Source organism: Tistrella arctica, assembly GCF_039630945.1.
In the GTDB taxonomy this organism is placed as follows: Bacteria; Pseudomonadota; Alphaproteobacteria; order Tistrellales; family Tistrellaceae; genus Tistrella; species Tistrella bauzanensis.
In genome coordinates, this window is record NZ_JBBKTV010000004.1 from 173,015 (window position 1) to 288,357 (window position 115,343).

The 115,343-nt window shown below is 68.4% G+C and carries 93 protein-coding genes and 1 pseudogene (2 of these 94 running past the window's edge); 39 read left to right on the plus strand and 55 right to left on the minus strand.

Translation table 11 applies throughout. The annotated features are described in order from the left end of the window. From WG924_RS10390 to ubiV, 15 genes are all read left to right on the plus strand, one after another. Positions 1-38: the 3' portion of a nitrate/nitrite transporter gene (locus WG924_RS10390; protein WP_372044698.1), read on the plus strand. It extends 2,653 nt beyond the left edge of the window; the window shows 38 of its 2,691 coding nt (coding positions 2,654-2,691); the start codon falls outside the window, past its left edge; it ends in the stop codon at positions 36-38. 31 nt (positions 39-69) lie between these two features. After that, positions 70-3,810 (plus strand): nitrate reductase subunit alpha, encoded by a 3,741-nt coding sequence (locus WG924_RS10395; protein WP_345932961.1) that lies wholly within the window; start codon positions 70-72, stop codon positions 3,808-3,810. After that, positions 3,807-5,333, plus strand: coding sequence for a nitrate reductase subunit beta (gene narH / locus WG924_RS10400; RefSeq protein WP_345932962.1), 1,527 nt, complete (start codon positions 3,807-3,809; stop codon positions 5,331-5,333). The genes WG924_RS10395 and narH overlap by 4 nt, the downstream gene beginning before the upstream one ends. A gap of 19 nt (positions 5,334-5,352) precedes the next feature. Beyond that, positions 5,353-6,120: a nitrate reductase molybdenum cofactor assembly chaperone gene (gene narJ / locus WG924_RS10405; protein ID WP_345932963.1), complete on the plus strand. Its 768-nt coding sequence runs from the start codon at positions 5,353-5,355 to the stop codon at positions 6,118-6,120. Further along, positions 6,120-6,866, plus strand: a complete 747-nt coding sequence (narI, locus tag WG924_RS10410; protein ID WP_345932964.1) for a respiratory nitrate reductase subunit gamma — start codon at positions 6,120-6,122, stop codon at positions 6,864-6,866. The genes narJ and narI overlap by 1 nt, the downstream gene beginning before the upstream one ends. Positions 6,867-6,879: 13 nt before the next feature. Next, complete coding sequence (locus tag WG924_RS10415) at positions 6,880-7,860, plus strand: peptidylprolyl isomerase (protein WP_345932965.1); 981 nt, start codon at positions 6,880-6,882, stop codon at positions 7,858-7,860. A 77-nt stretch (positions 7,861-7,937) separates the two neighbouring features. Continuing rightward, positions 7,938-8,501 carry a hemerythrin domain-containing protein gene (locus WG924_RS10420; RefSeq protein WP_345932966.1) on the plus strand — a complete coding sequence of 188 codons (564 nt, stop codon included), beginning with the start codon at positions 7,938-7,940 and terminating at the stop codon, positions 8,499-8,501. After that, entirely contained in the window at positions 8,498-9,841 is a 1,344-nt protein-coding gene (locus tag WG924_RS10425; protein ID WP_345932967.1) for a molybdopterin molybdotransferase MoeA, read from the plus strand. Before WG924_RS10420 ends, WG924_RS10425 begins: the two co-directional genes overlap by 4 nt. Next, positions 9,838-10,392 (plus strand): DUF2478 domain-containing protein, encoded by a 555-nt coding sequence (locus WG924_RS10430; RefSeq protein WP_345932968.1) that lies wholly within the window; start codon positions 9,838-9,840, stop codon positions 10,390-10,392. Before WG924_RS10425 ends, WG924_RS10430 begins: the two co-directional genes overlap by 4 nt. A 5-nt stretch (positions 10,393-10,397) precedes the next feature. Further along, positions 10,398-11,459: a GTP 3',8-cyclase MoaA gene (gene moaA, locus WG924_RS10435; RefSeq protein ID WP_345933243.1), complete on the plus strand. Its 1,062-nt coding sequence runs from the start codon at positions 10,398-10,400 to the stop codon at positions 11,457-11,459. Between the two features lie 58 nt (positions 11,460-11,517). Beyond that, entirely contained in the window at positions 11,518-12,063 is a 546-nt protein-coding gene (gene mog, locus WG924_RS10440; protein WP_345932969.1) for a molybdopterin adenylyltransferase, read from the plus strand. Then, positions 12,060-13,295, plus strand: a complete 1,236-nt coding sequence (locus tag WG924_RS10445) for an NnrS family protein (protein WP_345932970.1) — start codon at positions 12,060-12,062, stop codon at positions 13,293-13,295. Before mog ends, WG924_RS10445 begins: the two co-directional genes overlap by 4 nt. A gap of 12 nt (positions 13,296-13,307) precedes the next feature. Then, on the plus strand, positions 13,308-14,018 hold the full coding sequence (locus WG924_RS10450) for an SCP2 sterol-binding domain-containing protein (protein ID WP_345932971.1): 711 nt from the start codon (positions 13,308-13,310) through the stop codon (positions 14,016-14,018). Between the two features lie 83 nt (positions 14,019-14,101). Continuing rightward, positions 14,102-15,112, plus strand: coding sequence for a ubiquinone anaerobic biosynthesis protein UbiU (gene ubiU, locus WG924_RS10455; RefSeq protein WP_345933244.1), 1,011 nt, complete (start codon positions 14,102-14,104; stop codon positions 15,110-15,112). A gap of 14 nt (positions 15,113-15,126) precedes the next feature. Beyond that, the gene (ubiV, locus tag WG924_RS10460) at positions 15,127-16,050 is read left to right on the plus strand and encodes a ubiquinone anaerobic biosynthesis protein UbiV (RefSeq protein ID WP_345932972.1); all 924 of its coding nucleotides are present in this window, start codon (positions 15,127-15,129) and stop codon (positions 16,048-16,050) included. Between the two features lie 33 nt (positions 16,051-16,083). Here ubiV and ytfE read toward each other — a convergent pair whose 3' ends face one another. The 8 genes from ytfE to ytfQ form a co-directional block, all read right to left on the minus strand. Next, the gene (ytfE, locus tag WG924_RS10465) at positions 16,084-16,782 is read right to left on the minus strand and encodes an iron-sulfur cluster repair protein YtfE (RefSeq protein ID WP_345932973.1); all 699 of its coding nucleotides are present in this window, start codon (positions 16,780-16,782) and stop codon (positions 16,084-16,086) included. A 58-nt stretch (positions 16,783-16,840) separates the two neighbouring features. Then, positions 16,841-17,749 carry an SMP-30/gluconolactonase/LRE family protein gene (locus WG924_RS10470; protein WP_345932974.1) on the minus strand — a complete coding sequence of 303 codons (909 nt, stop codon included), beginning with the start codon at positions 17,747-17,749 and terminating at the stop codon, positions 16,841-16,843. Positions 17,750-17,769: 20 nt separating this feature from the next. Beyond that, positions 17,770-18,735 carry a 2-dehydro-3-deoxygalactonokinase gene (locus tag WG924_RS10475; protein WP_345932975.1) on the minus strand — a complete coding sequence of 322 codons (966 nt, stop codon included), beginning with the start codon at positions 18,733-18,735 and terminating at the stop codon, positions 17,770-17,772. Further along, positions 18,732-19,496 carry a FadR/GntR family transcriptional regulator gene (locus tag WG924_RS10480; RefSeq protein ID WP_345932976.1) on the minus strand — a complete coding sequence of 255 codons (765 nt, stop codon included), beginning with the start codon at positions 19,494-19,496 and terminating at the stop codon, positions 18,732-18,734. The genes WG924_RS10475 and WG924_RS10480 overlap by 4 nt, the downstream gene beginning before the upstream one ends. Then, entirely contained in the window at positions 19,493-20,494 is a 1,002-nt protein-coding gene (gene yjfF, locus WG924_RS10485) for a galactofuranose ABC transporter, permease protein YjfF (protein WP_345932977.1), read from the minus strand. The genes WG924_RS10480 and yjfF overlap by 4 nt, the downstream gene beginning before the upstream one ends. Then, positions 20,491-21,579, minus strand: coding sequence for an ABC transporter permease (locus WG924_RS10490; RefSeq protein ID WP_372044697.1), 1,089 nt, complete (start codon positions 21,577-21,579; stop codon positions 20,491-20,493). Before WG924_RS10490 ends, yjfF begins: the two co-directional genes overlap by 4 nt. After that, positions 21,576-23,162 (minus strand): sugar ABC transporter ATP-binding protein, encoded by a 1,587-nt coding sequence (locus WG924_RS10495; RefSeq protein WP_345932978.1) that lies wholly within the window; start codon positions 23,160-23,162, stop codon positions 21,576-21,578. The genes WG924_RS10490 and WG924_RS10495 overlap by 4 nt, the downstream gene beginning before the upstream one ends. Before the next feature lie 90 nt (positions 23,163-23,252). After that, the gene (gene ytfQ / locus WG924_RS10500; protein WP_345932979.1) at positions 23,253-24,218 is read right to left on the minus strand and encodes a galactofuranose ABC transporter, galactofuranose-binding protein YtfQ; all 966 of its coding nucleotides are present in this window, start codon (positions 24,216-24,218) and stop codon (positions 23,253-23,255) included. A 166-nt stretch (positions 24,219-24,384) separates the two neighbouring features. Here ytfQ and WG924_RS10505 point away from each other — a divergent pair, with 166 nt between their 5' ends. Beyond that, the gene (locus WG924_RS10505) at positions 24,385-25,407 is read left to right on the plus strand and encodes an aldose epimerase family protein (protein WP_345932980.1); all 1,023 of its coding nucleotides are present in this window, start codon (positions 24,385-24,387) and stop codon (positions 25,405-25,407) included. Between the two features lie 178 nt (positions 25,408-25,585). On the opposite strand, the gene WG924_RS10510 is transcribed toward WG924_RS10505, so the two are convergent. From WG924_RS10510 to WG924_RS10525, 4 genes are all read right to left on the minus strand, one after another. Continuing rightward, on the minus strand, positions 25,586-25,861 hold the full coding sequence (locus WG924_RS10510; RefSeq protein ID WP_345932981.1) for a type II toxin-antitoxin system RelE/ParE family toxin: 276 nt from the start codon (positions 25,859-25,861) through the stop codon (positions 25,586-25,588). Further along, entirely contained in the window at positions 25,861-26,154 is a 294-nt protein-coding gene (locus WG924_RS10515) for a CopG family ribbon-helix-helix protein (RefSeq protein ID WP_345932982.1), read from the minus strand. The genes WG924_RS10510 and WG924_RS10515 overlap by 1 nt, the downstream gene beginning before the upstream one ends. A gap of 96 nt (positions 26,155-26,250) precedes the next feature. Further along, complete coding sequence (locus WG924_RS10520; RefSeq protein WP_345932983.1) at positions 26,251-27,879, minus strand: GMC family oxidoreductase; 1,629 nt, start codon at positions 27,877-27,879, stop codon at positions 26,251-26,253. A gap of 224 nt (positions 27,880-28,103) precedes the next feature. Next, positions 28,104-29,024, minus strand: coding sequence for an NmrA/HSCARG family protein (locus WG924_RS10525; RefSeq protein ID WP_345932984.1), 921 nt, complete (start codon positions 29,022-29,024; stop codon positions 28,104-28,106). A 102-nt stretch (positions 29,025-29,126) separates the two neighbouring features. On the opposite strand from WG924_RS10525, the gene WG924_RS10530 reads away from it, so the two are divergent. Next, positions 29,127-29,540: a winged helix-turn-helix transcriptional regulator gene (locus WG924_RS10530; protein WP_345932985.1), complete on the plus strand. Its 414-nt coding sequence runs from the start codon at positions 29,127-29,129 to the stop codon at positions 29,538-29,540. On the opposite strand, the gene WG924_RS10535 is transcribed toward WG924_RS10530, so the two are convergent. The 3 genes from WG924_RS10535 to WG924_RS10545 all read right to left on the minus strand — a co-directional run bounded on the left by WG924_RS10535 (position 29,537) and on the right by WG924_RS10545 (position 32,107). Beyond that, on the minus strand, positions 29,537-30,427 hold the full coding sequence (locus WG924_RS10535; RefSeq protein WP_345932986.1) for an SDR family oxidoreductase: 891 nt from the start codon (positions 30,425-30,427) through the stop codon (positions 29,537-29,539). The genes WG924_RS10530 and WG924_RS10535 overlap by 4 nt on opposite strands. Positions 30,428-30,506: 79 nt before the next feature. After that, positions 30,507-31,502, minus strand: coding sequence for a zinc-binding alcohol dehydrogenase family protein (locus WG924_RS10540; protein WP_345932987.1), 996 nt, complete (start codon positions 31,500-31,502; stop codon positions 30,507-30,509). Beyond that, on the minus strand, positions 31,499-32,107 hold the full coding sequence (locus tag WG924_RS10545; RefSeq protein ID WP_345932988.1) for an NADPH-dependent F420 reductase: 609 nt from the start codon (positions 32,105-32,107) through the stop codon (positions 31,499-31,501). The genes WG924_RS10540 and WG924_RS10545 overlap by 4 nt, the downstream gene beginning before the upstream one ends. 151 nt (positions 32,108-32,258) lie before the next feature. On the opposite strand from WG924_RS10545, the gene WG924_RS10550 reads away from it, so the two are divergent. Beyond that, positions 32,259-32,660, plus strand: coding sequence for a winged helix-turn-helix transcriptional regulator (locus tag WG924_RS10550; protein WP_345932989.1), 402 nt, complete (start codon positions 32,259-32,261; stop codon positions 32,658-32,660). A gap of 73 nt (positions 32,661-32,733) precedes the next feature. Here the strand turns inward: WG924_RS10550 and WG924_RS10555 are convergent, their stop codons facing one another. Genes WG924_RS10555 through WG924_RS10575 form a run of 5 tightly spaced genes read right to left on the minus strand, consistent with a single transcriptional unit; the run spans position 32,734 to position 37,752 of the window. Beyond that, the gene (locus WG924_RS10555) at positions 32,734-34,341 is read right to left on the minus strand and encodes an acyl-CoA carboxylase subunit beta (protein ID WP_345932990.1); all 1,608 of its coding nucleotides are present in this window, start codon (positions 34,339-34,341) and stop codon (positions 32,734-32,736) included. 7 nt (positions 34,342-34,348) lie between these two features. Then, a complete protein-coding gene (locus WG924_RS10560; protein ID WP_345932991.1) occupies positions 34,349-34,873 on the minus strand; it encodes an acyl-CoA carboxylase biotin carboxyl carrier protein subunit in 525 nt (174 codons plus the stop codon). An 11-nt stretch (positions 34,874-34,884) separates the two neighbouring features. Beyond that, positions 34,885-36,351: an acetyl-CoA carboxylase biotin carboxylase subunit gene (locus WG924_RS10565; protein ID WP_345932992.1), complete on the minus strand. Its 1,467-nt coding sequence runs from the start codon at positions 36,349-36,351 to the stop codon at positions 34,885-34,887. A 13-nt stretch (positions 36,352-36,364) separates the two neighbouring features. Further along, positions 36,365-37,261 carry an HpcH/HpaI aldolase/citrate lyase family protein gene (locus WG924_RS10570; protein WP_345932993.1) on the minus strand — a complete coding sequence of 299 codons (897 nt, stop codon included), beginning with the start codon at positions 37,259-37,261 and terminating at the stop codon, positions 36,365-36,367. Beyond that, a complete protein-coding gene (locus WG924_RS10575) occupies positions 37,258-37,752 on the minus strand; it encodes a MaoC family dehydratase (RefSeq protein ID WP_345932994.1) in 495 nt (164 codons plus the stop codon). The genes WG924_RS10570 and WG924_RS10575 overlap by 4 nt, the downstream gene beginning before the upstream one ends. A 182-nt stretch (positions 37,753-37,934) precedes the next feature. On the opposite strand from WG924_RS10575, the gene WG924_RS10580 reads away from it, so the two are divergent. Next, positions 37,935-38,789, plus strand: a complete 855-nt coding sequence (locus WG924_RS10580) for an SDR family oxidoreductase (protein WP_345932995.1) — start codon at positions 37,935-37,937, stop codon at positions 38,787-38,789. 44 nt (positions 38,790-38,833) lie between these two features. Here the strand turns inward: WG924_RS10580 and WG924_RS10585 are convergent, their stop codons facing one another. The 11 genes from WG924_RS10585 to WG924_RS10635 form a co-directional block, all read right to left on the minus strand. Beyond that, the gene (locus tag WG924_RS10585) at positions 38,834-40,039 is read right to left on the minus strand and encodes an acyl-CoA dehydrogenase family protein (protein WP_345932996.1); all 1,206 of its coding nucleotides are present in this window, start codon (positions 40,037-40,039) and stop codon (positions 38,834-38,836) included. Positions 40,040-40,097: 58 nt separating this feature from the next. Continuing rightward, entirely contained in the window at positions 40,098-41,324 is a 1,227-nt protein-coding gene (locus WG924_RS10590) for a phenylacetate--CoA ligase family protein (protein ID WP_345932997.1), read from the minus strand. A gap of 19 nt (positions 41,325-41,343) precedes the next feature. After that, positions 41,344-42,135, minus strand: a complete 792-nt coding sequence (locus WG924_RS10595; RefSeq protein WP_345932998.1) for an ABC transporter ATP-binding protein — start codon at positions 42,133-42,135, stop codon at positions 41,344-41,346. Between the two features lie 5 nt (positions 42,136-42,140). After that, entirely contained in the window at positions 42,141-43,409 is a 1,269-nt protein-coding gene (locus WG924_RS10600) for an ABC transporter substrate-binding protein (RefSeq protein ID WP_345932999.1), read from the minus strand. Positions 43,410-43,468: 59 nt separating this feature from the next. Continuing rightward, positions 43,469-44,542 carry a branched-chain amino acid ABC transporter permease gene (locus WG924_RS10605; RefSeq protein WP_345933000.1) on the minus strand — a complete coding sequence of 358 codons (1,074 nt, stop codon included), beginning with the start codon at positions 44,540-44,542 and terminating at the stop codon, positions 43,469-43,471. A gap of 5 nt (positions 44,543-44,547) precedes the next feature. Further along, positions 44,548-45,435: a branched-chain amino acid ABC transporter permease gene (locus tag WG924_RS10610; RefSeq protein WP_345933001.1), complete on the minus strand. Its 888-nt coding sequence runs from the start codon at positions 45,433-45,435 to the stop codon at positions 44,548-44,550. A gap of 3 nt (positions 45,436-45,438) precedes the next feature. After that, positions 45,439-47,331 carry an AMP-binding protein gene (locus WG924_RS10615; RefSeq protein ID WP_345933002.1) on the minus strand — a complete coding sequence of 631 codons (1,893 nt, stop codon included), beginning with the start codon at positions 47,329-47,331 and terminating at the stop codon, positions 45,439-45,441. Between the two features lie 109 nt (positions 47,332-47,440). After that, a complete protein-coding gene (locus WG924_RS10620; protein WP_345933246.1) occupies positions 47,441-48,265 on the minus strand; it encodes an ABC transporter ATP-binding protein in 825 nt (274 codons plus the stop codon). Between the two features lie 414 nt (positions 48,266-48,679). Next, positions 48,680-49,411 (minus strand): TetR/AcrR family transcriptional regulator, encoded by a 732-nt coding sequence (locus WG924_RS10625; RefSeq protein ID WP_345933003.1) that lies wholly within the window; start codon positions 49,409-49,411, stop codon positions 48,680-48,682. 83 nt (positions 49,412-49,494) lie between these two features. Further along, positions 49,495-52,419 (minus strand): efflux RND transporter permease subunit, encoded by a 2,925-nt coding sequence (locus WG924_RS10630; RefSeq protein ID WP_345933004.1) that lies wholly within the window; start codon positions 52,417-52,419, stop codon positions 49,495-49,497. Beyond that, complete coding sequence (locus WG924_RS10635) at positions 52,419-53,537, minus strand: efflux RND transporter periplasmic adaptor subunit (RefSeq protein ID WP_345933005.1); 1,119 nt, start codon at positions 53,535-53,537, stop codon at positions 52,419-52,421. The genes WG924_RS10630 and WG924_RS10635 overlap by 1 nt, the downstream gene beginning before the upstream one ends. A gap of 78 nt (positions 53,538-53,615) precedes the next feature. On the opposite strand from WG924_RS10635, the gene WG924_RS10640 reads away from it, so the two are divergent. The 5 genes and pseudogenes from WG924_RS10640 to WG924_RS10660 all read left to right on the plus strand — a co-directional run bounded on the left by WG924_RS10640 (position 53,616) and on the right by WG924_RS10660 (position 75,052). Beyond that, positions 53,616-54,233 carry a TetR/AcrR family transcriptional regulator gene (locus WG924_RS10640; RefSeq protein WP_345933006.1) on the plus strand — a complete coding sequence of 206 codons (618 nt, stop codon included), beginning with the start codon at positions 53,616-53,618 and terminating at the stop codon, positions 54,231-54,233. 421 nt (positions 54,234-54,654) lie between these two features. Further along, positions 54,655-70,812, plus strand: a complete 16,158-nt coding sequence (locus WG924_RS10645; protein WP_345933007.1) for a non-ribosomal peptide synthetase — start codon at positions 54,655-54,657, stop codon at positions 70,810-70,812. 5 nt (positions 70,813-70,817) lie between these two features. Further along, positions 70,818-74,384: an AMP-binding protein gene (locus WG924_RS10650; protein WP_345933008.1), complete on the plus strand. Its 3,567-nt coding sequence runs from the start codon at positions 70,818-70,820 to the stop codon at positions 74,382-74,384. A 41-nt stretch (positions 74,385-74,425) separates the two neighbouring features. Further along, positions 74,426-74,579, plus strand: a pseudogene (locus WG924_RS10655) (antitoxin of toxin-antitoxin stability system); the annotation flags it as partial. A gap of 98 nt (positions 74,580-74,677) precedes the next feature. After that, positions 74,678-75,052, plus strand: coding sequence for a hypothetical protein (locus WG924_RS10660; RefSeq protein ID WP_345933009.1), 375 nt, complete (start codon positions 74,678-74,680; stop codon positions 75,050-75,052). 201 nt (positions 75,053-75,253) lie between these two features. On the opposite strand, the gene WG924_RS10665 is transcribed toward WG924_RS10660, so the two are convergent. From WG924_RS10665 to WG924_RS10690, 6 genes are all read right to left on the minus strand, one after another. Further along, a complete protein-coding gene (locus WG924_RS10665; protein WP_345933010.1) occupies positions 75,254-76,831 on the minus strand; it encodes an ABC transporter substrate-binding protein in 1,578 nt (525 codons plus the stop codon). 200 nt (positions 76,832-77,031) lie between these two features. Next, a complete protein-coding gene (locus tag WG924_RS10670) occupies positions 77,032-77,892 on the minus strand; it encodes an alpha/beta hydrolase family protein (RefSeq protein ID WP_345933011.1) in 861 nt (286 codons plus the stop codon). A 112-nt stretch (positions 77,893-78,004) separates the two neighbouring features. Beyond that, positions 78,005-79,684 (minus strand): dipeptide ABC transporter ATP-binding protein, encoded by a 1,680-nt coding sequence (locus WG924_RS10675; protein WP_345933012.1) that lies wholly within the window; start codon positions 79,682-79,684, stop codon positions 78,005-78,007. Further along, positions 79,681-80,598, minus strand: a complete 918-nt coding sequence (locus WG924_RS10680; RefSeq protein ID WP_345933013.1) for an ABC transporter permease — start codon at positions 80,596-80,598, stop codon at positions 79,681-79,683. Before WG924_RS10680 ends, WG924_RS10675 begins: the two co-directional genes overlap by 4 nt. Beyond that, on the minus strand, positions 80,595-81,536 hold the full coding sequence (locus tag WG924_RS10685; RefSeq protein ID WP_188577004.1) for an ABC transporter permease: 942 nt from the start codon (positions 81,534-81,536) through the stop codon (positions 80,595-80,597). Before WG924_RS10685 ends, WG924_RS10680 begins: the two co-directional genes overlap by 4 nt. A gap of 45 nt (positions 81,537-81,581) precedes the next feature. Next, a complete protein-coding gene (locus WG924_RS10690; protein ID WP_345933014.1) occupies positions 81,582-82,772 on the minus strand; it encodes a C45 family autoproteolytic acyltransferase/hydrolase in 1,191 nt (396 codons plus the stop codon). Between the two features lie 155 nt (positions 82,773-82,927). Between WG924_RS10690 and WG924_RS10695 the strand changes: the two genes are divergently transcribed. Continuing rightward, positions 82,928-83,980 carry a GntR family transcriptional regulator gene (locus WG924_RS10695; protein WP_345933015.1) on the plus strand — a complete coding sequence of 351 codons (1,053 nt, stop codon included), beginning with the start codon at positions 82,928-82,930 and terminating at the stop codon, positions 83,978-83,980. A gap of 8 nt (positions 83,981-83,988) precedes the next feature. Here the strand turns inward: WG924_RS10695 and WG924_RS10700 are convergent, their stop codons facing one another. Beyond that, positions 83,989-84,642: an FMN-binding negative transcriptional regulator gene (locus WG924_RS10700; protein ID WP_345933016.1), complete on the minus strand. Its 654-nt coding sequence runs from the start codon at positions 84,640-84,642 to the stop codon at positions 83,989-83,991. Positions 84,643-84,659: 17 nt separating this feature from the next. Continuing rightward, positions 84,660-86,114: an amidase gene (locus WG924_RS10705; protein WP_345933017.1), complete on the minus strand. Its 1,455-nt coding sequence runs from the start codon at positions 86,112-86,114 to the stop codon at positions 84,660-84,662. Between the two features lie 365 nt (positions 86,115-86,479). Between WG924_RS10705 and nhaC the strand changes: the two genes are divergently transcribed. Then, positions 86,480-88,003: a Na+/H+ antiporter NhaC gene (gene nhaC / locus WG924_RS10710; protein ID WP_345933018.1), complete on the plus strand. Its 1,524-nt coding sequence runs from the start codon at positions 86,480-86,482 to the stop codon at positions 88,001-88,003. Between the two features lie 71 nt (positions 88,004-88,074). Here the strand turns inward: nhaC and WG924_RS10715 are convergent, their stop codons facing one another. From WG924_RS10715 to WG924_RS10725, 3 genes are all read right to left on the minus strand, one after another. Next, a complete protein-coding gene (locus WG924_RS10715; protein WP_345933020.1) occupies positions 88,075-90,030 on the minus strand; it encodes an asparagine synthetase B family protein in 1,956 nt (651 codons plus the stop codon). After that, complete coding sequence (locus WG924_RS10720) at positions 90,027-90,332, minus strand: PqqD family protein (protein WP_345933021.1); 306 nt, start codon at positions 90,330-90,332, stop codon at positions 90,027-90,029. The genes WG924_RS10715 and WG924_RS10720 overlap by 4 nt, the downstream gene beginning before the upstream one ends. Positions 90,333-90,526: 194 nt before the next feature. Further along, positions 90,527-91,369 carry a hypothetical protein gene (locus WG924_RS10725; RefSeq protein WP_345933022.1) on the minus strand — a complete coding sequence of 281 codons (843 nt, stop codon included), beginning with the start codon at positions 91,367-91,369 and terminating at the stop codon, positions 90,527-90,529. Positions 91,370-91,629: 260 nt separating this feature from the next. Here WG924_RS10725 and WG924_RS10730 point away from each other — a divergent pair, with 260 nt between their 5' ends. Beyond that, positions 91,630-91,791, plus strand: a complete 162-nt coding sequence (locus WG924_RS10730) for a hypothetical protein (RefSeq protein WP_345933023.1) — start codon at positions 91,630-91,632, stop codon at positions 91,789-91,791. Positions 91,792-91,917: 126 nt separating this feature from the next. Further along, positions 91,918-93,051, plus strand: a complete 1,134-nt coding sequence (locus WG924_RS10735) for a 2OG-Fe(II) oxygenase family protein (protein ID WP_345933025.1) — start codon at positions 91,918-91,920, stop codon at positions 93,049-93,051. 45 nt (positions 93,052-93,096) lie between these two features. Here the strand turns inward: WG924_RS10735 and WG924_RS10740 are convergent, their stop codons facing one another. Both WG924_RS10740 and WG924_RS10745 read right to left on the minus strand, forming a co-directional pair. Further along, on the minus strand, positions 93,097-94,419 hold the full coding sequence (locus WG924_RS10740; RefSeq protein ID WP_345933026.1) for an MFS transporter: 1,323 nt from the start codon (positions 94,417-94,419) through the stop codon (positions 93,097-93,099). A gap of 59 nt (positions 94,420-94,478) precedes the next feature. Next, positions 94,479-94,760 (minus strand): metal-sensing transcriptional repressor, encoded by a 282-nt coding sequence (locus WG924_RS10745; protein WP_188577018.1) that lies wholly within the window; start codon positions 94,758-94,760, stop codon positions 94,479-94,481. A 214-nt stretch (positions 94,761-94,974) separates the two neighbouring features. Between WG924_RS10745 and WG924_RS10750 the strand changes: the two genes are divergently transcribed. From WG924_RS10750 to WG924_RS10760, 3 genes are read left to right on the plus strand one after another with little or no spacing between them, the layout of a single operon-like run. Further along, complete coding sequence (locus WG924_RS10750) at positions 94,975-96,015, plus strand: C4-dicarboxylate TRAP transporter substrate-binding protein (RefSeq protein ID WP_345933027.1); 1,041 nt, start codon at positions 94,975-94,977, stop codon at positions 96,013-96,015. A gap of 15 nt (positions 96,016-96,030) precedes the next feature. After that, positions 96,031-96,534 carry a TRAP transporter small permease gene (locus WG924_RS10755; protein ID WP_345933028.1) on the plus strand — a complete coding sequence of 168 codons (504 nt, stop codon included), beginning with the start codon at positions 96,031-96,033 and terminating at the stop codon, positions 96,532-96,534. Further along, a complete protein-coding gene (locus tag WG924_RS10760; RefSeq protein ID WP_345933029.1) occupies positions 96,531-97,877 on the plus strand; it encodes a TRAP transporter large permease in 1,347 nt (448 codons plus the stop codon). Before WG924_RS10755 ends, WG924_RS10760 begins: the two co-directional genes overlap by 4 nt. A gap of 5 nt (positions 97,878-97,882) precedes the next feature. Here WG924_RS10760 and WG924_RS10765 read toward each other — a convergent pair whose 3' ends face one another. Beyond that, on the minus strand, positions 97,883-98,494 hold the full coding sequence (locus WG924_RS10765) for a TetR/AcrR family transcriptional regulator (protein ID WP_345933030.1): 612 nt from the start codon (positions 98,492-98,494) through the stop codon (positions 97,883-97,885). Positions 98,495-98,673: 179 nt separating this feature from the next. Here WG924_RS10765 and WG924_RS10770 point away from each other — a divergent pair, with 179 nt between their 5' ends. The 4 genes from WG924_RS10770 to WG924_RS10785 all read left to right on the plus strand — a co-directional run bounded on the left by WG924_RS10770 (position 98,674) and on the right by WG924_RS10785 (position 102,190). After that, entirely contained in the window at positions 98,674-99,807 is a 1,134-nt protein-coding gene (locus tag WG924_RS10770) for a cupin domain-containing protein (protein WP_345933031.1), read from the plus strand. A gap of 33 nt (positions 99,808-99,840) precedes the next feature. Further along, positions 99,841-100,290, plus strand: coding sequence for a 6,7-dimethyl-8-ribityllumazine synthase (locus WG924_RS10775; RefSeq protein WP_345933032.1), 450 nt, complete (start codon positions 99,841-99,843; stop codon positions 100,288-100,290). A gap of 156 nt (positions 100,291-100,446) precedes the next feature. Next, positions 100,447-100,986, plus strand: a complete 540-nt coding sequence (locus WG924_RS10780; protein WP_345933033.1) for a flavin reductase family protein — start codon at positions 100,447-100,449, stop codon at positions 100,984-100,986. A gap of 82 nt (positions 100,987-101,068) precedes the next feature. Continuing rightward, the gene (locus WG924_RS10785; RefSeq protein WP_345933034.1) at positions 101,069-102,190 is read left to right on the plus strand and encodes an LLM class flavin-dependent oxidoreductase; all 1,122 of its coding nucleotides are present in this window, start codon (positions 101,069-101,071) and stop codon (positions 102,188-102,190) included. Positions 102,191-102,257: 67 nt separating this feature from the next. Here the strand turns inward: WG924_RS10785 and WG924_RS10790 are convergent, their stop codons facing one another. From WG924_RS10790 to WG924_RS10805, 4 genes are all read right to left on the minus strand, one after another. Next, positions 102,258-103,238, minus strand: coding sequence for a PDR/VanB family oxidoreductase (locus WG924_RS10790; RefSeq protein ID WP_345933035.1), 981 nt, complete (start codon positions 103,236-103,238; stop codon positions 102,258-102,260). Further along, entirely contained in the window at positions 103,235-104,299 is a 1,065-nt protein-coding gene (locus WG924_RS10795; protein WP_345933036.1) for a Rieske 2Fe-2S domain-containing protein, read from the minus strand. Before WG924_RS10795 ends, WG924_RS10790 begins: the two co-directional genes overlap by 4 nt. A gap of 1 nt (position 104,300) precedes the next feature. Beyond that, positions 104,301-104,963, minus strand: a complete 663-nt coding sequence (locus WG924_RS10800; RefSeq protein WP_345933037.1) for a TetR/AcrR family transcriptional regulator — start codon at positions 104,961-104,963, stop codon at positions 104,301-104,303. Between the two features lie 134 nt (positions 104,964-105,097). Beyond that, complete coding sequence (locus WG924_RS10805; RefSeq protein WP_345933038.1) at positions 105,098-106,207, minus strand: cupin domain-containing protein; 1,110 nt, start codon at positions 106,205-106,207, stop codon at positions 105,098-105,100. 246 nt (positions 106,208-106,453) lie between these two features. Here WG924_RS10805 and WG924_RS10810 point away from each other — a divergent pair, with 246 nt between their 5' ends. Further along, a complete protein-coding gene (locus tag WG924_RS10810; RefSeq protein ID WP_345933039.1) occupies positions 106,454-107,458 on the plus strand; it encodes an ornithine cyclodeaminase family protein in 1,005 nt (334 codons plus the stop codon). Positions 107,459-107,512: 54 nt separating this feature from the next. On the opposite strand, the gene WG924_RS10815 is transcribed toward WG924_RS10810, so the two are convergent. Beyond that, positions 107,513-108,460, minus strand: a complete 948-nt coding sequence (locus WG924_RS10815; RefSeq protein ID WP_345933040.1) for a LysR family transcriptional regulator — start codon at positions 108,458-108,460, stop codon at positions 107,513-107,515. 95 nt (positions 108,461-108,555) lie between these two features. Then, positions 108,556-109,443, minus strand: coding sequence for a fumarylacetoacetate hydrolase family protein (locus WG924_RS10820; RefSeq protein WP_345933041.1), 888 nt, complete (start codon positions 109,441-109,443; stop codon positions 108,556-108,558). Positions 109,444-109,612: 169 nt separating this feature from the next. On the opposite strand from WG924_RS10820, the gene hpaH reads away from it, so the two are divergent. Genes hpaH through WG924_RS10835 form a run of 3 tightly spaced genes read left to right on the plus strand, consistent with a single transcriptional unit; the run spans position 109,613 to position 111,651 of the window. Then, positions 109,613-110,416, plus strand: coding sequence for a 2-oxo-hept-4-ene-1,7-dioate hydratase (gene hpaH, locus WG924_RS10825; protein WP_345933042.1), 804 nt, complete (start codon positions 109,613-109,615; stop codon positions 110,414-110,416). A 30-nt stretch (positions 110,417-110,446) separates the two neighbouring features. After that, positions 110,447-111,232, plus strand: coding sequence for an HpcH/HpaI aldolase family protein (locus WG924_RS10830; protein WP_345933043.1), 786 nt, complete (start codon positions 110,447-110,449; stop codon positions 111,230-111,232). Continuing rightward, a complete protein-coding gene (locus tag WG924_RS10835; protein ID WP_345933044.1) occupies positions 111,229-111,651 on the plus strand; it encodes a nuclear transport factor 2 family protein in 423 nt (140 codons plus the stop codon). The genes WG924_RS10830 and WG924_RS10835 overlap by 4 nt, the downstream gene beginning before the upstream one ends. 55 nt (positions 111,652-111,706) lie before the next feature. Here WG924_RS10835 and WG924_RS10840 read toward each other — a convergent pair whose 3' ends face one another. The 4 genes in view from WG924_RS10840 to WG924_RS10855 are tightly spaced (at most 31 nt apart) and all read right to left on the minus strand, a layout consistent with a single transcriptional unit that may run on beyond the window. After that, a complete protein-coding gene (locus WG924_RS10840; RefSeq protein WP_345933045.1) occupies positions 111,707-113,092 on the minus strand; it encodes an LLM class flavin-dependent oxidoreductase in 1,386 nt (461 codons plus the stop codon). Between the two features lie 31 nt (positions 113,093-113,123). Further along, positions 113,124-114,413 carry a TRAP transporter large permease gene (locus tag WG924_RS10845; RefSeq protein WP_345933046.1) on the minus strand — a complete coding sequence of 430 codons (1,290 nt, stop codon included), beginning with the start codon at positions 114,411-114,413 and terminating at the stop codon, positions 113,124-113,126. Beyond that, positions 114,403-114,939, minus strand: a complete 537-nt coding sequence (locus WG924_RS10850) for a TRAP transporter small permease (RefSeq protein WP_345933047.1) — start codon at positions 114,937-114,939, stop codon at positions 114,403-114,405. Before WG924_RS10850 ends, WG924_RS10845 begins: the two co-directional genes overlap by 11 nt. After that, positions 114,936-115,343 carry the end of a TRAP transporter substrate-binding protein gene (locus tag WG924_RS10855; protein ID WP_345933048.1) on the minus strand. It continues 627 nt past the right edge of the window, so only the last 408 of its 1,035 coding nucleotides appear in the window; its start codon lies beyond the right edge, outside the window — the gene reads right to left on this strand; it ends in the stop codon at positions 114,936-114,938. The genes WG924_RS10850 and WG924_RS10855 overlap by 4 nt, the downstream gene beginning before the upstream one ends.

The window sequence follows — 115,343 nt, forward strand, 5'->3', positions numbered from 1 at the left end:
TCTTCTACACCCGCAAAAACGCGGCGGTGCCGTGCTGACCCGTCCGACATCACGAAAGGATACGGAGAGATGAGCCATCTTCTCGACCGCCTGAACTTCCTGGCCGTGAAGACCGCCGGCACCTTCTCGGACGGTCACGGCGTCACCACCACCGAAAGCCGGTCGTGGGAAGACGCCTATCGCAAGCGCTGGCAGCACGACAAGATCGTCCGCTCCACCCATGGCGTGAACTGCACCGGATCGTGCTCGTGGAAGATCTATGTCAAGGGCGGGATCGTCACCTGGGAGACCCAGCAGACCGATTACCCGCGCACCCGGCCCGACCTGCCCAATCACGAACCGCGCGGCTGCGCCCGTGGCGCCAGCTATAGCTGGTACATGTATTCCGCCAACCGGGTGAAGCATCCGCTGATCCGCTCGCGGCTGCTGAAACTGTGGCGGGCGGCCCGGGTGACCCTGGCGCCGGTCGCGGCCTGGGCCTCGATCGTCGAGGCGCCCGAGAAACGGGCGGCCTATACCAAGATGCGCGGCCTGGGCGGCTTCGTGCGCGCCGACTGGGCCGAGGTCAACGAGATCATCGCCGCCGCCAATGCCTATACCGTCAAGACCCACGGGCCCGACCGGGTGGTCGGCTTCTCGCCGATCCCGGCCATGTCGATGGTGTCCTATGCCGCCGGCTCGCGCTATCTGTCGCTGATGGGCGGGGTGTGCCTGTCATTCTATGACTGGTATTGCGACCTGCCGCCGGCATCGCCGATGACCTGGGGCGAGCAGACCGACGTGCCGGAATCGGCCGACTGGTACAATGCCGGCTTCCTGATCCTGTGGGGATCGAACGTTCCCCAGACCCGCACCCCCGACGCCCATTTCTATACCGAGGCCCGCTACAAGGGCGCCAAATCGGTGGTGGTGTCGCCGGATTATTCCGAGGCCGCCAAGTTCTCGGATCTGTGGCTGCACCCCAAACAGGGCACCGACGCGGCGCTGGCCATGGCGCTGGGCCATGTGGTGCTGCGCGAATTCCATCTCGACCGCCAGACCCCCTATTTCGAGGACTATTGCCGCCGCTATACCGACATGCCGATGCTGGTGCGGCTGGTCGAGAAGAACGGCCATCTGGTGCCCGAGCGGCTGTTGCGGGCGGCCGATTTCGATGGCGCGCTGGGCGAGGCCGGCAATCCCGACTGGAAGACCGTGGCGGTCGACCGCCGGACCGGCGGGATCGTGGCACCGCGCGGATCGGCCGGTTTCCGCTGGGGCGAGCAGGGCCACTGGAACCTTGAGCCCAAGGACGGCCAGGGCCGCGACGTCGATCTGGCCATGACCTTCATCGACCCCGCCGATCACGACGCGGTGGCCGAGGTCGGCTTCCCCTATTTCGGCAACCGCAAACACGATCATTTCGAAGGCACCGACCATGCCGACGTGCTGGTGCGGCGCGTGCCGGCAAAGCGGGTGACGCTGGCCGGCGGCGAGGCGCTGGTCGCCACGGTGTTCGACCTGATGGCCGCCAATTACGGCCTGGATCGCGGCCTGGGCGGCGGCAATGTCGCCCGCGATTACGACCGGAACGAGCCCTATACCCCGGCCTGGGCCGAAAAGATCACCGGCGTGCCGCAGGGCCACATCATCACCGTGGCCCGCGAATTCGCCCGCAATGCCGAAAAGACCGAAGGCCGGTCGATGGTGATCCTGGGCGCCGGGCTGAACCACTGGTACCACATGGACATGAATTATCGGGGGATCATCAATCTCCTGATCATGTGCGGCTGCATCGGCAAGTCCGGCGGCGGCTGGAGCCATTATGTCGGTCAGGAAAAGCTGCGGCCGCAGACCGGCTGGCTGCCGCTCGCCTTCGGGCTGGACTGGAGCCGCCCGCCCCGGCAGATGAACGGCACCTCGTTCTTCTATGCCCATACCGACCAGTGGCGTTATGAAACCCTGGACGTGCGCGACATCCTGTCGCCGACGGCACCCGATGGCGACTGGTCGGGCACGCTGATCGATTACAACATCCGCGCCGAGCGGATGGGCTGGCTGCCATCGGCGCCGCAATTGCAGAGCAACCCGCTTGGCGTTGCCGCCGATGCCGCCCGCGCCGGCAAGGCGGTGCCCGATTACGTCGCCGACGGCCTGTCGTCGGGCACGCTGCGCATGGCCTGCGAGGATCCGGACGACCCGGCCAACTGGCCGCGCAACATGTTCATCTGGCGGTCGAACCTGCTCGGATCGTCGGGCAAGGGCCATGAGTATTTCCTGAAGCACCTGCTCGGCACCTCGCACGGGGTTCTTGGCCGCGATCTGGGCGCGGAAGGCCGGCTGAACAGCATGGAGGCCGCCTGGCACGACGAGGCGCCACGCGGCAAGCTCGACCTGCTGGTGACGCTGGATTTCCGGATGTCGACCACCTGCGTCTATTCCGACATCGTGCTGCCCACCGCCACCTGGTACGAGAAGAACGACCTCAACACCTCGGACATGCACCCCTTCATCCACCCGCTGTCCAGCGCCGCCGATCCGGCCTGGGAAGCGCGGAGCGACTGGGAGATCTTCAAGGGGCTGGCGCGGTCGTTTTCCGACATCGCCCCGGAAGTGCTGGGGGTGGAAACCGATGTGGTGCTGGTGCCGATCCTGCACGACACGCCCGGCGAAATGGCCCAGCCCTATGACGTCCACGACTGGAAGCGCGATGGCAGCCGGCCGGTGCCCGGGCGGACCATGGCCTCGGTGGCGGTGGTCGAACGCGATTATCCGGCGCTCTACGACCGGTTCACCGCGCTCGGACCCCTGCTCGACAAGCTGGGCAATGGCGGCAAGGGGATCACCTGGAACACCGGTCACGAGGTCGAGGCCCTGGGCCGGTTGAACGGTGTGGTCGCGGCCGGCCACAGCACCACCGGCCGGCCCCGCATCGACAGCGACATCGACGCCACCGAGGTCATCCTGATGCTGGCGCCCGAGACCAATGGCGAGGTCGCGGTCAAGGCCTGGGACGCCTTGTCGAAGGCCACCGGTCGCGAGCATGCCCATCTGGCGCGCGCCAAGGAAGACGAGAAGATCCGCTTCCGCGACATCGTCGCCCAGCCGCGCAAGATCATCTCGTCGCCGACCTGGTCGGGGATCGAGTCGGAAACCGTCTGCTACAATGCCGGCTATACCAATGTCCACGAGCTGATCCCCTGGCGGACGCTGACCGGTCGTCAGCAGTTGTATCAGGATCATCTGTGGATGCGGGCCTTCGGCGAGGGGTTCTGCGTCTACCGCCCCCCGATCGACACCCGCTCGGTGGCGCCGGTGATCCATGCCAAGGATGACGGCAATCCGCAGGTGGTGCTGAACTTCATCACCCCGCACCAGAAATGGGGCATCCATTCCACCTATTCCGACAATCTGATGATGCTGACGCTCAATCGCGGCGGCCCGGTTGTCTGGATGTCGGAGGTGGACGCCGCCCGCGGCCAGATTGTCGATAACGACTGGGTGGAAGTCTACAACACCAACGGCGCCCTGGTGGCGCGGGCGGTCGTGTCCCAGCGGATGAAGCAGGGCACGCTCTACATGTATCACGCCCAGGAAAAGATCGTGAATACGCCGGGATCGAAGATCACCGGGCAGCGCGGTGGCATCCATAACTCGGTCACCCGCGCGATCACCAAGCCGACACACATGATCGGCGGCTACGTGCAGCAATCTTACGGCTTCAACTATTACGGCACGGTCGGCTCCAACCGCGATGAGTTCGTCATCGTCCGGCGGATGGACAAGGTCGAGTGGCTGGATGGGCCGTATCGTGAGGAGGCGGCGGAATGAAGATCCGAGCACAGGTCGGCATGGTCCTCAACCTGGACAAATGCATCGGCTGTCACACCTGTTCTGTGACCTGCAAGAACGTGTGGACGAACCGCGAAGGCGTGGAATACGCCTGGTTCAACAATGTCGAGACCAAGCCGGGCATCGGCTACCCCAAGGACTGGGAGAACCAGAAGCGCTGGAACGGTGGCTGGACCCGTGGCACCGACGGCCGTATCCGGCCCCGCATGGGCGCCAAATGGCGCATCCTGGCCAAGATCTTCGCCAATCCGGACCTGCCCGAAATCGATGATTATTACGAGCCGTTCGATTTCGATTACGGCCATCTGCAAAGCGCCGGCGAGGTCCAGACCCCGCCCACCGCGCGGCCGCGCTCGCTGATCACCGGCCAGCGGATGGAGAAGATCGAATGGGGCCCGAACTGGGAGGAAATCCTGGGCGGCGAGTTCTCGAAGCGCTCGGCCGACTATAATTTCGCCGAGGTCGAGAAGGAGATCTACGGCGCCTTCGAAAACACCTTCATGATGTATCTGCCCCGGCTGTGCGAGCACTGCCTGAACCCGACCTGCGTCGCGGCCTGCCCCTCCGGCGCCATCTACAAGCGCGAAGACGACGGTATCGTCCTGATCGATCAGGAAAAATGCCGCGGCTGGCGGATGTGCGTCTCGGGCTGCCCGTACAAGAAGATCTATTACAACTGGTCTTCCGGGAAATCAGAGAAGTGCATCTTCTGCTATCCGCGCATCGAAGCCGGCCAGCCGACCGTCTGCTCTGAAACCTGCGTCGGGCGCATCCGCTATCTGGGCGTGCTGCTCTATGATGCCGACCGGATCGCCGAGGCCGCGTCGACCGAGAACGAACAGGATCTCTACGAGGCGCAGTTGTCGGTGTTCCTGGACCCGAACGACCCCGAGGTGATCGCCCAGGCGCGGCGCGACGGCGTGCCGGAAGCCTGGCTGGATGCCGCCCGCAAATCGCCGGTCTGGAAGATGGCGATGGAATGGAAGATCGCCTTCCCGCTGCATCCTGAATACCGGACGCTGCCGATGGTCTGGTATGTGCCGCCGCTGTCGCCGATCCAGTCCGCCGCCGATGCCAGCAAGATCGGGCTGGATGGCGGCATGCCCGATGTCCGCTCGCTGCGCATTCCGGTGCGCTACCTCGCCAATCTGCTGACCGCCGGCAAGGAAGAGCCCGTCGTGACGGCGCTTGAACGGATGCTGGCGATGCGCGGCTATATGCGCGCCAAGACCATCGATGGCGTGATCGACGAGGCGCTGGCCGCCCGCGTCGGCCTCAGCGGTCCGATCATCGAAGAGATGTACCGGATCATGGCGATCGCCAATTACGAGGACCGCTTCGTCATCCCGACCAGCCATCGCGAGATTGGCGAGGACGCCTATGACGTCCGTGGCTCCTGCGGGTTCTCGTTCGGCAATGGCTGTTCCGGGGGCACGTCGACCGTCGACCTGTTCGGCGCGAAGCGCACCCGGACCGTCCAGACACCCACCGACGTATTCTGAGCCAGGGGAGGTCATCGCCATGTCACGCCTGATCAGGATCGTGTCGCTGCTGCTGTCCTATCCGACGGCCGAACTTCAGGCGGCGGCGCCGGAACTGCGCGCCGCCATCGCCGCCGAGACCACCCTGGCCACCGAGACCACATTGGCGCCCGATCTGGCCCGGGATCTCGGCCGGCTGGTCGACCATATCGCCGGCCAGGATCTCTACGACGCGCAGGAAGCCTATGTCCTGCTGTTCGACCGCACCCGGGTGCTGTCCTTGCATCTGTTCGAGCATGTCCACGGCGAAAGCCGCGATCGCGGCCAGGCCATGGTCGATCTGAAGGACATGTACGAAGCCGCCGGCTTCGTCATCGCCGCCCGCGAACTGCCCGACCACCTGCCGCTGTTCCTGGAATATCTGTCGACCCGCGCGCCCGATGAGGCCGCTGGCCTGCTGGACCAGATCGCCCATATCACCCACGCGCTGCATGCCCGGCTTGTGGCGCGCGACAACCCCTATGCCGCCGCCCTGGCGGTTCTTGTGGCGCTGGCGGCCGCGTCGCCGGCCCATACGGCCCCCGATCCGGCGGTGGTCGCCGGCTTGATGGCCATGCCCGATGACGATCCGACCGATCTTGAGGCCCTGGACCGGATCTGGGACGAAGAGGCGGTGATGTTCGGCGCCGCCGGCGCCGGCACCGACAGTTGCGGCCCCGACCGGCTGCGGCGCCAGCTTCGCGCCGCGTCACGCCCGGCCCCCGCCTCCGCCCCCGCCCCAACGATGCCATCGAGGGAGACCGTGTGATGGCCAGCTATCTGAACGCCGCCCTGTTCGGGGTGTATCCCTATATAGCACTGGTGGTGCTGGTTCTTGGCAGCGTGCTGCGCTATGACCGCGATCCCTATACCTGGCGGTCGGGATCGAGCCAGCTTCTGCGCCGACGGCAGTTGATCTGGGGATCGGTGCTGTTCCATCTCGGCGTGCTGGTCATTCTGGGCGGCCATCTGGTCGGGCTGCTGACCCCCATCGCGGTGTTCGATACGCTGGGCATCAGCCATGGCGCCAAGCAGTTGCTGGCGATCGTGGCCGGCGGCATCGCCGGGGTGATGGCGATCATCGGCGCCAGCCTGCTGATCCACCGCCGGTTCCTGGACCCGCGCATCCGCCGCACCTCCGGCCCCACCGATCTGCTGATCATCTGCATGCTGTGGCTGCAACTGGCGCTGGGCCTGCTGACGATTCCGCTGTCGCTGGGCCATCTGGACGGCCACGAGATGGTGAAGTTCATGAACTGGGCCCAGGGCATCTTCACGCTCGACGGCCGCGCCGCCGGCTATATCAGCGATGTCCACATCATCTTCAAGCTGCATCTGATCCTGGGCATGACCATCCTGCTGCTGTTCCCCTTCACCCGGCTGGTGCACATGCTCAGCGCGCCGATCCGCTATCTGTGGCGGCCGGGCTTTCAGGTGGTGCGCACCCGCAAGCCCGTATCCGGCGGCAGCGCCCGCCCCACTGCCACCCCCAGCCGCCGCCTGCCGGCCGAATAAGGAGGACGATCCGATGGCGACGATCTTTCGTGACGGCCGCTTCCCCAAGACCATGCCCACCGACAGCCCGAGCGCGGTGCCCGGCCACCGCCATGTCCATCCCCGCGCCCAGGCGGCACAGGCCGCCGCCGCCACCCGCGCGGCCGCAGCCCAGCCATCCGCCGCACCCCAGGCACCCGCCGAACCCCAGATGCCCGACCTGCCGGACATCTCGGTCGATGGCGTGGTGATCGGCGAGGCGGAGATCCGGGCCGAGATGCACAATCATCCCGCCCCGGATGCCCGGCGCGCCTATGCCGAGGCCGCCCGCGCGCTGGTGATCCGCGAATTGCTGCTGAGCGCCGCCCGCCGCCGCGACCTGCACGCACAGCCCGAAACCGATGCCACCGGCAAGCGCGAGGTCGACGACGACGCGCTGCTGCGCGCGCTGCTCGATGCCGAGGTCACCACACCCACGGCCGACGCGGTGGCCTGCCGGCGGTATTACGACCGCAACCCCGGCAAATTCACCAGCGGCACGATCTATGAGGCGCGCCACATTCTGCTGGCGGCACCGGAAAGCGACGCCACGGCGCGCAAGACCGCCGAAGACACCGCCCGCCGGCTGATCGCGGTGCTGCAAGACGATCCCTCGGCCTTCGCGGCGCTGGCCGAGGCTCATTCCGCCTGCCCGTCGCGGGCTCAGGGCGGCAATCTGGGGCAGGTGACCGCAGGCTCCACGGTGCCCGAATTCGAACGCGCCCTGGCCGGCCTCAGTGCCGGACAGATGGTGGCAGAACCGGTCGGCTCCCGCTTCGGCTTTCACGTCATCGCCCTCGACCGGGTCATTGCCGGCGAAACCCTGCCGTTCGAGCTGGTCGAGGCCCGCATCGCCGCCTGGCTGGAGGCATCGAGCTGGAGCCGGGGCGTGGCCCAGTTCATCGGCGTTCTGGCCGGCGCCGCCGATATTCGCGGCATCACCCTGGATGCCGCCGACGGCCCGCTGGTGCAATAGCGCCGCCGATCGCGGCGCCGCCCCCCGCAATCCTTGGGTCCGTGGCCGGATGACGGCCACGGACGGAGGCCCTGGCCATGGAGACAGACCGGATCGACCTTCAGGCCCTGACCGAGAGCCTGCCGCCATCGCTGTTCGCGACACCGCTGGACCGGATCTTCGCCGACCATTTCCGTCAGCGCACCCTGTGCCGGGTCTTCGACCGGATCGCCGAGGGTGCCGCAACCCCGCCGGTGCTGATCGGCGCCGCGGTGCGCTTTCTGGCCACCCAGATCGAGGTGCACTGGACCGACGAGGAAGACGACCTGTTTCCGCTGCTGCGCAGCCGCGCCACCGCCGATGACCGGATTCAGGACATCCTGACCAGTCTGGCCCGCGACCACGACGCCAGCCGGCTTGCCCGCGACCGCATCCTCGACGGGCTTGGCCAGATCGACCGGGCCGGCGGCACACCCGCCCCGGCACTGGCGGCGATGCTCCACGATTTCGCCACGCGCGAACGGCGGCATCTGTGCCTGGAGAACGCCATCGTGCTGCCGATCGCCAGGGCCCGGCTGGGCCATCAGGATCTGGTGGTGCTGGGCCAGCGGATGGCGGCACGGCGCGGCGTGCCGCTCGTCATGACGGAGTATGTGAAATGACCCCTGCCGACATATCGCGCGCGCCCTCCGGCAATGGCTGCGTCTGCGACCGTGACCCCGGCCGGCTGCTGGATGTCACGGCGGCCGTCGCCCGCGCCGAGGCCTTGTGCGTGCCGGTCGGGGGTGTGGAGACCGTGCCGCTGGCCGATGCGGTCGGGCGGATCGCCGCCGCCCGCGTCACCACGCCATATCCGATGCCGGGCTTCGATCATGCCGCGATGGATGGCTATGCGCTGTCGTCTCATGCCGTGACATCCAGCGCCGTGACCGGCGCATCCGGGCCGTGGGTGCTGCCGGTGACCGGTGTCGCCACAGCCGGCGGCCCCGGCCCCGCGCCGGCCGCCGACGGCACCCGCCCCCATGCCATCCGCATCCTGACCGGTGCCGCCGTGCCGGCGGGCTTCGACCGGGTGGTGGCGCAGGAAGACTGCACCAGCACCGACGGCCGGATCATGCTGCGCCGCGATCCGCCCATCGGCGCCCATATCCGGCGCGCGGGCGAAGATGCGCCGGCCGGCACCGTCATTCTGCTCACCGGCACCCGCATCGACGCCCGCCACATCGCCCTGCTGGCCATCGCCGGCCATGCGGCGGTGCCGGTCCTGCCGCGTCTGCGGGTGGCGGTGATGACCCTGGGCGATGAACTGGTGCCGCCGGGGCAGCCGCTCGGCCCCGGCCGGATCCATGATTCCAACCGCCCGATGCTGCTGGCGCTGCTGGCAGGCCCGTCCACGACACTGACCGATCTTGGCGCCATTCCCGATCAGGCGGCGGCGGCCCGCGACGCGATCGCCGCCGCCGCCGGCCGGTTCGATCTGATCCTGTCGACCGGCGGCGCCTCGGTCGGTGATCGCGATCATCTGAAACCGGCCTTCGTGGCCGCGGGCGGCCGGATCGATAGCTGGGGCGTGGCGATCAAGCCCGGCAAGCCGGTGATGCTGGGCCGCATCGGCGGCAGCGCGTTCCTGGGTCTGCCCGGCAATCCGGTGGCGGCGTTTCTGGGCCACGAGCTGTTCGCGACCGCGATGCTGCGCCGCCTGTCGGGGCAGACCGCCGGCGTGCCGCCGACCGGCCATGCCGGCCATGTGTCCGGTTCCGCCCTGCCCCACCGGCCGGGCCGGACCGAGTACCTGCCGGCCCGGCCGGACGGCCTGGATCCGGCCGGCCGGCCGGTGCTGCGCATCATGGGGCAAAGCAGCGCCGCGCGGCTGATGCCGCTGGCCGGGGCCACGGGCTTCGCCGTGGTCGACGCGGCGGCGGGCGATATCCAGCCCGGCGACCCGCTGGGCTGGCTGCCGTTTTCCTGCCTCTCTTCCGGCCTGCAAGGAGCCCGGCCATGACGTTCTCCGCCGATCTGGCGCCACTCGGCGTCATCGACTTCGCCGACAGGATTCCGGTCGATGCGGTGCTGGAAGCGGTCGCCCGCCAGTTGATGGCCGAGGGCCGGATACCGGGCGGATTCCTGCAACGCGAGGGGCCAGCCCCCGCCGGATGCTGCGCAGCCATGGATCTGGAAGATCTCCGCACCGGCGCCCTGATCCGGATTTCGCAGGATCTGGGCCCGGCCGCGCGTGGCTGCCGGCTGGACCCGCGCGGATTGGCCGAGGCATCGGCCGCAGCCCAAAGCGCGATCGGCCAGGGCATCGACCTGCTGATCATCAACCGTTTCGGCAAGGGCGAGGCCGATGGCCAGGGCCTGCGCGCGGCGATGATCGCCGCGCTGGAGGCCGGCATCCCCGTGCTGACCGCCGCGCGGCCGGCCTATATGCCGGCCTGTGCCGCCTTTCATGGCGGGCTGGCGACCGTGCTGAACCCCGACGCCGCACAGATCCTCGACTGGTGTCGCGGGGCGATGAGGCAGCCCGCCAGGATCGCGGAGCACCACTCATGAGCGCCCTGCCGCCGCATCTGGCCGATCCCGCCCGACGCCCCGCCACGGCGCCCCCCACCACCGCGCCGGTCGCCGGCTGCCCGCTGACCGATGCGTTCGGCCGCCAGCTGCGCTATCTGCGGCTGTCGGTGACCGATCGCTGCGATCTGCGCTGCGTCTACTGCATGGCGGCACGACCGGTGTTCATGCCGCGCGACCAGATCCTGACCATCGAGGAACTGGCGCGGCTCGCCGGCATCTTCATGGCCAATGGCGTGCGGCGCATCCGTCTGACCGGTGGCGAACCACTGGTCCGCCGGGGGGTGATGACGCTGATCGAGCGGCTTGGCGCCGCGGTCGGCGATGGACGGCTCGACGAGCTGACCCTGACCACCAACGGCACGAGGCTGGCGACCCATGCCGCCGATCTGGCGGCCGCCGGCATCAGGCGGGTGAATGTCTCGCTCGACAGCCTCGACCCCGACACCTTCCACCGCCTCACCCGGGGCGGCCGGCTGAACGGCGTGCTCGACGGGCTCGATCGGGCGCAGGCGGCGGGCCTGCACGTCAAGATCAACGCCGTGGCGCTGGCCGGCGTCATCGAGCGCGAGGTCGACGGGTTGATCCGCTTCGCCCATGGCCGGGGCATGGATCTGACGCTGATCGAGGTGATGCCGCTTGGCGAGACCGGCCATGACCGCCGCACCCAGTTTCTGTCGCTCGACAGCCTGTGCAACGATCTGGCGACACGCTGGACACTGACCAGCCTGCCCGATCGCACGGCGGGGCCGGCGCGCTATCTGCGGGTCGCTGAAACCGGCGGCCGGCTGGGCCTGATCACGCCGCTGTCGCACCGCTTCTGTGAACACTGCGACCGGGTGCGGGTCAGCGTCGCCGGCCGGCTTTACACCTGCCTTGGCCATGACGGCGCGGTCGATCTGGCACCGGCGCTGCGGGCCGGCGCACCGGATGCCACCGAGGCGCTGATCCGCCAGACCCTGCGCCTGAAGCCGCAGGGCCATGACTTCGCCATCACCCGCGATGCCGCCCATGGCATCGACCGCACCATGGCGGCGCTGGGCGGCTGACGCCCGCATGGCTGCCGGCCGGCCGGCAGCCCCTCTTATGATCCAGGACCATGTCATCATGCGCATCGGCATCGTCACCATTTCAGACCGCGCCAGTCGCGGCATCTATGAGGATCTGAGCGGCCCCGCGATCGCGGGGTGGCTGGAAACCGCGATCCGCAGTCCGTGGATACCTGAGCGCCGGATCATCCCCGACGGCGTGGCATCGGTGCGCGACACGCTGATCGAGCTTGCCGACACGGCCGGCGCCGAATTGATCTTCACCACCGGTGGCACCGGCCCGGCGCCCCGCGACCTGACGCCGGAGGCGATGGCCATGGTCGTCACGCGGGAGATGCCGGGCTTCGGCGAAATGATGCGCCGGGTCAGCGCCGAGACCGTGCCGACCGCGATCCTCTCGCGCCAGACCGCCGGCATCCGTGGGCGCTGCCTGATCGTCAACCTGCCCGGCAAGCCGGCCGCGATCGCGGTCTGTCTGGCCGCGATCTTTCCGGCGATCCCCTATTGCCTCGATCTGATGGAGGCCGGCCGCATCGAGACCGACCCGGCGGTGGTCGAAAGCTTCCGCCCCGCCGCCACATTGGCCGGGAGCCCGAAGCCATGACCCGCGCATCCCCTCCGAAGCCGGCAGGGTCGGCCGCGATCCGGCGCGCCTATACCGGCCCCGCCATCCTGCACGGCTTCCGGCTGTTCTTCATGGCCGCCGCCATCTGGGCGGTGATCGCCATGGTCGCCTGGATCCCCCTGTTCCGCGGCATGCTGGCGCTGCCGACCGGGCTGGGGCTGATCGACTGGCATGCCCATGAGATGATCTATGGCTATGTGCCGGCGGTGGTGGCGGGCTTTCTGCTGACGGCGGTGCCGAACTGGACCGGGCGCCTGCCGATCCTGGGCCGGCCGGTGCTGCTGCTGGGCCTGCTGTGGCTGGCCGGCCGGCTGGCGGTGGCGCTGTCGGGGGTTGCAGGCGCACAGGCGGCGGCACTCGTCGACCTTGCCTTTCCGGTGGTGCTGGCCCTGGCCATCGGCCGCGAGATCATCGCCGCGCGCAACAGCCGCAACATGAAGGTGCTGCTGATCCTGGCGCTGCTGATCGCCGGCAACGCGCTGTTTCACGGCGCCCTGCTCTGGCCCGGCGCCGCCGCCGATGCCGGCATCGATACCGGCACCGGCCTGCGGTTGGGGCTCGCCGTCACCCTGCTGCTGATCATGCTGGTCGGCGGGCGGATCGTGCCCAGCTTCACCCGCAACTGGCTGGCGAAGCGCGGCCCCGGCCCGCTGCCGGTGGCCTTCGACCGCCTCGACGGCGTTTGCATGGCGGTGGCGGCGGTGGCGCTGGCGGCCTGGGTCTGGCGCCCCGATGCCAGTGCGACCGCCGCCCTCGCCGCCCTGGCGGCGATCGCCCATGCGGTTCGTCTGGCGCGTTGGACGGGCTGGCGGAGCGGCGCCGAGCCCCTGGTTCTGGTGCTGCACCTGGCCTATGGCTTCGTGCCGCTGGGCTTCGCCTGCCTGGGGCTGGCGATCCTGCGGCCCGACATCCTGCAAGCCTCAGCCGCCCTGCATGCCTGGACCGCCGGCGCCATCGGCCTGATGACCATGGCGGTGATGAGCCGCGCCAGCCTGGGACATGCCGGCCTGCCCCTGCATGCCGGCCCCGTGGTGGTGCTGGTCTATGCGCTGCTGATCCTGTCGGCGGTGCTGCGCATCCTGTCGGGCAGCACGATTGCCGGCGACGCCATGCTGCCGCTGATCGAGGCCGCGGCCGCCGCGTGGATCGCAGGCTTCACCCTGTTCGTCGCCGCCTATTGGTCGATCCTGACCCGGTACCCCGCGCGCTGAGGACATCCCCCGATGACCGCACAGCAAAACACCCCCCCGCCGCCAGAACTCAGCCCGCTGCTTCTGCTGCAACACCCGCTCAACGCACTGCCCGCGCCATGGGTGGACCGGGCGCTCGCCATGGCGCTCGGCATCACCCGCCAACGCCATCCCGCGGTGTTCGAGCGGCTGGCGGCCGGGGTGGATATCGTGCCGCCGGCCCGGCCCTGCCTGCTGGTCACGGCCGACGATCTGCCCTGGCCGCTGTTCCTCGACCTCGACCCGCATCACCCGGCGCTGCGGATTGCCGGGCCGGATGACATGGCGCTGGCCATGGCGCGGATATCCGGCCCGCTGGCCCTGCTGCTCGATCTGCTTCAGGGCCGGAGCGACGGCGACGCCGCGTTCTTTGCCGGCCGGCTGCGCATCGAAGGCGATACCAGCCTGATGGTCGCCCTGCGCAATGCGGTCGACGACGCCGAAATCGACCTGCTGGCCGACATCCGCGCCAGTTGCGGCCGGCTGGGCCACATCGCCATGCGGCCGATTGCCCTGGGCCTGCGGCTGCATGCGGCCGCCAGCCGCGACATGGCCCGCATCGCCCGGGCCATCACCGGGCCGGGCGATGCCCGCGCCGATGCCGGCCTGCGCCGGCTGGCCGCGATCGATGGCCGCTTGGGCGTACTGGAACGCCAGACCGCGCGCCGCCGCCCCCACAAGCCCGATGTGGAGCCCGACCAATGACCGGAACCGGACGCGCCCCCAACAGCCGCGCCACAGACAACAGGCAACGCCCGGATCGCCAGGACCGCACGGCCCGCGGCATCATGGAACTGGTGGCCCCCGCCGGCACGCCGGCAGCCCTGCGCACAGCCATTGCCGCCGGCGCCGACGTGGTCTATTGCGGCTTTCGCGACGCCACCAATGCCCGCAATTTTCCGGGGCTGAATTTCTCCCGCGATGAACTGGCCGCCGGCATCGCCCATGCCCATGCCCAGGGCGCCGGCGTCTATCTGGCCTGCAACACCTATCCCCAGGCCGGCCGGGAACATCTGTGGCGTCAGGCGGTGGATGACGCGGCATCCCTTGGGGTCGATGCGGTGATCCTGGCCGATATCGGCCTGCTGGGCCATGCGCGCGACCGCCACCCCGATCTGAGGCTGCATCTGTCGGTGCAGGCCTCGGCCTCGAACGAGGATGCGATCGCCTTCTATCAGCGGCATTTCGGCGTGCGCCGGGTGGTGCTGCCACGGGTGCTGTCGCTGGCCGACATCGCCGCGCTGAACCGCCGCATCACGGTCGAGACCGAGGTCTTCGCCTTCGGCGGCATGTGCGTGATGGCGGAAGGACGCTGCGCGCTGTCGTCCTATGTCACCGGCGAAAGCCCCAACACCACCGGCGCCTGTTCGCCCGCCGCCCATGTCCGCTATCAGCCGGACGGCGACGCCACCCTGGCACGGCTTGGCGCCGTGACCGTCGACCGCTTCGCCCCGGGCGAGCCGGTCGGCTATCCCACCCTGTGCAAGGGCCGGTTCAGCCCGCGCGGCGCCACGCCGGGCACGGCATCCGGGCCACGCCGGGATGGGGTCTATCTGTTTGAAGATCCTGTCAGCCTGAACGTCGAGGCGATGCTGCCCGAGCTTGCCGCCGCCGGGGTCAGGGCGATCAAGATCGAGGGTCGCCAGCGCGGCCGCGCCTATGTCGAGGCCGTGGTCACCGCCTTCCGGCGGGCGCTGGATCGGGCCGGGCGTGGCGACCCGGCGACCGCCGGCACGCTCGCCGCCATGAGCGAGGGCGGCAGCGGCACCGCCGGCGCCTATCGTCGGGGCTGGCAATGATGGACGAGCTGACAATGACGTGCGCGACAGTGCCACCACCGGCCCGGCTGGTGCTGGGGCCGATGCTGTTCAATCGCCCCCCGGCCACCCTTCACGACCTCTATGCCCGCATCGCCGACGAGACCGATATCGATGTGGTTCATCTGGGCGAGGTGGTCTGCGCCAAGCGGATGCCGTTCATCGACCCGCATCTGCCGGCGATCGTCGACCGCCTGCGCCGGGCCGGCAAACAGGTGGTGATCTCCACCCTGGCGCTGGTTCAGGGCGCGCGGGAAACCGCACTGGTCCGCGACCTCACCGCCGGCGACGACTGGCTGATCGAGGCCAACGACATGGCGGCGATCCATGGCCTTGCCGGCCGGCCCCATGTGGTGGGGCCGCATGTCAATGTCTACAATCCGGCCAGCCTGGCCTGCCTTGCCGCCCTGGGTGCCGTGAGGGTGTGCCTGCCCGCGGAACTGCCGATGGCCGGCATCGCCGCCCTGGCCGCCGCGCGCGGCCCGGCAGCGATCGAGGTTCAGGTCTTCGGGCGGGCGCCGCTCGCCATCTCGGCACGCTGCTACCATGCCCGCGCCCATGGTCTGCACAAGGATGGCTGTCGCTATGTCTGCGGCCAGGACCCCGACGGCATGCCGGTGGATACGGTCGACGGCCAGCCATTCCTGGCGGTGAACGGCCTTCAGACCCTGTCTTATGGCTGTCTGGAACTGTCGGGCTGGATCGGCGATCTGCGCGCCGCCGGCGTCACCGCCTTCCGGCTGTCACCGCACGACCTCGACATGGTCGCGCTGGCCCGCCTCTATCGCGCGGTGATCGACGGGCGCATGACCGGGCCGGAGGCGGCGGCGGCGATCCGGCCCCTGCTGGGCGGGATGCCGCCGATCAACGGCTTCCTGGCCGGCACCGCCGGCATGGCCTGGCAGCCACGGGCGGAATAGACCCGCGCGCCCCACGCGGCGAGCGCGCGCGTCCTACAGCGCCGCCTCGCCTTCGAAGCGCGGGAACAGGACGTTGTTTTCAAGATGGATGTGCTCCATCAACTCGCCCATCAGATGACCCAGCCCCAGATACAGCGCCTGCCACGACCGGCAGGCGCCCTGAGGCAGCACCAGCCCGCCGGTGATCGCCTCGATCTGCCGCAGGGCCTCGCCATGATCGTCATGTTCGTGACGCATCTGGCGGATCGGCTGCGCGACCAGCGCCTGCGGATTGTGGCGCATGGCCGGAAACAGGATCAGTTCCTCTTTCTTCATGTGCATTTCCAGCACGCCGGCCATCTCGCGCAGCAGATCGGCCAGACCTGCCGGCACCGCCGGATTGGCCGCATGCACCGCCTCCACCTTCCGCGCCAGCAGGATCAGTTCGGGCAGGTCGCGGCGGTGGGCTTCATGATAGCAGACCAGGATGTGATCGATCAGCGCGTCGGTCGGCAGATCGGCGGCGTTGACCTCGTCGGGTTCCAGCGCGCCCAGCGCCGCTTCGATCACCGCCGGGTCGACACCGCGACGGGCGGCCGCCTGATCCAGCGGCACGTCGCCGCCGCAGCAGAAATCGAGCCGGTGGTGGCGGAACACCGCCGTGGCACCGGGCAGGCTGGCGGCAATCTCGCCCAGCGCGCGGTCACGGAACGGTGCGGCGGGGGCGGCGGCGGGCTGGCACTGGCTGGTCATCGGATGTCCTCCGGATGCGGGGCTCATGATGACCAGAAGATATATTTGAAATACCTTTTTAAGAATGCGACATTGTGCCCGTCATCCGGAAGGCCGGCTCGGGCAGGCCGGGGGTGTCGACGCGGATGGCGAACACGCCGCCGGCCAGGGGTTCGGCCGCGCGCTGTGCCGGCGTGAAACCCTGCCAGGCCGAGGTGACATACAGCGTCTTCAGATCGGGCCCGCCAAAGGCCGGGCAGGTCGGGCGCGATACCGGCAGCGCGATCGACCGTTCTTCGGTGCCATCGGGGCGATAGCGGACCACCCGCCCGCCATTCCACAGCGCGCACCAGACATGATCCTCGGCATCGACGACAGCGCCATCGGGCTCGGTGCCGGTGCCCGACAGATCGACGAACACCTCGGGCGCGCCCGCGGGCAGGCCCGTCGCCGGGTCGATCGGCCAGCGATGGATGATGCCGGTCAGGCTGTCGCCGCTATAGCCGATGCGGCCATCGCCGGTGAAACAACACGCATTGGGGATCGACATCGGCCGGCGCAAAGTCGTGATGTCGCGCCCGCTCAGGCGATACAGCGCGCCCATATCCCGCTCGCCGCCAAGACCCATGGTGCCGACCCAGAACCCGCCGAACGGATCGACCCGGCCGTCATTCGACCGGGTGCGCGGGTCGTCGGCCTCAAGCGCCGCATGCGCGGTGCGCCGGTCGGTCTCAAGGTCGATCTCGACGAAACCCAGGGCGGTGACCACCATCATCCGGTCGTGGTCGATCCAGCCCAGCGCCGAGACCGGCACATCGAAATCCCAGCGCCGGGCCCGGCTGCCATCGCCCGCCACCGCATGCAGGGCCCGGCCCGCGATGTCGACGAACAGCAATTCGCCGCGCAGCGGATGCCAGAGCGGCGCCTCGCCGAGTTCGCAGCCACAATCGACCAGCAATGCCATCATCGTCGCGTCAGACCCCGTCATGGTCACGCCTCCTTCATACATCACACCATGTGTGGCCATGAACCGGTTCCGATCAGCCGGGCATGGGCGGCACGAAGCCCCGCGATCACCAGTGTCTCGCCCGACACCTGCCGGGCGGGAATGCCGCAGGCATCCAGCGCCACCGCATAGCGCCCGGCCAGCGCCGGCGCGCCGATCACCACCACCGCCTCTCCCGCCCGCCAGCCGGTTTGGGGCAGCGCCGCCAGTTCCAGGCCGATCAGCAGGCCCGACAGCCGGTCGGCCGCGCGCTCCGGATCGGTACCACCTCCGGTCAGATCGGCCGCGCGCAGGGCAAACATCGCCGGCAGCACCATCGCCGGATCGGCCATGCCCTGCTGCACCGCCGCGCGGAAGCCGGCCTCGTCGACCAGCGCCGCCGCCGGCCGCAGCGACTGGCGCAGGATCGATTGCCGGGCGAGCAGCGCGAAGATCTCGCCGGTCATCATGGTGGCCGAGGCGGTCAGCCGGTCATCGGCGATCCGCGCCCATTTCGAATGGGTGCCGGGCAGACAGACCAGCCCGGCAAATCCGGGTTCGGTGCCGATCAGCCCCAGAAGCTGGGTTTCCTCGCCCCGCATCACATCCGGCGGGTCGCCGCGGGCATAGCCGGGCAGGATCAGAGGCCGGATGCGCGGGTCCTGCGCCGGGGCTGCCACGGCGGCAGCGGCAAGGCGGGTCAGCGGCACCGACGGGTCGCAATAGGCAGCCTCCCGCCAGCCGGTCCGCGACCCGGCCATGCCGCAGATCAGCACGCCGATGGCCGCCGGCGGCGCATCGGGCAGCCAGTCCGCCACCAGCGCCATCAGGGACGGCTCGAACCCATCGGGCGCCAGACCGCCGGCGCCATCCTCGCTGCGCCGCACCGCCAGCACCCGGCCATCGGCCGCAACCGCGAAGGCCCGCAGGCTGGACCCGCCCCAGTCGCAGCCGATCCAGGCCAGATCCGCCAACCCGCCGCCGGTCATTGCGCCACCCCGAAGGCACCGGCCACCCGATCGGCGCCGACCATGATCACCCGGCGCATCGCGGTGCGGGCGCCATCGGCATCGCCGGCCTCGATCCGGGCGGCGATCGCGCGATGATCGGCGGCCGACATCGCGATCTTGGCCGGATCGTCGGCCGGCGACGAGATGTTCAGCGCCGCCGACAAGGCCGCCTCGATCAGCGCGCTGATCGATCGCATGAACGGATTGCCCGAGGCGCGGGCGACGACCAGATGAAACTCCAGATCGTGATTGGCGAAGCTGCTGCCGGTGTTGGCCGGATCGTCCATCGCCGCCGCCAGCCTGTACAGATCGGCCACATCCTCGGCCGTGCGCCGCGATGCCGCCAGCGCCGCCGCTTCCGGTTCCAGCGCCAGTCGGATTTCGGCCAGACTGGCCAGGAAATCGCGGTTCAGCCCGCATTGGAAATGCCAGGACAGGGTATCGGGATCGAACAGGTTCCAGTGGCTGGCCGGCATCACCCGGGTGCCGATCCGCGCCTTGGGCTGAACCAGCCCCTTGGCTTCCAGGGTCTTCAGCGCCTCGCGCAGCACCGTGCGCGACACGCCGAAGCGCGCCATCAGATCGGCATCGCCGGGCAGGATGCTGCCGGGGGCGAAATGGCCCTCGACGATGCCGAGCCCCAGTTCCTGCACGACATGGGCATGATTGGTCCGCGACCGCCCGCGCCCCGAGATGCTGCCGACCAGACGGCCATTGCCGATGACGAGACTGCCGGTCATGCCCCTGCTCCGCTGTTGCCCCGCATATCCGACGACATCGCCGTGCGCCGGTCCGACAGCCAGAGCAGGCCGCGTTGCAGGGCGATGAAGGCGAACAGCAGGCCGCCGATCACGATCTTGGTCCACCAGCTCGACAGCGTGCCGTCGAACACGATATAGGTCTGGATCAGCCCCTGCATCAGCACGCCGACGAAGGTGCCGGCCACGAAGCCGGCGCCGCCCGACAGCAATGTGCCGCCGATCACCACCGCCGCGATCGCATCCAGTTCCACGCCCACCGCCGCCAGCGGATAGCCGGCCGAGGTGTAGAGCGAGAACACGATGCCGGCAAGCCCCGCCGTGAACCCCGACAGCGCATAGACCCTGACCGTGGTGGCCGCCACCGGCACCCCCATCAGCGCCGCCGACACCCGGTTGCCGCCCAGGGCATAGACATTGGCGCCGAACCGGGTGCGATGGGCGATGACGATGCCGGCCAGGGTGACCAGGATCATGGCCCCCGCGATCACCGTCAGCCGCCCGCCGCCCGGCATGCGCCAATAGATCCCCTGCAGGGCGGCATAGAAACCGTGGCCGATCGGCAGCGAGTCGGTGGTCATGACGAAGGCGGCACCGCGCGCCAGGAACATGCCGGCCAGGGTGACGATGAACGGCGGCATCTCAAGATAATGGATCATCAGCCCCATCGCCGCGCCGAAGGCGGTGGCCACGCCCAGGGCGATCGCGAATGCCGGCAGCGGATGGATGCCGGCCTGACCGATCAGCACCGCCAGCAGCACGCCGGTGAAGGCGATCACCGAACCCACCGACAGATCGATGCCGCCCGACAGGATCACGAAGGTCATGCCGATCGCGGCGATGCCCAGAAAGGCGTTGTCGGTGAGCAGGTTGCCGACCACGCGGGTCGAGGCCATGTTGGGGAACTGCGCGATACAGGCGGCATAGGCCAGCACGAAGATCGCGAGCGTCGCCAGCAGCGGCAGAAAGCGGGTGTTCATGGCCGGACCTCCTGGCTTTCGGGGCGGGTGACACCGGGGCGGGCCGCGGCACTGGCACGGGTCGCGGCACCGGGGCGGGCAGCGCTGCCGGGGCGGCCGCGGCCACCCAGCCAGCGCCGGCCCAGCCGCGCGGCCAGCGGCGACTGCATCACCAGGATGACCACGATGATCGCCGCCTTGAAGATGAAGTTGAATTCCGGGGGATAGCCCGACATCAGGATGCCGGTGTTCATCGCCTGGATGATCAGCGCGCCCAGCAGCGACATCAGCACCGAGAACCGCCCGCCCAGCAGCGAGGTGCCGCCGATCACCACCGCCAGAATCGCATCCAGTTCCAGCCACAGCCCGGCATTGTTGGCATCGGCGCCACGGATATCGGCGGCGATGATCACACCCGCCACCGCAGCACAGAAGCCCGAGGCCATATAGACCGAGACGATCACCAGCCGGCTGCCGATGCCCGCATGCAGGCTGGCGCGGCGGTTGATGCCGATCGCCTCGATGAACAGGCCAAGCGCCGTGCGCCGCACCAGCAGGATGGCGATCAGCGCCAGCCCGGCGGTGATGATAACCGGCATCGGCAGGCCCAGTACCGAGCCGCTGCCGATGAAGATCAGCCCGTCATCGACGAAGGTGGCGATGGTGCCTTCGGTCACCAACTGGGCGATGCCACGGCCGGCCACCATCAGGATCAGGGTGGCCACGATCGGCTGGATGTCGAGCACCGCCACCAGAATGCCGTTCCACAGCCCGCAGACCAGCCCGGCGGCCAGCGCCCCGGCCAGCACCAGCCATAACGGGTGGCCGGCATCGATCAGCACGGCGGCCACCGCGCCGGCCAGCGCCATCACCGCCCCCACCGACAGATCGATGCCGCCCGACGCGATCACCAGGGTCATACCGATGGCCAGGATCGCCACCGGCGCGCCCCGGTTCAGCACGTCGATCAGGCTGCCATACAGCCGGCCATCCTGAACGGTCAGATCGAAAAAGCCGGGAAAGGCCAGCCAGTTGGCGAACAGGATCGCCGCCAGCGCCACCAGTTGCGGCAGCCCGGCGGGCTTGCGCATTGCCCGCGCGATCATGATGCGGTCTCCGGAACCGGCGCCGACACAAGCGGCTGGCCCGCCGCCGGCACATCGGCGATCACCCGCATGATCGCATCGGCGGTCAGCGCCGTGCCACGGATCTCGCCGACATGGCGGCGATCGCGCAGCACCACCACGCGCGACGCATAGGCCACGATCTCGTCCAGTTCCGATGAGATGACCACCAGCGCCATGCCGTCGGCGCATAACCGGTGGATCAGGCGGATGATCTCGGCATGGGCGCCGACATCGATGCCACGGGTGGGCTCGTCCAGAATCAGCAGGCGCGGGCTGGTCGCCAGCCAGCGCGCCAGCAGCACCTTCTGCTGATTGCCGCCCGAGAGCAGCTTGACCGGCGTTTCGATATCGCCGGTGCGGATGTCGAGGGCGGCGACGAACCGGTCTGCCAGCGCCACCATCGCCGTCGGCGGTATCGGCTTCAGCCAGCCGCGCCGCGCCTGAAGCGCCAGAATGATGTTCTCGCGCACCGACAGGTCGCCGACGATACCATCGGTCTTGCGGTCTTCGGGGCAGAAGCCGAAGCGCAGGGCCACGGCATCGCGCGGGCCGCCGATCCGCGCCGGCCGGCCATCGATGGTCAGCCGGCCGCTATCGGCCGTGTCCAGCCCGAACAGCAGCCGGGCGGTTTCGCTGCGCCCCGATCCCAGCAACCCGGCGATGCCGATCACCTCGCCCGGCCGGATCTCCAGATCGAACGGCGCCACCGACCGTCGCCGGCCCCAGCCCTTGAACACCATCGCAGGTGCTACCGCCGCCGTGTCGGCGGTGCGTGCAACCTGATCTTCCGCCGCCGCCAGATCGCGGCCCAGCATCATGGTCACGATCTGCATCGCGTCCAGCCCGGCGACCGGCCGGCTGTCGATCAGCCGGCCATTGCGCAGCACCGTCACCTGATCGGCCAGCGCGAAAACCTGATCCAGAAAATGGGTGATGAAGATGATGCCCAGCCCCTGATCGCGCAGGCCGCGCACCACATCGAACAGCATCGCCACCTCGGCCCGGTCGAGGCTGGCGGTGGGCTCGTCCAGGATCAGCACCTTGCCCGACAGATCGACGGCGCGGGCGATAGCCACGATCTGCTGCACCGCCACCGACTGGTCCGACAACAGGCTGCCCGGATCGATGTCGAGGCCATAGCGCGCCAGCAACCGTCGGGCATCGGCGCGCATCCGGCGGTGATCGACCATGCCGAAGCGGCGCGGCTGGCGGCCCAGATACAGATTTTCAGCCACGGTCAGATTGGGCAGAAGATTGACCTCCTGATACACCGTGCCGATGCCCTGAGCCTGGGCATCGGCGGTGTCGCGCGGCGCGATGCGCCGGCCGTTCAGGTGGATATGGCCGGTATCGGCGCGGTGCACCCCGGTCAGGATCTTGATCAGGGTCGATTTGCCGGCACCGTTCTCGCCCAGCAGCGCATGCACCTGACCGGCATGCAGGGTGAAATCGATCCCGTCCAGCGCCTTCTGGCCGGGAAAGGACTTGCTCAGACCGCTGACCTGCAACAGAGCGCCAGCGGCGGGCGGTGCCGTATGGGCGGCATCAGGCATGGGAACCATGATGGCGGAGGTCTCCTGCGGCGGGAACCGGCACCGCGCCGGATGACGGGCGCGGTGCCGGGCAGGGTGAAGCCGGCAGCAGCCGTCGGATCAGTAGCCGAGGCCCTGCTTGCTTTTGTAGACCGCCGCCGGGTCGTCCGCCTGGGTGTAGAGCTTCGACTCCGTCTGGATCCATTTCGGCGGCACGGTGCCCTTGTCCTTGAAGGCCAGGATGGCATCGAAGGCCGGGCCGGCCATGTTGGGTGTCAGTTCCACCGTGGCATTCGCCTCGCCATCCATCATCGCCTTGAAGATGTCGGGCACCGCATCGATCGACACCACCAGAATATCCTGGCCGGGCTTCAGCCCCGCTTCCTTGATCGCCTGGATGGCCCCCACCGCCATGTCGTCGTTATGGGCATAGAGGGCGCAGATCGACTTGCCGCCGCCTTCGGCCTTCAGGAAGCTTTCCATCACCTCCTTGCCCTTGGCCCGGGTGAAATCGCCGGTCTGGCTGCGGATGACCTTGAGGTTGTCATGGGCCGCGACCACCTCGTCGAAGCCCTTCTTGCGGTTGATCGCCGGGCTCGACCCCACCGTGCCCTGCAATTCCACGATCGGGCAGTCGCGGTCGCCCACCGTCTTTGCCAGCCATTCGCCGGCCACCCGTCCCTCATGAACCGTGTCGGATGTGACGGCGGTCAGATACAGATCGGGATTGGTGGTCTCGATGCTGCGGTCGAGCAGCACCACCGGAATCTCGGCGTCCTTGGCCTCGCTCAGCACCGTGTCCCAGCCGGTGGCCACGACCGGCGCCACGAAGATCGCATCCACCCCTTGCGCCACGAACGACCGGATCGCCTTGATCTGGTTTTCCTGCTTCTGCTGGGCATCGGCGATCTTCAGCGTGATGCCCCGGGCCTCCGCCTCGGATTTGGTCACCGTGGTCTCAGCCGCGCGCCAGCCGGATTCAGATCCGATCTGCGAGAAGCCCACCGTCAGATCCGCCGCCTGGGCGGCCGAAATTGCCGACAGCCCCGCAACCGCGAGCACCGCCAACCGTGTCAGCGTCGACATCGTCTGTTTCCCCCCCTGGGATGATCCGGCCCGTCTCCCCGTCGCCCTGTCTGTTTCGTCAGGGTTGCACAGGTGCGATCCGATTGGTGTTCAGACGATTATGTCTATCATAGTACTTTTCGAAAGCCCTAAACTGCGCCTCGCGGATTTTTATCAAGGCGATGCAATGACGACCGACACCAGAACCCGGGAACCGGAACGGCGCTTCATGCTGGATGGCGGGGATGGCGGCCTCAGGGCCGTGATCGCCGAGGGCGGCGCCCGGCTGATCTCGCTGACCATGCCCGACGGCCAGGGGGGCCGCGTCGACGTGGTTCATGGCACACGCGGCCATGACCCGGTGACAGCGGGCTGCACGGTCGACATCCATGCCGGCACCATCTGCGGCCGCTATGCCAACCGCATCGCCGGCGCCCGCTGCCCGATCGACGGCCATATGGTCGTGCTGGCGGCCAATGAAGGCGCCACCAGCCTGCATGGCGGCCCTGAGGGCTTCGGACAGCGGCGCTGGCGGGGTGGCACTCTGCCCGGTGGCAGCCTGTCCTGTGGTGCCGGTTTCCGTCTGGACTCAAGCGCCGGCGATCAGGGTTTTCCGGGGCGGCTGGCGGTCGAGGCGGTGTATCGGCTGGCGGGCATGCGGCTCAGCCTGGAGATCACCGCGATCACCGATGCCCCCACGGTGGTGAACCTCAGCCAGCATGTCTATTGGAACCTCGCGGGCGGTGGCACCATCACCGGCCACGACCTCGCCATCGCGGCCGCGCATTATCTGGCTGTCGACGAGGCGCTGTTGCCGGTGGGCGCGCCGCAACCGGTCGCCGGCACCCGGTTCGATTTCCGGGCGCCGCGCCGGCTCGATCGATCCGTCGATCACAATTTCTGCCGCACCGCCGGCCGTGGGCCGCTACAGGCGGTGGCCCGGCTCAGCGATCCCGGCTCCGGCCGGGCCATGACCCTGTTCACCACCGAACCGGGGCTTCAGGTCTATACCGCCGATCATTTCCACGCCGGGCTCACCGGCGCCGACGGGCCGCTGCGCCGCCATGGCGGGGTCGCCCTGGAACCCCAGGCCTTCCCGAACAGCCCCAACCGCCCGGATTTCCCCTCCACCCTGCTCCGCCCGGGCATGGTCTATCGCCACGACATCGCCTGGGATTTTTCAGGTCCGCCCCTGATGTCCCGCCCCTGATTTAATGCCAGAACGATCAAGCTGTTTCATGCTGGCAAAAAATCGACCGCTGGCTGGCAGGGGGCCCGGCAGGACATGGGATGGTGATGCGCTGCCGTCCCGCCTTAGACCCCCGCCCCCGGGTGGCGCCTCACCTGTCAAAGGCCGATAAGTGTTGCCGCTTGCGGCCGCGGACGACCTAGCGATCCTCCCGGCTGTGCCACAGCCGGAGCACATAGATCGTGCTGTCCTGGATTTCATAGCGCAGCTCGTATGATCCGACGAGCAGGCGCCGGACCTCGCGCGGCTCGAAGCCGAAAAGCTGCTCACCAAGACGGGGATTGGTTAGAAGGATGGTCGGGGCGCGGGCCAGAGCCTGCACCGCCCGTGCCGCCGCCGGCGGGTTTGTCGGGGCCAGAAAGTCGTGCAGGCGCGCCAGATCGGACAGCGCCTTGCCGGTCCATTTCAGGTCCATCAGCGCGGGCGCGGCAGCGGTGTATCACTAAGCGTATCGACGGGCGTATCGCTGCCAAGACTGTCGGCCCAGGCCTGCACGGCCTGATGGTCGATCACCCGGCCGGCATCGACATCGGCCAGCGCCTCGCGGGTCAGGCGGTCACGCTCTTCCTCCTGCGCCAGCCAGGCCGACAGCGCCTGTTTCACGATCCAGCCGCGCGACCGCTCCAGCCGTTCGGCCATCTGGTCGACCCTGTCGGCCAGGGGCAGCGGCACATGGGCGGTCAGCACCCGGGTTCCGGTCTGTGCCATAGCGGATCTCGCCTTTCGGGTCAGGGTGATCTGGTCAGGCTTAATCATAGTGATTAGATCTGACCAGATCAAGCCGGACGCATCAAGCCGGGCGCATCACATCCCGGCCAGGATCCAGGCAGCGGCCTTTTCCGCCATCATCAATGTGGGGGAATTGGTGTTGCCGCTGGTGATGGTGGGCATGGCGCCGGCATCCACCACCCGCAGGCCGCGCATGCCGCGCACCCGGAAATGCGGGTCGAGCACCGCATCCGGGTCGTCGGCGCGGCCCATGCGGGTGGTGCCGACCGGGTGAAAGATGGTCGAGGCGATGTCGCCGGCCAGCTTGGCCAGTTGTTCGTCGGTTTCGTATTGCGCGCCGGGCTTCCATTCCTCGGGCTGGAACTTCTCCAGCGCCTTCTGGCCGCAGATCCGGCGGGTGACGCGCAGCGAATCGGCCGCCACCTTGCGGTCTTCCTCGGTGCTGAGATAATTGGGCGCGATCAGCGGCGCGTCCTCGAAATTCGGACTGCGGATGCTGATCGTGCCCCGGCTGGTCGGGTTCAGGTTGCAGACGCTGGCGGTGAAGGCATCGAAGCTGTGCAGCGGCTCGCCGAAGGCGTCCAGGCTCAACGGCTGCACGTGGAACTGGATGTTGGCGGCGTTCTTCTCGGCCGAACTGCGGGTGAAGGCGCCAAGCTGCGAGGGCGCCATGCTCATCGGCCCGGTGCGGCGCAGGGCATATTCCAGCCCGATCGTGGCCTTGCCGACCAGATTGCTCGCCAGCCGGTTCAGGGTCCGCGTGCCCTTGACCTTATAGACCGCGCGGATCTGAAGATGATCTTGAAGATTGGCGCCGACGCCCGGCAGATCGTGGCGGACCTCGATGCCATGGCGGTTCAGCAGAGCGGCCGGGCCGATGCCCGACACTTGCAGGATCTGGGGTGAGCCGACGGCGCCGGCGCTCAACACCACCTCCTGGCGGGCCAGTGCCTGCATCCGCTCACCATTGCGCACCACCTCGACGCCGGTGCAGCGCATCAGCCCGTCCTCATCGGGGGTGGTGATCAGCCGCGCGACCTGGGTCTTGGTCCAGACGGTGAGGTTCGGCCGCGCCATCGCCGGCCGCAGAAAGGCCTTGGCGGCATTCCAGCGCCAGCCATTCTTCTGGTTGACCTCGAAATACCCGACACCCTCATTGTCGCCCCGATTGAAATCGGTGGTCGCGGGCAGCCCGGCCTGTTCGGCCGCCGCCGCCCAGGCGTCCAGAATGTCCCAGCGCAGGCGCTGACGCTCCACCCGCCACTCACCACCGGCGGCATGGGCGTCGTCGCCGCCCTTGTGATGATCCTCATGGCGCTTGAAGAACGGCAGCACCTGATCCCAGTCCCAGTCGTCCTCGCCGGTGATTTCCGACCACTGGCGATAGTCGCGGGCCTGACCGCGCATATAGATCATGCCGTTGATGCTGGAACAGCCGCCGAGCGTCTTGCCGCGCGGATAGCGCAGCACCCGGCCGTTCAGGCCCGGTTCGGGCTCGGTCATGAAGCACCAGTCGGTGCGCGGATTGCCGATGCAGTACAGATAGCCGACCGGCACATGGATCCAGATGTAATCGTCCTTGCCGCCCGCCTCGATCAGCAGCACCCGGCGGTTCGGGTCGGCGCTCAACCGGTTGGCGAGCAGGCAACCGGCGGTGCCGGCGCCGACGATGATGGTGTCGAAGGCGGGCGTCGTGCTTGTCATCGTTTCTTCCCGACCGGGTGCGGCCAGCCGCACGCTTGGGGTTGTTGGGGCATTATGACGGCGGCGTTTCTCTCCGCCTTCATGGATAGCCCCGAACCGCCCGGTTTTCCAGTCGGGTGTTTGCGCAAGAGGCCGCTCAATCCGTTCAAAGCGGATGGGCTAATCCTCTGATCGCGAGGTCGCGGACGCCGGTACGCAGGCCCCCTCCCCCGCGATCGAGCGGCTCAGCGAAGTGCCACGGGCGCATCCTGCGCCTGCAATGCGGCGTCGAGACGCCGTTTTCCGGGGCCGGAGAGCCACGCATCAAGGGTGGTCAGCGTGCCGAAATCTCTGCGGAGCGCCTCGATATCCGCCACCCCGGCGCATCGGCCGTCGTCGACGAGCGCGGCCAGTCGTCCAAGGAATGCATCCTGCTCAAGAAGACTGTCCGGGAAACGATGGTATGTGATCGTTCGCCCGGCGGCGCGGCTGAGCACGTCCTGAATGCCGCGTCCGGTGACCTCGTCTCCGGCAATCTCGATGGTCCGGCCCGCAAAGCGCTCCGGATCGGCAAAAATCGAGGCGACGATCTTGCCGATGTCGTCGGCCGCGATGAACTGCATGACTTGATCGGGCCGCATGAAGAAGCTGAACCTTCCCTGGTCCAGGCCCATGCCCGGCAGCATCAGCATCTCCATGAAGGCTGCCGGCCGCACGATCGTGCTATGGATGGGCAGACCGCGAACATGCTCTTCGATCTCCGTCTTGCTGTCGAAATGGCCCAGGCCGGTTTCGCCTTTGCCGGCAGCGCCACCGGAGGTGTAGACGAGATGCCGCACATGATGCGTCGCGGCCATGTCGGCAACGGTCTTGCCGTAGCGGACCTCCTCTGCGTCGGTGATGCCATAGGCAGCACCTTGTCCCGAACTGGGCTGCACGCTGAAGACGCCATAGGCACCCGCCATCGCCGCGTCGATGGACGCGACATCCGAAAACGCGCCCTTGTGCAACGCGACACCGATGGCCTCAAGCGCCTTTGCCGCCTCGCCGGCGGGGTCTCGGACAAGCGCCCTGACATGCCATCCAGCGCTCCGGAGCGCCCGCGCAACCGCTCCTCCCTGCTGCCCCGTGGCGCCGAACACGAGCACCGATTTGTCGTCCGTCATCGTCGGTTCCTTTTCGTAACCATTGAAGGTTACGAAATGGCACTGCTATAAAAACCGCGCAAGACGGCACATTTTTGTGTGCCGGTTACAAAGAGGTGCCTCATGGAAAAGTCGATCCACGGTCGGCCATACATCGAGACGAAGAAGGGGCCGGTCCTCACGCCCTGCGCGCCAAACGGTGTTCTCGCGAGGCTCGGCGACAAATGGACGATTCTCGTAATGAGCATCCTCGCACTGGAGCCCGCCAGAGCGCTGCGGTTCTCCGAGATCAGGAACGGGATACCGAGCATTTCACAGCGCATGCTCACCCTCACGCTCCGCAACCTGGAGCGCGATGGACTGGTGACACGCCATTACTTCGCCGAGGTTCCGCCGCGCGTCGAATACGAGCTGACGCCGATGGGCAGAACGATGCTGCCGGCGCTTGAAGGTTTTACCGGTTGGATCAGGGACAACTGGCGGGCCATCGAGCAATCCCGCCAGCGGTTCGATGCGGCTGGAAGCGATGAGATTTAAGGTTCGCGATCATGTTGGGGTGCTGCATAGCTGGCGCGCAGGAACGCCGTCGGCGTTGTCGGCTTGCGACCGAGGAGTGTCTCCAGATCGCCGGTCTGGCCGTCCCACTCGCCAGCGTTGATGCCATGTGCCCATGCCAGCACGAAGCCGGCAGCCGGCTCGGGCAGCCCCGCTGCCATGAGATGGGCGATGTAGTCCTGATCCGAGACGGCATTGAACGGCACCGGCTTGCCGCTGATGTCCGACAGACTCTGTGCGACATCCGCGAAGGACACGGCCGGACCGCCATACAGCGCGTAGGCCTTGTTCTCATGTCCGGCTTCGCTCAGCACAACGGCATGCGCTTCTGCCAGCTCATCACGGAGGGCATAGCCCGCCTTGCCCGCCCCGGCCGGCACAACGACACCCGTCACCAGGGGATTGCCACCGACATAAGAGACGACCGTGTCAAGAAATGGCGGATGACGGACCAGCGTGTAGATCAGGCCGGAGGCCTTCAACCGTTCCTCGACGAAGCGGTCTTCATCGGTGACCTGCGGCAAGCTGAAGGCGGAACCCGCCTTGTGGATGACCGGCATGAAGACGATGTGCTCGACCCCCGCCTGTTTTGCCGCGCCAATGACGTTCTGATGCTGGGTATTGCGATCGGTAAAAGCCGTGGCGGATACGAGCATGACCTTCTCGATACCCTGGAAGGCGCGCACCAACCCCTCGTCGTCGAGGTAGTCGCCCTGGCGAATCTCGATCCCGTCGGCGGCAAGGTCCGCCGCCTTGGCCGGATCGCGGGCAAGGCCGACAAGATCACGGGCAGGCAGGCGCTTCAGAAGATGTCGGAGGGTCATGCGGCCAATATTGCCGGTTGCGCCGGTGACGAGGATCCGGGCCATGGATGTCCCTTTCGGTCTATGAGTTGGTACGGCGCCGTTGTGCCGCGGCCCTTGTTCATTGCGGGCAGACGATGACCGGTCAGGCGACGATCACGATCTTTCCGATCGTTCGTCTGCTTTCGAGCATTTCGTGCGCCGTTTTCATGTTCCGGGCGGTCAGGCCGTCGAGCCGGGTCGTCACGATCGGGCGCAGTCCACCCGAGACGACGCGATCGGCGATCTCAGCGAGGATTTTGCCCTGACTGGCCGGATTGAAGCCGCTGATCACCTTCGCGAACACCATTTCGGTGTGAATGGATATCGATTTCGACACGATCGGACTTGCGTCGAAGGGCGGTGCGATATCCACCGCCGACAGATGCCCGAAGGGCCGCAGCAGCCTGGCGATCCAGCTCAGGTTTCCCGCGGTTCCGGCGGTCGACAACACCATATCCACCTGGTCTATGCCGGCGGCGCCGAGTTGAGCGATCACGTCCCGGCTGTGATCGACGACCAGGTCGGCCCCCATCACCTTGCACCACGCCGTCGATTCCGGACGTGAGGCGGTCGCGATGACGAACGCGCCTGTCCTGGCTTTCAGCAACTGGATCGCCATGGAACCCACACCGCCGGCGCCACCGACGACGAGCACACGGTCAACCCCGGCCGGCAGCGTATCGCGATCGCGGAACATCGCCTCCCATGCCGTCAGGCCACCGATGGGCAAAGAGGCGGCATCGACGACGGAAAGCCGATCGGGGATCCTGGCTGCGACACGATGATCGACGGCAAGGTGTTCGCCCCAGCAGCCATCGCGGGTAACGTCGCCGGTGCCCATCACGCGGTCGCCGACAGCGAAACCCTTTGCCGTCGAACCGACCTGGATCACCACCCCGGCGAATTCCCAGCCCAGAACCACGCGCCCGCCGGGTTCGGCGCTGCGCACGCTCCTGATATAAGCCTCGCCGGGATTGACGCCGACGGCGCGGATGTCGACCAAAAGATCTGCATCGCGCAGCGTCGGTTCGGCGACGTCCCGCTCTTGAATACTGAAGGCGTCGAGAGCGTGCGCCGTCTGGTAAGCAAGCGCCTTCACAGCACGAACCGATCAACCAGGGTCAGGTTGAGACCCGCCAAGGGGCCACCGAGCTGCTGCTGCCTGCCGCCGATCGCGAGTGTACCGAGATCGACGACGGCAAAGCCGACCTGCTCAAGCACGTCGCCCAGCGCAGTCTTCGCCCCGGCATCGTCGCCGGAGATGAAGAGGACGGTTCTTGGTTTATCGGGCGATGCGTCGTCGATCCACTGCATCGGGATGGTGTTGAACGCCTTGACCACCCTGGCACCCACCGCCTGATCGGCAACGATCTCGCTGGATGTGGGCCCTGAGAGGTCGCCGAGATCGCGCGGATTGTTGCGGTCGATCCGGTTGGTGGCGTCGATCAGAATACGGCCCGACCAGTCCGGGATCGACGCGAGCGCCTTTGGGACATTGACCCAATCGACGCTCAAAACGACGACGTCCTGATCGGCTGCCTGTTGCGGCGTGCCGGCGGTCGCACCCGGACCAAGGCTGCCTGCGACATCCGCCAGCGTGTCGGGCCCGCGGCTGTTGCTGAGCAACACCTCGTGGCCGAATGGCAGTAGATGGCGGGCAATGGTCTGCGCGACCATGCCTGCGCCGATGAATCCGAACGTCATGGATATCTCCTGTAGATCTGGATCCCGCAGCGTTGGCTCGACGATCATCGACTGCCTCGCGCGTCGACATCGTCATCCGATCCAGTTAAGACAGGGCAGACTTTCGTTCCAGTACTGACTATTTAGTATGTGTCTGAATCAGGAGATCAAAATGACCACGACGGATTTCCGCTGCGGCCTGGAAGCGGTTCTGGCCATCCTTGGCGGCAAGTGGAAACCGCTTATCATTTATCACCTGGCCAGCGGGCCCAGGCGGACCGGCCAGCTCCGCAAGCTCGTGACCAATGTGAGCGAAAAAATGCTGATCCAGCACCTCAAGGAACTGGCGGATGATGGCGTCATTCGCCGCATTGATTTCCAGACGGTGCCACCGCATGTCGAATACGAGCTGACCGACTTTGGTCGAAGCCTGGTCCAGGTTCTAGCACCGCTCTGCGAATGGGGAACCCATCACAACGCCGAGATCGCGATGATCGTGCAAAACCGAGAACACGCAGCGACGAAGGCTGAGAACATCTCAACCCGACCCGATGCTTCCACCTGGTCGGGTTGAGATGCTCGATAAACCAACAGTTTTTTAGAGGTATTCTGTGCACCACCCCGATCCGGGATGATGGCGCCGCCGGTCAGAAGCGGAACACGCCATAGCCCTGCCGGTCCATCGGCGCCTGTGCCGCCGCCGCCAGGGCGATGCCCAGGGCGTTGCGGGTGTCGACCGGGTCGAGCATGCCGTCATCCCAGATCTCGGATGTCGAATGCCACGACGAGGTCTGCGCCTCGTAGTCGCGCTGGGTGGCGACGCGGACCGCGTCGAGCAGCGCCGGATCGGGTGCAGCACCATTGCGGGCCATCTGCCGCGCCTTCACATCGGCCAGGGTCCGGCCGGCCTGATCGCCGCCCATCACCCCGATCTGATGGCCGGGCCACGAGAACAGGAAGCGGGCATCATAGGCCCGGCCGCACATGCCGTAATTGCCGGCACCGAAGGATGCGTTGCACATGACGGTCAGCTTGGGCACATGGCTGCAGCTCTGCGCCATGATCATCTTGGCGCCATCCTTGGTGATGCCGGCGGCTTCATAGTCGCGCCCGACCATATAGCCGGTGATGTTCTGCAGAAACAGCAGCGGCGTGTCGTTCTGATTGCACAATTCCATGAAATGCGCGGCCTTCAGGGTGCTGTCATTGAACAGCACGCCGTTATTGGCCAGGATGCCGACCCGATAGCCCCACAGATTGGCGAAACCCGCGACCAGGGTGGCGCCATAGGCCGGCTGATATTCGTGAAACCGGCTGCCATCGACCATCCGCGCGATCACCTCGCGCATGTCGAAGCCCTTCTTGATGTCGTCGGGCAGAATGCCGTAGAGCTCGTCGGGGTCATAGGCCGGGGCTTCGGGCGCATCGACCGGGGCGATCCACTTCCGCGGCAGATCCCATTGCGCCACGATCTCGCGGCCGATGGCGATGGCCTCGGTCTCGGTCGCCGCCGGATAATCGCAGGTGCCGCTGGTGCGGGTGTGCAGGTCGCAGCCGCCCAGATCCTCCACCCCCACCACCTCGCCGGTGGCCGCCTTCACCAGCGGCGGCCCGGCCAGGAACACCGCGCCCGTGCCCCGGACGATGACGTTGTAATCGCTCAAGGCCGGCACATAGGCGCCGCCGGCGGTGCAATGGCCGAACACGATCGCCAATTGCTTGACGCCCATCCGGCTGAGAATCGCCTGATTGCGGAAGATACGGCCGGCCATGTGCTTGTCGGGGAACAGCTCGGACTGGCGGGGCAGAAAGCCGCCGGCGCTGTCGCAGAGATGCACCACCGGCAGGCGGTTCTCGATCGCGATATCCAGCGCCCGCACGATCTTCTTGATGGTCAGCGGATACCAGGCGCCGCCCTTGATGGAGCTGTCATCGGCATGGATCATCACCTCGCGGCCGGAAATGACCCCGATGCCGGTGATGCTGCTGGCGCCCGGCGCCTCGCCGTCATAGGCAAGCCCGGCCGCCAGCGTCGACAGTTCCAGAAACGGGGTGCCGGGGTCGAGCAGCCGTTCCAGCCGTTCACGCGGCAGCATCTTGCCCTGGCGTTCCAGCCTGCGGATATCGGCCTCCGGCCGGTCGTGGCGCGCGGCGCGCTGGCGTTCGCGCAGCTCGGCCACCAGGGCGCGGTTGCGGGCATAGCGCCGGCGGAATTCCTCCGACTGGCCGTCGATCGCGGATCTGATGAAGCTCATCGCCGGGTCATCCTTCGCACAGGGTATCGGCCGGTGCCAGCGACACCAGCACGTCGCCACGGCCGAACGCGGTATCGGCCGGCGCGTGCAGCCGGGCGATGGCACCGTCACGCGGGGCAATGATCGTCGTCTGAAGCTTCATGCTCTCGATGGTCAGCAGCGCGTCGCCCCGCGCCACCACATCGCCGGCACCGCAATGCACCGCCACCACGATGCCCGGCATCTCGGCGCACAGATCGTCGCCGCCGGCGCCGGCACCCGCCGCATCACCGCGCCCGTCATCGACGGTCACGTGATGGGTGCGGCCATCGATGCGCAGAAACACGTCGTCGCCCGCGACATGGCGCCAGCCGCGATATACCCGGCCATCCACGGTGATGGCGAAGCGGCCGGAACCTGGGCCAGTCGGCCCCTCGGCATCGGGCCCGGATATCTCGTGCACCGCGCCGTCGACGGCAAGGCGCAGCACCGGGCGGCGGGCGGCGATGTCCAGGCGGACATCCCGGCCGTCGATCGACAGATGAAATTCCATGGGGGATTGCCTCAATTGCGCCAGCCGCCGATCGATGCGTGCGGGTCGGGCGTGTCGTGGATCAGACGGCGCAGCACCGGATGGCCAAGGGCGGCGGCGGCAACCGCCGGCGCCGGGTCCGGCGCGCCGCCGGCCAGCGTGGCCGCATGGGTCTCAAGGAAGCCGGTATCCACCGCGCCGGCGATGAACGCCGGATGACGCAGAATCCGCGCCAGATGATCGATATTGGTGGCGATGCCCAGAATGGCCGTCTGGTCCAGCGCCGCCGCCAGTGCCGCCGCCGCCGCCGCGCGGGTCTCGGCCAGGATGATGATCTTGGCCAGCATGCTGTCGAAGGCCACCGTCACCTCCTGGCCCTGCGCGATGCCGCCGTCGAAGCGCAGGCCCGGCGCGCGCGGCACATCCAGCAGCCCGATCCGGCCCACCGCCGGACGGAAGCCGGCCTCGGGCTCCTCGGCGCAGATCCGGCATTCGATGGCATGGCCGCGGGCCACGATGTCGGCCTGGGTCAGCCGCAAGCCCTCACCCGCCGCGATCCGGATCTGCTCCGCCACCAGATCCAGCCCCAGCACCATCTCGGTCACCGGATGCTCGACCTGAAGCCGGGTGTTCATTTCCAGGAAATAGAACGCCCCGTCCGGCGCCAGCACGAATTCCACCGTGCCGGCATTGCGATAGCGCGCGGCCGAGGCCAGATCGACCGCCGCGGCGCAGATCGCCTGCCGCAAACCCGGGTCCAACCCCGGTGCCGGGGTTTCCTCGACGATCTTCTGATGCCGGCGCTGGATCGAGCAGTCGCGCTCGCCCAGATGCACCACCTGACCGGTGCCGTCGCCCAGCACCTGAACCTCGATATGGCGCGGCCGCTCGATCAGCCGTTCGGCATAGATCCGGTCATCGCCGAAATAGCGCAGCGCCTCGCCGGCGGCGACACGGGCGCTGTCGGCCAGTTCGCCCGCATGGCGCACGATCTTCATGCCCTTGCCGCCACCGCCGGCCGATGCCTTGATCAGCATCGGAAAGCCGACATCGCGGGCGGCCGCATCAAGGAAGCCCGCGACATCATCCTCGCGGATCACGCTGGGGGCGACCGGCACGCCGGCCTGGCGGGCGAAGTCACGCGAACGGATCTTGTCGCCCATCAGGCGCATGACCTCGGCATCGGGGCCGATGAAGGCGATGCCGGCCGCCTCGGCCCGCTCGGCGAAGCCCGCATCCTCGGACACGAAGCCATAGCCCGGATGCACGGCATCGGCACCGGCGGCGAGGCAGGCCTCGATGATCAGCGCCTTGTCGAGATAGGCGGCGGCGGGGGTTGGGCCGGTGATCTCCACCGCCCGGTCGGCCATCGCCACATGGGGGGCATTGCGGTCGATATGGTGAAAGATCGCGACGCCCTCGATCCCCATGGTCTTCAGCGTCCGCAGGATACGGCAGGCGATTTCACCGCGATTGGCGACCAGAACCGTTCTGAACATGATGTCTTTGACCCTATTCTGCGGAGCGGGCGGCCGCGCGGGCCAGCAGGGCCTGTGCCTGCACCAGATGCGGCCGGTCGAGCATCCGGCCGTCGAGCCCAACGGTGCCGGCACCATCGGCAGATGCAAATGCGGCAACGATACGCTCTGCGGTTGCGATTGTGGCCGCATCGGGGGTGAAGGCCGCGTTGATCGGCCCGACCTGATCGGGATGGATGGCGATCTTGGCGCGGAACCCGGCATGGGCGGCGGCGCGGGCCGATACGGCCAGCCCCGCGCCATCCTTGTAATCGGCCCACAGCGTGTCGACCGGGTCGACCCCGGCGGCGGTGGCCGCCAGCAGGCACAGATGCCGGACGGTCAGATAGAGCGGATCGAGCCCGCCGCCGGCATCGCGGTTCGACACCGCCCCCAGCGCCGCCGACAGATCCTCGGCCCCCCAGGTCATCGCCGCCAGCCGCGGGATCGCCGGGCCGGCATAGCTGCCAAGCGTCAGCACGGCGGCCGGGGTTTCGGTCGCCACCGACAGGATGCGGGTGGCGCCATGATCGATGCCGAACGCCGCCTCGAACGCGTCCAGATGATGGCCCAGCCGGATCACGTCATCACGGCCCGCCGCCTTGGGCAGCATGATACCGGCCGGCCGGCCGGGCATCACCGCGGCCAGATCGGCCAGCGCCGAGCCCTGGCCATCGGTCAACGGGTTGATCCGCACCCAGAGCCGTGGCCCATCGGCGGCGGCGTGATCCTCCAGCACATCGCGCAACGCCGCCCGCGCCATGGGCTTGCGGTCGGCCGCCACCGAATCCTCAAGATCCAGGATCAGCGCGTCGGCGCCGGAGGTCAGTCCGCGCGCGATCTTGCGCGGCGCATCGGCCGGCACGAACAGATAAGACCGGGCGCCGCTCATGCGCCCGCATCCCCCGGCTCTCCGCCGGTCGCGGCATCGGCCGGCATCTTGCGCTTCATCAGCGCATAGCGGTGACAGGTCGCGACCATCTCGTCCTTCTGATTGAAGCATTTGTGCTCGAACACCACCACGCCGGCATCGGGGCGCGACCGGCTGTCGCGCAGCTCGACAACCTCGGTGGTGCTGCGCAGCGTGTCGCCGATATGGACCGGCTTGGGGAACTTCACCCCCTCCATGCCCAGATTGGCGACCGTGGTGCCAAGGGTGGTATCGCCGACCGACACCCCCAGCATCAGGCCGAAGGTATAGATGCTGTTCACCAGGATGCGGCCGAACTCGGTGCCCTTGCAGAACTCGGCATCCAGATGCAGCGGCTGCGGGTTATGGGTCAGCGTCGTGATCAGCAGGTTGTCGGTCTCGGTGACCGTGCGGGTGATGGCGTGCTCGAAGCGCTGGCCGACGCGGAATTCCTCGAAATGCAGTCCGGACATGGGCGGAAGTGTCCTTGGAAGCGGCCAGGGCGCGATGCGCCGGGCCGTAAAGTGAGTGACATTTACTTTATGGCTGCCGTTGCCATCGGTCAATGATGTTCAACCGACATAAAACTGCGTATTATCTGGCATGTTCCAATTATGAACATGATTCGCTTTTACCCCCATACGGAGACCAGACAATGACCGATACCGCGTCACCATCCCGTCATGTCGCACCCGGCCCGTTGGCCGGACAGCATTTCGCACCCGGCCTGCTGGCCGGAAAGACGGCGCTGGTCTCCGGCGCCGGCAGCGGGCTGGGCCGGGCGATCGCCATCGCCATGGCGCGGGCCGGCGCCGATCTGGTGATCTGCGGCCGCAGACCCGAGCCGCTGGAGGCGACCGCCACCAGCCTGCGCGAGCTGGGCGCCAGAGTGCTGACCCACCCGATGACAATCCGCGATCCCGATCAGGTCGCCGGGCTGTTCGTCGCCGCCACAGGCTTCGGCGGCATCGACATTCTGGTCAACAATGCCGGCGGCCAGTTTCCGCAGGCCGCGATCGACATGTCGCCCAAGGGCTGGAACGCGGTGATCGACACCAATCTGAACGGAAGCTGGTACATGATGCAGGCGGCGGCCCGTGCCTGGCGCGATGCGGCGAGGCCCGGGTCGATCGTGTCCATCACCGCCCCGATCTGGCGCGGCATGCCCGGCGTCGCCCATACCTGTGCGGCACGCGCCGGCGTGGTGTATCTGTCGAAGACGCTGGCGGTGGAATGGGCACCGCTCGCCATCCGGGTGAACTGCATCGCCGCCGGCGTGATCGACAGCGAGGGCATGCGGGCCTATACGCCCGAGGTGCAGCGCGCCTTCGACCGCTCCAACCCGATGATGCGCAAAGGCCGGGTCGACGAGGTCGCCGATGCCTGCCTGTTCCTGGCCGGACCCACCGCCGGCTATATCACCGGCGAGGTGCTGAACGTCGATGGCGGCCAGCAGATGTGGGGCGAGCTGTGGACCAACGGCCGCCCCGACTATTTCGCCGGTGACTGACCAGACGCCGGCGCGCGGCGGCACCGGGCCATCCCGGTGCCGCGTCAGTCCTTCAGCAATTCGCCGCTGATGATCAGCTTGCGGATTTCGGTGGTGCCGGCGCCGATCTCCAGCAGCTTCGATGCCCGGTACAGGCGGTTGATCTCGGTTTCGCGCATATAGCCGGCGCCGCCGAAGATCTGCACCGCCTCGTTCATCACCCGGCTGCATCCCTCGGCCGCATACAGGATGGCGGCGGCGGTCAGCTTGTGGATGTCGCCGCGCCCGCCCTGGTCGTGCTCCAGGCCATTGGCCTGCTCCAGCACCCGATAGCAGAAGCTGCGCATGGTTTCGACCGTCACATACATCTCGGCGAGCTTGGCCTGGATCATCTGGAAATCGCCGATCCGGCGGCCGAACTGCTCGCGGGTGCGGGCATAGTCCAGCGCCAGATCGAAGGCGCGCTCGGCCATGCCCAGATTGATCATCGCGACCACGATCCGCTCAAGATCCAGGCCGCTCATCACCACGGCGACGCCCTCGTTCTCGACACCGACCATGTTTGCGGCGGGCACCCGGCACTCGTCGAACACCAGTTCCGCCGTGGTGCTGCCACGGAAGCCCATCTTGTCCAGCTTCTGCGCCACGCTGAAGCCGGGGGTGCCGGCCTCGACCACGAAGGCCGAAATCCCCTTGGCGCCGCGCTCGGGCGCCGTCTTGGCATAGACCAGAACCAGATCGGCGACCGGGCCATTGGTGATATAGAGCTTGGTGCCGTTCAGAATGTAGTCGTCGCCATCCCGCCGCGCGGTGGTGCGCATCGAGCCCAGAGCATCCGATCCGGCCCCCGGCTCGGTCAGGCCCAGCGCGCCGATGGCGGTGCCGGCGCACAGGCCGGGCACGAAGCGCGCGCGCACGTCGTCATTGCCGTTGCGCAGAATGTTGTTCAGGCACAGGTTCTCGTGCGCCACATAGCTCAACGACACCGCATGGTTCCAGCGCCCCAGCGCCTGGGCGATCAACCCTGATGCGAACAGGTCGCTGTCGGCGCCGCCAAGTTCGCCCGGCGCGGTGACGCCCAGAAAGCCCATCTCGCCCAGCCGGGGCATCACCTGCGGCGGCCACCATTCCTCGTCGTCCATCCGCTGTTGCAGCGGATGCAGTTCCTTGCGCGCGAAACGGTCGGCGTGGTCCAGGATCTCCTGGCGGTCCGCCGACAGGGTCCAGCCGGATGGCTCGATCCGGTTGGGAAGGGTCTCGATTGCCGTCACGTCCGCATCCTCCCTGAATGCATGAATTGTCTCGCGCGCCCCGGCCCGCTGGCCGGGCTCACGCGCGCGTATCCTCGATCAGCCGGCCGTCATCGGGCAGTCGCCCCACAGCCACCAGCCGCACCTCGCCCTTCAGCCGGGTCAGCGCCGCCAGATCGGCGGCGATCGCCTCGGCGGAAATCTCGTCGCCCGCACCAGCCTCGATCAGCAGGGTCATGCTGTCGCGGCCGTCGTCATGGCCGATCACCAGCCGGCCGCGCGTCACCGCCGGATGCCGGGCCAGCACGCCCGCCACCTGCATCGGATAGACGAACTGCCCCTTCACCTTGGTGCCGTCATCGGCCCGGCCCAGCCAGCCACGGATGCGCATGGCCCCATCTCGTAGCGGCACCTGGGCCGGCACCTGGGCCGGCAGCACCTCGGCGCTCAGATCGCCGGTCGCGAACCGGATCAGCGGCCAGTCGGGGTCAAGCCTGGTCACCACCACCTCGCCCACAGCGCCCGGCGCCACCGGATCGCCGGTGCCGGGGGTCAGGATCTCGACGATCAGGCGCGAATTGACCAGCATGTCGGGCGACCGCAGGCCGTCGCTCAACGTCTCATGCGCGATCATGCCGATCTCGGCGGTGCCATAGCACTGGATCGCCGCCACGCCGAACCCCGCGATCTCCGCCGCCATCGCCGGTGGAAACGCCTCGCCCGACACCAGGGCGTGGCGGAACGGCAGGGGTGTGCCGGCGGCGGCGGCGCTGCGCAGCAGATGCAGCAGGAAGGACGGCGTGCCGGTATACCCGGCGGGTTTCAGATGCAGGGCGGCGGCGATCTGCGCCTCGGTATTGCCGATACCGGCGGGGAACACCGCGCAGCCCAGCGCCCAGGCGCCGGCCTCCATCGCCGCACCCGCCGGTGTCAGATGATAGGAAAAGGCGTTGTGCACGATGTCGCCGGCACGGAACCCGGCCGCTGCCAACGCCGCCGCCATGCCCCAGTGATCGCCGGCGCCGCGCGGCTCGGCCTCGTGGATGCCACCGGGGGATGCGAAGACGCGGGCATGTTCGCCCGGCGCCCGGACATTGATGCCGGCAAAGGGCGGCCGGGCCGCCTGCAATCCCGCCAGGGCGGATTTGCGCAACACCGGCAGGGTCGCCAGCCCCGCACGATCGGTGATGCGGTCTGGATCGATGCCGGCCAGTGTCCCGGCATAATGCGGTGTCGTCAGTGCGGCGCGCAGCAGCGCCGGCAGGCCGTCGCCCTGAAACCCGGTCATGTCATGAAATCCGGTCATGTCCATTCCCACCCGCCCCTCAACTCAGCCAGCGCTTGCGCCGGCGGTAATGCTTCACCCGGGCATAGTCGACAGGCTCGGCGCCACCGCCCAGATAGAATTCGCGGATGTCGGGGTTGTCGCGCAGGGCCTGTGCGGCACCGCTCATCACCACCCGGCCGTTCTCGATCAGATAGCCATGGGCGGCGATGGCCAGTGCCGCATCGGCGTTCTGTTCCACCAGCAGCACGCCGACGCCGCTATCGGCGGCGACGCCGGCGATGATCGCGAAGATCTCGTCGACCAGATGCGGCGCCAGCCCCAGGCTGGGCTCGTCGAGCATGATCAGCGACGGTCCGGTCATCAGCGCCCGGCCGATCGCCAGCATCTGCTGCTCGCCGCCCGACAGATAGCCGGCCTGCGCCCGCGCGCGCTGTTTCAGGCGCGGGAACCGCTCCATCACCTCATCCACCCGGGCCGCGACCGCCCGGCGGTCGCGGTGCATAGTGGTGGCGGCCATCAGGTTCTCGACCGGCGTCAGATGCCCGAACACGCGCCGGCCCTCCAGCACATGCACGATGCCCAGCCGCACCCGCTCGGCGGGCGGCAGGCTGGTGATGTCCCGGCCGCGGAAGGTCAGCGTGCCCTTGGTCACCAGACCGCGTTCGGGCTTCAACAGCCCGCTCACCGATTTCAGGGTCGTGCTCTTGCCGGCGCCGTTGGCCCCGAGCAGGGCGATAATGCCCTGCTCGGGAACCTCCAGCGACACGCCCGACACCGCCATGAACACGCGGTCATAGACCACCTCGACATTGCTCAGGCTGAGCAGCATCCGTGTCACTCCCCGGTCTTGCGGTACTTTTCCGACTCGGCCCGCACCATCTTCCACACCAGATCCTGATGCGCCGAGAACCAGTCGGTCTTGGCCACCCAGCGCGTGCCGTCCCAGGCGACGATCCGCCCGGCACCGCCGCCCTGATGATCCTCACGGGTCAGCGTGGTCGGCGGCAGCAGGCCCTCGGCATTGAAATCGGTGATGCTGCGGATGCCGATGTTCAGCCGCTCGGCGGTCAGCGGCAGGGTCGGGTCGGCCTCAAGCGCCAGACGCGCGCCTTCGACCACCATCGCCATCATGCCGACGCCCATGTTGTAATAGGCGGTGCCGACCTTGGCCTCGGGGCCGGCGCCCTTGCCCTTGGCCACCACCTCGGACAGGATGTCGGCGATGATCTTCGGCTCGCGGCCGCTGGCCACGGCCTCGAATTTCAGCACGCCCTTCGCCTGTTCGCGGCCCACGATCTCGGCATCGGATTCCGACAGCCAGACACCGGTTGCCAGCCGGTCGCGGGGGATGCCGTTGCGCACCGCTTCACGCAGCGCCACGGTCTGGCCGACACCGCCGCCCCAGATGACCGTCCAGTCGGGCTGGAACCGCCGGACCTGGGTCCAGACCGCCGACTGCTCGCTGCCGGGCGAGGCATAGGGGAAGGTGCCGAGTTCGAAGCCGTTCTCTTCCGCCAGCGCGTTCAGCACCGGCAGCGGTTCGCGGCCGAAGGGCGAGTCGATATAGACATAGGCGAGCTTGCGGCCCTTCAGCCCGCCCTCGGTCGCCGTGTTCATGTACGACACCACCGCCGCCGCCTGCGACCAGTACATCGGCGACATCGGGATCACATAGGGGAAGGTGCTGCCGTCGGCGGCATCGCTGCGGCCGCTGAAGGTGGTCAGCAGGTTCAGATGATCGGCCATCGCCCGGGGCACCAGCGCCCGCGACACCGGCGTCGACAGCGCGTCGATGGTCAGCGCGCCCTGCTGCTTCAGCCGCTCATAGGCCTCGATGCCGCGCTGCGGCTGGTTGCCATGGTCCAGAACCAGCGCCTGGAAGGTGACCCCACCGATGCCGCCGCGGCTGTTGACCAGCGCCAGATAGTCGCGCTGGCCCTGATTGTATTCCGACGTCACGAAGGTGTAGACGGCGGTGAAATCCTGCGGCATGCCGAATTTGACCACCGCGTCGTCATTGGCGGCGGCGCTGCCCGTGGCCGCCGCCGATGCCGCAAGGACCGCCGCGAAGGCGAGTCCTGCCGCACGACCCAGAATACCCATGTCGCTTCTCCCCAGAGATCGTGTTCTTTTTCGTGCGTGGAACCGGCCCGCCGCCGCCATCAGCCAAGATGGCGGAACGGCCAGACCAGGATATACTTGCGGATGTTGTCGTAGATCTTGGCCAGGCCCAGCGGCTCGATCAGCAGGAAGCCGATGATCAGCGCGCCATAGACCGCGAGCGGGATATGCGCGATCAGTTCCTGCGAGATGGCGAGATCGCCGGCACGGACGAGGGCGACCAGCCCGGTGTTCAGCAGCAGCGGCGCCGCGAAGATGAAGGCGGCGCCAAGCATGCTGCCCATCACGCTGCCGAGCCCGCCCACGATCACCATCGCCACCAGTTGGATCGAGACGTCCAGATGGAACTGTTCGGGCGTGATCGCGCGGTAATAACAGAAGGCGAGCACCGCGCCGGCCACGCCGCCGATGAACGAACTGGTCCAGAAGGCCGACAGCTTGTAGCGGAAGCTGTTCACGCCGATGACCTCGGCCGCGTAATCCTTGTCGCGGATGGTGGCGAGCGCGCGGCCATAGCCGGTGCGCGACACGTTCAGCAGGAAGGATGCCACCACCACGCACACCGCCAGCGCCACCCAATAGCGCCCGGCATCGCTGTCCACCGGCACAAGGCCCAGCAGGGTCACCGGCGGCGCCTGAAGCGTCGCCTGGCTGCCGCCGCTGATCGCCGGAACATGGGCGATGCCGAAATCGACGATGTACTGCATGGCCAGCGTCGAGATCGCCAGATACAGGCCCTTGACCCTGAGGGCGGCCGCGCCGAACACGCTGCCGATCAGCGCCGCCGCCAGACCGCCGCCCAGCACCGCCAGTTCGAACGGCACCCCCGCCCGGCCCAGATGCACCGAGGCATAGGCGCCGATCGCCATCACCGCCGCATAGCCCAGATGGATCTGGCCGGCGCCGCCCATCAGCAGGTTCAGCCCCATGGCCGCCGTGGCCCAGATCACCATCGGCAAAGCCCAGGCGGTGAGATAGAGCGGCCCCAGCCACAGCGGCACCGTGATGGCCACCACCATCACCACGGCCAGCATCCGGCGATCGAAGGCCAGCGGCCAGAGTTTGCGGTCGGCCACATAGCTGGTGTGGCGGACCCCTGCCCGACGATAGAACATCGGCCTCAGACCCTTTCGATATGGATGCGGCCGAACAGGCCGTAGGGGCGGACCAGCACGGTCAGCAGAATGATCACCGCGGCCACGATGTCGCGGGTGCCGCCGCCAACCACGGGGTCGAGCAGCCCCGCGACCAGGCTTTCGGCGATGCCGACCAGCAGCCCCGCCACCAGCAGCCCCGGCACGCTGTCGAGCCCGCCCAGGATCGCCACCGCCAGCCCCTTGACCAGAAACAGCGACAATGTCCAGTCAACGCCCTGAACCGAGCCCCACAGGATGCCGGCCGATGCGGCGGTGACCCCGGAAATCCCCCAGGCCAGGGCGATCGCATGTTCGACCCGGATGCCCACCGACCATGCGGCGATCTGGTCGTCCGACACCGCCCGCAGCACGATGCCGTGCAGCGTGCCGAAGAACAGCACCGACAGCCCGATCAGCACCAGCGACACCACCCCGCCGACCAGATAGGCGGTGTTGATCAGCATCGGCCCCAGAAAGATCGGATCCTGGCCGATCCCCAGATCCAGGCGCTTGACGTCGGCGCCCCAGATGCCCGGCACCACGCCGCGCAACATGATCTCGATGCCCAGCGTCACCATGATGATCATGATCGGCGCCTCGCCGGCCATGCGTCGCAGCACCACCCGCTCCAGCGCCACGCCCAGACCGAACATCACAACCAGCACCAGTGGAATGGCAAGCCATGCGGGCAGGCCGGCATCGGTCGCCAGCGCCCAGGCGACATAGCCGCCCACCATGGCAAGTGCGCCCTGCGACAGATTGGCGACGCCGGATGCCTTGTAGATCAAGACGATGCCCAGACCCACCAGGGCATAGAACAGGCCGACCAGAGCGCCGTTGAGCGCGAGTTCGCCGGCAAAGGCCATATCCATCGGTCAGCGCGCCTCCCGCAGCATGATCCGGCGGCTGGTCATCGCACGCGCGCCGGTCTCATAGGTGATCTCGATATCCAGGGTGGTGGCGTCTCCGGGGCCGTACAGCGCCTCGATCAGCGCGCCATAGCGGCCCTCGATCAGCCCGCGACGCAGCTTGCGGGTGCGGGTGATCTCGCCGTCATCGGCATCGAAATCCTTGTGCAGATTGGCGAAGCGGCGGACACGCTCACCCTCGGGCAGCACGCCATTGGTGCGCGCCACCGCCTCGCCCACCAGATCCAGCACCTTCGGGTGCTGCGACAGGTCGGCATAGGATGTCCAGGTGACGCCATGGCGCTGCGCCCACTGGCCCACCGCCGCCTCGTCGATGCAGATCAGCGCCGCCAGATGCGGCCGCCCGTCGCCGAACACCGCCGCATTGCGGATATAGGGGCTGAATTTCAGCCGGTTCTCGACATGGCCGGCAATGAAGCGCGCGCCGCCGGTGGTGTGGCGGACATCGCCCATCCGGCCCAGCACCACCAGCTCGCCGCCGGGGTCGAGATGCCCGGCATCGCCGGTGCGCAGCCAGCGCCGACCGTCGTCGTCGTCGACCAGCGTGTCGTCGCCGGTCGCGGCCGCGCCCTGATAGCCGCTGAACACCGATCCGGCGCTGATCAGAACCTCGCCCTCGGCCGATATCCTGACAGCCACCCCCGGCAGCGGCCGGCCGACACTGTGCGGCATGGCCTCGCCGCCGGTCTGGCAGACCACCAGCGCGCAGCTTTCGGTCTGGCCATAGAACTGGCGGAGGTCGATGCCCAGGGCGCGGAAGAACACATAGGTGTCCTCGCCGATCGCCTCGCCGCCGGTATAGGCGCGGGCGGCGCGCGACAGGCCCAGATGATCCTTGATCGGACCATAGATCACCGGCTCGCCGACCGCGCGCAGCATCCGCCGCATCATGCCCGGCCGGCGGCCGGCCAGGCGGTCGCGCTCCATGCCGGTCGCCAGCGCCATGAAGCGCTGATAGACCGCGCGCTTGAACGCGGTGCTTTCCTCCATGCCCACCTGCACCCGGGTCAGCATCAGATCCCAGGCGCGCGGCGCCGCCAGATACAGGGTCGGCGCCACTTCGCGCAGATCGCGGGCCACGGTTTCCTGGCGTTCGGGAATGTTGACCACGAAGCGCTGCGCCATGGCGCCGGCGATGCTGAACACGAAATCGCCCACCCAGGCCATCGGCAGATAGGCGATGTGTTCGTCGCCCGTGCGGAAGCAGCCGCCTTCGGCCGCCGCCGCCGCCGCCGCCAGCGCCTGGCCATGGCGGATCGGGATGCCCTTGGGCGCGCCGGTGGTGCCCGATGAATGCAGCAGAACCGCGATGTCATCGGCGCCGGCCCGGCCCATGATGTCGTCCAGAAGCCCCGGTTCGGCCGCCAGCCGCGCCCGGCCGCGCGCCGCCAGATCGGCCAGCGCCACCAGCCCCGGCTCGTCATAGCCGGCGATACCGCGCGGATCGTCATAGATGATCGTCGCGGGCAGGCCCGATGTGGCGCGCAGCGCCAGCAGCTTGTCGGTCTGTTCCTGATCCTCGGCCAGCGCGAAGCGCGGCTGCGCGATGCGGGTGAAGTGCACCAGCTCCTCGGGCGGCACGTCGGGGAATACGGGTGACGAGAACCCGCCCAGCGCCATGGCCGCGACCGATCCGAAATACAGCGCCGCCCGGTTGTCGCCCAGCACCGCCAGGGCATCGCCCTGCCGGAAGCCCAGCGCGTCGAGCCCGGCCGCGATCGCCGCCACCCGGTCGCGATAATCGCGCCAGTCATAGGTCTGCCAGATGCCCAGCGCGCGTTCGCGCAGCGCCGGCCGATCGCCATGATCGCGGGCATTCGCCGCCAGGATCGTCAGCACGCTGGTTCCGCGCCCGGTATCCGGTGGCGCGAGCGGGCCGGCCTGCGGCTGCGCCGCCCGATCCGTCGCGGGCGCAGCCCGCCGTCCGCCATGGGGTTCTGCCAACCTCTCAGGCCGCACGGGTCCGCCCCTTCCCCAGATAGGCCGCGACCACCGCCGGCTCGGCGATCACCGCATGGGGGTCGCCCTCGGCGATCGGCTCGCCATAGCTCAGCACCAGCAGGCGGTCGCACAGGGCGGTCACCACGTCCATGTGATGCTCGATCAGCAGCACCGCGGCGCCAAAGGCGTCGCGGGCGTCCAGGATGAAACGGGCCATGTATTCCTTCTCTTCCTGGTTCATGCCGGCCATCGGTTCGTCCAGCACCAGCAGGCGGGGCTCGGCGGCCAGCGCCCGCGCCAGCTCCACACGCTTCTGCAACCCCAGCGGGATCACCTCCACGGCCATGTCGCGGACATCCTGCAATTGCAGGAAGTCGATGATGTCCTCGACATGGCGGCGGTGGCGGATCTCGGCCGGCCGCGCCCAGACCGGATAGAACAGCGATTTCAGCGCGCCGGGCCGCATGTGGATGTGCCGACCGACCAGAATGTTGTCGAGCACGCTCATGCCCCGGAACAGCGCCAGATTCTGGAAGGTGCGGGCGATGCCCAGCCGCGCGATACGGTGCGGCTTCAAGCCCTTCAGGTCGCGGCCGTCGAACATGACCCGGCCGGCATCCGGCGGATAGAAGCCGGTGATGGCATTGACCATGGTGGTCTTGCCGCTGCCATTCGGCCCGACCAGCCCAAAGATCTGGCCGGGGCTGATCGCGATCGACACGGATTTCAACGCCTTCAGCCCGCCGAACGACCGGTCGATGCGGTCGCAGACCAGCAGAGGCGGCGCGCCGGTTCGCGACCGCGCGGCCGCATCGGACGGGTTGGTGGACATGGCGGGGCCTGCGTCGGCGCGCGGCGGATCAGCCGGGCCGGCGGCCTCGCGAACGAGGGTCGGTGCGGTCATCGGATTGGGGGGCCTTCTTCAGCGGCCGTATCGGCGGATGGCCATGCGCATCATGGCGCGGCGTGATCACGGACTTCGCGGGCGTCGCTGCCCCGGCCGAAGTCATCTCCCTGTCTGCGCGCCGGTTCTGCATGTCTTGTCGTCCGGCGACATGCTTAGTGAACGTCACTCACTTTTATGAGTCAATGCAAAATGACGACTGCGGGCGCATCATCCGCATGCCGGAGCAATTATCCGGAATGAGAGACAATATACTGCAATGCACGCAGAATTTCCGCAGCGCACCACAGCGATGGCCGGATTCACCTCCGGCGCCATGCGGACATTGTCAGTAAATATGGCTCACTTATGCGTCGACTGCGCCTCGATCCGGGCGATCGCCGCCTCCAGACGGTCCAGCAGGCCAGAGGCAGGGTCGGGCTCGGCGGCGGCAGGCGGCGCCATGCCGCGCACCAGGGCGTCGGTCAATGCATCGGCAATGGCGGGCACGTCGATGCGGCCGCGACCGCTCATGGCGCGCCACGCCACATGTTCCAGGGTGCCGAACACCAGATAGCGCACCAGCCGCACGGGGAAATCGGCCCGCACCTCGCCCCGCGTGATCGCATCCTGCACGATGGCCTGGGTGATGCCGGTATAACGGCGGTTCACGTCCAGAATGATGGACTCGAAATAATCGTCATGACTGCGGGCTTCACGCAGGAATACTTTCGATATGCCCGCGTTCGTCAGCAGATTCTGAAGATGGAAGCCGAAAATATAGCGCAGTTTTTCATGAAATCCGGTGATATGCGGCAGATTCGCTTCTATTTCGGCGATCAGGCCATCGTAATAGCGGACAAGAACCTGTCCGAGCAGATCCTTCTTGCTGTCGAAATGCTTGTAGATCGTGCCTTCGGCGATGCCCACCCGGCGCGCGATCTCGGAAATCGACGCCCCCTCATAGCCACGCTCGGCAAACACGTCATGGGCGGTTTCCAGGATGGTGCGCGTCCGGGCCAGGGTTTTCGGCCGCACGCTGCGCTTGCGCGGCTCGGGCGCATCGGCGCTGGTCTCGGGGCTGGTCTCGGTCATCTTGGGCAACAGCGCTCCAGGTCACGGACGAGGCGCGGCCGGCCGGGCGATCGGGCCGCTCCCGTCTTCCTAGCATGCCCGCCTTACCGACTTCCATCCGCAACCGGCCTGATCCGGAACCACGCGGCATAGAGCGCGGGCAGGAAGAGCAGGATCAGCACCGTGCCGACCGCGGTGCCGCCGATCAGCGTATAGGCCATCGACCCCCAGAACACCGAATGCGTGAGGGGGATAAAGGCCAGCACCGCGGCAAGGGCGGTCAGCATCACCGGCCGTGTGCGCTGCACCGTGGCCTCGATGACCGCGCGATAGTCATCGAGCCCGGCCGCACGGTTTTCCTTGATCTGCTCGGTCAGGATCAGTGTGTTGCGCATCACGATGCCGGCCAGCCCGATAAGGCCCAGGATGGCATTGAAGCCGAAGGGCTGATTGAAGGCGAGCAAGGTCGGCACGACCCCGACGAGACCAAGCGGCGCCGTCAGCAACACCATCGCCAGCATCGAGAAGGATCGGACCTGCGCCATGACCACGATGAGCGTGATGGCGATCATGAGCGGAAACACCTTGCCCAAGGCCGCGTTGGCCTTGGCCGCCTCTTCGATCGATCCGCCCATCTCGATGCGATAACCCGCCGGAAAAGTGGCGATCAGCGGCTGAAGGGCGGTCATGATCTGCTTCGAGACCTCGGGCGGCTGGGTCGCCTCGTCGATGTCCGAGCGGATCGTGATGACCGGCACGCGATCGCGGCGCTTCAGGATCGGCTCTTCCAGATGGATGGCCGAGCGGCCGATCTGGTCGAGCGGAACGGGTTGGCCGTCCCGGCTCATCAGCGAGAAATCCGCCAGCCGTGTCGGATCCAGCCGCTCGCCGCCGGCACTGCGCGCCATGATGGGGACATTGCGGATATCCTCGCGGACCTGTGTGACCGCAATGCCGGTCAGGAGGAATTGGAGCTGCCGGCTCACCTCGGTGGATGAGAGGCCGATGAGGTTCAGTCGATCCTGATCCGGAACGAAGCGAAGCACGGGGGCGCGGTTGCCCCAGTCGCGATTGGCCTGCCGCACGTCCGGCACACCCCGCATGATGTCGAGGGCCGCCTCGGAAATGCGATAGAGTTGCGCGGGGTCCGGCCCCATGATCCGGAACTCGACCGGAAACGGCGTGTAGGGCCCGAAGACGAGCTGCGTGACGCGCACATGCGCCTCGGGCGCCAATCCCTCGGCCACCGCCCCGCGAAGCCGCTGCTTCAGGGCCTCACGCGCCTCGGCATCCGGGGTCAGCACGACGATCTTGGCGAAGGCCGGGTCGGGCAATTCGGGCGCCATCGCGAAAAAGAAGCGCGGGGCGCCCTGACCAACATAACTTGTGACGGTCAGGGCCTCGGGCTGGCCGTCCAGCCAGTCTTCCAGCGTTTCGACCGCCGCGGTCGTGGTCTCGATACTGGTGCCGTCCGGCAGGCGAACCTCCACCAGCACCTCGGGCCGGTCGGATGTCGGGAAGAACTGCTGTTTGATGGCCCCCATGCCGACAACCGACAGCGCGAAGGCGATGCCGACAATGCCGCAGGTCACGAATTTATGCCGCACGGCCAAGGTGATGAGCCGCCGCAGGCGCCGATAGTTCGGCGTGCCGTAAATCGCCTGGTGGCCACCTTCGACCGGCTTGATCGCGGGCAGCATCCTGACGCCGAGATAGGGTGTGAAGACCACCGCGACGATCCATGAGACGATGAGGGCGAACCCCACCACCCAGAAGATGTTGCCGGCGTATTCGCCAGCCGTCGAGCGCGCGAAGCCGACCGGCAGGAAGCCCGCGATCGTCACCAGCGTTCCCGACAGCATCGGCGCCGCGGTGTGGCTCCAGGCATAGGCCGCCGCCTTGATGCGGTCCATGCCCTCTTCCATCTTCACCACCATCACCTCGATGGCGATGATGGCGTCGTCCACCAGAAGACCCAGCGCCAGGATCAGGGCGCCGAGCGCCATCGCGAACTTCATCATGAACTCGTCGACCGCCGCTTTGATGTTGACAGCCTGGTCACTGACCTTTTCGAGTGTCATCCCAAGCGGCAGCGTCTGGCCGATGGCCGCCGTCCTGTCTTCCAGCGCCCGGCCGAGCGCCAGACCGTCCCACCCCTCCTGCATGACCGCCGCGAGCATGATGGTCGGCTCGCCCCCACGCCGGATGAGATATGTGGGCGGGTCTTCATAGCCGCGACGGACCTCGGCGATGTCAGAGAGCCTCAGCGTCTGTCCCGCGGCGACGATCGGCGTGTCGGCAATGGCCCGAACGCTGTCATAGGCGCCGTCGATCCGGATGAAGACCCGCGGACCGCGGGTGTCGACCGAGCCTGCCGGCGTGACCGTGTTCTGCCGCTGCAGGGCGGCGACGATGTCCAGCGCCGAGACGCCAAGGGTCGCCAGCCTGTCGTAAGAGAATTCGACGAAGATCTGTTCGGGCCGCTCACCGAGGATGTTGATCTTTTTCACGCCCGGCACATGCAGCAGATCCTGACGGATCGCCTCGGCCTGTCGGGCCAGTTCACGCATCGGCATGCCCTTGGCCTTGAGCGCGTAGAGAGCGAAACTCACATCCGAATATTCATCGTTGACGAACGGGCCAAAAACGCCTGTCGGCAGGTTTCGCGCTTCGTCTCCAAGCTTCTTGCGTGCCTGATAGAATTGCGCCTCCACATCGCCGGGCGGCGTGCTGTCCTTCAGGGTGACGGTCATATACGCATAGCCCGGCCGCGCGGTCGTCTCCACGCGATCATACCAGGCGAGTTCCTGGAGCCGCTTCTCCAACGGTTCTGCCACGAGATCCTGCATCTCGCGCGCCGTGGCACCCGGCCATGCCGTCGTGACCGTCAGCGTCTTGATGGTGAAATTCGGATCCTCCGCCCGGCCGAGCATGAAGAAGGCGTAGATGCCGGCCGCCACCAGCAGAAGCAGGGCGAACAGGGTGACGGCCCGTTCGCGAACGGCGATCGCGGAGAGATTGAGGGTCATCACTCGCTCCCGCTTTCGGAAACCGTTCTGACGCGAGCGCCCTCTTGCAGAAGATGGGCGCCGAGCGAGACGATTGGTTCGTCAGACCGCAAGCCGGTGATCACGGCGGTTTCGCCGGTCAGGCGCGCGAGCCCGACCGGCCGGAAGCGCACCGTCGACGTGGTGTCATCCAGAACCCAGACGCCGGTTCTCTGGCCATCATCCAGCAGGGCGCCGAGCGGCACTTCCACCTCGGGATGGCTCGCCCGATCGACCAGCCGGACCGTGACCGTCGCTCCGAGCGGTGCTGCCGCGGCCTCGCCCGCAAGAACATAGCGGGCCTCATAGGTACGGGTCCGGGCATCGGCGGACTCCGATAGCTGCCGAAGCTCCGCCGCGTAGCGCCGGGCACCGGTCCCATACAGGCTGGCCTCGGCCCGCGAGCCTATCGCCGGCCGGACCGTCTCAGGCAATGAGACGATGGCTTCACGGGGGCCGGCCTGAGCAAGCCTGACGACGGTCTGGCCGGCAGACACGACCTGCCCCGGCTCACCGAGCGTTTCGACGATCATTCCGTCAGCATCGGCAACCAGAATGGAATATGCCGCCTCATTTTCGGCAACCCCGGCTTCGGCTTCGGCCGCAGCGAGTTGAGCCCTGGCGGTGTCCATGGCCGCCTTCGCCTGTTCGTAACGCTGCGCGCTCGCGGCGAGCCCCTGTCTGACCAGTGTGGCATAGCGCTTTTCATCGGCCCGCGCCTGAACCAGCACGGCGCGGGCCGCGGCGACGGCATTGCGCCGGGCGGCGAGCACCAATCGCAGGTTCGCCTCGTCGATCCGCATGAGCGGCTGACCGGCCTTGACCTGCTGTCCGACAGTCACAAGCCGTTCCGTGATCTTGCCGGGCACGCGAAATCCGAGATCGCTCTGCACTCTGGCCGCGACAATGCCGGTGAACCGCCGTTCGGAGTGGCCGATCGGGGTCGCCATCGTCGATCTGACGATCGGGGCCTTCATCCGTGGATCACCCACGGCGGATGCCGTCTGCGGGTTGGTCGAGAGCACGGCGAACGCCGCGGCCGCCGACGCCGCGAGCAGAACGCTTCCTGCCACGGCAATTGATCTCAGTCTCTTGCCCATCGCCTCGCCCCAATTAGATTGTGATCGAACTCTATATATGTTATAGATGTTGAGTGCAATCTAATTATGGAGGTGACGATGCGCGTCAATCGCGTTCAGGCCGCGGAAAACCGGCAGACGGTGATCAACGTGGCCAGCCGCCTTTTCCGCGAGCACGGCTTCAATGGCATTGGCCTGAAGGGCTTGATGGAAGCTGCCGGGCTGACACAGGGCGCGTTCTACAAGCAGTTCACGTCAAAAGACGATCTGGCCGCGCAGGCATCCCGACGGGCCCTGGAGATGGCCTTCGACCGATGGTCGACCGCAGCCACGGCCAATCCGCAGGATCCGTTCGGCGCGGTGATCGCGTTCTACCTGAGCATGGACCATTCCGCGGAGCGGATGGACGGATGCCCGGTCGTCGCACTGGGTTCGGATGCGGCCCGGCAGAGCCCTGAGGTGAAGGCATCCTTCGAGGCCGGCATCAGGGAATACCTTGTGATGCTTGGCGGTTGGATCGGCGAGGGCGAAGCCGGGAATGCCGGCGGCGAGCCCTGCAACCGCGCCATGGCCATTCTCTCGACGATGGTCGGTGCGATGATCCTCTCGCGCGCCGTCAATGACGAGCAGATGTCGAAGCGGTTCCTGGAAGCGGCGGCCCAGAGCGTGCTGAAGGAACCGAGCGTGCTGAAGGAACAGATGGCCGGCGAGGCCTGACGACACCCTCTCCCGGCCAGATGCCATCGAACGCATCCCACTCACCTGATCACGAGCTGCGCCCGATCGGAGTTCGGGTCGGACCGAAGCCTGCAGACGACCAGCCGCGCCCGTCGTCCTCGCCTGCCCGCTCGCCATATACGCGCGGCCTCGATCGCCCGATGGCGGCCCGAATCGGGCCGGTTCCGATTGAGGTTCGCAGCCCCACGGCCTGCCTGTCATATCATTATCCGCAATGCGTTCTCACCCGGGAACACTGATCGCCACAACCGGCGTCAACGAATATCCACCACTGCGGTGGCACGGCTTGCGGGTGACACAATCTTGCACCTAATGTGCGACCAGACAGGCACCATCCGGACGGCCGACAGGCCCTGATCCGGGCAGCGGGAGCCGGGGTGCGTATGAAAGGTAAGGCGGCGTGAGCGTGATTGGTCGGATCGGGCCCAGCCTGCGACAGGATACGGCAGCGGTGATGGATGCGGCGGCACCGGCGGCGGATGCCCCCTCTCAGCCATCCGCGCCGATGCCGCTGTCGGGCGCCCAGGCGGCCATCTGGGCCGAGCTGGCGGCGGGCGGTGTCGCCACGACGTTCTATAACATCGCAGATCAGATAAGCCTGAACGGGCCGCTCGATCCGGCGGCGTTCAGGGCGGCGCTGTATCACGTCCACCGGGCCGCCGACGTCTCGCGGCTGCGCTTCGCCGCCGATGACGGCGTGCCCGTCCAGTGGTTCGACGCAACGCCCGGCCGGTTCGATTTCGCCCTGATCGACCTGTCGGATGCCGAAGACCCCGAGACGCTGGTCACCGAGGAATTCCACGCGCTGCGCCTGCGCCCGTTCGACCTGATGCACGGCCCGCTGAACCGGCACCGGCTGATCAGGCTGGCCCCCGACCGGCATTGCTGGATCCGCTGCTATCACCACCTGATCACCGATGGCCTGGGCGGTGTGATGACCGCCGCCGCCACCGCCGCCGCCTATGATGCGTATAAGCAGGGGGCGCCGCTGCCCGATCCGGCGTTTCTGCCCTATGGCGACCATCTGACGCGTGAAGCGGCCCATGCGGCGGGGGCGGCAGGGGCGGCCGATCTTGCCTATTGGCGCGCCCGGCTGGCCGGCGACATCCACCCCCACAGCTTCGGCCACACCATGCGGCCGGGTGGCCAGCCTGTCACCGCCAACCCTGTCACTGCCAACCCCGCTGCCGCAGGCGCCCGCCGGACCGCCATTCTCGGTGCCGAAGCCCCGCCGCAATCGGTGATCCGGCCATTGGGTGCCGCCCGGATGGCGGCGCTGGACGCGCTGGCCGGCCGGCTTGGCATCAACGCACGCAGTAGCGTGATGCTGGCCCTGTTCCTGGCGCTGCTGGGCCGCAGCGTCGGCACCGACACGCCGTCCTGCACCACCCTGCTCAGCAATCGCCTGACCCGCGCCGACCGGCGCACGCTGGGCCAGTTCGCCTATACCGTGCCGTTCTGGACCCCGATCGATCCGGCCGAGAGCCTTGAGGATCTGGCCCGCCGGGTCGACAGCATCGCGCGCCGCGACCTCAGGCATATGCGGCTTGCCCCGGTGCGCTGGCGCGAGGCGGGCTTCACGCCGGCCGCGGCCATCGCCCGTGGCGCCACCTTCAACGCCATGGATTTCCCCGCAACGCTGGGCTTCGACGGGCTGAGCGTCGCGGTGCGCAATGCGGTGTTCGGGCCGCTCGACGATGTGCTGGCCTGTCTGCGGACCTATGGCACCGCCGGCGGCGCCGATATGCAGTGGAGCTTTCCGCCGGCCCGCATCGACGCATCGGCTGTCGAGGCCCTGGCCGACAGTTATGACCGCATGCTCGATGCGGCACTGGCCGATCCGTCGCAACCGCTCCGACAGATACAGGCGCTGGCGGCGGGGCCGGTCGCGATCGCCACGGCGCCGGTCATCGACGATGCCGCGGTCTGGCGGCTGGAAGACGAGATCACCCGGATTTTCGCCGGTCTGCTGCACAGCCCGGCGCTGACGCCGGCGTCCGACCTCACCGATCATGGCCTGCATTCGCTGCTGGCGATCCGCGCGCTGGGGCCGGTGACGCGCGCGCTGCGCAACATCGTCGCGGCCGGGCGTGACGTCACCGTCGCCGATATCCTGGGCCATCCGTCGCCGGCGGCGCTGGCGGCCCGCCTGCTCGACCGGCCGATGGTGGCGCGACCGCAGGCGCCGGCGCCCGCCCTCTCCGCGACGCCCACCCTGTCGGCGCTGCCCGGCCCGGTCGCAGTGCCCGCCGCAATCTCCCCGCCCTCACCCGTCGCCGCATCGGCGCCGCCCGCCGGCACCACGCATGCAGCCTTCCCCCTGCCGGCGATGCTGGAAGGCCAGTGGCTGGCCCGGCGCGACGCGGGGCCCGGCACCACTTATGCCATCGGCATGGTCTGCGATCTGCCGGACGGCACCGGCCGCGCGGCGCTGATCGCGGCCCTGACCACGCTGATCGGCCGCCACCCGGCCCTGCGCTCCACCTTTGCCGAGGCGGCCGACGGCCAGGTGCTGCAGCATGTCCACCCGGTGCCGGCCGTCATCCTGCACGGCTTTAACGATCCGCATGCCATGATGGCGCCCTTCGACCTGACCACCGGGCCGCTGATCCGGTTCGGCTGGGACGAGGACGCACCCGAGCGGCTGCGGGTGATGGTCGACCATATGGTGTTCGACGGCGAGTCACGCGCCATCCTGCAGCGCGAGTTGACAGCCTGTCTGTCGGGCGCGCCGCTGGCGCCGGCGCCCGACATGGCGGTGCTCGCCGATGCCGGATCGGGCGACCATGCCGCCACCGAAGCCGCCCGCGCCTTCTGGGCCGATCGTCTGCCGCTGCTGCCCTGCCGGGCGCTGACCGCCGATCCGGATCGGGACGCGCAGCCGGCCGCCGGCCAGGGCCGGCGCGCGATGACCCGGCTGCCGGCCGATACCGCCCGCGCTCTGGGGCGGCTGACCGGCCGTGGCGCCACGCCGACCGCGATCTGGACCGCGATCGTCGCCACCGCCCTCACCCGCCTGATCGACGACACCCCCCGCCTTGCCTTCGGCTTCCCCTTCGCCGGCCGCAACCGTGGCGGCACGGCCGATGCGATCGGCTGTTTCGTCAATCTGCTGCCGGTGATCGCCGCACCCGAGGACGGCGACACGCTGACCACGCTCGGCCGCCGGATCGGGCTTGAACTGTCGCGGGTGCTGGCGGTTCAGGATTATCCGCTGTCCCGGCTGACCGCCGACTGGAGCCGCGCGGTGCCCGATCGCGGCCCGGCGCCCTTCGATGTGGTCTGCACGCTGGAAGGCGATCTCGCCGCCCTCGATTCCGCCGATCTTGCCATCGCGACCGGCAAGTTCCCGCTGCTGATCGGGCTGATGTGGCAGGGCGACGCGGCCGCGCTGAACATCGAGCACGATCCCGCCCGCTTCGGCACCGCCTGGGTCGACCGGCTGGCCCGGGTGCTGCAGGCGGTGATCATGGCCGCCGCCGCCGACCCGGCCACGCCGCTGGACCGGCTGTCGCTGCTCGACGATGCCGACCGCGCGCTGATCGATGCGGTGAACGCCACCACCACGCCCTATCCGCGCGAGCAGGGCCTTGGCCCCCAACTCGATGCGGTGCTGACCGCCGACCCGGCGCGCCCGGTGATCGCCGATGACGATCAGACCCTGGATGCCGGCACGCTGCGCGCGCGCCTGGGGGCCGTCGCCAGTGCGCTGGAGGATGCCGGGGTCGCCCCCGGCGCGGTCGTGGGTCTGGCGGTCGAGCGCGATCTTGGCGGCATCATCGGCCTGATGGGGATCATCTGGGCCGGCGGCGCCTATCTGCCGCTGGCCACCACCTTCCCGATCGACACCGCCCGGCGGCTGCTGGCCAATGCCGGCTGCACGGTGCTGCTGGCGGATGACGCCGGGCTGGCGCATTGGGCGGCGCTCGCCCCCGACATCACCCTGGTGCCGCTGACCGCTGCCATGCCGGTGGCGTCGGCGCACGACCGGCCCGACCGGGCGCCGGCGCAGCGCGGCCCGGAAGACCTCGCCTGCATCCTCTATACCTCGGGCTCGACCGGCGAACCCAAAGGCGTGGCCATTCCCCAGCGCGCCATCGCCCGGCTTGCCCATGGCGGCCTCTGCCGGCCGGGGCAGACCATGGCCCAGGCGGCGCCGATCGCCTTCGACGCGATCTGCCTGGAATTATGGGCACCGCTGCTCAACCACGGCCGGGTGCGGATCATCCCGGCGATGACCATGTTCGATCCGCCGCTGCTGGAACGCTGCCTGCGCGATGCCCGGGTGGATGTGGCCTGGGTCACCGTCAGCCTGCTCAACCGGATCATCGACGACCGGCCGCAGACCTTCGCCGGCCTGTCGCTGCTGATAACCGGCGGCGAGGTGGTCAGCCCCGGCCATATCGCCCGGCTGATCGACGCCTGCCCCGGCATCACCGTGCTCAACGGCTATGGCCCCACCGAGAACGGCACCTTCACCACCACCCATATCGTCACCTCAGCCGATCTCGACGGCGGGCCGGTGCCGATCGGCCGGCCGGTCGCCAACACCCGCATCCATGTGGTCGACGACCGGGGCCGGCCGGTGCCGCCGGGGGTGTGGGGTAACCTTCTGGCCGCCGGTGACGGCCTGGCCATCGGCTATGTCGGCCGGCCCGATCTGACCGCGCGGTCCTTCGTCACCCTGCCCGATATCGACGAACCCCTGCTCTATCGCACCGGCGACCGGGTGCGGCTCCGCGCCGATGGCGTGCTGGAATTCGGCGGCCGGCGCGACGGCCAGCTCAAGATCCGTGGCCAGCGCATCGAAACCGCGGCCATCGAAGCGGCGCTCACCGCCCGGCCGGGCGTGCGCGACGCGATGGTGGTCGCCCTCGGCGCCGGTGCCGATCAGACCCTGGCCGCCCTGGTCGCCGCCGATACAGCCGATCCTCAGGGCTGGCATCAGGCGGTGGCCGATCGCCTGCCCGCCTATATGATCCCGGCCCGGTTCGAACGCGTCGACCGGTTGCCGGTCAATGCCAATGGCAAGGCCGACCGCGCCGCCGCCGCCCGGCTTCTGGCCGGGGCGGCGGCGGGGGTGGGGGAGACGCCGGCGGCAGCGGTGGTTGCGGCCGCCATGCCCTTGGCATCCGGCCTGCCGACCCGGCCCGACGGCCCGTTGGAAGACGATCCGTTGGAGCGGGCGGTCGCCACCGCCTTCGCCACCCTGTTTCCCGGTGCCGATATCGATGCCGAGGCCGATTTCTTCGCCCTGGGCGGCCACAGCCTTGCGGCCATGCGGCTGTCGGGCCTGCTTGAAGCCGCGACCGGCCGGCGCCCCGGCCTGGGCCAGATCATGGCCGGCCGCACGGTGCGGGCGATCGCGGCCGATCTGGCCACCCTGCCGGTGGCGGGGCCGGCGGCGATCCCCCACGCGCCCGGCCTGGATCATCCGCTGTCCAGCGGTCAGGCGCGGCTGTGGGTGCTGCAGAAGCTGCACGCCGGTCTTGCCACCTATTCGGTGCCGATGGTGCTGGATTTGCGGGGCGCGCTCGATACGCAGGCGCTCGATCGGGCGCTGGTGGCTTTGGAAGACCGCCATCACGCGCTGCGCATCCGCTTCATCCCCCGCGCCGACGATGCCGATGGCGTGCGCCAGACCCTGGCCGCACCCGGCGCGCTGTCGCCGCGCCGACTCAACCTCGACGCCGATGCCGCGACGGCCTTCATCGCGGCCGAAATTGCCCGGCCCTTCGATCTGGGTGCCGAGCCGCTGGCGCGGGCGGCCCTGATCCGGCTGGATGATGCCGGCCGCCATCACCGCCTGCTGCTGGTCATTCACCACGCGGTCTGCGATGGCTGGTCGCTGCCGATCCTGCTGCGCGACCTTGGCGCGCTGTATGAGGCGCAGCTGGCCGGTCGTCAGGCCGCGGGTGCCGCACCCCTGCCGCCGCTGACCCGCCAGTTCAGCGATATCGCGGTCTGGCAGCGGGCGCGGCTGGCGGCACCAGAGGGTCGGGCGCTGATCGCGCGCTGGCAGGCACGGCTGACGCCGATGCCGGAAGCCCTGGCGCTGCCGACCGATTACCCGCGCCCCGCCGCGCGCAGCTTTGCCGGCGCCGTGGTCAGCCGGGTGCTGCCGCAGGCGGCCACCGCCTGCATCGACCGGGTCGCCGGTGCGGCATCGGTGACCCCGTTCACGGTGATGGCGGCGCTGCTCCAGATTCTGCTGCACCGCATGACCGGGCAGACCGACATCGCCCTGGGCCTGCTGGTCGGCGGCCGGGCGGCGCCGGTGCCCCAGGATGTCGTGGGCTTTCTGGTCAACACCGTGGTGCTGCGCCAGCCGGTCGACCCTGCCGCGGCCTTCACCACCCACCTTGCCGTCACCCGCGATCGTCTGGCCCAGGCGATCGCCGATCAGGACGCGCCGTTCGAAGCGGTGGTGGCAAGCCTTGGCGCCGACCGCCGGGCCGACCGTAACCCGATCTTCGACGTGCTGGTCACCTGGCAGGACGACATGCCGGCGATGCCGCCCATGGGCGGGCTTCAGGTGGTGCCGGTCGAAACCGTGCTGCCCTTCGCCAAATTCGACCTGTCCTTCCACATCCAGCGCGAAGGTGCTGCCATCCGCCTGCATGTGGAATATGCGATCGAGCTGTTCGACGCGGCAACCGTCCAGGCACTGATCGACCGGCTGGCGGTACTGGCCCAGGCGCTGCCGTCATCGGCGCCGGTCGCGGCCCTGCCGCTGCTGACCGCCGATGACCGCCGCCACCTCGCCGCCTGGAACCGGACCGGCCAGGCCCTGGACACCCGGCGCAGCATTCCGATGGTCTGGCGCGATGCGGTGGCGGCCATGCCCGACGCCCCCGCCCTGATCAGCGATGACATCACGCTCAATCACCGCGCCTTCGCAGCACGGGTGGATGCGCTGGCGGCCCGCCTGCATGCGGCCGGTGTGGCCGGCGGCGATGTCGTCGCGGTGGCGCTGGCGCGCGGCGCCGACATGCTGATCGCCATTCATGCCGTGCTGCGGGCCGGGGCCGCGTGGTGCCCGCTCGACCCCGCCCTGCCCGAGCGCCGCCGCGCCCATATGATCGAGGATCTGGGCCATCCCTGGTTCCTGTGCGATGCCGCCGGCGCCACCGCCTTCCCCGCCGACCGGAGCGTGTGGGTCGACGCGGCCGACGGAACGGCGGCGGCGACACCGCCGCCGCTGCCCTCCGATCCCGATGCGCTGGCCTATGTGCTGTTCACCTCCGGCTCCACCGGCCGGCCCAAGGGGGTGGAGATCGCCCATCATTCGGTGCTGAACCGCATTCTATGGATGCAGGCGACCTTCCCGATCGGCCCGGGCGACGTGATCCTGCAGAAGACGCCGGCCGGGTTCGACGTCTCGGTGTGGGAATTGCTGTGGTGGTCTTGGACCGGCGCCGCCGTCGCCATGCCGCCGCCGGGGGTGGAGCGCGACCCGCAGGCCCTGGCCGATGCGATCGCGGGCCATGGCGTGACCGTGATCCATTTCGTACCCGCCATGCTGCGTGCCTTCTTGAACGCGATCGAGGACGGCATCGTCGATGCCGGCCGGCTGGCCGGGCTGCGGCTGGTGTTTGCCAGCGGCGAGGCGCTGGATGCCGCGACCGTGCGCCGGTTCAACCACCTGCTGCATGCCCGCTTCGGCACCATGCTGCACAATCTGTACGGGCCGACCGAGGCGACCGTCGACGTCACCTGGCAGCCCTGCACGCCCTGGGCCGCCGACAGCCAGATCGTGCCGATCGGCCGGCCGGTGGCCAATACCCGCGTGCTGATTCTGGATGACGCCGGCCGGCCGGTGCCGCCGGGCGGCGTGGGTGAAATCGTGCTGGCCGGGCCGCAGGTGGCGCGCGGCTATCGCGGCCGGCCCGGCCTGACCGCCGAGCGTTTCCGGCCCGATCCGGATGCCGATCATCCCGGCGCACGGGTCTATCACACCGGCGATCTGGGCCGCTGGACCGCCGATGGCGCGGTCGCCTATCTGGGCCGCGCCGACGATCAGGTGAAGATCGGCGGCGTGCGGCTGGAACTGGCCGAGGTGGAAACCGCGCTGGATGCCTGCCCGGGTGTGGTGCGCGGGCTGGCCCGCGTCGCCACCCGCGACGGGTTGACCGAGCTGCACGCCTATGTTCTGGGCGCCGACGACCTGACGCCGCAGGCCCTGCGCGCCGCCCTGGCGCGCCATCTGCCCGATGCCATGATCCCCAGCCGCTGGTTCCGCATCGACGCGGTGCCGCTGTCGGCCAATGGCAAGGTCGACCGCAAGGCGCTGACCGGCCGGCCGTTCCAGCTTGCGGCCGCGCCGGCACCGATGCCCGCCCATGCCCCGACATCGCCCGAAGCCGGCATCGCGGCCATCTGGCGTGCGGTGCTGCCGCCTGAGACGGCCTTCGGCCCCGAGGACGGGTTCTTCGACGTCGGCGGCACCTCGCTGCTGCTGCTGCGCCTGCATGAACGGCTGGACGCACGCTGGCCGGGCGCCTTCACCGTCGCCGGGCTGTTCGCCGCCACCACCATCGCCGCACAGGCGGCACAGGTGGCGGATGTATCGGTATCGGCTGTCGCGGGCGGCCCGGCTGCCGCCGAACTCCGCGCACGCGACGTCACGGATGGCGCGATCGCGATCATCGGCATCGGCCTGCGGGTCGCCGGCGCCACCGATCTCGACGGTCTGTGGCGCGATGTCGCCGCTGGCGCCGACCGGGTGGGCGCGCTGCCGGCCACACGGCTGGAAACGGCGTGCATCATCGCCACCGCCGCCGGCATGGCCCTGCCGGCGCGGCTGCGCGAGGCCGCCTGGATCGAGGATATCGACGGCTTCGATCCGCGCCGCTTCCGCTTCTCGCCCGCCGATGCCGCCCTGCTCGACCCCGAACAGCGGCTGTTCCTGGAAACGGCGCTGCGGGCGCTGGAAGATGCCGGCCTTGGCGGCACGGCGCTGGATGGCCGCGCGGTCGCGGTCCATGTCGGCGGTAACGCCAATCCGGTCTATCGTCAGGCCGTGGCCCGCGTGGCCAGTTCGGGCGGAAGCAGTGCCGGCGGCACAGGTGCGCGGCTGGAACAGGCCTTCGCGCTGAACGTGCCGTCGAACATCGCCACGCGTCTGGGCTTTCTGCACGACTGGCATGGCCCCGCCTCGCTGATCGACACCGCCTGTTCATCGGGTCTGGTGGCGGTGGATGCCGCCTGCCGCGATCTGCGCGCCGGTGTGGCCGAGGTCGCCATTGCCGGCGCCGCGCGCCTGATCCTGGTGCCGATGGATGCCGCAACCAGCCTCAGCATCGAAAGTTCGACCGCCCGCACCCATGCCTTCGCCGACGGCTCGGACGGCACCGGCGCGGGTGAAGGCGCGGTCGCGCTGGTGTTGAAGCCTCTTGCCCGCGCCGAGGCCGATGGCGACCCGATCCATGCGGTGATCCTGGCCAGTGCCGTCAATCAGGATGGCGCCTCCAGCGGCGCCGCCGCCCCCAATCCGGTGGCGCAGGCGGCCGTGATCCGCGATGCATGGCGCCGCGCCGGCGCGCCTCTGCACACCGCATCCTATATCGAAGCCCATGGCACCGGCACCCGGCTGGGCGACCCGATCGAGATCGAGGGCCTGACCCGCGCCGCCATCGACGAGACCGCCGGCAACGAGGCCGCGCCGGCGCTGATCGGCTCGGCCAAGGGCAATTACGGCCATCTCGACACGGTGGCCGGCGCGCTTGGCCTGGTGCGCGCGGTCGCGGCCCTGGCCCACGACACCGCGCCGCCGCAGCCCTTTTTCACCCGGCCGAACCCGGCGATCGATTTCGCCCGCGCGCCGGTGCGGGTGGCCGACCGGCCGACACCGCTGCCCGATCGCGGCACCCGCCGCCGGGCCGGGGTCAGCGCCTTCGGCCTCAGCGGCATCAATGTGCATGCGGTGATCGAGGCGGCACCGCCGCCGGCCGCGATCGCAGCGACGGATCGTGGCTGGGCGGTGGTGGTGCTGTCGGCCGGCGACGATGCCGCACTGACCGCCTATGCCGGCGCGCTGCACACCCGCCTGATCGCCGATCCCGCCATCACGCCGGCAGAGGTGGCCCACACCCTCGCCCATGGCCGCGATCATCTGGCGCGGTGCGCGGCCCTGGTGGTGGACAGCCGCGACGATCTGCTGGCGGCCCTGGCCCGTCTGGCGCAGGGCGATCTGGCCGGTACCGCCACGCTGTCCCGCCGCCGGGATCGCGGCTGGACGGTGCCGGTCTGGCATGCCGGCCCAGATGGTGCCGGCAGGGCGGCGGCGGATGCCGCGGCCCAGGCGGTTCTGGCCGGTGCCGTGCCGGTCTGGCCCGAGACCATGCCCAGCCGCCGCCGGCATCTGCCGCCGGCACCCTTCACCCGCCAGCCCTGCCGGCTGGTGCTGCCCGCCGGGCTGGTGACGACCACACCGGCACCCGGCCCGGTGCTGCCGGACGCGACACGCCATGCCGGCTGGACCGCCTATCCGGGCGGACGGGTTCTGGCCCTGCCGCTGGATGATCCGGCGTTCTGGCCGGTGGCCGAACATCGCCTGAACGGCGTGCCGACCCTGGTCGGCATGGCCGTGCCGGCGCTGATCGCCGCCACCGCCGGTGCTGGCGCCAGCCTGCATGATCTGGTGTGGCGCCGGCCGATCCGCGCCGCCGCCGCCGGAACCGATGCCAGCCTGACGATTGCCGAGGATGGCGCGGTGCGTGTCGCCACCCGCGATGCCGGCGGCGACTGGGTCACCTGCGCCGAGGCGCGGCTGTCGACAGATGCCATGGCACCGGCAGCCCCGGTCGACCTTGCGACCGATGGGTTGATCGCCCTTGCCCTCAGCCCGTTCACCGGCACCGAGGGGCTGATGACCATCAGCCGGCGCTGGGACTGCCGGCGGGCGGTGTGGATGACGCCTGACCGCAGCCGGGCCATCGCGCGGCTGGCCATACCCGACGACATGGCCGGCGAGATGGCCGGCGACCCTGCGGCATGGCCCTGGCACCCGGCGCTGCTGGATGTGGCGGCCAGCCTGCTGATCGGCCCGGGCGAAGTGCCGCGCGGCTGCGGCGCGATCCGCTTCCATCATCCGCTGCCGGCGGTGGTGATGGCGCGCATCGACCGCACCGGCCCGGGCATGGCCAATCTGGTGCTGGCCGATCAGGCCGGCCGGGTCTGTGTGCAGATCGACGGCCTGCGCTTCGTGACCCTGGCCGCGGGGCCGGGCGCCCCTGAGATCCTGGCACCGGTCTGGACACCCGACCTTGCCACACGGCCCGCGGCCGACATGCTGCCCGCGGGCACCCGCGTCATCTCGGATCCGGCCGGGCTCGACGGGCTGCCGGCCGATGCGCCGCTGGTGGTGCGGGCCCCCGCCGGCGCCGATGCCGCCCGACAGGTCGCCATGCTGCTGCGTGCGGCCATGGCGACCGCGATCCCCCGGCGGATCGCGGTCACCGGCCTTGGCGCCGCGCCGATCGGCGACCGAGCCGCCGATCCCGATCAGGCGGCCGTGGCCGGTGTGGTGATGGCGGCGGCGCGTGAAACCCGCCATCACGATCTGCGCTATCTGGACGTCCCGGCCGCGCAGGCCATGGCGGCGGTGGCGGCCGAATGGTCCCATGACCGGGCCGAGCCGGCCTTCACCGCCTGGCAGGATGGTCAGCGCTTCACCCGCCGATTGACCGCCGTGAAGCCCGCCGGGCAACCGGTCTGGCCCGATCATGGCGTCTGCGTGGTCACCGGCGGCAGCGGTGGTTTCGCCGCCGCCCTGGCCGAAGCCTTCAGCAATGGCGGCCGCGTGGCCCTGGCCCTGCTGTCGCGCGGCACGCCCGGCGATGCCGCGCTGACAGCGGCGATCGAGCGGCTGACCGCCCATGGCGTCACCATCCGGCACTATGCGGCCGATGTCGCCGACCAGGGCAGTCTTGGCGCGGCGCTCGACCGTGTCCGGTCGGAGCTGGGCACCATCACCGCCGTGGTCCACATGGCCGGCATTGCCGATGGCGCCATGCTGGCGGTGCGCGACATGGCCGGATTCGATGCGGTGATGGCCCCCAAGATCAGCGGCGCGCGCCATCTGGAGGTGTTGACCGCCCGCGATCCGCTGGCCGCCTTCGTGGTGTTCGGCAGCGTCACCGGCCTGGCCGGCGCCATCGGCCACACCGCCTATACCGCCGCCAATGCCTGGCTGGACAGCTTCGCCATCCGCCGTCATGCGGCAGGGCGGCCGGCGCTGGCGATCGACTGGTGCACGCTGGCGGGCCAGGGCATGGCCGCCCGTGCCGGCGCGGATGATCTGGCCGGTGCGCCGGTCATCACGCCCGCGCAGGCGGTGACCGCCTGGGTGGCGGCATTGTCCGCCGGCGTGGCACAGGCCGTGGTGCTGCCGGCCGGCGCGGCCGCTGCCTTGACGGCGCCGGTAAGCCCACCCGCGCCTGAGGCCGCCATCGCCGACACCACCGCATCGGCGATGGCGCCGGATGCCGGTATCGCGGCGATCTGGGCGCAGATTCTGGGCCATCCGGTGGTCGGCCCCGATGACGATTTCTTTGAACTGGGCGGCGATTCGCTGTCGGGCATGGACATCGCCGACCGGCTGACCGCGCATTTCGGCCGCCCGGTCAGCCTTCAGGATCTGTTCGACCACAGCACGCCACGCACACTGGCCCTGGCCCTGATGCCGCGACCGGCCGGCGTCACCGAAGCGCTGCCGCTCGACGCGCGCATCGCCGCGATCTGGGCCGAGATCCTGGGCGATCCCACGGTCGGGCCGGATGACGATTTCTTCGAGCTTGGCGGCGATTCGCTCTCTGGCATGGACATCGCCGACCGGCTGGCGGCGGAGACCGGGCTTGCGGTCACCCTGTCGGATATCTTCGACCACACCACGCCACGCGCATTGGCGGCGGCGTTGCAGCCGGCCGCAGCGCCCCAGCCTGATCGCGAACCTGAACCAGCGCCCACCTTGGAACCCGCCCCCGCACCGGCAGCCACCGACCCGCGCAAGGCACCGCCGCGCGACCGGTATCCGCTGGCCTGGGAACAGCGTGCGGTGCTGCAGGCCGAGGCGATCGCCGATATGGGCACCGCCTTCAACCTGCCGCATGAAATCGATCTGGCGCCGGATGTGTCGCTCAGCCGGCTGCGGGCGGCGGTGGCGGCACTGGTTCAGCGTCATGCGGCGCTCAGAACCGGCATTCTGCCCGATGGCGACGACTGGGTGATGTGCCCGATCGATCCAGCACGGGCCGCCCCGGCGCTGGACATCCAGCCGATCGACCATCCGGCCGGCACGGCGCCGGCGGCAGCGATCCGGCCCTTCCATCCCGATGGCGGGCCGCTGGCGCGCTGGTCGCTGCACCGCGACCCGGCCGGCCGGCTGGTGCTGTTCTTCGATATCCATCACAGCATGGCCGATGCTCAGGCGGTCGACATCCTGCTGGGCGATCTGGCCGCGCTCTATGCCGGCCGGACACTGGCGCCGGTTACGGTCGACGTGGTCGATTACGGCTGGTGGACGGCGACCCGCGATCAGGCCGCCGCCGATCAGGCCCGCGACTGGTGGCGGCAGGTCTTCCCCGGCCCGCTGCCGCGCCTGGACCTGCCGACCGACCGCCCCCGGCCGCCCTATCACGGCCATGACATGGCGACCATCGCCGCCGATCTGCCGGCAGCGCTGGTCGCGGGCCTGCGCGCCTTCGCCGTGCAGCGCCGCACGACCCCGTTCTCGGTGCTGCTGGCCGCCTGGGCGGTGCTGCTGGCCCGGCTGGCCGGCAATGACGACGTCACCATCGCGGTGCCGGTCAACACCCGTGGCCGCGCCGGTTTCGACGGCGCGGTCGCCATGCATGCGGCCCTGGTGCCGGTGCGTCTGGCGATATCCGGCGATCTGAGCGGTGCCGCCCTGCTCGACCATGTCCGCAGCCGCCATGGCGGGGCGCTGGCCCATCACGCCCTGCCGCTGGGCCGGCTGCTGACCGAACTGAAGGCGCCGGCGATGCCGGAACGCAGCCCCCTGTCGGAAGTCTCGATCTCGTATATGAACCATGCCTCGGTCGCGGCGGATGCCGTGGGTGCCGCCGGCTTCGGCGTGCGGGGTCTGGCGCGGCCGGCGGGCAAGAACGACCTGTCGGTGTTCCTGGCCGATCATGGCGAGGCCATGGGGCTTGCGATCGAATACGACACCGCCCTGTTCGATGCCTGGCGGATCGCGGCCTTCGCGCCGATGCTGCGCACGCTGCTGACGGCGCTGATCGCCGATCCCGACCGCCCGATCGGCCGCCTGCCCCTGCTCGACGATACCGCCCGCGCGATCATCACCGGGTATGAAACCCGCCACGGTCTGGCGGTGCTCGACCCGGCCGGCGCGCCGGCGCCGGTGGGTGTGTGGGGGGCCCTGCACCGGATCGGCGACGATGGCCGCGCACCGACCGGCCTGCGGGCACGCTGGCGCGCCGATGGCGAGATCGAAACCAGCGGCCGGCTGGACCGCGTGACCCGCTGGCAGGGCCATCTGCTCGACCCGGCGGCGATCGAGGCACGGCTGCTGGCGGCCCTGCCCCACCTGGCGGGTCTGCGCATCGCGGTTGGCGACGATGCCTTGCGGGCGGCGGTGCTGGCGGCCCCATCCACGCCGCCACTATCGTCGACGCCACCACTGTCGGCCACAGAGCTTCACGCCGTGGCCGCGGCACTGCTGCCGCCGGCCCTGGTGCCCACGGCCTGGTATCGGCTCGACACCCTGCCCGAGGACCGGCATGCGCTCGCGGATCTGATCGCCGCCGCCACGCCGCTCGGCGCCACCGCCGGCGACAGGTCATCGCCATCCGCGGCCGAAGCCGAGGCCGAAGCCGCGGTCTGCGCCGTGTTCTCCGAGGTGTTCGGCCGGCCGGTCACGGCAGCGGATGGCGATTTCAACACGCTGGGCGGTCACAGCCTGCTGGCGATGCGGGTGGTCAACCGGCTGGAACAGGTAACCGGCATCCGGCTGGCCATGTCGGTGTTCTTCAGCGATCCCGGCATTCCCGGCATCGCACGGCATCTGGTGGCGGCAGGGGCCGGCGCCAGCGGCCAGCCGGCCGCCGTTCCGGCGGTGACGGCGCCCTCGGCCTCGCCCGCACCCGCGCACTCGCCCGACCGGCCGGATACCGGCCTCCATCCGGCAAGCCATGGCCAGCAGCGGCTCTATCTGCTTCAGCAGTTGGAGCCCGACAGCCCCGCCTGGCTGATGCTGTTCACCCTGCCCTGCGGCGCGGTCGATGCCGATGCCCTGGCCCGCGCCCTCGATGCCCTCGCCCGGCGCCATGCGGTGCTGCGCACCGGCTTCGAGACCATCGACGGCCAGATCCTGCAACGGGTGGCCGAGGGGGGGCGGATGACCGGGGGGGCGCCGGCGCTGGTGGTCGACGATCTCCGCCATCACCCTCAACGGCGCGACGAGGCCCTGCGTCTGGCCCGGCGCGAGGCGGCGACCCCGTTCGATCTGGCCCGCCCGCCTTTGCTGCGCGCCCGGCTGATCCGGCTGGGCGACACCGACAGCCTGTTGCTGCTGGTGCTGCACCACATCGCCGGCGATGGCTGGTCCAGCCGCATCCTGCTGGCCGAGCTGGCGGCCCTCTACGCCGCCGCCTGCGCGGGCAGCCGGGCGGCCTTGCCGCCGCTGCCGATCTCTTATGCCGATCATGCCCGCCGCCAGATGGCGCCGCAGACGGCACGGCACTGGCAGGCCGCGACCGGCTGGTGGCGCGACCAGCTCGCCGGGGCGCCGGGCGAGATTGCCCTGCCGATCGATCATCCCTCCGTTGGGGGCCATTCCGGTGGGAGCCATGGCAGCGCGCCGGGCCGGGGGGCCAGCTTGCGCCGCGACCTGCCGCCGGCGCTGCTTGAAAACCTCCGCGATCTGGCCCGCCGGCAAGGTGCCAGCCTGGCCGCGGTCGGCCTGGCCATGGTCTCGGCCATGCTGTATCGGTTGACCCGACAGCCCGATATGGTCATCGGCATGGGCGTCGCCGGCCGCGACAGCGCCGATACCGAGGGGCTGATCGGCTTTTTCGTCAACGTGCTGCCGATCCGCATTCAGCTCGACGACGACACCGAGGCCGGCCAGTTGATCGACCAGATCAATCAGCGGCTGATGGCGGCGCTGGACCGGCGCGACGTGCCGTTCGACATGGTGGTGCGGGCGGTGGCGCCGCAGCGCGCCGGCGCCCGTCAGCCGCTGGCCAACGTGATCTTCGAGTATCAGCGCTTCGGCGACACGGCCGGCATCCATGCAGACAGCGCCGATGCGGGCGGCGCCGATAAGGCCGGCGCCCTTGCCGGCCTGCCGCCGCCACCGGATGATGGCGGCATTCTGGGCGATGCCGTGGCCGGGCTGATCGACGCCACCACCGCCAAACACGATCTGATCGTGTTCTTCGAGGACGAGGGCGCCCGCGCGCGGTTCTCGTTCGAATACGACACCGGCCGCTTCGCGGCATCGACCATGGACCTCTGGATGGGCTTCCTGATCCGGATCGCCACCGCCCTGTCCGCACGCAGCAACGAGACCTGACCCTCATGAAGATCGGCGACCTGCTTCTCGACGACCCCACCCCGGCACCGGCGGCAAAGCCGCGCGCCCTGCCGGCCGCGGCCCCCGATGTCACGATCATCGATCTGTTCGACCGCGCGGTTGCAGCCCATCCCGACCGGCTGGCGGTGCGGGATGCGGTCGAGGCCGTCAGCTATACGGGGCTTCAGGCCGAGGCACGCGCGATCGCCCGGCTGGTCGCGGGCGCGACACTGGGCGACGAGGCCCGTGTCGGCGTGATGACCGGCCGGGGCTGGCGCCATGTCGCCGCGATGTTGGGGGTGATGATGGCGCGGGCGGCCTTCGTGCCGCTGGACCCGGCGATACCGCTGCCCCGCCGGCGGCAGATCGTCGAAACCGCCGGCATCACCATGATCATCGCCGACAGCCCGCGGATCGGCGACCTCCACGCTCTGGCCTGGACCTGCCCGGGCGTCCGCGATCTGGTCTGTCTGGACAGCGACGATATCGATGCGCTGACCGAGACCCATGGCGCGCGGATGAATGCCGAGCTGTGGGACCATCTGGCCGGCAGCGCCGATGATGACGTGGCCGCCGCCGGCTGGCGCAGCCCGTTCACCGGCGGCGCCATTCCCGAGCCGGTGATGACCGAATTCGGGCGCGCGGCCGCGGCCAAGATGGCGGCATTGCTGCCCCCGCGGGCGCGGGTGCTGGAAATCGGCTGCGCATCGGGCTTCACCATGCGCGCGCTCGCCCCCCATGCCGGCCAGTATCTGGCCACCGATATTTCCCGGCGGGCGACGGAACGGGCCGGCGCGGTCGCCGCCCGCGCGGGGTTGACCCAGGTCGATGTCCGGCCGCTGGCCGCCCATGATCTGGACCTGCTCAACGGGCGGCAGTTCGACCTGATCGTGATCAACAGCGTGATCGAAAGCTTCCCCGGCTTCGGCTATCTGTCGGCCGTGCTGTCAAAGGCGGCCGCCCTGCTGGCGCCGGGCGGGGCGATCTTCCTGGGCAATATCCGCGATCTTGAGCGCCGCGACGCCTATCGCGCCGATCTGGCCGCCTTCGCCCGCGCGCATGCCGGGGAGAGCACGACATCGGGCACGGCATCGGGCATCACCACCAGGCTGGATGCCGCCGACGACCTGTTCGTGCCGGCCGGCTTCTTCACCGACTGGGCCGCCCGGCTGGGCGGCTTCCGCGCCGAGGCCAGCCCGCTGGTGGTCGACGGCTTCGATCTGGCGCCCTATGTCTATGACATGGTGTTGCGCCGCGACCCGGCAGCCACCGCACGACCGCCCCGCCACCGCCGCCACGACCGGCGCGCGCTGGCGCCGCGACCGGCGGCGGCACCCCTGCCGGCCCCGACGCCCGGCATGCTCGCCTATGTGCTGTTCACCAGCGGCACCACCGGCGCGCCGAAGGGCGCCATGATCGAACACGGGTCTGTGGCCAATCTGGCCATGGCGACCGACGCGGCGATGTATGCCCGGCTGCGCGGCGGTCGTGATGCCGGTTCCGATAGCGCGCCGCTGAACATCCCCTGCCTCGCACCCTTCGCCTTCGACGCCTCGGTGATCCAGATCCTGCCCACCCTGGCTCATGGCCACCATCTGCATGTCGCGTGCGAGGAAACCCGCCGCAACCCGCCGATGCTCGACCGGTTTCTGCGGGCGCGCATGATCGACATGATCGACCTCACCCCCAGCCTGTTCGATCTGATGCTCGATCACTGGCAGGCCGAGGCGTTGTTCTGCCCGGTCCGGCTGGTGGTTCTGGGTGGCGAGGCGGTATCGGCCGGGCTGATGGCGCGGATTTTCGACAACCCGGTCCATCGCGACCTGCTGGTGCTGAACGCCTATGGCCCGACGGAATGCTGCGTCGGCGCCACGACCCATCTGATGACCGCCCGCACTTGGCGCGAAATCCTGCCGCCGCCGGTGGGCATGCCGCTCTCCGGGGTCGTGGCCGATATCCGCGACGCCGCCGGCCGGCCGGTGCCCGATGGCGTGGCGGGAGAGATCTGGATCGGCGGCGCCGGGGTTGGGCGCGGCTATCTGGGTGCCGATGCCGCCGCCGATGCCCGCTTCGTCACCGATGATACCGGCGCGCGCTGGTATCGCAGCGGCGATATCGGCCGTCGCCTGTCTGGCGGCGCCATCCATGTCATCGGCCGCGAGGACGGTCAGGTCAAGATCCGTGGCAACCGCCTGGAACTGGCCGAGGTCGAAGCGGCGGTTCTGGCCCATCCCTTCATCCGTCAGGCGGCGGTTACCACCTGGACACCGCCGGATGGCGGCGGCGCCGAACTCGTCGCCTGCGTGGTGCCGGCGCCCGGCTTCGATGCCGGCCGCTGCCGCGCCGATCTCGACACCCGGCTGCCGCCGGCCATGGTGCCGTCGCGCATCGTTCAGGTCGCCGGCCTGCCCTTGACCGGCAATGGCAAGCTCGACCGCCGCCGCCTGGACGCGATGCTGTCGGACCAGAGCGATGCAGGCCGCGCGCCGGCGGCGGGCCAGACGGCATCGGCGCCGGCCCGGCCGCTCGCCAGCGATGACGAGCGCCGGGTGGCCCAGATCATGGCGGCGGTGCTCGAAACCCCGGTCGATGACGGCGATGCCGATTTCTTCAGGCTTGGCGGGCACAGCGTTCTGGCGGTGCAGATGGTCGACCGGTTGCGATTGGCCTTCGATGTCCGCCTGCCGCTGGCCGATCTGTTCGACCACCCGACCGTCGCCCGGCTGGCCCTGCGCCTGCGCCATCAGGCGCAGGGCCGGCGCTCGCGGCTGGTGGTGGTGAACGAGGCCGGCCGGGAGCCGCCGCTGGTGTGTTTCCATCCGGTGGGCGGCAATGTGCTGTGCTATCAGGCGATGACCGCCTGCCTTGGCCCCGACCAGCCGGTGGTGATGGTCGAGGCCAAGGGCCTGGACGAGGACGAGGCGCCCGAGCCGTCGGTGGAAGAGATGGTGGCCGCCAGCCTGCCCGATCTGATCCGCTTCGCCGGCGACCGGCCGCTGCGTCTGGCCGGCTGGAGCTTCGGCGGTCTGCTGGCGGTGGAAGCCGCCCACCGGCTGGATCAGGCCGGCATCGTGGTCGAGGATGTGCTGATCTTCGATGCCGTCGCCTCGGCCGATCCGATCCGCGCCCTGCTCGCCAAGGACGACGCGGCCTATCTGGCGGCGCTGTTCGATGGCATGGGCATCGCCGATGCCGCCACCTTCCGCGCGCTCGACCCCGAAGGCCGGCTCGATCTGCTGATCACGCGCGGCGCGGTGCCGCTGGGCCTGCCCCAGGGCGTCGACCGCGACGCCATGCGCCGCCTGCTGTCGGTGTTCCAGAACAATGCGCTGGCCGCCATCCGCTATCGCGTGCCCCGGCTGGACCGGTTGCAGGCCCTGCTGGTGCGGCCGCGCATCGCCTCCGCCCAGGCCCCCGGCATCGCGGGCGACCCGTTCAACGGCTGGCGCGACCGGTTCGGCGGCGGCGTGTCGCTGGTGTGGATGGATGGCAGCCATGGCGACATGATGATGCCGCCGCATGTGGAAGAACTGGCCCGGCTGGTGCGGGCGCATCTGACGCGGCCACACTGAGGGAGGGGCGGTTCATGGATCGGATGATGAGTGACGAGGTCGAGCGGCGCCGGCAGGCGCGCGGCTATGACGACTGGCTGCGTCGCAAGGTCGAGGCCGCGCGCGTCGATGCGTGCCGGGCGGGGCCGATCGAATGACGCGGTCGAAGCCACCTTCGCCGCCCGACGTGTCGAGGGCGCCGCACCCCGGCCATGACCGCTTGATGCGGAACCGGTCCGGACGCAACCTTTGGTGCCGCTCGGTCGTTGGCAAGGCAGGACGATACTGCCATGCCCGACGGGAGGGACCAGAGAATGCCGATCAAGCCCCGCGCTGTCATGATCACCGCCGCTGCCGCAGGGCCGGCCGTTCTGGCACTGATGCTTGCCGCCACGGCGCCGGCGGCGGCACAGGACGCAACAGAGGAGACCACGCCCGCCCCCAATGCCGGGCCGGTTCAGGCCTGCCCGACGCGCGATGCGCTGGAACGCAGCATGGACAGCCCGTCGGGCGTGGTGCCGGAAGGCTGCCGCGCGGTCACGGTCAACGTTCTGGAAAGCCGGGGCGAGCGGCTGTGCCTGATCGAATTCGGCGAGGGTGACGGCGGCGTGCTCGATGCGCTGCGCGATGCCGCCACGCGCTCGCAATGGTGGGTGCGCTGCGAGGCGCTGGCCGCCGCGGCCAACTGATGATCGACTGGACCCACACGCACCCTGTCAGTCATTCTGCTGCAACGCTCGATCGCGCTCGCCGAGGGTATCACGGCGCTGGCGCGGCTGATCCTGATGCGGTTTCCAGTCACCCCGTGCCTCGGTCCGCCGGCCACCGTCCCAACCCCTGGCAGGTCGGGACGGCGGCGGAGGTGCCTGTTCCGTCGTGGGCCTCCTCGCCTATTCCGCCTTGGTCACGCCCCAGAAGCGGTCGAAGCCGGCCGACCAGGGCTTGTAGCCTTGCAGGGAAGCCGCGGTCGCGACCACGCGGACATCGTTATACAGCCCGATCACCGGCACCGCATCGGCCATGCGGGTGTGGATCTGTTCGAACAGTTTGGTGCGCGGCGCCGGGTCCATGGTCTGCTTCGAGGCATCCAGCAGCTTCATCGCGGTCGGGTCTTCCCACGACACGCTGGGCGATTTGGCCTTGTCACCGATGATCGAGGAATAGGCGATCGCCGGGTCGAGGCGCGAGGAATAGGCGAAGGACTGGATCTGGTAATTGCCGGTCAGATAGTTCTGAAGCTGGGTCGCCCAGTCCAGAACCTCGATCTGGGCGTTGATGCCCACCGCCTGCAACATCGCCTGGGCGGTGATCGCCACCTCGTGATAGCCGCCGGGGCGCATATTGGTCTGAATGCGGATCGGCTGGCCGGCATAGCCGGCCTCCTTCAACAGCGCCTGCGCCGCCGCCGGATCATAGGCCGGCCACTGATCATGCACCGGGGTGTGATAGGGGCTGGCCAGCGCCACGCCCGACGGATTGGCCTTGGCCAGACCCTCGCTCGCCACCGCCACGATCGACGGCACGTCGATCGCATGGGCGATCGCCTGGCGGATGCGCTTGTCCGACAGCACCGGGTCGGTGGTCTGCATCAGCAGCAGCCGCCACGACAGGATCGGCTGCTTGAACACCGTCAGCCCGCGCTGTTCGGCCTCGGCGATATCGGCCGGGCCCAGATCGACCACCATGTCCAGATCGCCGGCATAGAGCGCGTTCTTCATCACCGCGCCATCGGGCGTGATCAGAAAGCGCAGATGTTTTGCGAGCGCCGGGCGCGCACCGGTCATGCCGTCGGTCGGTGTGTCGCGGCCGGTATAGTCGTCGAACCGGGTCAGTTCCACATAGCGGCCGGGCTTCCAGTCGCCGATCACATAGGGGCCGGTGCCCACAGGGGCCTTCCAGCTACCATCCTCGGCCACCGAGGACGGGTGCAGCACGGCGGCATTGCACTGGATATTGGCCATCATCATCGGCAGCAGCGCGTTGGGCTTTTCCAGCCGGAACACCACCACATCCGGGGCCGGGGTCTCGATCGCGGTGATCGCGGCGCCCTGGCTGCCATCGAAGAACCGCTTGCACTGCCAGGTGGTCTCGGGCTTCAGATAGCGGTTCCAGCTCCAGGCGACATCGGCCGAGGTCATGGTTTCGCCATTGTGGAAGCGCACGCCGGGCCGCAGCTTGAACTGCCAGCTCAACCCGTCCTCGCTCTGCCTGAAGCTTTCGGCCAGCACCGGGCCGATCGACAGATCCTCGCGATGGCCGACCAGCCCCTCGACCACGTGATGCAGGATCAGATCGGCGGTGCCGTCGCGCTGCACACCCGGATTGGTGCTGCGCAGATCGGTCGGGATCGCAAGGGTGATCCGCTCGGTCTTCGGCATTTCACTGGCAGAAAAGGCAATCTGAGGCAGCAGAAGCGCTGCGGCCGCCACGGTCGCGGCGCGCAGATGCCGCCTGGTCACGCAGGTCATGGGTCTTCCCCTTCGCATCGTCCGGCCCTTGCGCGTGGTCTGGCCACCGCATCGTCCGAATCTTGATGAAGCGACACCGGCGGCGGGGCCGCCGGTCCCTGTCACGAGCCGGCCGGACATTCTTGAAAACGGCGTCCGGTCCGGTATGTCCGCCAGCGGCCCCGCGCGCTCCCCGCGCAAGGCGGCTGGCCCATGGTCGGTCACGCCCGGCTGGCGGCCACCGCATCGGCCAGAAAGTCCTGAACCGCGCCGACCACCTTCAGCCCTTCATGGCGCACGCCCGGCAGCACATCGTGGCGCACCGCGATGCCGGCGGCCTCGAACCCCGCCTTCAGGCTGGCGATCTTGTCGATCCGGGTGGCGCCGGCGATGTTGGCATCCTCCATCCAGCCCGGCATGCCCGGCTTCAGGGTGATTTCCCAGGTGTCGGTATCCTCGGCGCCCACCACCATCTGCACCATCACCCGGCGCATCGCCGCCAGATCGACATCCACCCCGAACACCGCGCGCAGATTGCGGGTGCCCACCCACCAGTCGCGGGTATCGTCCAGCAGCGTCACGCCGCCGGGGGCGCCGATCGAGGCCGCGAACAGCCGGCTGGGGTGCAGATACAGGAAGCGGTGGGTGAAATGGCCGCCGCCCGAAAACCCGAACAACGCCACCCGCGAGACGTCGATGTCATAGCGCCGGCCAACCAGATCGACCATGTCGAGCACCAGTTGGTCGAAGCGCATGTCGTGGAATTTGATGCGCTTGTAGTTCGACATCTCGCCCGGCTCGATCAGCCCCACCGGAAACAGCGGCGCCAGGATGATGCAGTCATGGGCGTCGGCAAAGGCCGCGAAATGGTCGCGATAGGCCGCCGCCGTGCGGCCGGTGCCATGCATGGCGACAATCAGCCGCCAATGCCGGCGCGCCGCGGCATCGGCGGTGGCGAAGTGTTTCGGCACATACAGGCAATACGACACCCGCTGTTCGTTGGGCAGCGCCACGAAGGGGGTGGGGCCGAAATCATAGAAGTTGAGATGCGGCTGGGCGAGGGTGATGCCGTCGGGGATCATGGGCCGGGCTCCGGTTTCATGGCGTCTGTCGGCCGTCCGCAGGCGGGCCTTGCCTTGGCAAGCATAGGACCGGCCAGGACACAGGCCAAGTTAAAAACTGCGTTTTTTGATGTTATAACGCAGAACGAGGGGCAGCCTGCGGGGCACGGCGGCTGCCGGCCGCCACCACCGGCCGCCAGCCGCCGCCGGGCAGCGGCTCCAGCACCGGCGCCGCATCCAGCAGCGCGCGGGTATATTCGGCGCGCGGCGCGGCGAACAGATCCTCGGTCGCCGCCGTCTCGACGATCCGGCCATCCTTCATCACCGCCACCCGATGGGCGATGCGGCGCACCACCCCCAGGGCATGGGTGATGAACAGGCAGGAAAAGCCATGGCGCTGTTGCAGATCGGCGAACAGGTCCAGCACCTGCGCCTGCACGGTCATATCCAGCGCCGACACCGCCTCGTCGGCGACCACGAAGGCCGGGCGGCGGATGATGGCGCGGGCGATCGCCACCCGCTGGCGCTGGCCGCCGGAGAGTTCATGCGGCAGCCGCCGGGCATAGCCGCTGCCCAGCCCCACCTCGTCGAGCACCTCGTCCACCCGCCTTGCCGCATCGGCCGCCGACAGCCCCGGCACATGGCGCAGCGGTTCACCCACGATCCGGCCCACGCCATGGCGCGGGTCCAGCGACGAGAACGGGTCCTGGAACACCATCTGGCAGTTCAGCCGCCGGTCGCGGGCCTGGGCGGCGCTGGCGCGCAGCGGATCGGTGCCACGGAACAGCAACTGCCCGCCGCTGGGCCGGGTCAACCCCACCAGACAGCGCCCGACGGTGGTCTTGCCCGATCCGCTTTCGCCGACCAGCGCCAGGGTTTCGCCGGGCTGAACCCGGAAACTGACCCCGTCGACCGCGCGCTTATCGGGCGCCCGGGTCAGCATCCGCCGCCGCCCGGGATGCACCACCACCAGATCGCGCGCCTCGATCACCGGCACCGGCGCCAGCGACACCGGCGCCAGCCGCCGGGGCCGCGGCATCGCATCCAGCAGGCTGCGGGTATAGTCGTGGGCGGGGTTCAGCAGGATATCGGCGGTGGCGCCCTGTTCCACCACCACGCCCCGGCGCATCACCGCCACCCGGTCGGCATAGCGCGCCACCAGCCCCAGATCATGGCTGACCAGCAGAATGGCGGTGCGGTTCTCCTCCGCCAGTTCCACCATCAGCTCCAGCACCTCGCGCTGCACCAGGGTGTCGAGGGCGGTGGTCGGCTCGTCCGCGATCAGCAGTTTCGGCGTCAGCAGCATCACCGAGGCCAGCATGATCCGCTGGCGCATGCCGCCGGAAAATTCATGCGGCCAGGCGCCGAAGCAGCGCGCCGGATCGTCGATCCGGATGCGGGCCAGCATCTCAAGCGCGCGGTCGCGCGCCTCGGCCGGGCTGATCCGCTGATGCCGGATCAATCCTTCCACCAGTTGCGCGCCAACCGTCAGCGCCGGGTTCAGCGACACCATCGGCTCCTGAAACACCATGCCGATCTCGACACCGCGCACGGCATGACGCTCCGCCGGCCTCAGCGCCGTCAGATCGCGGCCGTCGAAGACGATCCGCCCGGCCCGGCGCATCAGCGGCGGCGGCAGCAGATCGAGCACCGCGCGCGACACCACGGTCTTGCCCGAGCCGCTTTCGCCGACCACGGCCATGATCCCGGACGCGGCGAGGTTGAGGGTGACATCGTCGACCACCGCCGGGCCGCCATCGACCCCGATGGTCAGACCCTGAATCGACAGAAGGGGTGGGTGCTGATCGGTCATGCCCTGCGCATCCTGGGATCGAGCCGGTCGCGCAGCGCGTCACCCACCAGGCAGATGCCGAGCAGGGCCAGCGTGATGCAGGCACCGGGGAAAATGGTCAGCCAGTCGGCCTGGCCCAGATGCGGACGGCCGGCCGAGAGCATCGAGCCCCAGGTCGCCGCCGGCGGCGGCACGCCCAGGCCCAGAAAGCTGAGCGCGCTTTCAGCCAGCAAGGCCCAGCCGAACATCGATGTCGCCAGCACGATGATCGGCGACACCGCATTGGGCAGCACATGCGCCGCCATGGTGTAGAGCGTGGAATTGCCGGTGACCATGGATGCTTCCACGAAATCGCGGCTGCGCAGCGACATCACGATGCTGCGCACCACCCGCGCCATGGCGGGGGTATAGGCGATGCCCAGCGCCAGCACGATGCTGCTCTCGCCCGGGCCGATCACCGCCATCAGCCCCAGCGCCATCAGGATGCCGGGAAAGGCCAGCAGCGCATCGACCACCACGGCGACCAGCCGGTCGACCATGCCGCCCAGAAACCCCGCGAGTATGCCGATCGGCGCGCCGATCAGGCTGGCGGTTGCCACCGTCGACACGCCGATGGTGACGCTGGTGGTGGCGCCGCTCATGATCCGCGACAGCACGTCGCGGCCGAATTCGTCGGTGCCCAGCCAATGCGCCGCCGATGGCGCCTGAAGCCGGTGCGGGATGTCCAGCGCCATCGGGTTATAGGGCGTCCAGATCAGCCCCATCACCGCCAGAACGATGACCAGCCCCACCAGGGTGGCGCCGATCCACAGGCCCACCGGCCGGCGGCGACGCAGCAGGCGCGGCACCGGGGCGGTGCCGTCGCCAGCCCCAGAGCCTGCGCCAACCCCTGGGCCTTCGCCAACCCCTGGGCCTTCTGATGTGGTGGCGGTCATGCGGCGATCCTCGGGTCGAACAACGGGTGCAGCAGGTCGACGATCAGGTTGATCACGACATACAGCCCGGCAATGAACAGCAGCCCGCCCTGCACCACCGGATAGTCGCGGGCATAGATCGCATCGACCAGCAGCCGGCCTAGCCCCGGCAGCGAGAAGATGGTCTCGGTAACGGCGATGCCCCCCAGCAGATTGCCCAGGATCAGCCCGACCAGGGTCAGGGTGGGCGCGAAGGCGTTGGGAAACACGTGGCGGGTCATCACCACATGCTCCGGCAGGCCCTTGGCGCGGGCATGGGTGACGTATTCCAGCCTGAGGACATCGATGGTGTTGGCCCGCGCCATCCGGGTCAGGATGCCGATCTCGACGATGGTGAGCGTCATCACCGGCATGACCAGATAGGCGAGCGCGCGCCCGGCATTCTCGCCGAAGCCGACATAGCCCACGATCGGCAGCCAGCCCAGTTCCAGCCCGAACCACATCAGGATCAGCAGCCCCAGCCAGAAGGTGGGCACCGACATGATCAGGGTGGCAAGGGCGGTCAGGGTCAGGTCCAGCGTGCCGCCGCGCGCCCAGGCGGCGATCATGCCCAGCGGCACGGCGACCAGGGTTGCGATCACCACCGCTGGAAACACCACCCCGGCGGTGACCATGAACCGGTCGGCGACCAGATCGGCCACCGGCAGGTTGTTGACGATCGACCGGCCCATATCGCCCGCGAGCAGCCGTTCGACCCACAGCACGAATTGCAGCGGCCACGGGCCGTCGAGGCCATAGGCCTGACGCAGGGCAGACACGGTCGCCGGATCGGCGCTGTCGCCGAGCATGGTGGTGACGGGATCGCCGGGGATGGCGCGGATCAGCACGAAGACCGCGAGCGCCACCACCACCAGCGTCGGGATCGCCGACGCGAGGCGGTAGAGGATGAAATGCCGCATCTGGCTTGGGGCCCCTGGTTGATGGTGCGTGGATGATGGCGGCGATCAGGCGGTCGGACGGGCAGGCGCGCAGGCCCTGGCGTCGCGGGTCGCCGTCTCGTCCATGTCGAGGGTATAGGTGGTGAAGCGGTCGCGGAGCGCCGGCATCGGCGCCACCTCCATCACGCCGGCCGCCGGTTCCATCACCACCATGGCGACCGTCGACGAGATCGAGCCGCCGGCGCCGGGGCGCGGCGGCCGGCACACCGAATAGGGCACGCCGAAATCGTCGAAGAACGCCGCCTTCAGATCGGCGCGGGTGATCTGGCCGCGCCGCGCCGCCAGCGCCCGGCGCACCCGCCAGTCGCGATAGAAGCTTTCCGGCACGAAGGGAATGCCGGTATCGCGCAGCTTCGACAGCGCCACCGGGCTGGTCCAGTGATTGGCATGCACGATCATGCCGGCATCATCGGGATAGATCTGGAAGGCTTCGTCGGGCGCGCATTCGAAATCGATCGCGAAGCCCTGCGACCAGCTCAACATCATGTTGTTCGAGGCCGATTTGGGCGTGGTCGCCACGGTCTTCATCGCCAGCGCCATATGGGCCTGTTCCAGCACCTTGCGCCGGATCAGCGCCAGCGGTACGCCGACCTGGGCGTAATCGCGGTCGCATTCCAGATAATTGGCGGTGATGGCGATGCCGGCCGAATTCATCCCGCAGCGCGCGAGGCCCCCGGCCTCGGTCATGGTCAGCAGATCGGGGCCGTCGTCGCGGCGGATCTTCAGCACCACGGTTGTGTGGGCGCATTCCGGCCGCCAGTCCCAGTTCTGGCCGTGGATCAGCCGGCCATGGGCGGTCTCGGTACCCAGCACCACGGCACCGGTGCAGCCATCCGGCTCCTCATCGGGGATGCCCGCGCGCATCCGGCCGATCTGGAGGATCTCGGTGCGGGCATTGATCAGCAGGATATGTTCCAGATCGCAGCCGGCACCTTGGGCGATGCCGCGCATTTCCTCGACATAGCTGGCGTCGAAGCCTTCGACCACCGGCAGGAATTCACGCGCGATGGCGGCAATGCCCGCCCAGTCGTGGTTCATCGCCCGCAACTGGGCGGCATACAGCGCCACACTGCCCAGCACATGGGTCTTCAATGCCTGACCATGGCGCTGGCCGCGCTCGAAGGCTGTGCCGGCCAGCTCGACCATGGGGAAGTCGGTCACGTCGGCGGCGCTGACGGGAGCCACGGGAGGTGTCATCGGCGGGTCGTCCTTGGGCGGAGGGGAAAGATCCCGGTGGCGGATCGTGCGTCGGCAACACAATTGTGCTTATTGCACAGGGAAGACAGTTCTGAAACCGCCCCCGGCCATGCAGGCCGGGCTTGATCGCGGCGGTGCGGCGTGGTTAACAGGGGATGCCGGATGCCGGCACCCGCCAGTCGCAGGCTGTATTTCAGGTGGTGATGATGCCCAGGGGCAGTGATGACGCGGCCCAGCGGCCAGAGACCTCGCGGCCAGAGACCCCGCGACCCGAGACCCCGCGACCCGAGCTGTCGGCCTTGCAGGCCGAGGTTGCGCGCCGGATTCTGGAACGGATCGGCGATGGCCGCTGGAAGCCGGGGGAACGCTGCCCCGAACTGGCGCTGGCCAAGGCGCTGGGCGTGTCGCGCACGCCGGTGCGCCGGGCGCTGGAACTGCTGGAGGCGGAAGGGCTGATCGCCCAGTCGCCCGGCCGCAGCTTCCGGCTGCTCGACGATCCGGCCGCCATCGCCGATGCGGTCGCCCGGGTCGAGGCCCTGCTGCCGACATCGGATGCCGAGCGGGTCTATCAGCAGATCATCGCCGACAAGGCCCAGGGCCGCATCGCCCAGGATGTGTCGGAAGCCGAGCTTCTGCCCCGCTATGACGTGTCGCACGGCACACTCAGGCGCGTGCTGATCCGGCTGTCGGCCGAGGGTCTGGTCGCCCGCCAGCCCGGCCATGGCTGGCGGTTCGCCGACAGTCTGGACGACGACGACGCGGTTTCGGAAAGCTATGCCTTCCGCATCGCCGTCGAATGCCAGGCCCTGGCCCAGCCGGGCTATCGGGTGGACGAGGAGCGGTTCCGCGAGGTCCGCGCCGCCCATATGCAGGTTCTGGCCAGCGACCCGGCAGGGCTCGACGAACGCGACTGGTTCCGCGTGAATTCGGCCTTTCACGAGGCCATCGTCGCCGGCGCCCGCAACCGGTTCTTCGATCAGGCGATCGCCCAGCAGAACAATCTGCGCCGGATTCAGGAGCGCGAGGAGTTCCGCCGGCTGCCGGCCGACCGGGTGGTGCAGTCGTGCTGCGAGCATCTGGCGATCCTGAACGCGATTGAAACCGGCAATCGCAGGCTCGCCGCCGCCCTGCTCCGCCACCATCTGGCCGAGGCCGCCGAATTCACCGAAGACGAGGGCGGCCCGGCCGACGGCTTCGGGCGCCTCTGACCGGCCGGTCATGACGGCCCCTCCGGCGCGATGCCGGGACAGGCCGCCATCTCGGCCGCCAATGCCCGGTCCTCGTCGCGCGATGACGTGGCCAGCGCCGCCATCACCGCCACCCGGTCGGCCGCCGGGCGTTCCTGGCTGTATTTGGCCAGCGCCTCGACCGTGTCGATCACGATCTCGAAGGCCTGGATGCGCGGCAGCATCGCGCCGATATCGGCCGCGTCCAGCACGTCCAGCAGCCAGGGCCGCGGGCGGCGCGCCTCGAAATGCGCAACCGTGCGCGCCAGCACCGCGCGCGCCGCATCATCGCCCCGGATCAGTCGGATACGGCCGGTGATGTGGACGGCGGCATAATTCCAGGTCGGCGCATCGGCGCCGGTGACATACCAGGCCGGCGACACATAGCCGTCGGGGCCGGTGAACACCGCCAGCACCCGCACGCCATCGCGCAACCGTGCCGCCTGGGGGTTGGCGCGCGCCAGATGGCTCAACAGCCGCGCGCCCGGCCGGGGCGCGCCATCCAGCCGCAGCATCGGCAGATGGCTGGCCAGGGGCACGGCGTCCTGCGGCGCCGCATCGACCAGCATCGCGAAGCCATGGGCATCGACGAAGGCGGCGATCCGGTCCGGGTCGTCGATGCGATAGCGTGCGGGGGCATACATGGCGATGCTGGCTCCGCTCAGCCGCGCGCGGCATGCGCGGGCGGCCGCAGATGCGCCCAGGGGGCCGCCTCCTCGATCCGCCCGGCCAGCCGGAACAGGGTGGCCTCGTCGCCCGGCCGGGCGATGAACTGCACGCCCACCGGCAGGCCGTCGGCGCTGAACCCGCCCGGCACCGACATGGCCGGCTGGCCGGTGACATTGGCGATATGGGTGAAGCCCAGATGGCCCATCACCCGGTCCAGATAGGTATCCAGATCCAGGCCGTCGCAATCGAGGAAGCCATGGGCCATCGGCGCCTGCGGCAGGGTCGGCGTCATCAGCAGGTCATAGCCGGTGAAGAAGCGGCAGAACCGCCGGGCCTCGGCCCCCATCCGGCCGCGGGCATCCAGCAATGCCGGCGCCGGGATCGCGCGGCCGCGCTCCGCCGCCGCCAGAATGCAGCCTTCCACGGTCTCGCGGCTGACCGGCCGGCCGGTCAGGGCCGACAGGTCGTCGACCTGGGCGGCGTCATAGGCGCACAACATCAGCTTCACCGCCCGGGCCACCGCCTCGCCATCATAGGCCGGCACGGCCTCGACGATCTCGTGGCCCATCTGTTCCAGCAGCCGCGCCATGCGGGCCACCGCGTCGCGGGCATCGGCGGTCACCGCCACATCGACCGGCGGGGTCAGGCAGACCGCGATCCGCAGCCGGCCGGGCCCGGTCGTGACCTCGTCGATCCATGGGCGCTGCTTGGGCGGCGCGAAATAGGGCGCGCCGATATCGGGGCCGTCGGTCAGGTCCAGCATCAGCGCGCTGTCGCGCACGCTGCGGGTGATGACATGCTCCGACACCAGCCCGCCCCACAGATCCCACGACACCGGCCCGGCCGGGGTGCGGGCGCGTGAGGGCTTCAGCCCGAAAGTGCCGGTCGACGAGGCCGGGCAGCGGATCGATCCGGCGCCGTCATTGGCATAGCCGATCGGCGCCATGCCCGCCGCCACCGCCGCGGCCGACCCGCCGCTCGACCCGCCGACGCTGTAGCCATGCTTCCAAGGATTGTGCGTTGGCCCGTTTGCGACCGGTTCGGTTGTGGCGTTGGAGCCGTATTCCGGCAGATTGGTCTTCCCGACCACGATCAGCCCGGCGCGGCGATAGCGCGCCATGATCTCGGTGTCGTAATCGCGGGTGAAGCCGGCGGCCAGCCGGCTGGCATTGGCGCTGGGCACGCCGGCATAGGACTGGCAGTCGTCCTTCAACAGCACCGGCACGCCCCAGAGCGGCGCCGTGGCCCGGTCGACCCGGTCGAGTGCCGCAAGCTGCACCCGGGCCTCGGCTTCCATGCGCAGGATCACCGCGTTCAGCGCCGGGTTGACGCGGTCGATCGCGGCAAACGCCGCCGCCACCGCCTCGTCGGGCGTGATCTCGCCAGCGCGGATGCGGCCTGCCAATGCGACCGCATCGGCCGTTGCATAGTCCTCGACGAAACTCATGGCGCGGTGTGCCCTCTTCTGCGGCAGGAAGCATGTCTTTGATGATTATCACCCTATCAAAGTGTTTTCTTAATGTGAATAAGGCAATTTTATGATTCGCACGCACAGCCTGGCGGCCGATCGGCGCCGCTTTGGGTGATCTCAAAATCACAGCTCCCCGGCGGCAAATCGCTTGGATGATTCATCCGGGCATGACTATGATCGTGATGCGCGAAGCGTGCGGATCTGTGCAGATCCAGCCAAGGTCATGCAGCGCGGATGCGGCCCCGGCCAGTGGTCGGACCGGTCATGCCGTGCATTGTCATGTGACCACCGAAATCAATGACGTCCGCCCGACCCGTCCATGAGACAAAGAGAGGCCCGCCATGACTTCACCGTCACGATCGAGGGCCAAAAAACGCCCCAGCCTGACACTGGCATTGACGCCGGTTGTTCTGACTCTGTTCGTCCTGGGACTGCAACTGTTCTATTTCGGCGATTTCACGCCCCATGTACCGCTGGCCATCGGCCTCGCGATCACCGCCGTCGTCGGCATCGCCCTGGGGTTCACCTGGCAGGACATCGAGGAAGGGGTGTTCCACGTCATCCATGTGGCGCTGCCATCGGTGTCGGTGTTGATCTGTGTCGGCATGATCATCGGGGTGTGGATTGCCAGCGGCACGGTGCCGACGCTGATCTATTACGGCCTGACCCTGCTGTCGCCGCAGATCTTCCTGGCGGCGGCGATGGTGCTGTGCGCGGTGGTGTCGCTGTCGCTGGGAACGTCGTGGGGCACGGTCGGCACGGTGGGTCTGGCGTTGATGGGCATCGGCGCCGGCTTCGACGTGCCGGTCTACTGGACGGCGGGCGCCGTGGTCTCGGGCGCGTTCTTCGGCGACAAGGTGTCGCCTTTGTCCGACACCACCAATCTGGCGCCGGCGGTCACCGGCACCGATGTGTTCTCGCACATCAAGAACATGATGCCGACCACGATCCCGTCGATGCTGATCGCCTTCGTGATCTATCTGGCGGTGGGTTTCCTGGTGGTCGATGCCGATGGCGCCTCGTTCGAGAAGATCGGCGCGATCACCGGCGCGCTTCAGGCGAATTTCGCCATCTCGCCCTGGCTGCTGCTGCCGGCGCTGCTGGTCATCGCACTGGCGCTGATGCGGATGCCGCCGATCCCGTCGCTGTTCGCGGGCGTGATCGCGGGCGGCGTGGTGGCCATGCTCACCCAGGGCGCCACGCTGCACGAGATTTTCACCTTCGCCAACAGCGGCTATGCCATCGATACCGGCGTCGCTGAAATCGACAGCCTGCTCAATCGCGGCGGCATCCAGTCGATGATGTGGACGATCTCGCTGGTGCTGATCGCGCTGGGCTTTGGCGGCGCGCTGGAACAGACCGGCTGCCTTGAAACCATCATCCAGGCGATCATGGCGCGGGTGCGCAGCTTCGCGGGTATTCAGACCGCGGCGGTCGGCACCTCGCTTGCCACCAATCTGGTCGCCGGCGACCCTTATCTGTCCATCGCCCTGCCCGGCCGGATGTATGCGCCGGTCTATCGCGGGCTCGGCTATTCCACGCTCAACCTGTCGCGGGCGATCGAGGAAGGCGGCACGCTGATGTCGCCGCTGGTGCCGTGGAATGCCGGCGGCGCCTTCGTGATCAGCGCCCTGGCGCTGGGCATCGCCGATGGCGAGATCCAGAACCTGCTCTATATCCCGCTGGCCTTCGCCTGCTGGCTGTCGCCGGTGATCGGCATCCTCTATGCCCAGCTCGGCCTGTTCTCTCCCCGCGCCACCGAGGCCGAACGCCAGCGCTGGAAGGATCAGGGCGAGGCGATCGCCGATGTCAGCCAGTCGGACTGGGCCGACGGCACGGTTCAGGAGCGGCCGCGAACGGCCTGACCGGCCCCAGGGCGCGCACGTCCCCATCTCAGGCCCCTGCTTTTGGCCAGACAGGGCCTGAGCGGGGGCCGTCAGTTCGAACCCGATGCCTTGCGCAGGAAATGCCCGGCGGAAATGCCCCGCAACAGGGCCAGCCGATAGCTGCGGATCACGCCGGGATGTTCCCAGTCGGCTGTCGGCAAGTCATCGACGAGCTGCTGCATACGGGCCACATCGAGCGTGCGCGTCGCCGCATCGCACCGGGCGATCCTGGCCAGCTCGTCGGCGGCATCGGCGCGACCACCGGTCAGCCCGACATGCCAGTCGCTGGCCTGGTAGCCGCGCTTTCGCGTGTTCAGAACCACATCCGGCAGACGGTCGCTCAGCACCTTCCGGGCCACCGCCCGTGTCACCCCGCCCTGAAGATATGCCTCGGTCGGAATGCTCAGACAGTATTCGGCCAGACGCCGGTCGGCCGTGGGATCCCGTAGATCGACGCCCCAGCCTGCCAGCGTCCCCTTGTTGTTGTTGCCGGGATCGGTGCGCCGAAGCACCCACACCCGATCGGCGAATCCATCCTTGCGCGGGCGATAGTTCAGATCGAGGTCGCGGGCCTTGGCCAGCCCGCCGATATCCATCTCGTCGAAGCCCCGCCGGCTGATGGCCGTATAGTTGAAGACGTCGTCCTTGAAGCCCTGAAAGCGCATGGTCAGGCGCCCCCAAAGCCGCGGCGGCATATAGGGTCCGAAGGTGATGCCGGCGGGCGCGCGCCAGCTCATCCCGGCCCGGGTCATCAAACCGGCATATTCCCGCGCGAGCCGGCCCCACCGCCCGGTCCGCAACAATTCAGGCAGCAGTTCCAGCCCGTAATAGCTGAACGTCATGTTACCCATCATGCCATGCAGGATGATCCCCAGCCCGCGATCACGTGTCTCCTGCGTGATCTGGCGCAACCACACCCAGTTGCACAGATTGAGCTTTGGCCGTTCAAACAGGAAGAACGTGCGATCAAGATCATCGATCGGCGAGACATGGCCCGTCCGCAGCCGGACATGCTCGATATTCGGATACAGCGCCGCCGTGGCCGCCGCCAGCGGCCCCTCGTCCAGGGTCCGGCGCTGCGCGAAGCGGTTGTCGGGATGCACCGTCGGCACCGATGTGAAGGCGGTCACGCGCCCGCCCTCGGCCGCCAGCAGTCGCGCCGCCGTGGCGGTGACGGCGGCGCTGTCAAAGCCCGAACTCAAATGGCTGGCGACAGCGCCATTGCTTCCCCGCAACCGCGACCGGACCGCCTGATCGAGATGGTGACGCACGCCATCGACCCAGTCGCGCGGCCCCCGATCGCCACGGTCAGGCCGTCGCGGCTGCCAATAGAGCCGGCGCGATATGCCATCGCGGGTCACCGTGACAATCTGCCCCTGCTCGACACGCTGAACGTCCCTGAAGAAGCTCCCCGGGCCGGATTGCGGCAGCAACGCCACGAATTCGGCGACCGTCCGCTCATCGGCGGCGTAGGGAACGTCCGGCAGCGCATGCAGCCCCTTGGCCATGGTCGCGGCGGCGAAGAAGCCTTTGCCGTCATGAAAATGCAGCGGCCTCTGGCCCATGAAATCGCGTGCCAGCGTCAGCTTGCGCCGGTGGCTGTCCCAGAGCGCGAAGGCGAAGTCGCCGACCAGCCGGTCAAGCGCGTCGTCGCCCCAGCGCTCCAGGCAGGCCATCAGGATCCCGGCATCGCAGTCACGCCGGAGCGCCGCATCGTCTGATCGGAGCGCGCTGATCAACTCGTCGCGATTGTCCAGCCGGACATCCGCGACCAGCACCAGCCGCCCATCGCGGCTCTTGACCGGTCCGCGATCCGCCATGTCCTCGGGAAGCATGCGGTACAGCCGACGCCCCATGGCGAGCGCGCCTCCGGCCCCACGCGCGTCATCCGCCCATTGGGCGCCATGATGCGGCCCATAGATCCGCTGGGCGGACAGCATGCGGTCGCAATCGGCCGCGACGCCGGGCCGCCCGTCGAACCGCCACAGGCAGGCAATCGCGCTCACTGGCCATCCGCCCGTGGCGCCGCCGTCTCATCGCGACGGTCGATCAGATGTTCCGCGGCCATCTGATCAAGCAGCGCCAGCAACTGCGCCTCGCAGGTGGCGACATCGACCTCATAGCAGCGCAACAGGTGATCCCGGATCTCCGCGACGCGTCGCGGCTCCGACATGGCGCGCAGGATCTGGGTCGCGACGCCGTTGAGGCGATAGAAAGACCCGTCCTCCAGCTTCATGACGGTGATCTCGCCATCGGCCTCGTCATATAGGGCGTCGGTGCGCCGCACCACCAGGGTGTCGAGTGTCATGGTCATAAGCGGTCCTCGGCTATCCGGCAATCAATGTCCTGGAGAGGGCGGCAATGTCCTTGGGCGGACGGGCGGCGCCCCGTGCCGGCGCGGCACGACGCGGCCGTGATCAGCGTAGCACCGCGCCAGGGTTCAGCCATAGCCGATCTGAGCCGCGGCCGCGTCCACACGTCACCGGACATGGCCGTCAGTCGTCATCGCGGCGTCGACAATGACCGGTCATTGCCATCAAGCCGCCGGATCTGGGTCGGTGCCGCCGGTAGGTGGAGGCGGGCGACGCGGTTATAGGCGCGGTCGAGGAAGGTGACGAATCCCGGCAGCATATGCCGCGAGGCCCGGGCGCCATAGAGGGAACTGCCCACCGCGATTTCCGCGTCGCCAACGGCGAGGCCTCGCGTATACAAGGCATCGATCTTATAGCGCTCGCCGCCCACGATCGCGAGTTGACCTTTGATCGATTCACAGTAAAGCAGCGAGCCATCCTCCAGTGGAACCACATCGTGACAGGCGGTCGACGCCAGTCGTGTCCGTCCGGTCTCGCGAAAACCACGATCGAATTCAACGATTTCGCTCGGTATGCCACGATGACCATTATGGAACATCAGATAGATCCGGTCGCCACGGCCATGAAAGGCATTGATATGGGCGTCATCGGCGCTGCGGCGCGCGACCGGCGGGCCGATACGATGGGCGGTCTGATTCCAGTTGGCGTCGAATTCCAGAATCTGTTGATTGCCGCTATCGACCAGCCAGAAGGCGCCATCGAAGACATCGACCTGATGTCCATTATAGTCAAGTCCCTCGACCATTACCTCGCCATCGGACAGCTCGCCATCGCGATATCTGTAACGGACAATGCTTCCACAACGCGGGTTTTCCGCCGCTTCCACGAGAGGCCTGGATTTGAAACAGTATATGTCCGCGCCGGAAACTGTTATTCCGAAATAGTATCCGTCTCGCAACAGTCTGTATTCAGAATGATTGACATAGTAGATGCCCTGACGGGAGGCCACCAGATAATCATGGTTGTCATTCATGCTCTGCAAACACCCGCGCGACACATCGTTCCGGGAACCATCCGGGATTAATCAACCGTCACCGCCGCCAACCCGCCCCACGGGATGCGCGCGACGCCGATCCTTCAAGACATACCAGTCGACATGCATGTTCGGGAGAGATTGTTGAGATTGTCCTGCCACGCAGAATTCTATAAGCTCCGATAGAATACAGATGATAGCTTTTGTGCGCGGTCTCCCTGGTCGCGTTGAAGATCTGGCACTTTCGGGAGAAAACATCGATGACCGAGAACAGCGCCCGCACCCCACAGGCCAACCGCGTGGCCGCCGCCCAGGCCGCGCCGTCCAGGGCTCAATGGCATGAGCCGAAGATCGTCCGCATCGACGTCGCCATGACCGATACCGTCTTGAATGCTGTCCCGGACGGCGACACCTCCTCCTGATGCGAGATGTGGTCGGCAATGCCTGCTCGCTTGCCAAGCGATGCGGTTGCCGCGGCGTCCGGCGTGACAATCGCCTGGCAGGATCCGATATCCGTTGGGGTTGCCGACCCTGACACCGCGCATTCAATGCTGCTGCGCGCGGCCGTATTGACGCCCGACACCGCGTGGATCCACGCCAGGATCGGCAGAATCTGGCTTGACCGGCTTGATTTCGCCAGAGCGGCGGCGGCGTTCGACACCGCATTGCGCATCGATCCCATGCTCGACGATGTCCGGCTTGGCCTTGCGCGGTGTTGGAACCGGCTTGGACGTCATGGCGATGTGGCCGGGCTGATCGCGGCGGCGACAACGCCGATATCGTCGCATGGTCTGTATATGCGCGGGATCGCGGCCATGGGTCTGAACCGGCCCGATCTCGCCGAGCGGGATTTTCGTGCCGCGCTCGCCGATGATCCCACGCACCGTGAGGCGGCTTTTGAACTGGGCCGGCTGCTGCGCGCCGGCAACCGCCTCAACGAACTTGGCGACCTCTGCGACCATCTTTGGGCGCGGGGCGCCCGCCATGTGCAATTGCTGCTTGATCGCGGGCGGGTGGAGGCATATGCCGGCCGGGCCGATGCCGCGCGCGATCTGCTGTTCTCCCCCGGACGGATAAGCCGGTCGACACTCGATTGTCCGGCGGGCTTTCGCTCTCTGGATGATTTCAATGCCGGGCTGGCGGCGGAGCTGACCACCAATCCCTATCCGATCACCGATGTGCCGGTCGACGAACTGGCCATGCGCGGCGCGACCCGCATTCATCATCTGATGAACGGCCGCGATCCGGCACTGATCCGCGCCCTGTTCACCGCGATCACCGCCTGTATCGATCGTGACGTGGCGCGACGCATCGCCTCGACGCCCGATGCCGCGCATGACCCATGGTTGCAGTGCCGGCCTGCCCGCGCGCGGTTGCGGGCATGGGGCCTGATCCAGGGCCATGGCGCATACGAAGACTGGCACACCCATCGCGCCGGATGGCTGAGCGGCGTCTACTATATCGCGATCCCCGAACCATTTTCAGAAGAGGGCGATGGTGACGGCTGCATTGAATTCGGCGCCGGGCCATCAATGGCCGACAGATATCCGGAAACACTGCGCGTCGCGCCGCGCGCGGGCATGCTGCTGCTGACGCCGTCACATATCCATCATCGCACGATTCCCTTCCCCCGCCCCGGCAAGCGCATCAGTTTCGCCTTCGATGTCAGACCGCTCGACTGACGCCCGGAGATCACGCCGACAGCGATGAAGACATCACACGGCGCCTCAGGCCATTCGCGGCCATTCGGGGTGATGGCTGTCGATGACATAGGCGTGGCGGTGCCGATGGCCGGCGCCGGCGGGCGCCGCGCCGGTCAGATGGGGATGGTCCGGCGCCAGCGTCTGATGGACATGCTCGATCTCGACGGGATCGCCCGCGGGCCACTGGCGTATGGCGACCAGAACCGCGACAGCCGCGATCCCCCCCAGCACGGCGAAGGTGGCCGACATCCCGGCCATCGCGCCCAGCCAGCCGGCGACGGGATAGGTGATCAGCCAGCAGGCATGCGACAGCATGAATTGCGCGGCGAAGAGCGGTGGCCGGTCCTCCGGATGTGACGATCGGCGCAACAACCGCCCGGAGGGCGTCTGCGCCAGCGAATACCCAAGGCCGAGCACGAACCACAGGGCCAGCAATACGTCGAGGCCGGCGACAAGGCAGCCGCCGAACAGCCCCGCGACCAGCATCGCCGCCCCCCCGATCATGGCCGCGCGATCGCTGATGCCGTCGAGCAGGCGCGGCAGCAGCAGGGCCGCGATCATCGATCCGGCCCCGAAACCCGCCAGGGCCATGGCCGTCGCGCGCTGCCCATGGCCGAATTCCGCCTGCACCAGCACCACCGTGTTGACGATGACCATGGCGCCGGCGGCGGCGATCGCGAGGTTCAGCGCCAGCAGGCCACGCAGGCGCGGTGTGGCGCCAAAGATCCGCAAGCCCCGCGTGGCCCGGTCGACCATGCCCTGACCTTCGGTGGGCCTCGATGCCGGCAGCGCGATCGCGCCCACCAGGGCGGCCGAGCCGAGGAAACCCACGGCCGTGCCCGCGAACAGGTCGTGGAAGCCGATAACGGTCAGAAGCGCTGCCGCCAGCATCGGGCTGACCAGGCTTTCGAGATCATAGGCCAGCCGCGACAGCGACAGGGCGCGGGTGTAATCCGCCTCGTCCGTCAGCACGTCGGGAATGGTCGCCTGGAAGCTGGGTGTGAAGGCGGCCGAGGCCGATTGCAGCACGAAGATCAGGAGATACACCTCCCACACCTGGGTCACGAAGGGCAGCAGCACCGCCACGCCCGCCCGCACCAGATCGAGGCAGACCAGCAGCGCCCGCCGCGGCAGCCGTTCGGCCAGGGCCGTGGCGACCGGCGCCACCCCCACATAGGCGACCATCTTGATCGCCAGGGCAGTGCCCAGAACCGCGCCGGCATCGGCGCCGGCGAGGTCATAGGCCAGCAATCCCAGCGCGACGGTCGCAAGCCCGGTGCCGATCAGCGCGATCATCTGGGCCAGGAACAGATGGCGGTAGGTCCGATTGGCGAGGATGCGCCACATGATGCCCTCTTCGACCACCCGCCTGCGCCACGGGCGGCACAGCGGGCGGTATCGACTTCTTATAGGTACTTGGTGATCTTCTTGAAGGTATCGATCGACTGACGCTGGTCTTTCTCAAGATGACCAACGACACCCTCAAGGCAATGATCGAGATGATCCTGGATCAGGATCTTCTTGGCCTGATTGACCGCCTTCTCGACCGCATGAAGCTGCTGGGCGATGTCGAGGCAGGGCCTGCCCGCCTCGATCATCTCGATGATGCCTCTGAGATGACCGTCGGCGCGCTTCAGCCGCTTGACGATCTCAGGATGGGTCTCGTGGATATCGGATGGCTCGGTCATGTGTTTTATCCTATCCCCCTGGAGGGGATATAACAAGAGCGATGCCCCGTGCGGTCCCGGGGGAACGCCCGGTCGGGGTTCCAGAAAGTGCCCGGCTGAAAAAGAACCCCCCTGAAAAAGAGACTTTCCGAAGTTTTCGACAATTCCCCCGGGGGTTCTGACATTGGTTCTGATGACGGGTCGCAACGCATACAGAACCCGACGGGAGGACATCATGAAGACATCCGTGACGATGGCGGCGATGGCATGCGTGCTGGCGCTGGGGCTGCCGGCGCGCGAGGCCGCGGCCAGGACATCGCTGTCGCTGACACAATACGGCCCTGACCGGGGATGGCAGGCCGATCTGCTGAAGGCCTATGCCGAGCGGGTGCGCGAGGCATCGGGCGGCGAACTGGACATCCGCATCACCTTCGGCGGCGCGCTGATCGCGGCCAAGGACGTGCTGCGCGGCGTCGGCGACGGTGTGGCCGATCTGGGGTCGTTCATCGCCGTCTATACGCCGGCCGAGCTGTTCAACTACCGCGTCGGCGACCTGCCGGTCGGCAGCACCGACCCCTGGGTCGGCAATGCCAGCATGATGGAACTGGCGCGGACCAACCCGGTGGTGAAGGGCGAATTCGACGCCCAGAACACCGTGCTTCTGGCCAATTCGACCGCGACCGAGGTGGTTCTGATCTGCAAGGAGCCGCTGACCGCGCTCGATCAGCTCGACGGCATGAAGCTTCGCGCCAACCCGCCCCATTCGCTGGCCTTCGAAACCTTCGGCGCCGTGATGGTGTCGGTGACCACGCCCGACGTCTATCAGGCCCTGGACCGCGGGCTGATCGCCTGCGCCCAGACCTATGTGCCGACCATCCTGCCCTATCGGCAATACGAGGTCGCACCCCATGTGACCATGCTCGATTTCGGCCAGAACCTCGCCTTCGGTCTGGTGATGAACAAGCGCAAGTTCGAACGGCTGACGCCGGCATTGCAGCAGGTTCTGGTGCAGGCGGGCGAGGCCTATTCCGTCGACTATGCCCGCCACAGCCTGGAAAGCTTCAATCAGATCAAGACCGAACTGGCATCCGATCATGGCGTGACCTTCCACACCCTGTCCGATGCCGACCACGACCGGCTGACGGCCGCCGGGCAGGACACGGTCGAGGCGTTTCTGGATCGCGGCGATCCGGGCGTACTGCAGCAGTTTCAGGCGCTGCAGAAAACCTATACCGCCGAGCTTCAGGCCGACGGCTATCCCTGGGCCCGGCACTGAGATCGGCTTTGCGTGATGTCTGCATATATCGTGACACGCGGGGAAGCCGCGATCGGCTGGGTGATTTCGGCGGCCCTCGCCTTCTGCGCCCTGTATGTCGGCGTGGCGGTGCTCTCAAGCCTGATCGGCCATGCGATGCCCGACGAGGATCTGCTGGTCGCAGAGGCCATGGTTGTGGTCGCCTTCCTGCCGCAGGTGCTGCTGGTGCTGCACCGGCGGCACATCACGGTCGATGCGCTGACCCGGCATCTGCCGGCGGCCGTGCAGCGGCCGCTCGATGTGGTGACGGCGCTCTGCGGCCTGATCACCTATGGCGCGCTCGGCTGGGCGGCGTGGTTCGCGCTGGATCGCGCGATCCTGAACCACTCCACCTATATCGGGTTCCTGGAACTGGCTGAATGGCCGGCCCGCGCCATGGTGCTGCTCGGCACCGCCGGCGGCGCCCTGGCCTGTCTGGTCGATCTGGTCCGGCCGCACGAGGCCGCCCGAGGCATGGCAGCAAAGGACGATCGTCCATGACCCCAAGTCTTCTGACCGGCGCCGCCTTCGGCCTGTCGATGCTGCTGGTCGCGATCCGGGTGCCGATCGCCTATGCCCTGCTGATCGGCGCGATCGCCGGCCTGATCGGCATCTATGGCTATGATCCGGGTTACGGCCTGGATCTGGCGGCGGCGATCCGGCCGGTGACGTCGATCCTGGCCGACGTGCCGTTCCGCTTCGTCCACAGCTATGAACTCAGCACGATTCCGCTCTACATCCTGCTGGGCGTGGTCGCACACCAGGCCGGCATCACCACCGATGTCTTCCGGTCGATGCGCACCCTGGTCGGGCGCATGCCGGGCGGGTTGGCGATGGCCTGCATCTGCGGTTGCGGCGGCTTCTCGGCTCTGTCGGGCTCCAGCCTCGCCTGCGCCGCCGCGATGGGGCGGATCTCGGTGCCCGAGATGATGGCCCATGGCTATGACCGCCGGCTCGCCACCGGCACGGTCGCGGTGGGTGGCACGGTGGGATCGATGATCCCGCCCAGCATCCCGTTTCTGCTGTTCGCCATTCTGGCCGAGGTGTCGGTCAGCAAGCTGCTGCTGGCCGGAATCCTGCCGGGGCTGCTGACCCTGCTCGGCTATTTCATCACGGTTCAGATCTGGGTGAGGCTGCGCCCGGCGGCCGCACCCGGGCGGGCGGAGCGGGTGACCGCCGCTGAAAAACTGCGGGCCGTCATCGGTCTGTGGCCGGCGACGCTGCTGTTCGCGATCATCGCGGTCGGGGTCTTCACCGGCCTGTTCAGCACGATCCAGGCCGCGGCGGTCAGCGTGCTGGTCGCCACCCTGATCGGCGTGGCGCGGCGCAGGATCGACCTCGCCTCGCTGGCCGCTGCGGTCAGAGAGGCGGCGCTGCAATCGGCGCTGCTGTTCGTGATGGCGTTCGGCGCCAAGGTGATGATCTCGCTGGTGGCCAGTTCCAACCTCACGGCCGATCTGTTGAGCCTGACCGCCGCCGCCGATCTGGGCCGCTGGGAAACCATGCTGGCGATCGTCGCCCTGCTGACCGTCATGGGCATGTTCCTGGATCCGACCGGCATTCTTCTGCTGCTGGTGCCGGTCACCCTGCCGATCGTCGAGGAACTGGGCTTCGACATCATCTGGTATGCGGTCATCTTCGTGAAGATGCTGGAGATCGGGCTGGTCACCCCGCCGCTGGGCCTGAACGCCTTCATGGTCAAGGCGGCGATCCCGCGGGAATACGATGTGCCGCTGCGCGATGTCTTCGCCGGCATCGCGCCCTTTCTGGTGCTGGAGGTGGTGGTGGTCGCGCTGCTGATGGCCTTCCCGATCATCTCGCTGCTGATTCCCAGCCTGATGTAGCGGGGCTACACCTCCGCCCCCCCTTCCGGACCCTGGCCCGGCCCCGGTTCCGCCGGCGGCCGGGCCAGGGCCAGCAGGGCCGCCATCGCCATCCGGTCCATGTCGTCCGGGCTCTGCCGGCAGCCGGCGGCCGTGACCGTGAAGTCGCGGAACAGGGTCCAGCCCAGGCTGAAGGCGGTCACCATCGCGGCGGCGGCGCGTGCGGCATCGTCGTCGGCGGGGCCGCCGCTGCGGATGATGTCGGCCAGTGCCGCCGTGCCGCCGGTCGGCCGGGTGAAATCTTCGGTCGCGCGCCGTTCCAGAATCAGGAAGGCCATCATCCGCGCAAAGCCCGGACGGTCCTGCTGCATGGCTTGCAGCACCGGGATCGCCTCGTCGATCGTGCCGGCGGAACGGAGCGCGGTCTTGAACGCCGCCATATGCCGGTCGAGCACCGCGTCGAGCAGGGCCTCCTTCGATCCGAAATGCCGATGCACCAGACCGTGATTGACCTCGGCCCGCGCGGCGATGTCGCGCACCGTCACCGCATTCGGCCCCTTTTCAGCGAACAGCGCATCCGCCGCCCGCACCAGCGCATCACGGGTTTCTTCCCTGCCCTGCGGTCTGTCGCCTGCCATGGTCGCTCCTCTGTTTGCCGCTCCGATGCCGACGCCCCGCACCCGGCGCAACAAACTGTTTACGCCATGTAGTCCATCGACTACAACAATAACGGACTGTAGTCGAACGACTACAGTCGACCCCATGAGAACCGGCCTCATGAGAACAAGCCGCATGAGAACAAGAATGGGAGGACAGGATGCCCGAATTCGGTTTTGCCACCCCCTCGGCCGCCGCCGCGGTCGCCGATCTGCCCTGGGCCCCGCTGCTGGTGCCCAAAGAGGCTATCGAGCGCGAAGTCGACCGTCTGCTGGATGAGGCACCGGTCACTGGCCTGCGTGACGCCACTGGCTTGCGCGCCGCCAGCGTGGTGCATCCGCGCGCGATCGACGGCATTCCCAGCCTGACGCCGGTCACCGAGGTCACGATCCACGTGCTCAAGCCCGGCGAGCGCACGCCGCCGCGACGGGGCAACCACGCCCTGCTGGAAACCACCGTGTCAGGCGAGGGGACCGTGCATATGGGCACGGCATTCCGGGTCGAGCGGCACGACGTCTGGACCGTGCCGCCGATGCAGGTCTACAGCCATCACAACACCGGCCGCACGCCCTGGGTCTGGCTCTGCTATTCCAATGCACCGCTTCTGCGGCGCAGCGGCGGTTATTGGGCCGAGACCCTGCCCGCGGGCACCCTGGCCGTTCCCCGCAAGCCCGCGGTGTCGGTTACCGGCGAGCTTGGCGCGCGCTATAACCGGCTGAACGCGCCGACGCATCGTCTGGCCACCGCTGCCGATCTGCGCGGATATGAATATCTGACCGACATCGAGCCGGTCGCCAATCCGCCACGCCACTGGGCGTGGAAGGACATGGCGCCCTATCTGCCGATCCATGCCGGCTGCAACAACGACCCCGCGAAGCGCAACATCTGGCTGCTCTACAACCCCGCGACCGAGCGGCGGCAAGGCACCACGCCGGTTCATTTCGCCACCTATGGCGGCGCGGCGCCCGGCACGCCGCCCTATGCCGGCGCGCGCGGTCATGTCCACATCTCGGCCTCGATCAACTATCACATCCGCGGCTATGGCCACAGCATCGTCGGCGGTGAGCGGATCGACTGGAAGGCCGGTGATCTGCTGTTCTCGGCACCGGGCTGGGTGGAACACGCCCATTACCATGGCGCCGAGGGCTGGACGGTTCTGACCGTGCAGGATCATCCGCTGCACATCGCGATGGGATCGCTGCTGTGGCAGGAGAATCCCGGCGATCCGATCCTGTCCCTGGGCAACGAAGACGGCCAGAAGGGCTATGTCTCGCCACGCCAGACCGGCGCCTGAGCCGGCAGATCATCGCATCGGGGGAGAAACCACATGAGCCGCACACTCCAGGTCGCGTTCATCAAGGCGCGCTGGCACGCCGACATCGTCGACAAGGCGCTGGACGGCTATCGCGCCGAAATGGCGCGCGCCGATTTGCGCCACGACACCACGACCTATGACGTGCCCGGCGCCTTCGAGATGCCGTTGCTGGCAAAGACGCTGGGCGCATCCGGGCGCTATGACGCCATCATCGCCGCCGCCCTGGTGGTCGATGGCGGCATCTATCGCCATGATTTCGTCGCGCAGGCGGTGGTCTCGGGGTTGATGCAGGCGCAACTGGAAACCGGCGTGCCGACCTTCTCGGTCAGCCTGACGCCGCATCACTTCCACGACGGCCCGGAACACCGGGCGTTCTTTCTGGACCATTTCGTCCGGAAAGGCGCCGAGGCCGCGCGCGCGGTCGCACAGATCGCCGCGCTGGGGATCTATCGGCGCGCCTGAGCGTCGCCAGGCGCCAGTATCCCGACGCCCGGCATCCCGACGCCCGGCACCCCGGCACCGCGTCGCCAGCGAAATGACCTTTTCCAATTGTTCCATTCCGGCTGGCGCCCGTCCCCGCCAATGATGATGCCCACCGCCCGCGCTGGAGGAGATCCGATGACCACACCGGCCGCCCCGCAAACCACCGACACCGCCTTCGACCCGTCCGACACCAGAACCTTCCGGCGCATCGCCGGACATCTGGCATCGGGGGTGGCCGTGGTCACCGCCACCGACACCGACGGCCATCTTCACGGGCTTACCCTGACCAGCGTCACCTCGCTGTCGCTGTCGCCGCCGCTGTTCCTGGCCTGCCTCGCCGACAGTTCCGAAACCCTGGGCGCGGTGCTCAGATCGGGCGGGTTCTGCATCAACTATCTGGCGCAGTCGCAACGCGCCATATCGGACGTCTTCGCCACCAAGTCGGGCACCAAGTTCAGCAATGTGGCGCATCGCATCCGCCCCAGCGGTCAGGTGGAGATCGACGGTGCGCTGGCCGTCATCGAATGCACGCTGCACGAACGGCTCCGGGCCGGGGATCACTCGATCGTGATCGGCCGCCCGGTCGCCATGCATGGTGGCGACGACGAGCCGCTGATCCATTTCCGCGGCGCCTATCGCCGGATCGGCGCGCCCCTGCCGCCAACCGCCGCCTGACCACTACACACCCCCCCCCTGGCCCCGCCCCCTGGGCCCCGGGCAATAAACGCCAAATCAACGACAGGAGGAGCATCCCGGAATGACCCACATCACCAATCCGATCCACAACGACAACAAAATGAAGCTCGGCATCTTCTGCATCAACGGCAAGGGCGCCTCGATGACGACGGTGCCGGAGCAGAGGCCGCTCAACTGGTCGCAGTCGCTGCGGTCGGCGGTCATGGCCGACGACGCGGGCTTCGAGGCGATCGTGCCGTTCGCGCGCTGGAAGGGCTATGTCGCCGACCAGCCGAGCCACCCGTCGGGCACGGTGTTCGAACCCTATGCCTTCGCCGCCGGCATCGCGCAGGCGACCAGCTATGCGGCGATCTTCGCCACCTCTCATGTGCCCACCATTCACCCCATCCTCGCGGCGAAGCAGGGGGCAACGATCGACCACATCTCAGGCGGGCGCTTCGCGCTGAACGTGGTCGGTGGCTGGAACAAGGCCGAACTGGAGATGTTCGGAAACCCGATGAAAGAGCACGACCACCGCTATGATCACGCGGAGGAATGGCTGTCGGTGCTGCAGCGGCTGTGGACCGAGACCGAGGAATTCGATCACGACGGCGACTTCTTCAAGGTCATCCGGGGCATGTCGTCGCCGAAGCCGATCCAGTCGCATGTTCCGATCATGAACGCGGGCGGCTCCGATCGCGGGCAGCATTTCGCCGCGGCCCATGCCGATCTCTGCTTCATCATCCTGAAGTCCGAGGATGAGGAAAGCTGCCGCAGACAGGTCGAGGATTACAAGGCCCTCGCCCGCGACCATTATGGCCGCGAGGTCCAGGTGTGGATCCACACCTATGTCGTCCAGCGCGAGACCCGGCAGGAAGCCCAGGCCTATCTGCATCACTACGCGGTCGAAAAGCGCGACGAAGCCGCCCTCGCGGGCTGGATGGCCGGGCAGGCCGCCAATACGAAGCTGATGCCGCCCGCCGTGCTGGAAACCTTTTCGCTGCGCTTCGCCGCCGGCGCCGGCGGCTTCCCGCTGGTCGGCACGGCGGAAGAGATCGTCGACAAGCTGGAGATGCTGTCGCGCGTGGGCGTCGCCGGCGCGCTGCTGACCTGGGTGGATTATCACGACGGGCTGGAGCGCTGGAACAGCGGCGTCATGCCGTTGATGGAACAGGCCGGCCTGCGCCGGCGCTTCCGCCGCTGAAGCAGATCCCGTCCAACGGGGCGCCGCGGCGATCGCGGCGCCCTCTTCTACAAGCGCGGCCCCAGGCTCACAGATCCAGAACCAGCCGCGCATCCAGACTGCGCGAGACGCACAGCGTCATCCGGTCGCCCGTGGCCTTTTCATCGTCGAGCAGATACTGGTCGCGATGATCCGGCCGGCCGGCCAGCACGCGGGTGAGGCAGGTTCCGCAGATCCCCTGTTCGCAGGACATCTCCACCGCGATGCCGGCCTCGGCCAGCGCCCGGGCGATGGTCACGCCGGGCGGCACCCGCACGGTCAGGCCGGATCTGGCCAGCACCACCTCGAAGGCCCGCTCGCCATCCTCTGGCGCCGGCGCGGCCGGGCTTGCGAAATCCTCGGCATGAAGCCGGCCCGGCGTCAGCCGTCCCTGGCCGAGCTGGCGGGCCGCGGCCATGAAGGGCGGCGGCCCGCAGAGATAAACTCCCCCCTGCGCCGGCACCGCGCCCAGAATGGTATCGAGACGCCGCATGGTCTCGTCAGGCCCGCAGCCCTGGTGCAGATGCACATGCGCGCGCAGATCGGCGCGGTCCAGCACGCTCCGAAAGGCGACGTGATCCGGTCCGCGCACGAAATAATGCAGAGCGAACGCCCGCCCCTCCGTCGCCAGCCGCCGGGCCATGGCCAGCAGGGGCGTCACGCCCACGCCCCCCGCCAGCAGAACCACCGGCGCGTCGCTATCGTCCAGCGGAAAGGCGTTGCGTGGCCGCCCGACCCGGATCATGTCGCCGGCCCGCACGCCCCGATGCATCGACACCGAGCCGCCCCGGCCCTCCGGCTCGTGTTTCACCGCGATGAGATAGGCGGCACGGTCGGCCAAATCGCCGCAGAGCGAATACTGCCGCACCTGGCCCGACGGGGTGAGGATGTCGACATGGGCACCGGCGGATGCCGCGGGCAGCCCCTCGCCGCCCGCGTCGACCAGCCGGAAGGACAGGATGTCCGGCGTCTGCCGTTCGATGCGATCGACCCGCAGCGTCATGGCATCGGCCATCGGGCCCGCCGTCATGCGCCGTGGTCCGCGGCGGCGGCGGGCAGCCCCTCGGCCGTCATCCGCGCGGCCAGGATGCGGCGGGCCCGGATCGCCCCGGCATCGGTGGGCAGCAGCACCGGCCCCAATGTCATGATGTCGTGACCGCCGATCCGGCGCTGCTGAGCTTCTAGCATCGGCTTGTCCTCGACATCGAAACCCTGCCGCTGCCAGGCGCGGACCCGCGCGTCGATCTCAGGGTCGCCCACCGCATAATCGCGGCTGTTGACGAAGAAATAATGCGCGCTGCGGTCGGTTTCGGGCGTCAGGATATGCGCGCTCATCGATTCGAACAGACGGTTGTCGCCATCCCCCGCAGAATCGGCCCCCGCCGGATGAGCGGTGATCCGCAGCCGCACGCAGGATGGCAGGTTCCACCGGGTTTCGAAGCAGAGGTCGATCGGCGCCTCGATATCCGCGACCGCCTTCTGAAAGGCATAGGGCGGGCGGCCATTGGGAAAGGTCAGGCGGGCATAGACCGTGTCGCCCACCTGATCGACCTTGAACCGCAATCGCTCGAAGGCCTCGGATGCCTGATAGCCGGCATGCAGGAACTGCACATGGGTCAGGTCCGACAGGTTGTCGATCGCCAGTTGGTAATCGGCATCGACATGGGTATGGCCCCTGACATTACCGCGCGCCGGATCGGACAGAAACGAGAAATCGGGGATCAGACCGGCATCCGCCAGCGCCGGATCGCCCATCCACAGCCAGACCAGGGAATGGCGTTCCACCACCGGATAGGCCACCACACGGGCGGCTTTGGGAATGGGCATGCCCGCGATCGGCATGCCGACGCAGGCGCCATCGGGCCCGAACCGCAGCCCGTGATAGCCGCACTGGATGACGTCGCCGATCTGGCGCCCCATATGCAGCGGCACGAAACGGTGCGGGCAGATGTCGCGCAGCGCCGCAAGCATGCCATCGGGTTTGCGATAGACCAGAACCGGCTGATCGATGATGGTCCGGTGCCCGAAACGCTCGGGCGTGATGTCGTCGGCATAGTCGAAAACATACCAGGTGTTTTTCAGGAACGGCATGTCAGTCTGCTCCAATCGTGTCGATGGCCATCGGGTCGGGCGTCGCCGGATCGCCGGCCAGTTGCAGCCAGAGCCGACGCCGGATGGCCGGCAGATCGCGCGGAACCGCTTGGCGGCCATCAGGATGGCAGGCGCTGAGGCCCAGGCCGCGCAGCGCGTGGTTGGTCATGGTGACGAGATCTCCGGCCGCGGCCGGCGTAAGACCCGCCCGCATCAGCGCCCGGATCCAGGCCGTGTCGAAGCGTGTGCGATAGGCGCGGATCATCGGCAGGTATTCACAGCCCAGCGCCGGCGCGGTCCGCGCGGCCACCGACAGCTCGACATGGGCCGTGAACGACGGCGCCAGGAAAAACCGTTCCGAGGCGTCGAGCAGCGCCATGAACACCTGCGCCGGGGTGCCGGATGGCGGCGCCGTGCGCGCGATGCGCGCCATCTCCTCATCCAGCGCATGGCGCGCCGCGGCGATCACCAGCGCGTCCTTGACCGGGTAATAATGGGTAAGCGCCCCGCGTGACACGCCGGCGCGGCCGGCCACGCCGGCCATGGTCAACCCGCCATAGCCACGCTCGACCAACAGGTCGAGTGTCGCCGCCATCAGGCTTGCGATCGTGCCCAGCCGGCGGGCTTCCTGGCGGGCGGGTCCGGTTCGGGCGGCTGTCGGCATTCGTCGGCCTCCATTCTGGTGCCGCTGAAAAAAGACAATGCCGAGAAACACAGCTCAAAAAAACAAACCGGTTTGTTTGTTTCCAGCCATGCCGCATCCCGGCCGCTGGCCGGGACGCCTCTGCCGTTCAGGCGTCAACCCGCCTGTCGCGGCCCGACATAGCCGGTCTGCCCCTGTTCCGAACCAAGGGTCAGGATCGGCCCGTCCATCCTTTCCTGCCAGATCAGCGATTCCATGCCGATCTGCTGCGGATGGTCCTGCACGGTCAGGATCGCGTGGCCATCGGCGCCCGGATAATGGGCATGCTCGGACCATGACGGCGCCGACAGCATCAGATCGCCCGCTTCCCAGTGAAAGACCTGCCCGTCGACCACGCTGCGGCCACTGCCTTTGAAGTGATAATTGATCGCGACCGAGCTGTGCTTGTGCCCACGGCCTTCGGGCCGGGGTCTGGTCCCCGGCGCCGAGGCGGACAGCGTGGCGAAGAAGGAATGGGTGGTGCCGTTCCGCCGCCCGGTGGCGGGATTGTAGAGCAGCATGATGCCGCGCTTGCCATCATCCGGCGTCGCGGGCAGATGGCGGCGCGCATCGGCCCATGGCCAGACGATCATCCGGTTTTCCACCACTTCGATATCGACCAGATATTCATAGCCGCGCAGGCGTGCGCCGGCATCTGTGATCGCGATGTCGGGGGCGCCCTCGCGGGTGAATTTTCCGGCGGCGGCCTGCGCCATCGCGGCCGCCGCGCGCTCCTGCGACCGGATCTGCGCGCCGGCCTCGACGAAATGGATGCCCAGTTTCTCAAGCAGCGGCGCGTTGGAATAGGTCAGCCGCACGAACAGGTCGTCGGACCGGTTCTCATGGGCGTGGACCCGCATCGACGGAATGTTCCAGGTATCCCACCGGCCGACCTCGGCGGTCTGCCCGCCGGCCGTCACGATGCCACGGCCACGAATGCAGAACTCGATCTGGTTGGCATTGCGGCGCATGGGCGGGGTCGCCTCGCCCGGCTTCAGAACGTTGATGGTGACATCGACACCCGGCGACAGGCCCAGCCCCGGCGCCGTCGCCTCAGGATGCACGATGACGCTGGCGCGGCGCCCGTCGCGGCCCGGCGGTTCCTGGGCCAGACGCTCGATCTCGGCCTCGATCGCGGCACGTGGAACGTGCAGCGGCTTCCACACCGTCATACCCGATCCCTGGATCTCGTCGGTGCGTCTCATCGAATGGGTCGCCTGGCTCATCGCTCGCGTCTCTCCCGTCGGCCCGGCTGACCGGGCTCTGTCCTCGTTCATCTCCGAGGCTATGCACAGACGCTGTCGCCACAACCCAAAGATCGGCAGTTCTCTTTTTCCAGATCCGACTATATCGCCGAGGTGGGTTGATCGGGAAATTGAGATATTCCGAGTTCGACATTGTTGCGCGGGAAGTGCCGCCCCTACCCTCGGCATGCTTCAGCCGCACGATGATGACCCGCAGGAGACCAGTTCATGTCGGATACGCCCCCCCTGTTCCTCACGGATCAGCATGTGAGCGAACTTGTCACCCTCAACGACGCGATCGCAGCACTTGAGGTGATGCTGCGCCGCGAGGCACAGGGACTGGCACACAACATTCCCAAAGCCCTGGCCACCTTCGCCGAGCGCTCGTCGCTGCACGGGCTGGGGTCGTTCTCGGAAGACGCGGCGCTCGGCGGTTTCAAGACCTGGATCAACACCCCCGGCGGCGCCTCGGCGGTGATGTCGCTGTTCGATACCGACCGGGGCGGCTTCCGCGCCCTGGTCCAGGCCGGCCTGCTGGGTCAGTTGCGCACCGCGGGCATCTCGGGCCTGGCCACCGACTGGCTGGCACCGGCGGAGGCGCGGGACATGGCGATCATCGGAACCGGCCGGCAGGCGACGTTGCAGATCGCGAGCGTCGCGGTGGTGCGCCGGATCAGCCGCCTGCGGGTCTACAGCCCCAATGCCGACAGCCGGCGCGACTTCACCGCCCGGATGCGGGGGCTGTTCTCGTTCGAGATCGTCGACTGCGACAGCGCCGAAAGCGCGCTTCGCGATGCCGAAATCGTCACCATCGTGACCCGCGCCCGCGCGCCCTTCATCCACGCCGGCATGATCGCCGACGACGCCCATGTCAACGCGGTCGGCGCCATCCTGCCCGCCAATGCCGAGATCGAGGCCGATGTGCTGGCCCGGGCCCGTGTCGTCGCCGTCGACAGCATTGCCGGCGTGCGGCGCAATTCCAGGGAACTCATCGATTTCTATGGCGAGGACGAGGCCGCCTGGCAGGCCGTGCAGACCTTGGGCCGCATCATCGCCGCCGGCCGTCAGCCCCGGCGCCCCGCGGGCATGACCCTGTTCAAATCGATGGGCATGGGCCTGTCGGATCTTGCCATGGCCGAGATGATCCTGGACCGGGCGGCGGCGCGCGGCTGCGGCATCCCGCTGGAGGGGCCAAAGGTGATGCCGCTGGCGCGCTGGAGCGAGAAGGCCTGAAACGGTTGGAGGCCTGAAGCGGTTGGAGGCCTGAAGCGGCAGACGTCACACGCCCTATTGCCCGTCCGGCTCCGGCTGGCCGGGCAGGGGCCAGACCGATTTCAGATAGTCCACGAACAGCGATACATGCTGAGAGGCCATGGCGCCGTCGGACATGATCGCCGAGACCGCCGTGTCGCGCGGCTCATAGCCGACCAGGATGCGGACCAGCCGGCCATCGCGCAGAAACTCCTCGACCACGAACGGGCCCATCAGAACGATGCCCACGTCCTCGGCCGCGGCTTCGGCCAGGAAATGGGCGTTGTTCGACCGCAGTGACCCGGTGATCGACACGGTCCGGCTGCGGCCGTCCTCGGTATAGACCCAGCTATCGCCGGTGGAGCCAAGCCGCATCGCCAGACAATTGTGCTGCGACAATTCGCTGGGATGCTGTGGCGTGCCATGGCGGGCGAGATAGGCGGGCGAGGCGCAGAACCGCCGCCGGTTCCACGACAGCACCGTGTCGTTGTCGGTGAGGTTCGAGGCATGCACCAGCCGGATCGACAGGTCGAAGCCTTCGCTCAACAGGCTGACCGTGCGGGCGGAGGTGTCGAGTTCGACCGAAATCTTCGGATAGCGCCGCAGGAAGCCGGGGATCAGCGGGCCGACCACGCGTTCCCCCAGCGCCGTGGGTGTGGTCATGCGGATCAACCCCGCCGGATCTTCGGCATCGGGGTTGAGCGTGCGCTCGACCGCCTCGGCCTCGTCGAGCAGCCGCGCGCAATGCCGATAGAAGGCCTGCCCCGCCGGCGTCACGCTGAGCTGGCGCGTGGTGCGGTGAAACAACCGCACATTCGCGCGCAATTCCAGTTCGGTCAGCTTCTTGCTGACGGTCGACGGCGCGATCGACAGGGCCTCGGCGGTTCTGGTGAGGTTCTCGGTTTCCACAAGCGACAGAAAGATTTCCACGGCGCGCAGGTCCGACAGGATCTGAAGCCGGCTGCGAACTGGCAGATATTTCACGGTCCACCCTCCCTGGCGCCGGTTCCGGTGCAGATCCTGGCAGACGATCTTAGCGCGGGACGGCACCGCCGTCCCGCATATCCGCGCCGTGACCCTTACCTGCCCGCCTCATCCCCCGCTGGAAGACCGCCGCCACCGGCGGGTTCCTGCACGACGGGGTTGCTCAACACGCCGATGCCGGTGATCTCCACCTCCAGCCGGTCGCCCGGCTGCATCCAGACCTGCGGATCGCGGGCCATCCCCACCCCTTCGGGTGAGCCGGTGGCGATCAGGTCGCCGGGCTGAAGCCGGGTAAAGCTGCTGATATAGGCGATCAGCCGGTCGATGGGAAAGACGAGGGTGCCAGGGCTGTCCTGCTGCATCACCCGGCCGTTGAGGCGGGTGGTCAGCACCATGTCGGCCGGCGCCGGTGCTTCATCGCGGGTGACGATCCACGGGCCGGCGGCGCCGCTGGCGTCGAAATTCTTGCCCGGCGTCACCTGGGCGGCATGGCGCTGCCAGTCCCGCACCGAATTGTCGGCGAAGCAGCAATAGCCGGCCACATGATCCATGGCATCCGCCGGGTCGATGCGGTGCCCGCCGCGCCCGATCGCCACGGCCAGTTCGCCCTCGAAATCGAACTGATCGCTGATCGCGGGGCGGATGATCGCCTGCCGGTGACCGACCTGCGCCGTGGGCAGGCGCAGGAACAGGCTGGGGTGGGCGCCCGGCGACCGTCCGGTTTCCGCGATATGCTTTGCATAGTTCAGGCCGACGCAGAACACCCGTCCCACCCCTTGGGTCGGCGGCAGGAAATCCACCGATGCCAGCGGATGACGTTCGGCGCCCGTGATGTCGATCGCCTCGCCCGCGCCGGCCCGGCCGATCAGCTCGGCCATGCCCGACAGCCGCCCCGACAGATCGGCGACCGCATCTCCATCGACGATGCCGAAGCGGTGCGGCGCCGCGTCGCCGCCCTGGCTGCGGAACATCATGAGACGCATGGGCTTCCCTCCCCTATAAGATTTCCGACGATATGGGCGGCAGCATGGGGCGCGCCCGCGGGGGGCTGAAGGCCGATATGGGAAAGACAGATTTCGCGATTTCCCGATGGTTCCGCCCTCGGCCTGCGCCGCTTACTGGCGGCATTCCCGCGCAAGGACGATGACCATCATGCCACTGGACCCGCAGACCATCCGCATATTGGGCCGCGCGCTGTTCGCGGCCGAGGCGGAACGACGCCAGATCCCGCTGATCTCGCAACGCCATGACGGGCTGACACTGGCCGACGCCTATGCCATCCAGGCCGAATTCGTCGCCGCGAAACGGGCGGCGGGCGCCACAGGCCGGGGCTGGAAGATCGGCCTGACCTCGCGCGCCATGCAGGATGCGCTGCAGATCGACACACCGGATTCCGGCGTCCTGCTCGACGACATGTTCTTCGACACCGGCGCCGTCATCCCGGCGGGCCGGTTCATCGCCCCCCGGATCGAGGCCGAAATCGCCTTCGTCATGGGCGCCGACCTCGATGGCCCCGCCAGCCCCGCCCAGGTGCTGGATGCCACGGCCTATATCTGTCCGGCGCTCGAAATCCTCGACACGCGCATCATCCGCCGCGATCGGACGACCGGGCGCATGCGCAGCGTGATCGACACCATCGCCGACAATGCCGCCAATGCGGGCATCGTGCTGGGCGGCCAGCCGCGCAAACCCGATGCGATCGATCTGCGCTGGATCGGCGCGATCGTGTCACGCAACGCCACGGTGATGGAAACCGGGCTCGGCGCCGGCGTGCTGGGCGATCCCCTGCTCGGCATCTCGTGGCTGTCGGGGCGGCTGGCCGAAACCGGGCAGACCATCCGCGCCGGCGAGGTTCTGCTCGCCGGCTCGTTCATCCGCCCGATCGAGGCCCCGGCCGGCAGCACCATTCATGGCGATTTCGGCGCCTTTGGCACAGTCACCTGCCATTTCGACTGAGGCCCGCCACACCAATAGCGAGGGACCAGAATGCCCGCACCGGCAAACAGCTTCCGACACGCCCTTGCCACCGACAGGTGCCTGTATGGCACCTGGGCGGCGCTCGCCGATCCGTTGTCGGCCGAACTATGCGCACGCATCGGCTTCGACTGGATGGTGCTCGATGGCGAACACGCGCCCAACGATCTGCGCTCGATCCTGGCGCAGTTGCAGGCCGTGGCCGCCTTTGCCTGCGCGCCGGTCGTGCGCCTGCCGGTCGCCGATCCGGTTCTGGCCAAGCAGTATCTCGACATCGGCGCCCAGACGCTTCTGGTGCCGATGATCGACACCGCCCAGGATGCCGCGGCCATTGCCGCCGCCATGCGCTATCCGCCACGGGGCCGGCGCGGCATCGGCTCGGCGCTCGCCCGCGCCGGCGGCTTCGGGATCACCACCGACTATCTGGCCACCGCCGATGCCGAGATCGTCCTGATCGTTCAGGCCGAAAGCCGGCGCGCGATGGCCGATATCGACGCGATCGCCACCACCGATGGCGTCGACGGCGTGTTCTTCGGCCCCTCGGACCTCGCCGCCGATATGGGCCTGATCGGCCAGACCGGGCATCCGGATGTGGTCGCCGCGGTGGAACGCGGCATCCGCGCCGTGGTCGCGGCCGGCAAGCCCGCCGGCGTGCTCGCCATGGATCCAGAGCTTGCCGGCCGATACCGTGCGGCCGGCGCCCGCTTCATCGCCGTGGCAACCGATGTCGGCGCGCTGGTCGGCGACTTGAAGGCGCGTCTGGCGCAGATCGACAGCCCCGCCGAGGTTCCGCAATGACCACCGATGCCAGCCTGTTCACAGACATCTATGCCCTGCTCGCCGCCTTCTATGGCGCCCTCGACGACGGCACCGCCGACGAGGCGGCGGCGCTGTTCCTGCCCGATGGCACCTGGATGCGCCAGGGCCGGCTGCTGACCGGCCCGGCCGCGGTGCGCGCGGCACTCGACGAACGTCCGGCCGACCGCGCGACGCTGCATCTGTTCTGCAATCTCCGCCTGTCGGCGATAACCGATGACGGCTGCACGGCGACCTATGGGCTGTTCGTGAACATCGGCCATGACGGCCCGGACACGGGCCACGACGACGGCCGGATGCTGGCGCTGATGACCTGCAGCGATCATGTCCGGCGCACGGGCCAGGGCTGGCGCTTCGCCTCGCGCACGGCATCGCTCCGGTTCCGCAACACGCTGGCCTGATCAGCCGTGCGGCCCCGATCAGGCGGCGTAGCGCCACCTGATCGGGATCCCCGTGTCACACCTGCGCCGCCGGATGGCTGGCGAGCACCCCCGGTGTCCGGCCGGGGAACATCTTCTGCCGCATCGTGCCCGGCCGGTACGCGGTCTTGAACAGGCCCCGGTTCTGCAATTCGGGCACGACCAGATCGCAGAACGACCGGATGCCGGCCGGCTCGACCGTGCGCACCAGGTTCAGCCCGTCGATACCCGTCTGGGCCACGAAGGTCTCGATCTGGTCGCAGACCGTGCGCGCGGAACCGCAGAAGAACAGCTCCGGTCCCCGCAGCGGCCCGAACTTCGCCAGATCGGCAACCGTATAGACCCGGCCTTCACTGTTGCGGGTCATCTGCTCGACGATCGACTGAATGGCCTGGCTCTCGACATGGCGGATCGGCTCATCCGGCGCATAGCGCGACAGATCGATGCCGGTGATGCCCGAAAGGAAGGCGAGGTTGCCGTCGGCGCTGGAATACCGCCCGGTCTCGGCCATGATCTCCTGCGCCAGCGCATCGGTTTCCGCCACGATCACCGTCACCGCATTGAACACTTTCAGATCCTGGCCGTTGCGGCCACAGGCCTCGGCCTGCCCGCGCAGACTGTCGGTAAGATGCCGGGCATAGGGGATGCTGTTGGCCGAGATGAAGGCGCTTTCGGCATGGCGGCCGGCGAACCGCATGCCCCGCCCCGACGCGCCGGCCGAAAAGATGAACGGCGTGCGCTGCGGCGAGGGCTCGCTCAGATGGATGCCCTCGCACTGGAAATAGCGCCCGGCATGGCGCACCGGCCTCACCTTCGACGGATCGGCGAAGATGTGGCTGTCCTTGTCGCGCACCGCCGCGTCACTGTCCCAGCTTGTCTCCCACAGCTTGTAGACGACCTCCATGAACTCGTCGGCGATGTCATAGCGTTCGTCATGCGGTGGCAGGTCGGTTCTGCCCAGGGCGCGCGCCGCCGAGGCCGCGGTTCCGGTCACCACGTTCCAGGCCAGCCGCCCCTCGGTCAGATGATCGAGGGTCGACAATCGCCGCGCCAGCAGATAGGGCGGCTCGAAGGTTGTGTTGCCGGTGACGCCGAAGGTGAGATGGTCGGTCACCGCCGCCATGGCCGGGATCAGCAGCATCGGATCATTGGTCGGGCAGAAGCAGCCGCTCTTCAACGTCGCATCCGAACTGCCCTGATAGACGTCGTGCACGGCAAGGATGTCGGCCAGAAAGATCCCGTCGATCAGCCCATCCTCGCAGATCCGGGCGAGATTGACCCAATAATCGAGCCGGTTGTAATCCAGGTCATGGGCCTGCGGATGGCTCCACAAGCCCGGCCATGACTGGCTTGGAGACGCGGAATAGAAAGCATTCACGAATATTTCTTTGGCAGGCGCTGCATCGTTATGCGTCGCGGGCATGATATCACATCCTCCATAGCGGAACTTGTCTTCAGCCCAGCAGGGCAAGAGAGATGACGGGAAAGAGCACGATCAGAACGATGCGGACCATGTCGCTGAGCACGAAGGGCAGCACGCCCCGGAACAGCGCCGGCAGGCCCGCCTGTGGCGCCACGGCGTTCAGAACGAAGATGTTCATGCCGATGGGGGGCGTGATCATGCCCAGTTCCACCACCGCGACGGTCACGATGCCCCACCAGACGACGTCATAGCCGAGGCTCTCGATCACCGGCAGAACGAATGGCAGGGTGATCAGCATGGCGGCGATGGTGTCGAAGACGCTGCCGAGCACCACATACATCAGCACGAAGGCCGCGACGATCATCAGCGGCGGCCAGCCTGTCGCCTCGATGAAGGCGGTGAAGGCCTGCGGCGCGCCGGTGACGGTGACGAAATAGCTCATCATCTCGGCCCCGAAGATGATCAGATAGATCATGCCGGTATTGCGTCCCGCCTCGACGAGGCAGCCCAGGAACCGCGCCCAGGTCAGCCGGCCCCGCAGCAGCGCGAAGACGATCGACAGGATCGCGCCCACGGCCGCGGCCTCGTTGACGGTGAAGACGCCGCCATACATGCCGCCGATGATGACCAGCAGAAACACCAGCGTCGGCGCCGCGCCGATCAGCGCCTCCAGGCGGTCCGCCCGGCTGTAGCGGTCGCCGGGCGGGGCCAGTTCGGGATGGCGCGCGGTGACGACGGCCAGCGTCAGCATCTGCAACGCGACGGCGAGCACCGCCGGCCCGACCGCCGCGACGAAGAGATCCAGAATGAAGCTCTCGGTCATGATCGCGTAGATGACCAGAATGACCGATGGCGGGATCAGCGCCCCCAGCGTGCCAGCGGCGGCGATGGTGCCGCCGGCCAGCGACAGCGCATAGCCACGCGTTGCCATCTCAGGCATCGCCACCCGGCCGAAGGTGGCGGCCGTGGCCACCGACGAGCCGCAGATCGCCCCGAACACCGCGCAGCCGGCGATGGTGGCGTGCAGCAGCCCGCCGCGCCGGTGCCCGATCATCCGCTCGGACAGGCGATAGAGATCGGTCGCAAGCCCGCTGATCGACGCGAAACTGCCCATCAGCAGAAACAGCGGCACCACCGCGAGGCTCTGGCTGGTGACGCTCGCGTCGATGGCGCTGACCAGGGTCGAGACGGCCGGCGTCACGCCCACCAGCAGCGCATAGCCGCCGAAGCCTGTCGCCAGCATCGCGATGGCGATCGGGATCTGAAGGTAGATCAGGCCGAACATCACGGCCAGGCCGATGGCGAAAGACTCAAGCCCCATCGGCGGCCCCCTCCCCCCGGCCCGTCAGCCTGCGCAACGCATCGCCAAGGATGACCACCTGAAACAACGCGGCGACCAGAAAGAAGCCGGCGAAGACCGTCCAGGACGGCCATTGCGGCAGGCGCAGCAGCCAGGTGCTCTCGCCGCTCCACATCAGCGCCAGCGCATGGCGGCCAAGCGCATAGGCCATCCCCGCCAGCACGATCAGCACCACCACGCCGGCCGCGACGTCGAGGGCCGCGATGGCGCGCGCGCCAAGCAGGCGGTCGAGGAACCGGATGGTGATGTTGCCACGGGTGACGATCACCGCCGGCACCGAGGCACCGATCGCGACCGGCAGCGCCACCTCGGCGATGTCGCCGATCCCGCGCAAGGGGGCGTTGAACAGCCAGCGTCCCAACACGTCGACCAGCGTCAGGCCGGCCAGCCCGATCAGCCCGATCAGGCCCAGCAGCAGCAGCAGCCGGGCGGTCTGATGGAGCACGCCGACGGGCGCCGCCCCCGTTTCCGACGGGCTGCCGCTCATTTCCCGGCCTCGTCATTGTCGTCGCGGCCGGCTTGCCGGTTGCGGACCGCCTGAAGGATACGGTCGCGCCCGGCGCCCTCCGCCGCCCATTCGGCCTGAATGCGGCCGAAGATCTGATCAAGCGCGGCGACATCCTTGTCCGACGGCATGGTCACGACATGGCCGCTGCCCGCGGCCGACCATGCCGCCAGCAGCGCCTCGGCCTTGTCGTCGGCCGCACCGCCCCAGGCTTCCGAAAGCGCCCGGCCGCTTTCGGCGTCGATCGCGGCCTGCGCCGCCTCGGGCAGGGCATCGAAGACGCTCTGTCGCATCACCAGCATCACATGGCCGGTGCCCAGCCGGGCCAGGAAGTGATTGCGGGCGATCTCGGCGACGCCGGTCTGCTCGTCGAGGCTGGGATGCGA

What these genes read in the sequence shown, in the direction of transcription:
- WG924_RS10620 (WP_345933246.1), bottom strand. Translation starts at nt 48,265, where the DNA reads ATGTCCACCAACCCGTCCGATGCGGCCGCGCGGTCGCGAACCGGCGCG.
- narH (WP_345932962.1), top strand. Translation starts at nt 3,807, where the DNA reads ATGAAGATCCGAGCACAGGTCGGCATGGTCCTCAACCTGGACAAATGC.
- narJ (WP_345932963.1), top strand. Translation starts at nt 5,353, where the DNA reads ATGTCACGCCTGATCAGGATCGTGTCGCTGCTGCTGTCCTATCCGACG.
- WG924_RS10445 (WP_345932970.1), top strand. Translation starts at nt 12,060, where the DNA reads ATGACCCGCGCATCCCCTCCGAAGCCGGCAGGGTCGGCCGCGATCCGG.
- WG924_RS10505 (WP_345932980.1), top strand. Translation starts at nt 24,385, where the DNA reads ATGACGACCGACACCAGAACCCGGGAACCGGAACGGCGCTTCATGCTG.
- WG924_RS10725 (WP_345933022.1), bottom strand. Translation starts at nt 91,369, where the DNA reads ATGAATGACAACCATGATTATCTGGTGGCCTCCCGTCAGGGCATCTAC.
- WG924_RS10530 (WP_345932985.1), top strand. Translation starts at nt 29,127, where the DNA reads ATGGAAAAGTCGATCCACGGTCGGCCATACATCGAGACGAAGAAGGGG.
- WG924_RS10515 (WP_345932982.1), bottom strand. Translation starts at nt 26,154, where the DNA reads ATGGCACAGACCGGAACCCGGGTGCTGACCGCCCATGTGCCGCTGCCC.
- WG924_RS10830 (WP_345933043.1), top strand. Translation starts at nt 110,447, where the DNA reads ATGCCCGCACCGGCAAACAGCTTCCGACACGCCCTTGCCACCGACAGG.
- WG924_RS10770 (WP_345933031.1), top strand. Translation starts at nt 98,674, where the DNA reads ATGCCCGAATTCGGTTTTGCCACCCCCTCGGCCGCCGCCGCGGTCGCC.
- WG924_RS10650 (WP_345933008.1), top strand. Translation starts at nt 70,818, where the DNA reads ATGAAGATCGGCGACCTGCTTCTCGACGACCCCACCCCGGCACCGGCG.
- WG924_RS10590 (WP_345932997.1), bottom strand. Translation starts at nt 41,324, where the DNA reads ATGACCGGATTTCATGACATGACCGGGTTTCAGGGCGACGGCCTGCCG.
- WG924_RS10545 (WP_345932988.1), bottom strand. Translation starts at nt 32,107, where the DNA reads ATGACGTTCGGATTCATCGGCGCAGGCATGGTCGCGCAGACCATTGCC.
- WG924_RS10595 (WP_345932998.1), bottom strand. Translation starts at nt 42,135, where the DNA reads ATGCTGCTCAGCCTGAGCAATGTCGAGGTGGTCTATGACCGCGTGTTC.
- WG924_RS10705 (WP_345933017.1), bottom strand. Translation starts at nt 86,114, where the DNA reads ATGAGTTTCGTCGAGGACTATGCAACGGCCGATGCGGTCGCATTGGCA.
- WG924_RS10775 (WP_345933032.1), top strand. Translation starts at nt 99,841, where the DNA reads ATGAGCCGCACACTCCAGGTCGCGTTCATCAAGGCGCGCTGGCACGCC.
- WG924_RS10765 (WP_345933030.1), bottom strand. Translation starts at nt 98,494, where the DNA reads ATGGCAGGCGACAGACCGCAGGGCAGGGAAGAAACCCGTGATGCGCTG.
- WG924_RS10675 (WP_345933012.1), bottom strand. Translation starts at nt 79,684, where the DNA reads ATGACCGATCAGCACCCACCCCTTCTGTCGATTCAGGGTCTGACCATC.
- WG924_RS10735 (WP_345933025.1), top strand. Translation starts at nt 91,918, where the DNA reads ATGCTGCTGCGCGCGGCCGTATTGACGCCCGACACCGCGTGGATCCAC.
- WG924_RS10510 (WP_345932981.1), bottom strand. Translation starts at nt 25,861, where the DNA reads ATGGACCTGAAATGGACCGGCAAGGCGCTGTCCGATCTGGCGCGCCTG.
- WG924_RS10480 (WP_345932976.1), bottom strand. Translation starts at nt 19,496, where the DNA reads ATGACCGGCAGTCTCGTCATCGGCAATGGCCGTCTGGTCGGCAGCATC.
- WG924_RS10700 (WP_345933016.1), bottom strand. Translation starts at nt 84,642, where the DNA reads ATGTATGCCCCCGCACGCTATCGCATCGACGACCCGGACCGGATCGCC.
- WG924_RS10475 (WP_345932975.1), bottom strand. Translation starts at nt 18,735, where the DNA reads ATGACCGGCGGCGGGTTGGCGGATCTGGCCTGGATCGGCTGCGACTGG.
- WG924_RS10415 (WP_345932965.1), top strand. Translation starts at nt 6,880, where the DNA reads ATGGCGACGATCTTTCGTGACGGCCGCTTCCCCAAGACCATGCCCACC.
- WG924_RS10640 (WP_345933006.1), top strand. Translation starts at nt 53,616, where the DNA reads ATGCGCGTCAATCGCGTTCAGGCCGCGGAAAACCGGCAGACGGTGATC.
- WG924_RS10840 (WP_345933045.1), bottom strand. Translation starts at nt 113,092, where the DNA reads ATGCCCGCGACGCATAACGATGCAGCGCCTGCCAAAGAAATATTCGTG.
- WG924_RS10625 (WP_345933003.1), bottom strand. Translation starts at nt 49,411, where the DNA reads ATGACCGAGACCAGCCCCGAGACCAGCGCCGATGCGCCCGAGCCGCGC.
- WG924_RS10575 (WP_345932994.1), bottom strand. Translation starts at nt 37,752, where the DNA reads ATGTCCGGACTGCATTTCGAGGAATTCCGCGTCGGCCAGCGCTTCGAG.
- WG924_RS10680 (WP_345933013.1), bottom strand. Translation starts at nt 80,598, where the DNA reads ATGACCGCCACCACATCAGAAGGCCCAGGGGTTGGCGAAGGCCCAGGG.
- WG924_RS10560 (WP_345932991.1), bottom strand. Translation starts at nt 34,873, where the DNA reads ATGGAATTTCATCTGTCGATCGACGGCCGGGATGTCCGCCTGGACATC.
- WG924_RS10550 (WP_345932989.1), top strand. Translation starts at nt 32,259, where the DNA reads ATGACCACGACGGATTTCCGCTGCGGCCTGGAAGCGGTTCTGGCCATC.
- WG924_RS10810 (WP_345933039.1), top strand. Translation starts at nt 106,454, where the DNA reads ATGTCGGATACGCCCCCCCTGTTCCTCACGGATCAGCATGTGAGCGAA.
- WG924_RS10805 (WP_345933038.1), bottom strand. Translation starts at nt 106,207, where the DNA reads ATGAGCCAGGCGACCCATTCGATGAGACGCACCGACGAGATCCAGGGA.
- WG924_RS10495 (WP_345932978.1), bottom strand. Translation starts at nt 23,162, where the DNA reads ATGGTTCCCATGCCTGATGCCGCCCATACGGCACCGCCCGCCGCTGGC.
- WG924_RS10790 (WP_345933035.1), bottom strand. Translation starts at nt 103,238, where the DNA reads ATGACGGCGGGCCCGATGGCCGATGCCATGACGCTGCGGGTCGATCGC.
- WG924_RS10670 (WP_345933011.1), bottom strand. Translation starts at nt 77,892, where the DNA reads ATGATCCCCGACGGCATCACCCTCGCCCAGCCGCATCTCAACTTCTAT.
- WG924_RS10520 (WP_345932983.1), bottom strand. Translation starts at nt 27,879, where the DNA reads ATGACAAGCACGACGCCCGCCTTCGACACCATCATCGTCGGCGCCGGC.
- mog (WP_345932969.1), top strand. Translation starts at nt 11,518, where the DNA reads ATGCGCATCGGCATCGTCACCATTTCAGACCGCGCCAGTCGCGGCATC.
- WG924_RS10565 (WP_345932992.1), bottom strand. Translation starts at nt 36,351, where the DNA reads ATGTTCAGAACGGTTCTGGTCGCCAATCGCGGTGAAATCGCCTGCCGT.
- ytfQ (WP_345932979.1), bottom strand. Translation starts at nt 24,218, where the DNA reads ATGTCGACGCTGACACGGTTGGCGGTGCTCGCGGTTGCGGGGCTGTCG.
- WG924_RS10535 (WP_345932986.1), bottom strand. Translation starts at nt 30,427, where the DNA reads ATGGCCCGGATCCTCGTCACCGGCGCAACCGGCAATATTGGCCGCATG.
- WG924_RS10555 (WP_345932990.1), bottom strand. Translation starts at nt 34,341, where the DNA reads ATGAGCTTCATCAGATCCGCGATCGACGGCCAGTCGGAGGAATTCCGC.
- ytfE (WP_345932973.1), bottom strand. Translation starts at nt 16,782, where the DNA reads ATGACCAGCCAGTGCCAGCCCGCCGCCGCCCCCGCCGCACCGTTCCGT.
- WG924_RS10845 (WP_345933046.1), bottom strand. Translation starts at nt 114,413, where the DNA reads ATGGGGCTTGAGTCTTTCGCCATCGGCCTGGCCGTGATGTTCGGCCTG.
- WG924_RS10395 (WP_345932961.1), top strand. Translation starts at nt 70, where the DNA reads ATGAGCCATCTTCTCGACCGCCTGAACTTCCTGGCCGTGAAGACCGCC.
- WG924_RS10430 (WP_345932968.1), top strand. Translation starts at nt 9,838, where the DNA reads ATGACGTTCTCCGCCGATCTGGCGCCACTCGGCGTCATCGACTTCGCC.
- WG924_RS10795 (WP_345933036.1), bottom strand. Translation starts at nt 104,299, where the DNA reads ATGCCGTTCCTGAAAAACACCTGGTATGTTTTCGACTATGCCGACGAC.
- WG924_RS10835 (WP_345933044.1), top strand. Translation starts at nt 111,229, where the DNA reads ATGACCACCGATGCCAGCCTGTTCACAGACATCTATGCCCTGCTCGCC.
- WG924_RS10745 (WP_188577018.1), bottom strand. Translation starts at nt 94,760, where the DNA reads ATGACCGAGCCATCCGATATCCACGAGACCCATCCTGAGATCGTCAAG.
- WG924_RS10685 (WP_188577004.1), bottom strand. Translation starts at nt 81,536, where the DNA reads ATGCGGCATTTCATCCTCTACCGCCTCGCGTCGGCGATCCCGACGCTG.
- WG924_RS10600 (WP_345932999.1), bottom strand. Translation starts at nt 43,409, where the DNA reads ATGGGTATTCTGGGTCGTGCGGCAGGACTCGCCTTCGCGGCGGTCCTT.
- WG924_RS10425 (WP_345932967.1), top strand. Translation starts at nt 8,498, where the DNA reads ATGACCCCTGCCGACATATCGCGCGCGCCCTCCGGCAATGGCTGCGTC.
- ubiU (WP_345933244.1), top strand. Translation starts at nt 14,102, where the DNA reads ATGGAACTGGTGGCCCCCGCCGGCACGCCGGCAGCCCTGCGCACAGCC.
- WG924_RS10525 (WP_345932984.1), bottom strand. Translation starts at nt 29,024, where the DNA reads ATGACGGACGACAAATCGGTGCTCGTGTTCGGCGCCACGGGGCAGCAG.
- narI (WP_345932964.1), top strand. Translation starts at nt 6,120, where the DNA reads ATGGCCAGCTATCTGAACGCCGCCCTGTTCGGGGTGTATCCCTATATA.
- WG924_RS10755 (WP_345933028.1), top strand. Translation starts at nt 96,031, where the DNA reads ATGTCTGCATATATCGTGACACGCGGGGAAGCCGCGATCGGCTGGGTG.
- WG924_RS10780 (WP_345933033.1), top strand. Translation starts at nt 100,447, where the DNA reads ATGACCACACCGGCCGCCCCGCAAACCACCGACACCGCCTTCGACCCG.
- WG924_RS10740 (WP_345933026.1), bottom strand. Translation starts at nt 94,419, where the DNA reads ATGTGGCGCATCCTCGCCAATCGGACCTACCGCCATCTGTTCCTGGCC.
- WG924_RS10570 (WP_345932993.1), bottom strand. Translation starts at nt 37,261, where the DNA reads ATGAGCGGCGCCCGGTCTTATCTGTTCGTGCCGGCCGATGCGCCGCGC.
- nhaC (WP_345933018.1), top strand. Translation starts at nt 86,480, where the DNA reads ATGACTTCACCGTCACGATCGAGGGCCAAAAAACGCCCCAGCCTGACA.
- WG924_RS10800 (WP_345933037.1), bottom strand. Translation starts at nt 104,963, where the DNA reads ATGCCGACAGCCGCCCGAACCGGACCCGCCCGCCAGGAAGCCCGCCGG.
- yjfF (WP_345932977.1), bottom strand. Translation starts at nt 20,494, where the DNA reads ATGAACACCCGCTTTCTGCCGCTGCTGGCGACGCTCGCGATCTTCGTG.
- WG924_RS10730 (WP_345933023.1), top strand. Translation starts at nt 91,630, where the DNA reads ATGACCGAGAACAGCGCCCGCACCCCACAGGCCAACCGCGTGGCCGCC.
- WG924_RS10690 (WP_345933014.1), bottom strand. Translation starts at nt 82,772, where the DNA reads ATGACACCTCCCGTGGCTCCCGTCAGCGCCGCCGACGTGACCGACTTC.
- ubiV (WP_345932972.1), top strand. Translation starts at nt 15,127, where the DNA reads ATGACGTGCGCGACAGTGCCACCACCGGCCCGGCTGGTGCTGGGGCCG.
- WG924_RS10750 (WP_345933027.1), top strand. Translation starts at nt 94,975, where the DNA reads ATGAAGACATCCGTGACGATGGCGGCGATGGCATGCGTGCTGGCGCTG.
- WG924_RS10470 (WP_345932974.1), bottom strand. Translation starts at nt 17,749, where the DNA reads ATGACGGGGTCTGACGCGACGATGATGGCATTGCTGGTCGATTGTGGC.
- WG924_RS10660 (WP_345933009.1), top strand. Translation starts at nt 74,678, where the DNA reads ATGCCGATCAAGCCCCGCGCTGTCATGATCACCGCCGCTGCCGCAGGG.
- WG924_RS10490 (WP_372044697.1), bottom strand. Translation starts at nt 21,579, where the DNA reads ATGATCGCGCGGGCAATGCGCAAGCCCGCCGGGCTGCCGCAACTGGTG.
- WG924_RS10605 (WP_345933000.1), bottom strand. Translation starts at nt 44,542, where the DNA reads ATGTTCTATCGTCGGGCAGGGGTCCGCCACACCAGCTATGTGGCCGAC.
- hpaH (WP_345933042.1), top strand. Translation starts at nt 109,613, where the DNA reads ATGCCACTGGACCCGCAGACCATCCGCATATTGGGCCGCGCGCTGTTC.
- WG924_RS10665 (WP_345933010.1), bottom strand. Translation starts at nt 76,831, where the DNA reads ATGACCTGCGTGACCAGGCGGCATCTGCGCGCCGCGACCGTGGCGGCC.
- WG924_RS10610 (WP_345933001.1), bottom strand. Translation starts at nt 45,435, where the DNA reads ATGGATATGGCCTTTGCCGGCGAACTCGCGCTCAACGGCGCTCTGGTC.
- WG924_RS10695 (WP_345933015.1), top strand. Translation starts at nt 82,928, where the DNA reads ATGCCGGATGCCGGCACCCGCCAGTCGCAGGCTGTATTTCAGGTGGTG.
- WG924_RS10635 (WP_345933005.1), bottom strand. Translation starts at nt 53,537, where the DNA reads ATGGGCAAGAGACTGAGATCAATTGCCGTGGCAGGAAGCGTTCTGCTC.
- WG924_RS10450 (WP_345932971.1), top strand. Translation starts at nt 13,308, where the DNA reads ATGACCGCACAGCAAAACACCCCCCCGCCGCCAGAACTCAGCCCGCTG.
- WG924_RS10785 (WP_345933034.1), top strand. Translation starts at nt 101,069, where the DNA reads ATGACCCACATCACCAATCCGATCCACAACGACAACAAAATGAAGCTC.
- WG924_RS10580 (WP_345932995.1), top strand. Translation starts at nt 37,935, where the DNA reads ATGACCGATACCGCGTCACCATCCCGTCATGTCGCACCCGGCCCGTTG.
- WG924_RS10420 (WP_345932966.1), top strand. Translation starts at nt 7,938, where the DNA reads ATGGAGACAGACCGGATCGACCTTCAGGCCCTGACCGAGAGCCTGCCG.
- WG924_RS10820 (WP_345933041.1), bottom strand. Translation starts at nt 109,443, where the DNA reads ATGCGTCTCATGATGTTCCGCAGCCAGGGCGGCGACGCGGCGCCGCAC.
- WG924_RS10720 (WP_345933021.1), bottom strand. Translation starts at nt 90,332, where the DNA reads ATGACACTCGACACCCTGGTGGTGCGGCGCACCGACGCCCTATATGAC.
- WG924_RS10630 (WP_345933004.1), bottom strand. Translation starts at nt 52,419, where the DNA reads ATGACCCTCAATCTCTCCGCGATCGCCGTTCGCGAACGGGCCGTCACC.
- WG924_RS10850 (WP_345933047.1), bottom strand. Translation starts at nt 114,939, where the DNA reads ATGAGCGGCAGCCCGTCGGAAACGGGGGCGGCGCCCGTCGGCGTGCTC.
- WG924_RS10760 (WP_345933029.1), top strand. Translation starts at nt 96,531, where the DNA reads ATGACCCCAAGTCTTCTGACCGGCGCCGCCTTCGGCCTGTCGATGCTG.